Consider the following 112,273-nt stretch of genomic DNA (forward strand, 5'->3'; position numbering starts at 1 on the left):
TGACCACCTTGGCAGATCGCCCATGAAGAACACGCGGCCGTGGCGCATGCGGTCGACGCATTCGCTGCGGTAGGCATAGGGCCTGACCCACACGATCTCGACGCCGGCGTCGGACCGAACTGGCGCGTGAGGCGTTCGCGCACGACTTCCTCGCGGCTCACTTCCGCGGGTCGGCATCCGGCGCCATCTGGTAAATGATGCGCCAGACGTTGTCGCCCATCAGGTGCTGCCACACACGGCGCGGTTGTCATTGAAGGGCGCCTCGATCCAGGTATGCCGCTCCACCGGCGGGTGCTTGCGGAAGCGCACGTCGGCGATGCACCAGCGGTCGTCGCCCTTCTTCGCCGTCACCGAGGCGCCCACCCACTGGCGGAAGGGACTGTGGCTGCCGGCGGCGTCGAGCACGTAGTCGGCGCGCAGCTGGTGTTCGCCGGCCGGCGTGGCCACCGTCAGCAAGGCGCCTTCGCCGTCCTGCCGGAAGGCGGTCACGCAGTTCTTCCAGCGCAGCTCCACGTTGCCGAGCTCGTAGATGCGCTCGACCAGGTAGCCCTCGATGTAGAACTGCTGGATGTTGATGAAGGGTGGCTGCGTCGACAGGTTGAAGGCGCTCTGCTGCTTCAGGTCGAAGGAATACACCTCGTCCTTGCCGGCGAAGGTGCGGCCCACGCTCCACTGGATGCCCTTGGCGGCGATGCGCTCGTACACGCCCAGGCGCTCGAAGATCTCCAGCGACTTCTGCGTAGCAGATGCCGCGCGAGGATGCGCCCTTGACGCCGACGGTGTTGTCTCGTCCAGCAGCACGGCCTGATGCCGTACTGGGCGAGGGCGCAGGCCGCGGTCAGCCCGGTGATGCCGCCGCCGACGATGACGACCGGATGGTGGCTGGGCTCGCCGGCCGCGATCTCCGGAGGCTCCCGGATATTCCGGCAGCTCGTATTCCGTGCAGCGTTGCCGAAGCCGGTGCCCTGGCTCTCCGCCAACTGTCCTCCTAGCCGTTGCCGAAGCCGGTCTCTTCTGCGGTCAGGGCTCCGCCATCGTGCCGTGAGTTCCAGGCGGATGCCGTTGGGGTCGAAGAAGTAGATGCTGTGGAAGATGTGGTGGTCGGTGATGCCGAGCACCTCGATCCCGTGCGCTTCCAGCCGCGCCTTCATGTCCTTCAGCGCCTGGATGTCGTCCACGCGGAAGGAGACGTGGTTCACCCACTTGGGCGTGTTCGGGGAGGGCTCGCAGGCCTGGTCGTCGCCGAGGTCGAAGAAGGCGATGAACGAGCCGTCCTGCAGCCGGAAGAAGAAATGCGTGTACGGGCAGTACTCGCCGGTGCTCGGCACGTAGTCGCTCTGGATGATGTGGTACAGCGGCAGGCCGAGGATGTCCTCGTAGAAATGCCGGGTCTCCTCGGCATCCCGCGCCCGGTAGGCGTAGTGGTGCAGTTGCTGGATCGGCGCGGGCGCGGGCAGGGCGCCCGGGCTCTTGAGGACGGCGGCCATCGTGTCTCCTGTCGTTTACCAATGCGTAATGCGTTTACTGTACCGTAATGCCGGGGCGAGTCGACCCGGCGGCGGGCGCTCTTTGAGATCGGTTATCAACTGGACCTTGTTCATAGCCATGCTGCATGGAGTGCATTGAGCCTGGCTATTAGACGCCGCCGCCGGGCCTCACTACGCTTGCAGCGTCTCCGGCGCCGCCGGGGCGCGACGCTTTGTCTTCATTCACCTCGAAGGAGAACCCCATGGCCGCATTGAAAGGCTCCAAGACGGAAGAGAACCTGAAGGCCGCCTTTGCCGGCGAGTCCCAGGCCAACCGCCGTTACCTGTACTTCGCAAACAAGGCGGACGTCGAAGGCCAGAACGACGTGGCGGCGCTGTTCCGCTCCACGGCCGAAGGCGAGACGGGCCACGCGCACGGCCACCTGGAATGGCTGGAGCAGGTGGGCGACCCGGCCACTGGCCTGCCGATCGGCAGCACGCGCAACAACCTGAAGGCCGCCGTGGCCGGTGAAACCCACGAGTACACCGACATGTACCCGGGCATGGCCAAGACGGCACGCCAGGAAGGCTTCGACGAGATCGCCGACTGGTTCGAGACGCTGGCCAAGGCGGAGCGCTCGCACGCGAACCGCTACACCAAGGCCCTGAACGAACTGGCCGACTGAACCCGGTCTCCTCACTTCCTCCCTCCCCCCTCGGGGGAGGGCTGGGGGGGGCAGCGCGCGGCGTGCTCCAATTCCAGCCCTTACAACAACGCGAAGTACCACCCATGGCCGTCCGCGAAGGCAGTCTCGAGGCGCCCACGCGCCACCCCATCGACTGGAAATCCCCGGGTACTACGACGAAGGCGCGACCTTCAAGCGAGCTTGAGCGCATCTTCGACATCTGCCACGGCTGCCGCCGCTGCGTCGCCCTGTGCGGCGCCTTCCCAACGCTGTTCGACCTGGTCGACGAGGGCAAGAGCGGCGAGGTGGACGGGGTCGAGAAGAAGGACTACTGGAAGGTCGTCGACCAGTGCTACCTGTGCGACCTCTGCTACATGACCAAGTGCCCTTACGTTCCGCCGCACGAGTGGAACGTGGACTTCCCGCACACCATGCTGCGCGCCAAGGCCATCAAGTTCAAGAACGGCGGCGTGGACTTCGGCTCGAAGTTCCTGTCGTCCACGGACGTCCACGGCAAGTTCGCCGGCATCCCGATCGTGGTGCAGGCGGCCAACGCGGTGAACCAGACCAGGCCGATGCGGGCGCTGATGGAAAGCACCCTGCACGTGGACCGCAACGCCTGGCTGCCCTCGCTGGCTACACGCAAGTTCCGCAGCGCGGCGCCCAAGGCCGCCGACCTGCCGGTGAAGAACGGCGAGCGCACGCCGGGCAAGGTCGCGATCTACGCCACCTGCTACATCAACTACAACGAGCCCGGCATCGGCCTGACCTGCTGAAGGTCCTTGCGCACAACGACGTGCCCTACGTGCTGGTGGAGAAGGAGCAGTGCTGCGGCATGCCCAAGCTCGAACTCGGCGACCTGGATTCGGTGGACGCGAGCAAGCGCGCGAACATCCCGGTGCTGGCGAAGTACGCGCGCGAGGGCTACGCCATCCTCTCCGCCGTGCCCAGCTGCACGCTGATGTTCAAGCAGGAGATCCCGCTGATGTACCCCGACGACGCCGAGGTGCAGGCCGTCAAGGAGGCGATGTGGGATCCCTTCGAGTACCTGGGCGCGCGCCGCCGCGACGGGCTGCTCAAGACGGAGTTTCCCAAGCCGCTGGGCAAGGTGAGCTACCACGTCCCCTGCCACACGCGCGTGCAGAACATCGGCCGCAAGACCGAGGAGTTGCTGAAGATGGTGCCCGGCACCTCGGTGCACACCAACGAGCGCTGCTCCGGGCACGCCGGCACCTTCGGGGTGAAGAAGGCGTACCACGAGGTCGCGATGAAGATCGGCAAGCCGCTGTTCAAGCGGATGGCGGAGCACCCGGAGGGCGGCGCGCCCGACTACATCGCGTCCGACTGCCCGCTGGGCGGCCACCACATCCGCCAGGGCTTCGACCGCAACGGACTGGGCACGCCGCAGCTGGAGCACCCGATCACCCTGGTGCGCATGGCCTACGGACTGGAGTGAGCATGATGCAGACCACCGGCAAGATCACCGCCGACAGCCTGATGACGCTGGAGGCCTATGCGAAGTGGCGCAAGCACCACCACGCGGAGCTCGTCGCGCACCGCAAGCTGCGCGCCGTCCCGCTGGGCGAGCACGTGTCGGTGCAGTTCGAAAGCGAGCTGACCATGCGCTACCAGGTGCAGGAGATGCTGCGCATCGAGAAGATCTTCGAGGAGGAGGGCATCCAGCAGGAGATCGATGCCTATGCGCCGCTGGTGCCGGACGGCAGCAACTGGAAGGCGACGATGATGATCGAGTACCCCGACATCAACGAACGCAAGCGCGAGCTGGCGCGGCTGATCGGCGTGGAAGACCGCATGTTCGTCGAGGTGGAAGGGCACCCGCGCGTCTACGCGATCGCCGACGAGGACCTGGACCGGGAGAACGACGAGAAGACCTCGGCGGTGCACTTCCTGCGCTTCGAGCTCGCGCCGGCGATGCGGCAGGCGGTGAAGGCGGGCGCGGCGGTGAAGCTCGGGTGCGACCACACGAACTATCCGGCGCACGTGGCGATCGCGCCGGAGACGCTGGCTTCGCTGGCGGGGATTTGAAATAGGGCTGTCGCTCAGGCCGGCGAGAACAGGTCCACCCGGTCCGTGATGATCCCGTCCGTGCCCAGCGCGATCAGCCGCTGCGCCGCCCACTCGTCGTTCACCGTGTAGCTCAGGGTGCGCAGCCCCAGGCCCTTGGCCTTGGCCACTGTCGCCGCGTCCCACAGCGCGTGGTTGCACACCACCGCCACGCACTGCAAGCTGCTGCGCATGGTCCCAGCAGCCATCCCACAAGGTGTCCAGCAGCAGGCCGCGCGGCAGTTGCGGCTGGCCTGCAGGGCCGCCTGCAGCGACTCGGGACGGAAGGACGTGAGCAGCGGCGGCAGCTCGGTGCCGCGCCAGATGCGCTCGGCGTGGTTCGCGACCACTTCGCCGGTCTTGGCTTCCAGTCCCGGCGTCGGCTTGATCTCGATGTTCAGGAAGAAGCCGTTGGCCAGGCAGTAGCGCCCGATGTTCTCGAACGTCGGCAGCGGCTCGCCCGCATGCGCGCGCGAGTGCCAGCTGCCGGCGTCGAGCCGCGCCAGCTGGTCCCAGGGCTGGTCGCCGCCGAGGCCGATGCCGTTGGTGGTGCGCTCCAAGGTCGCGTCGTGCATCAGGAAGGGGACGCCGTCCGCCGACAGCTTCACGTCGCACTCGAACATGCGGTAGCCGTTTTCCGCGCCGAGGCGGAAGGCAGCCAGCGTGTTCTCCGGCGCCAGCCTCCCCGCGCCGCGGTGCGCCACCCAGCGCGGATAGGGCCAGGCCTTCATGCCGAGATGCGCTTGCCGCTGTCCGCGTCGAACCAGTGCAGCCGGTCCTCGCGGGGCTTCACGTGGATCACCTGGTCGGGGCGGGGGAGGGCTGGCCTTCCTCGATCCGCACGATCAGCTGCTCGCCGTTGACCCGCCCGTACACCAGGCGTTCGGCACCGAGCAGTTCCACCGTCTCGGTGCGCACTTCCCAGCCGGCGTCGCCCACGTCCAGGTGCTCGGGCCGGATGCCGGTGATGGCGCCGCGGCGGCCGCCCTGCACGTCCTTCAGCAGGTTCATGGGCGGCGAGCCGATGAAGCTGGCGACGAAGGTGGAGGCCGGCCGGTGGTACACCTCCTCGGGCGTGCCGAACTGCTCCATGTTGCCGGCGTTCATCACGATCATGCGCTGCGCCAGCGTCATGGCCTCGACCTGGTCGTGCGTGACGAACAGGGAGGTGATGCCCAGCTCGCGGTGCAGCTTCTGGATTTCCAGCCGGGTCTGCGCGCGCAGCTTGGCGTCGAGGTTGGACAGCGGCTCGTCGAACAGGAAGACCTGCGGCTGGCGCACGATCGCGCGGCCCATGGCGACGCGCTGCCGCTGGCCGCCGGAGAGCTGGCGCGGCTTGCGTTCGAGCAGGTGCCCCAGTTCGAGGATGCCCGCGGCCTTGTCCACGCGCGCCTTGATCTCGGGCACCGGCACCTTGCGGATCTTCAGGCCGTAGGCCATGTTGTCGAACACGCTCATGTGCGGATAGAGCGCGTAGTTCTGGAACACCATGGCGATGTCGCGCTCGGCCGGTTCCAGCTCGTTGACCACGCGGTCGCCGATGGCGATCTCGCCGCCGCTGATCTCCTCCAGGCCGGCCACCATGCGCAGCAGCGTGGACTTGCCGCAGCCGGACGGCCCGACGATCACGATGAACTCGCGGTCGGCGATCTCCGCGTTGATGCCGTGGATCACCTGCAGGGCGCTCTTGCCCGTGCCGTATTTCTTGATGACGTTGCGCAGGGAAATGGAAGCCATCTGTGTTCTTACTTTTCGGTGTCGACGAGGCCCTTGACGAACCACTTCTGCATCAGGATCACCACCACCGCCGGCGGCAGCATGGCGAGGATGGCCGTGGCCATCACCACGTTCCACTCGATGTAGACCTCGCCGAACAGCAGGCGCTTGATGCCCATGACGATGGGGTACATCTTCTCGTCGGTGGTCACCAGCAGCGGCCACAGGTACTGGTTCCAGCCGTAGATGAACTGGATGACGAACAGGGCCGCCATCGAGGTCTTGGACAGCGGCAGAAGCACGTCCTTGAAGAAGCGCATCGGCCCCGCGCCGTCCATGCGCGCGGCCTCCACCAGTTCGTCCGGCACGGTGAGGAAGAACTGCCGGAACAGGAAGGTCGCCGTGGCGGACGCGATCAGGGGCACCGTCAGGCCCGCCATCGAGTTGAGCATGCCGAGGTTGGAGATCACCTCGTAGGTCGGCCCGATGCGCACCTCCACCGGCAGCATCAGCGTGACGAACACCATCCAGAACACGATGTTCTTGGCCGGGAAGCGGAAGTACACGATCGCGAAGGCCGACAGCAGCGAGATGGCGATCTTGCCGATGGCGATGATCAGCGCGCTGGCCAGGCTGATGCCCATCATGGGCAGGGCCGGTGCCACGGTCGCGCCCGCCTCGGTCTTGCCGCCGAAGAGCGCGAAGCGGTAGCTCTCCACGATGTTGTTCCCCGGCAGCAGCGAGATCGGGTTGCTGGAGCTGATCTGCTGCGCGGTCTGCGTGGAGCCGATGAAGGTGACGTAGATCGGGAAGAAGACGATCACCACCCCCAGGATCAGGATCAGGTGGGTGAAGAAATCGAGGATGGGGTTGCGCTGGACCATGTCAGTAGTGAACCTTCTTCTCGACGAAGCGGAACTGGATGACGGTGAGCGCGACCACGATCACCATCAGCACCACCGACTGCGCGGCCGACCCGTTGATGTCCATCGCCTTGAAGCCGTCGTAGTAGACCTTGTAGACCAGGATCGAGGTGTCCTTGCCCGGGCCGCCGTTGGTGGCCGCGTCCACGATCGCGAAGGTCTCGAAGAAGGCGTACACGACGTTGATCACCAGCAGGAAGAAGGTCGTGGGCGACAGCAGCGGCCACACGATGCTCCAGAAGCGCTTCCACGGCCCGGCGCCGTCGATGGTCGCCGCCTCGATCAGCGAATGGGGGATCGACTGCAGGCCGGCCAGGAAGAACAGGAAGTTGTACGAGATGTGCTTCCAGATCGCCGCCATCACGATCAGCGCCATCGCGTGGTTGCCGTTGAGGAGGTGGTTCCACTCGAAGCCCATCTCGATCAGCGCGTAGCGGATCGCGCCGTAGGGCGAGGCGAACATCATCAGCCACAGCACGCCGGCCACCACCGGGGCCACCGCGTACGGCCAGATCAGGAGGGTCTTGTAGATGCCGGCGGCGCGCACCACGCGGTTGGCCATCACCGCCAGCAGCAGCGAGATGGCCAGGCCCCCGACCGCCACCAGCACGGAGAAGATCGCCGTGATGCGGAAGGAGTCGAGGTAGCCCGGGTCGGTGAAGAGGCGGCGGAAGTTCTCGAGGCCGACGAACTCGCTGGTGGCGCCGAAGGCGTCTTCCTGCAGCACGCTCTGGTACAGCGCCTGGCCGGCGGGCCAGAAGAAGAACACCAGGATGATGGCCATCTGGGGCGCGATCAGCACCCACGGCAGCCATGCCGACTTGAACAGGACCCTCTTCTCCATGGCGGCGTATTGTGTATGAGTTGTGGCGTCCGTCATTCCCGCGCAGGCGGGAATCCAAGGCTTTCATCAAAAAGGCCCCGCGGTGCGGGGCCTTCACAACGTTCTTGGGTCCCCGCCTGCGCGGGGATGACACTTCAGGACTTGTTGGCTTTCTGGAAGCGCTCCAGCTGCTCGTTGCCCCGCTTCACCGCGTTGTCCAGGGCTTCCTTGGCCTGCTTGTTGCCCTGCCACACGCCTTCGAGTTCCTCGTCGATGATGGTGCGGATCTGGACGAAGTTGCCCAGGCGCACGCCGCGCGACTTGTCCGTGGTCTTGCGGACCATCTGGTTCACCGAGACGTCGTAGCCCGGGTTCTGCTTGTAGAAGCCGGCCTTCTCGGTCAGATCGAACGAGGCCTTGGTCACCGGCAGGTAGCCGGTGCGCTGGTGGCTGGCCGCCGCGACTTCGGGCTTGGACAGGTAGTTCAGGAAGTGCGCCACGCCCTTGTATTCCTCGGGCTTCTTGCCGGCCATCACCCAGATGCTGGCGCCGCCGATGACGGTGTTCTGCGGCGCGCCGGGGACGTCCGGGTAGTAGGGCAGGGTGCCGATGCCGGCCGCGAACTTGCTGTTGCGCTTCACGCCGCCGGACAGCGCGGAGGAGCCGGTGATCATGGCGCATTCGCCGGACACGAAGGTCGCGTCGGCCTTGTTCTCGCGGCCCTTGTAGACGAACAGGCCGCTCTTGGCCATGTTGGCGAGGTTCTCGACGTGGCGCACGTGCAGGGGGCTGTTGAAGGCCAGGCGCGTGTCGGTGCCGCCGAAGCCGTTGTTCTTGGTCGCGTACAGCACGTTGTGCCAGGCCGAGAAGCTCTCCAGTTGCGTCCAGCTGATCCAGCTGGTGGTGAAGGGGCACTTGTGGCCCGAGGCCTTCAGCTTGGCGGCGGCCAGCGCCACTTCGGGCCAGGTCTTGGGCGGGCTGTCCGGGTCCAGGCCGGCGGCCTTGAAGGCGTCCTTGTTGTAGTGGAAGACCGGCGTGGAGCTGTTGAAGGGGTAGCTGAGCATCTGCCCGTTCGGTGCCGTGTAGTAGCCGGCGACCGCGGGCACGTAGATGCTGGGGTCGAACTTCAGGCCGGCCTGGTTCATCACCTGCGCGACCGGGACGATGGCGCCCTTGGCGGCCATCATGGTCGCGGTGCCGACCTCGAAGACCTGGATCATGTGCGGCGCATTGCCGCCGCGGTAGGCGGCGATGCCGGCGGTCATGGATTCGGCGTAGCTGCCCTTGAAGGTGGGCACGACCTTGTAATCCTTCTGGCTGGCATTGAAGTCCTTGGCCAGGTCGTTCACCCATTCACCGAGCGCGCCGCCCATCGAATGCCACCACTGGATCTCGGTCTGTGCCTGGGCGGGTGCCGCGGCGAAGAAGGCAGCGGCGGCAACGGCCAGCGCGGGGAACTTGAATTTCATCTGGATCACTCCTGTTCGAATGCGTGAAGCCCGTAACTCTACGGTTTTCGTGTGACGCGGATTAGACAGGCGCCCTCCGGCAGCAACAAGCGGGTTTCCCATGACCGTCGGGGCCTGTGGCTTGCTGCACTGCGGTAACATCTCCCCTCAGCCGTGCACCTGTTGGCTGACATTGCACTGACACGATGAACGCGCCAACGACACTCGAACAACTGATGGCTGCGGTGGACGGCGACGCGCCGCGCCTGCGCGAGATCCCCTACAACTACACCTCGTTCTCGGACCGCGAGATCGTGCTCCGGGTGCTGGGCACGCGCGGTGGGAAGTCCTGAACCGGCTGCGCGAGGAGCGCCGCACCGGCCGCTCGGCGCGCATGCTGTACGAGGTGCTGGGCGACATCTGGGTCGTGCAGCGCAATCCCTACCTGCAGGACGACCTGCTGGACAACCCCAAGCGCCGCCGCATGCTGGTGGAAGCGCTGCACCACCGCCTCTCCGAGATCGGCAAGCGCCGCGACCCGCAGGCGGACCCGCAGCGCGACGGCCTGGTGGGCGAGCTGCTCGAGGCCGCGCAGGCCGCGGTGCACCACTTCGACCAGGCCTTCGGCGAGACCGCCGGGCTGCGCACGCGCACGCAGCGGCTGCTGCGCAAGTACACGGCCAAGGACAACATCAAGTTCGACGGCATGTCGCGCGTCTCGCACGTGACCGATGCGACCGACTGGCGCGTCGAGTACCCCTTCGTGGTGCTCACGCCCGACACCGAAGCGGAGATGGCCGGCCTGGTGAAGGGCTGCATCGAGCTGGGGCTGACCATCATCCCGCGCGGCGGCGGCACCGGCTACACCGGCGGCGCGATCCCGCTGACGTGGAAGAGCGCGGTGATCAACACCGAGAAGCTGGAAGCGATGACCGAGGTGGAGCGTTTCTCCATCCCCGGCCATGCGGAGCCCGTGGCGACCGTGTGGACGGAAGCGGGCGTGGTGACGCAGCGCGTGTCCGATGCGGCCGAACGGGCCGGCTTCGTGTTCGCTGTGGACCCGACCTCCGCCGAGGCGTCCTGCATCGGCGGCAACATCGCGATGAACGCCGGCGGCAAGAAGGCCGTGCTGTGGGGCACGGCGCTGGACAACCTGGTGTCCTGGCGCATGGTCACGCCGGATGCGGAGTGGCTGGAGGTGGTGCGCCTGGACCACAACCTGGGCAAGATCCACGACGCGCCGGTCGCCAGCTTCGAGCTGCGCTGGTTCCCGGCCTCGAACAGGATCGACTGGAACAAGCCGGCGCGCACCGAACGCCTGGAGATTCCGGGCTCGCGCTTTCCGCAAGGAAGGCCTGGGCAAGGACGTCACCGACAAGTTCCTGTCCGGCCTGCCCGGCATCCAGAAGGAAGGCTGCGACGGCCTGATCACCAGCGCGCGCTGGGTGGTGCACCGCATGCCGCAGCACACCCGCACCGTGTGCCTGGAGTTCTTCGGCAACGCGCGCGATGCCGTGCCCAGCATCGTCGAGATCAAGGACTTCATGTTCGCCGAGCAGCGCCGCAGCGGCGTGGTGCTGGCGGGCCTGGAACACCTGGACGACCGCTACCTCAAGGCGGTGGGCTACGCCACCAAGTCCAAGCGCGGCGGCCTGCCCAAGATGGTGCTGGTGGGCGACATCGCCGGCGACGACACCGACGCGGTGGCGCGCGCCACCTCGGAAGTGGTGCGCATCGCCAACTCGCGCAGCGGCGAGGGCTTCATCGCCATCAGCCCGGAAGCGCGCAAGAAGTTCTGGCTGGACCGCAAGCGCACGGCGGCCATCAGCAAGCACACCAACGCCTTCAAGATCAACGAGGACGTGGTGATCCCGCTGCCGCGGATGGCGGAATACACCGACGGCATCGAGCGCATCAACATCGAGCTGTCGCTGCGCAACAAGATCCAGCTGGCCGACGAACTCGAACTGTTCTTCGCGCGCGGCCGCCTGCCCCTGGGCAAGCAGGACGACGCCGGCGAGATTCCTTCCGCCGAACTGCTGGAAGACCGCGTGCAGCAGGCGCTGGCCCTGGTCCGCGAAGTGCGCGCGCAGTGGCAGGACTGGCTGGACCGGGTCGAGCCGCTGTTCCCGCAGCTGCAGGACCACAGCCTGCGCGCCAGCTGGAAGACGCAGATCCGCGGTCCGCTGGCCGCGATCTTCGCCGGCAACGCCTTCGCGCCCATCCTGGCCGAGGTCAACGCCATCCACCAGCGCGTGCTCAAGGGCCGCGTGTGGGTGGCGCTGCACATGCACGCCGGCGACGGCAACGTGCACACCAACATCCCGGTCAACAGCGACGACTACGCGATGCTGCAGACGGCGCACGAGGCCGTGAAGCGCATCATGGCGCTGGCGCGCTCGCTCGACGGCGTGATCTCCGGCGAGCACGGCATCGGCATCACCAAGCTGGAGTTCCTGACCGACGAGGAGATCGCGCCCTTCGCCGACTACAAGCAGAGGGTGGACCCGGAGGGCCGCTTCAACCGCGGCAAGCTGCTGCGGCGCGCCAGCGTGGGCAAGGTCGCCGCCGACACCTCGGTGTACGCGGACCTCACCAACGCCTACACGCCGTCCTTCGGCCTCATGGGCCACGAGTCGATCATCATGCAGCAGTCGGACATCGGCGCGATCGCCGATTCCATCAAGGACTGCCTGCGCTGCGGCAAGTGCAAGCCGGTGTGCGCGACGCACGTGCCGCGCGCCAACCTGCTGTACAGCCCGCGCAACAAGATCCTGGCCACCTCGCTGCTGGTCGAGGCCTTCCTGTACGAGGAGCAGACGCGCCGCGGCGTGTCGATCAAGCACTGGGAGGAGTTCGAGGACGTCTCGGACCACTGCACGGTGTGCCACAAGTGCCTGAACCCCTGCCCGGTGAAGATCGACTTCGGCGACGTCACCATGAACATGCGCAACCTGCTGCGCAAGATGGGCAAGAAGAGCTTCCGTCCGGGCAACTTCGCGGCCATGCTGATGCTCAACGCCACCAACCCGGAAAGCATCAAGGCGATCCGCGCGCTGGTGGTGGGCATCGGCTACCGCGCCCAGCGCATGGGCAACAACCTGCTGCGCGGCCTGGCGCACCTGCAGGTCAGGCGCCCGCCCGAAACGCACGGGACGGCGCCGGTGAAGGAGCAGGTGGTGCACTTCATCAACAAGAAGCTGCCCGGTGGCCTGCCGAACCGCACCGCGCGCGCTGCTGGACATCGAGGACAAGGACTACGTACCGATCATCCGCGACCCGAAGGCGACCACCGCCGAGACCGAGGCGGTCTTCTACTTCCCGGGTTGCGGCTCCGAACGCCTGTTCTCGCAGGTGGGGCTGGCCACGCAGGCGATGCTGTGGCACGCCGGCGTGCAGACCGTGCTGCCACCGGGTTACCTGTGCTGCGGCTATCCGCAGCGCGGCTCCGGCCAGTTCGACAAGGCCGAGAAGATGATCACCGACAACCGGGTGCTGTTCCACCGCGTGGCCAACACGCTGAACTACCTGGACATCAAGACGGTGGTGGTCTCCTGCGGCACCTGCTACGACCAGCTGCAAGGCTACGAGTTCGACCAGATCTTCCCGGGTTGCCGCATCATCGACATCCACGAGTACCTGCTGGAAAAGGGCATCAAGCTGGAAGGCGCGGGCGGCTACCTGTTCCACGACCCCTGCCACTCGCCCATGAAGTTGCAGGATCCGATGAAGACGGTCAAGGCGCTGCTGGGCGAGAACGTGCGCAAGTCCGAGCGCTGCTGCGGCGAGTCCGGCACGCTGGCCGTCACGCGGCCGGACATCTCCACCCAGGTCCGCTTCGCAAGGAAGAGGAACTGCGCAAGGACGAGGCCGCGCTGCGCCTCGGGCGCGGTGGGCGAGAAGGACAACATCAAGATCCTCACCAGCTGCCCGAGCTGCCTGCAGGGCATGCACCGCTACAGCCACGACCTGCAGAACGGCCTGCTGGAAGCCGACTACGTCGTCATCGAGATGGCCAACAAGATCCTCGGCCCGGACTGGATGAAGGATTACGTGAAGGCCGCGAACAACGGCGGCATCGAACGGGTGCTGGTGTGAAGGAGCCGGGTTGCGCGCTGTGCGACGCGCCCGGCGGGCGCGTGGTGGTGCAGGCACCCCGCTGGCGCGTCATCCACGCTGAGGAAGCGGGCTTCCCCGCCTTCTACCGCGTGGTCTGGCAGGACCACGTGCGCGAATACTCCCAGTTACCCACGGCCGAGCGGCATGCGTGCATGGACGTGGTGACGACGGTCGAGGAGTGCCTGTTGCGGCACCTGGCCCCGGCCAAGGTCAACCTGGCAACCCTCGGCAACGTGGTGCCCCACCTGCACTGGCATGTCATCGCCCGCTTCGACTGGGACAGCCACTTCCCCGGTCCGGTCTGGGCCGCGCCACAACGCACTGTGGACAAGGAGCGTCTCGCCGGGGTCGCCGCCAGGCTTCCCGCCCTCGAACAGGAGCTCCTTTCCCTCCTGCCGCGCAGCGCCTGAAAATCGCACGGGCTCGTGAAATCCGGCACGACGGCCGGCCGGCTCTCTCCCGAGAGAGCCGGGCCGTGTCCACAGCGACCGTGTATAACCGCTGGAGTTCAGGATTCCGGTTGCAAGACCGGTTACCGGAGGTTCCTCGATGCTTGCCGCCCAACGTCGATTCCCATGGCTGGCGCCCCTGGCCGTCGCCGGCCTGCTGCTGGCGTCCGGCACGGTCGGCGCCCAGTCGGCGGGTGAAGTCGAGTTCTCGCGCGGCGTCGGCTTCGCCCAGACCCCGGGCCAGGCGCCCCGCACTCTCGGCCGCGGCCTGCCGCTGCGCGAAGGCGACCGCCTGACGACGTCCGAGGGCGCCTCGGCCATCATCAAGCTGCAGGACGGCACCCGCATGACGGTGCGGCCGAATTCCGAGCTGGTGCTGCAGCAGTACCAGTTCCGCGAGAACGCGCCCGACAACAGCTTCCTGATGCAGTTGGTGCGCGGCGGCTTCCGTGCCGTCACCGGCATCATTTCCAAGAATTCGCCCAACGCGGCGCGCATCCAGACCAACACCGCCACCATCGGCATCCGCGGCACCGACTTCGACGCCCGCGTGTGCCGCACGGACTGCGCGCAGGAGTCGAACCAGATCCAGGAATCGGCGCGGCCCAACGCGGTGCAGGCCAGCGCGAAGATCGTCAACGCGCAGGGCGAGATCTTCGCGGTCGATGGCGCCGGCACCCGCCGCCGCCTGGTCAACGGCGCCGGCGTGTATCCGGGCGACCTGGTCGAGACGGCGCGCGGCGCGCAGGCGGTGCTCGCCTTCCGCGACGAGACGCGCATCACCCTCGGCTCGCAGACGCGCTTTCGCGTCGACAACTTCGTCTACGACAGCAGCAACGCGGAAGACGGCCGCTTCCTGGCCTCGGTCCTGCGCGGCTCGGTGCGGGCGCTCACCGGGCTGATCGCGCGGGCCAACAACCGCAACGTGGGCTTCAGCACCGCCACCGCCACCATCGGCATCCGCGGCACCGGCTTCGACGTGATGTGCACCGGACCCTGCGCCGGCGAACCGGAGGAACCGGGCACCGGCTTGACCCTGTGGTCCTGGCTGGGCTCCATCGCCGTGACGCCCAGCGGCCAGACCGCGCTGCAGGTGCTGCAGGCGGGCCAGGGCCTGTTGATCACGCCTTCGTCCATCCTGCCGGTGCAGGCCCCGCCCGACATCGAAGGGCCGCGTCCGGACCAGGTCAACGTGCCGCCCAAGCTGTTCGCCAGCGACAACGTGCCCGAGGCCTCCGAAGGCCTGTTCGTGTTCGTGCGCGACGGCCACATCGAGATCGCCAGTGCGACCGACATCCTGCACCTGGGGCGCGGCGAGGCGGGCTTTGCCGGCAACAACGGCGAAACCGCGCGGCCGAACCTGATCCCCAAGTTCATCGACTTCGACCGGATCCCCCTGCCGACCTCGCGCAACCCGCTGTTGACGAGCATCCTCGCCGAGTCCGGCGTGCGCAGCGGCAACGTGTGCAAGTAGCGCCCAGCCGCGGGTGACAGATTGTTTTCCCGCAGCGAGAATGGCCGACCCCAGAAGAACGAGCGGCACAGAAACATGATCGGCACTGCATCGCCGCGGCCTGCGCGGCACGCCCTGCTTGCACTTTGCGCGCTGGCCGCGGGCTCTGCCCATACGCAGACGCCGCCTCCCGCGCCGCGCGCCACGCCGCCCATGGCCGCGCCCGCCGCCTCGCCGGTGTTTCCCATCCGCGGCTTCCGCATCGAAGGCGAGAACCCGCTCGGCGAGGCCGCTGCCCAGCGCGTGCTGGCGCCCTTGTGCGGCCGACGGCCACGCTGGAAACACTGCAGCAGGCGACCGCCGCCCTGGAGGCCGAACTGCGCACCCGCGGCTTCGGCCTGCACCGGGTGGCCTTGCCGCCGCAGGAAATGGGCGACACCGTCAAGCTGCAGATCGTGAAATTCGTGCTCGGCAAGGTGGCGATCGAAGGCAGCCGGATCTACGACACGGACAACGTCCGCCGCACGCTGCCGGAACTGCGCGAGGGCGAAAGCCCGAACTTCCGCACGCTGGCGATCCAGACGGCGATCGCCAACGAGAACCCGAACAAGCAGGTGCAGGTGGGCCTGCGCGAGTCGGAGGAGCCGGACCGCATCGACGCCACCATCACGGTGCGCGAGCAGCGTCCCTGGACGGCGGGCGTCTCCTTGTCGAATGCCGGCTCCGAAGCCACCGGCCAGGACCGCTTCACGGTCTCGCTGGGCCACACCAACCTGTTCAATCGCGACCACCAGTTCATCGGCGCGTACACGACCTCCTTCGAGCGGCACGAGGACGTCAAGCAGCTCGGCCTGGCGTACCGGATCCCGCTGTACGCGCTGGGCAGCGTGGTCGGCGCCAGCTACACGCGCTCGGACGTCGTCGGCAACTTCGGCACCTTCACCAGCACCGGTGCGGGCCACACCTTCGGCCTGAACTACACGCTGTACCTGCCACCCAAGGGCGGCCGGCGCAGCTACGTCACGGCCGGCATCGAGGACAAGGTGTTCGATGCCGCGCTGGTCAACGGCGCGCTGATCGACCAGGCGGACCGCCGCAGCCGGCCCCTCACCCTGGGCTACACCGCGCGCACCGAGACCGACGCGGCGGTGTGGGGCTACAACGTCGACCTCGCCTGGAACACCGGGTCGGGGCGCAACAACGACCTGGCGTCCTACCAGACCGAGGATCCGCGGATCGACACCGTGCGGTGGAAGGCCCTGCGCGGCACCGCCAGCTATTCGGCGCCGCTGGCGACCACCTGGCTCTGGACGGCGCGCGGGATGGTGCAGTACAGCCCGGACGTGCTGATCGCGGGCGAGCAGTTCGGCATCGGCGGCATCAGCTCCGTGCGCGGCACCGAGCTGGAGCGGCCGGTCACCGGCGACCAGGGGATCTCGGGCACCCTGGAGCTGACGACGCCCGAGCTGGAGCCGGGCTGGCGCCTGCTGGGCTTCGTCGACGCGGGCTACGTGCGCAACAACACGCCCGACTTCGTGCTCAATCCGCGCAGCGACCGGCTGGCCAGCATCGGCGTGGGCACGCGCTACGTGCGCGGCCCCTTCTCGCTGGCCATCGACTACGGCACCCTGGTGCTGGGCAGCCGGGTGCCGCTTTCGGTGAATTCCGGCTCGCCGCGCAAGGGCGACGACCGCTTCTATATCACCCTGGCGTACCGCCTGTGAGGACGCGCAGCGCTTAAACTGCCGGCATGGCCGGACTGCGCAGCGACACCCCTTCTCCCGAATCGATCACCCTGCATGGCGCCTCGCGCGTGCTGGAGGTCGGCTTTGCCGACGGTTCGGTGTTCCGCATCCCCTTCGAGCTGATGCGGATCTTCTCGCCGTCGGCCGAGGTCCAGGGGCACGGCCCGGGGCAGGAGGTGTTGCAAACCGGCAAACGCGATGTCGAAGTCGTCACGCTGGAGCCGGTGGGCAACTATGCGGTCAAGCCGGTGTTTTCCGACGGCCACGACAGCGGCATCTTCTCCTGGGACTACCTGTACTTCCTGGGCTCCCAGCAGGCCGAGCTGTGGCAGGACTACGAGCGCCGGCTGCAGGAAGCCGGCGCTGACCGCGACGCCCCCATGGCCGGCAAGGCGGCCCACGGCGGACATTCCTGCGGCCACTGAACCCTCACCGCATCCCATGACCCAGACTCATTTCGGTTTCCAGAACGTCGACGAGCGCGAGAAAGCCAGGCGCGTGCGCGGCGTGTTCGACTCGGTCGCGCCCAAGTACGACCTGATGAACGACCTGATGTCGCTCGGCCTGCACCGCGCCTGGAAGGCGTACACCGTGCTGGTGGCGGACCTGCGCCCCGGCCAACGCGTGCTGGACATCGCCGGCGGCACCGGCGACCTGGCCCAGGCATTCGCCAGGAAGGTGGGCGGCGAGGGCATGGTGGTGCACACCGACATCAACGCTGCCATGCTGCGCGTCGGACGCGACCGCCTGCTCGATGCCGGCCTCGTCCTGCCGACCGTGGTGTGCGACGCGGAGAAACTGCCCTTCGAGACGGAGAGCTTCGACCGCGTCAGCGTGGGCTTCGGCCTGCGCAACATGACGCACAAGGACAAGGCGCTGGCCGAGATGCACCGGGTGCTGAAACCGGGCGGCAAGCTCCTGGTGCTGGAGTTTTCCAAGGTGGCGCGACCGCTGGAAAAGGCGTATGACTGGTACTCCTTCAACATCCTGCCGCGGATCGGCCGCCTGGTGGCCGGTGACGAGGCCAGCTACCGCTACCTCGCCGAGTCGATCCGGATGCATCCGGGGCAGGACGAACTGAAGGCGATGATGAAGAAAACCGGTTTCGGGCATGTGGACTATCACAACCTGACCGCCGGGGTGGCCGCGCTGCATGTTGCAATCAAGTGCTGAGCCCGCATCTGGGGCGGCATAGGAGACTTCGATGAAACTCTGGACCGTACTACTCGCCGGCGTGCTGGCCATCGGCGCCCTCGATGCGGAAGCTGCCCGCCGCCTGGGCGGCGGAGGCTCCGTCGGCCGCCAGTCCCCCAACGTGACCCAGCGCCAGGCGACCCCGCCGGCCAACACGCCCACCTCGCCGACCGCGACGCAGGCGCAGCGCAACGCCAGCCCCGCCGCCGCCCCGACGGCGGCGCAGCCGGCCCGTCGCGGCTTCGGCGGCATGCTGGCGGGCCTCGCGGCCGGCCTCGGCCTGGCCTGGCTGGCGCACACCCTGGGTTTCGGCGAAGCCTTCGCCAACATCCTGATGTTCGCCCTGCTGGCCGTCGTGGTGATGGCGGTGATCGGCATGATCATGCGTCGCCGCCAGGCAGCGGCCGGCATGCAGCGCACCGGCGGCTATGCCTACCAGGGCGCCGGCGCCACGGCCGACGCCCCGGTGTCGCCGCGCCAGTACAACCCGGCCAAGGTGGGCAACGACGCTTCCGCCCGCCCCTGGGAGGACCCGACCTCCGGCTTCGGCGGCACCGCGCCGCGCGACAGACTCCGGCGGCGTGCGCATCGGCTCCGCCCTGGGCGCCGGCCAGCCGCGCGGCGCGCTGGAAGGCTCACAGACCTGGGGCGTGCCCCCGGCTTCGACACCGACGGCTTCCTGGCTGCGGCCAAGCGCAACTTCGTGACCCTGCAGGACGCCTGGGACCGCTCGGACATGGGCACCCTGCGCAGCATGATGACCGACGAGATGCTGGAGGAGATCCGCGGGCAGATGGCCGGGCGCGAGCCGCAGTCGCCTGGCCAGAAGACCGAGGTCGTGATGCTGGAGGCGCAGCTCCTGGGCATCGAGGAACTGGCCACCGAGTACATGGCCAGCGTCGAGTTCTCCGGGATGATCCGCGAGGAGCCCTCGGCCGGCCCCAGCCCCTTCCGCGAGGTCTGGAACATGGTCAAGACCAAGGACGGCAAGTCCGGCTGGCTCGTGGCCGGGGTCCAGGCGCTGCAATGAGCGCGGGCGCGGCCTGAAACACGCCTCGCATCATCAATAATCGGGGGATGACCACACCGTCATCCCCCGCTTCCTTTTTCGACCAGCTCTTCGACCGCGTCGGGCAGGCCCTGCAGCCGCCGCCCTGGCTCGTGCACGAGATGCAGCAGCGCCTGGTGCTGGTGCTCAATCACGTGCTGCAGCAGGAGCCCGAAGCGCAGGCGCGCCTGAAGCGCCAGACGGGGCGGCTGGTGGAGGCGCACTGGCGCCAGTTCAGCGTGCGGCTGGTCGCCACGCCTGCCGGCCTGCTGGACCTGGGCCCGGTGACGCAGCTGCCGGACCTGACCCTCACGCTCACCGAGGCCTCCCCGTTCTCGCTCGCCCAGGCGGCGCTGCGCGGCGAGAAGCCGCCGGTGCGCATCGCCGGCGATGTGCAGCTGGCCGCCGAAGTGCAATGGCTGGTGGACCACGTGCGCTGGGACATCGAGGAAGACCTGGCCCGCGTGTTCGGCGATGCGCCGGCGCATGCCATGGGCGGCGTGATGCGGCGCATGGCGGACGCCCTGCGGCAGTTCGCCGGCCGCGCCCCGGGCGGCCCGGTGGCGACACCGACACCCACGTCCGCGCCGGCGGCGCCCGCCATGCCCGGTCAGGCCGGCGGGTGACGCGCTACGTGCGCGCCGTCGTCATCCTCTGGGTGATCCTCCGCTACGGGCTGGACGAGCTGGCGCTCTCCGGCTTCCGGCTGCGGGGGCTCGCGCGGATCATCTCCTTCGGCCGGCGCCGCCACCTGGACGCGCCGCGCGGGCAGCGCCTGCGCCAGGCGCTGGAGGCGCTGGGGCCGATCTTCGTCAAGTTCGGCCAGGTGCTGTCCACCCGGCGCGACCTGCTGCCGCCGGACATTGCCGACGAGCTGGCGATGCTGCAGGACCGCGTGCCGCCGTTCCCGTCCGAGGTGGCGGTGGCGACCATCGAGCGCGCCTTCAAGCGGCCGCTGGCGGCGGTGTTCGAGACCTTCGAGCACGAGCCCGTGGCCAGCGCCTCGATCGCGCAGGTGCACTTCGCCACCGTGCGCCTGCGCAACGGCGAGGTGAAGGAAGTCGCGGTGAAGGTCCTGCGCCCCGGCATGCTGCCGGTGATCGAGAAGGACCTGGACCTGATGCGCATGATGGCCCGCTGGGTGGAAGGCGTCTCGTACGACGCCCGCCGCCTGAAGCCGCGCGAAGTGGTCGCCGAATTCGACAAGTACCTGCACGACGAGCTGGACCTGGTGCGCGAGGCGGCCAACGCGGCCCAGCTGCGGCGCAACATGGCGGACCTGCACCTGGTGCTGATCCCGGAGATGTACTGGGACTTCGTGCATCCGGAAGTGATCGTCATGGAGCGCATGACGGGGGTGCCGATCAGCCAGGTGGAACGCCTGCGCGAGGCCGGCGTGGACCTGCGCCAGCTGGCGCGCGACGGCGTGACGATCTTCTTCACGCAGGTGTTCCGCGACGGCTTCTTCCACGCGGACATGCACCCGGGCAACATCCAGGTGAGCGTGGCGCCGGGCACCTTCGGCCGCTACATCTCGCTGGACTTCGGCATCATCGGCACGCTCACCGAGTCCGACAAGGACTACCTGGCGCAGAACTTCGCCGCCTTCTTCCGGCGCGACTACAAGCGCGTCGCCGAACTGCACATCGAGTCCGGCTGGGTGCCGCCCGGCACGCGGGTGGACGAACTGGAAGGCGCGGTGCGCACCGTGTGCGAGCCCTACTTCGACCGGCCGCTGCGCGAGATCTCCCTGGGCATGGTGCTGATGCGCCTGTTCCAGATGTCGCGCCGCTTCAACGTGGACATCCAGCCGCAGCTGGTGCTGCTGCAGAAGACGCTGTTGAACATCGAGGGCCTGGGGCGCCAGCTGGACCCGGAGCTGGACCTGTGGGCGACGGCCAAGCCGTTCCTGGAAAAGTGGATGCTGGACCAGATCGGCCCGCAGAAGCTGGTGCAGGAACTGCGCGACCAGGCGCCGCGCTACGCCAAGATCCTGCCGGAGCTGCCCCGCCTGCTGCACTCCTACCTGACCGAGCGGCACGACAGCCTGCGGCGCGACATGGTGGACCTGATGGCGGAACAGCGCCGCACCAACCGCCTGCTGCAGGGCCTGGTCTACGGTGGCATCGGATTTGCATTGGGGCTGATCGTGATGCAGGTCCTGGTGCGCGTGCGCCTCTTCTGAGTTCCGGCACGCTCCTGCATAATCCGCGCGCAAAACCCGAGGAAGGGGTTGGGGGCCTGCCATGAACTACACGCTCGTCGCATTCGTCGTCCTGTACCTGCTCGGGACGCTCGCCATCGGTGTCTGGGCCGGGACCCGGATCCACAACACCACCGACTTCGCCATCGCCGGGCGCAGGCTGCCGCTGGTGATGGTGATCACCACCACTTTCGCCACCTGGTTCGGCGCCGAGACCGTCATGGGTATCCCGGCCAAGTTCGTCCAGGGTGGGCTGAACGCGATCGTGGAAGACCCCTTCGGCGCCGGCACCTGCCTGATCCTGGTGGGCCTGTTCTTCGCGACCAAGCTGTACCGGCAGAACCTGCTGACCATCGGCGACTTCTACCGCCGGCGCTTCGGGCGCGGCATCGAGGTGTTCTGCTCGATGGCCATCATCCTGAGCTACCTGGGCTGGGTGGCGGCGCAGATCACGGCGCTGGGCCTGGTGTTCAGCGTGCTCACCAACGGCGCGATGTCCGAGACCACGGGCATGATCGTCGGCACCCTGGCGGTGCTGGTGTACGTGGTGATCGGCGGCTTCCTGGCGGTGGCCTGGACCGACTTCATCCAGATGATCGTGCTGGTGGTGGGCCTGGCGGTCATCGCGGTGTTCTCGGCGGAACTGGCCGGCGGGGCCGACAAGGTGATGGCGATGGCCTCGTCCAAGGAGCTGTGGACCTTCCTGCCGCCGCCGTCCTTCACCGACATCGCCTTCTTCATCGGCGCCGGCCTGACCATGATGCTGGGAAGCATCCCGCAGCAGGACGTGTTCCAGCGGGTCATGTCCGCCAGGGACGAAAAGACCGCCCGCAACGGCGCCGTGATCGGCGGCGTGTCGTACATCCTGTTCGCCTTCGTGCCCATGTTCATCGTGGCCAGCGCGGTGGTGGTGATGGGCGACAGCGCACTGGAACTGGCCAAGAACGACTACCAGCGGGTGCTGCCCACCTTCGTGCTGACCAAGATGCCGCTGGTGATGCAGATCCTGTTCTTCGGCGCGCTGCTGTCGGCGATCAAGAGCACGTCCTCGGCGACGCTGCTGGCGCCCTCGACCAGCTTCGTGGAGAACATCCTCAAGAACCTGCGCCCGCGCATGACCGACAGGCAGCAGCTGTTCGCCATGCGCGCCACCATCGTCGCCTTCACCGGCCTGGTGCTGGCCTATGCGATCGCGATGAAGGGCACCTCGATCTACGACCTGGTCTCGACGGCCTACCAGGTCACCCTGGTCGGCGCCTTCGTCCCGCTGGTGATGGGGCTGTACTGGAAGAGGGCGACCACCCAGGGCGCCGTCTTCTCGGTGGCTGCCGGCATCGCCGTCTGGATCCTGTTCTTCCCGCAGGTGGGCGGGGAAGCGCTGAGCAAGGCCTTCCCGGGCCAGCTGGCCGGCCTGATCGCCGCCTTCGCGGGCATGGTGGTCGGCTCGCTGGCGCCGCAGAAGCTGCGCAACCGCCACGAGGCGGTGCACCACGTGGCCGGCATGCCGGCGCAGTAGGCCTCGGTGCCCGCCTGCGCGGGGATGAGCCCCCTTGGGTCACTCGAGCCCGGCCGGGCTTGAGATGCGGGGGCTCACCTATAATTGAGGGCTTTGCATCCCACGACCTGACCAGCCATGCCCCTCTACGCCTACAAATGCGGGTCCTGTGGCCATGCCAAGGACGTCCTGCAGAAGATTTCCGATGATCCGCTGACGGTCTGCCCGTCGTGCGGCGCTTCCGCGTTCGCCAAGCAGATCACGGCCGCCGGCTTCCAGCTCAAGGGTTCGGGCTGGTACGCCACCGATTTCCGCGGCGGCAGCAGTGCCACCGCTCCCGCCGTCGACAAGGCCGCGGACAAGCCCGCCGAGGGTGGCAAGGCCGATGCGCCGGCCGCCCCCAAGACCGACACGCCCAGCGCGTCGGCCGGCGGCTGCGGCGCGTCCTGCGCCTGCCACTGAGATCCGCATGCACGCCCTGCGCAAATGGCTGCTGGCGGGGCTGCTCGTCATCGTGCCGGTGGCCATCACGGTCGCCGTGCTGCGCTGGATCATCGAGACGCTCGACCAGACGCTGCTGATCCTGCCCGAAGCCTGGCACCCCGACCGGGTCTTCGGCATCCACATCCCCGGCTTCGGCGTGCTGCTCACGCTGGCCATCCTGCTGATCGTGGGCGCCACGGCCAGCAACTTCATCGGCAAGAAGCTGATGGGCCTGGGCGACCGCGTGGTGGCCCGCATCCCGGTGGTGCGCTCCATCTATTCCAGCGTCAAGCAGGTCTCCGACACGCTGTTCTCCGAAAGCGGCAACGCCTTCCGCACCGCGGTGCTGGTGCAGTGGCCGCGGCCGGACGTGTGGACCATCGCGTTCGTGACGGGCACGCCCGGCGGCGACGTCACCACCTACCTGCGCGGCGAGGAGTACCTCAGCGTCTACGTGCCGACCACGCCCAACCCCACGGGCGGCTATTTCGTGATGCTGCGCAAGAGCGACTGCATCGAACTCAAGATGAGCGTGGACGACGCGCTCAAGTACGTCGTCTCCATGGGCGTCGTTTCGCCCCAGAAGACGATCGCGCGCGACTGAGCGCGCGCGTTTCCCCCAAGGTATTTCCATGCAACAAATGCGTTCGACCTATTGCGGTCTGGTGACCGAAGCCCTGATGGGCCAGACCGTGACCCTGTGCGGCTGGGTGAACCGCCGCCGCGACCACGGCGGGGTCATCTTCGTGGACCTGCGCGACCGCGAAGGCTACGTTCAGGTGGTGTGCGACCCCGACCGCGCCGAGATGTTCAAGACGGCCGAAGGCCTGCGCAACGAGTTCTGCGTGCAGGTCAAGGGCATCGTGCGCGCGCGCCCGCAGGGCACCGTCAACGAGAACATCAAGAGCGGCAGGATCGAGGTCCTGTGCCACGAGCTGGTGGTGCTGAACCCCTCGGTCACGCCGCCCTTCCAGCTCGACGACGACAACCTGTCGGAGACCACGCGCCTGATGCACCGCGTGCTGGACCTGCGCCGCCCGTACATGCAGAACAACCTGATGCTGCGTTACAAGGTGACGATGGAGGTGCGCAAGTTCCTGGACGCCAACGGCTTCATCGACATCGAGACGCCGATGCTGACGAAGAGCACGCCGGAAGGCGCGCGCGACTACCTGGTTCCCTCGCGCGTGCACGACGGCATGTTCTTCGCGCTGCCGCAGTCGCCCCAGCTGTTCAAGCAGCTGCTGATGGTGTCCGGCTTCGACCGCTACTACCAGATCACCAAGTGCTTCCGCGACGAGGACCTGCGCGCCGACCGCCAGCCCGAGTTCACGCAGATCGACGTGGAGACCTCCTTCCTGACCGAGGAGGAGATCCGCACCATGTTCGAGGGCATGATCCGCAGCACGTTCAAGAACGTGATCAACGTGGACCTGCCGCCCTTCCCGGTGATGAAGCACGTGGACGCGATGCGCCTGTACGGCTCCGACAAGCCGGACCTGCGCGTGCAGCTGGAGTTCACCGAGCTCACCGACGTGATGAAGGACGTGGACTTCAAGGTCTTCTCCGGCCCGGCCAACGCCGAGGACGGCCGCGTGGTGGGCCTGCGCGTGCCGGGCGGCAGCGAGATGAGCCGCGGCGAGATCGACGGCTACACCGAGTTCGTCAAGATCTACGGCGCCAAGGGCCTGGCCTGGGTGAAGGTCAATGACGTCGCCGCAGGCCGCGACGGCCTGCAGTCGCCGATCGTCAAGAACCTGCACGACCGCGCGATCGCCGAGATCCTCAAGCGCACCGGCGCGCAGAACGGGGACCTCGTCTTCTTCGGCGCCGACAAGGCCAAGGTGGTCAACGACTCCATCGGCGCCCTGCGCGTGAAGGTGGGCCACTCCGAATTCGGCAAGGCCCGCGGCCTGCTGTCGGGCCAGTGGAAGCCGCTGTGGGTGGTGGACTTCCCGATGTTCGAGTTCGACGAGGACGCGCAGCGCTGGAATGCGGTGCACCATCCCTTCACCTCGCCCAAGGACGGCCACGAGGACTGGCTGGAGACCGATCCCGGCCGCTGCCTGGCCAAGGCCTACGACGCGGTCCTGAACGGCATCGAACTGGGCGGCGGCTCGGTGCGTATCCACCGCGAGGAAGTGCAGAGCAAGGTGTTCCGTGCCCTGAAGATCGGCGAGGAAGAGGCCAAGGCGAAGTTCGGCTTCCTGCTGGACGCGCTGCAATACGGCGCGCCCCCGCACGGCGGCATCGCGATCGGCCTGGACCGCTTCGTCATGCTGATGACGGGCGCCGAGTCCCTGCGCGACGTGATCGCCTTCCCCAAGACCCAGCGCGCCCAGGACCTGCTGACCCAGGCACCGGGGCCGGTGGACGAGAAGCAGTTGCGGGAGCTGCACATCCGGCTGCGCAATCCGGCGGCGGCCTGAGTCAGAATGAAGGCACCTCCGGGTGCCTTTTTTCTGCATGTCCAGGCCCTTCAAGCTCCCTCTGTCCGTCCTCGTCGTGATCCACACGCCCGCCCTGGACGTGCTGCTGATCAACCGCGCGGACGCGCCGGGCACCTGGCAGTCGGTCACGGGATCCAAGGACAGCGAGGACGAGAGCTTCCAGGAGACGGCCCAGCGCGAGGTGATGGAGGAGACGGGCATTCCCTGCGCCATCGGCAGGCTCAGCGACTGGAACCTGGAAAACGTCTACGACATCTACCCGCGCTACCTGCACCGCTACGCGCCGGGCGTCACGCGCAACCGCGAGCACGTGTTCGGCCTGTGCGTGCCGGAAGGCACGCCGGTCACCTTGAACCCGCGCGAGCACACGGCTTACCAATGGTTGCCCTGGCGCAAGGCGGCCGACACCTGCTTCTCGCCTTCCAACGCGGAAGCCATCCTGATGCTGCCAGAATTCATGCAATGAGCGTCTTGCGCATCGCGACCTACAACATCCACAAGGGCGTGCAGGGCCTGGGCCCGGTCCGGCGGCTGGAGATCCACAACATCGGCCATGCCGTGGAGCAGCTGGACGCGGACATCGTCTGCCTGCAGGAAGTGCGCAAGCTGCACCGCCGCGAGGAACGCTTCTTCACGCGGTGGCCGGAGCTTCCGCAGGCGGAGTTCCTCTGCCCCGAGGGCTACTACGCCGTGTACCAGACCAATGCGAAGACGAAGCACGGCGAGCACGGCAACGCGCTGCTGTCCCGCTGGCCCGTGGTGTCGCAGGGCCACGAGGACATGTCGGACCACCGCTTCGAGCAGCGTGGCCTGCTGCACGTGCTGGTCGAGGTCGGCCGGCGGCAGGTGCACGTGATCGTGGTGCACCTGGGGCTGATCGCCTCCAGCCGCGTGCGCCAGATCGAGCAGCTCGGGCGCTTCATCGAGCGCGAGATCCCGCGCAAGGCGCCCGTGGTGGTGGCGGGCGACTTCAACGACTGGGGCGCCAAGCTGCGGCCGGTGATGAACAAGCTGGGCTTCGAGGACTTCATCGGCGAACGCGTGGTGACCTATCCCTCGCGCCTGCCGCTCACGCAGCTCGATTACGTCTATGCCCGGGGCCTGAAACCCTCGGGCATGGAGATCCCGCGCGGCCGCATCTGGTGGCGCATGTCCGACCACCTGCCGCTGATCGCGGAGTTCAAGGTGTAGCGCAGCAGATGCCGCACGCGGTCCCGCCCCTGCGCGCCGGTCACCACCTGCAGTTGCTGGAGGGCAGCCGTGCGTTCTTTCCCGCGCTGGTCGCCGCGATCGACGGGGCGCACCGGGAAGTCCTGCTCGAGACCTACATCTTCGACTTCACCGGCAGCGGCGCCGAGGTGGCCTATGCGCTGGAGCGCGCGGGGCGCCGCGGCGTGCTGGTGCGGGTGGTCATCGACGGCTTCGGCACGCCGGAGCTGCCGCCCTTCTGGCAGATGCGCTTCGACGAGTCGCGCGTGCAGTGGGCGCTGTACTCGCGCACCGGCGCCTTCGGCCTGCTCTGGCCCGGCCAATGGCGCAGGCTGCACCGCAAGCTGTGCGTGGTGGACGGCACCGTCGGATTCTGCGGCGGCATCAACATCCTGGACGACTTCCACGACCCGAACCATGGAACGCTGGAGTCCCCGCGGCTGGATTTCTCCATCCGGGTCGAGGGGCCGCTGGTGCAGGAGATGCTCGACACCATGCGGCGGCAGTGGAACCGCATCGAGGCGGTGGGGCAGCTCAGGCGCGCGCACTGGAGCGGGGCCCTGGAGCGCTGGCGCGCCGGCCGCAGCCACGCCGGGGCGCCCGTGCCGCCACCCCCGCGGCAGGGCGACAGCAACGTGCGCGCGGCGCTGCTGCTGCGCGACAACCTGCGCAATCGCGCGGTGATCGAGCGCTCCTACCTGCGCGCGATCGGCCGCGCGCGCGAGGAGATCATCATCGCCAACGCCTACTTCGTCCCGGGCGGGCGGATGCGGCGCGCGCTGATCAACGCCGCCAGGCGCGGCGTGCAGGTCCACCTGCTGCTGCAAGGGCGCTACGAGTACTTCATGCAGTACTACGCGGCGCGCCCGGTGTTCGGCGCCTTGCTGCGCGCGGGCGCCCACATCCACGAGTACGCGCCCAGCTTCCTGCATGCCAAGGTGGCGGTGATCGACGGCCACTGGTCGACCATCGGCTCCTCCAACCTCGACCCGCTCAGCCTGCTGCTGGCGCGCGAGGCCAACGTGGTTGTCGACGACCAGCGCTTCGCGCGGCGGCTGCGCGAGCGGCTGCTGCATGCGATGGTGCACGAAGGCAAGCCCATGGACCCCGCCGCCTACGACAGCCGGTCGCCGCGGCAGCGGGTGCTGGAGCGGCTGGCGCTGGTGGTGATGCGCCTGCTGCTGATCATCCAGGGCAAGAAGTACCTGTGAGCGACCTGATCGTGCAGCGGCCGGAAGGGCTGTACTGCCCGCCGGGCAATTTCTACATCGACCCTTGGCGCCCGGTGCCGCGCGCGGTGATCACCCACGCCCATTCGGACCACGCGCGCCATGGCAATGGCCACTACCTGGCGGCGGCACCGGCCGAGGGCGTGCTGCGCACCCGGCTGGGCGACATAGACCTGCAGCTGCTGCGGTATGGCGAACGCGTGCAGCACCACGGTGTCACGCTGTCGCTGCATCCGGCGGGCCACGTGCTCGGCTCGGCGCAGGTGCGGCTGGAACACCGCGGCCAGGTCTGGGTGGCCAGCGGCGACTACAAGGTCGCGCCCGACCCGACCTGCGCGCCCTTCGAGCCGGTGCGCTGCGACGTCTTCATCACCGAGTCCACCTTCGGGCTGCCGATCTACCGCTGGTGCCCGGACGAGGAACTGTTCGCCGACATCAACGCCTGGTGGGCGCGCAACGCGACGCACGCGCGCGCCAGCGTGCTGTGCTGCTACAGCTTCGGCAAGGCGCAGCGCGTGCTCAATGGCGTCGATCCCTCGATCGGCCCGATCGTCGTGCACGGCGCGGTGAAGCCCCTGAACGAGGCCTACCTTGCCGCCGGCGTGGCGCTGCCCGACACCCGCTTGGTGACGGAAGTGACGGACAAGGCGGACCTGCGCCGCTGCCTGGTGGTCTGCCCGCCCAGTGCCGCGGCCAGTCCCTGGCTGCGCCGCTTCGGCGATGCCCAGACCGCCTTCGCCAGCGGCTGGATGCAGGTGCGCGGCAACCGCCGCCGCGGCGGCTACGACCGCGGCTTCGTTCTGTCCGACCACGCCGACTGGCCCGGCCTGCTGGACGCCATCGCGGCCACCGGCGCGCAGCGGGTGATCGTCACGCACGGCAGTTCGGCGGCCATGGTGCGCCACCTGCAGGAACACGGACTGCGCGCGGAGGCTTTCCAGACCGAATACGGCGACGACGTGGTGGAGGCCGACCTGCAGCCGCCGCCGGAAGCCGCAGGCTGACATGCACCGCTTCTCCCGGCTGTTCAGCGAGCTCGACGCGACCACCTCGACCAACGAGAAGGTCGAGGCGCTCACGCGCTACTTCAACGAAGCGCCGCCGCGCGATGCGGCCTGGGCGGTGTACTTCCTGGCCGGCGGCAAGCCGCGGCAGGTGGTGAAGACGGCCTCGCTGGTGAGCCTGGCCTGCCGCATCGCGCAGATCGAGCCCTGGCTGTTCGACGAGTGCTACCAGTCGGTGGGCGACCTCGCGGAGACGATTTCGCTCGTGCTGCCGCGGGGCGACGAAGCTTCCGACCTCGGCCTGGCGGAATGGGTGGAAGACCGGCTGCTGCCCCTGCGCGGCCTGCCCGACGAGGAGGTCGCGCAACGCGTCGCGCGGTACTGGCAGGAACTGGACGCGCTCGGCCGCTTCCTGCTCACCAAGCTGGTGGGCGGCGGCTTTCGCGTCGGCGTGAGCAAGCTGCTGGTGCAGCGCGCGCTGGCCACGCATGCCGGCATCGACGCCAAGCGCGTCGCGCAGCGCATGATGGGCTACACCGACGGCAAGACCGTGCCTTCGCCCGAACGCTACGAGGCGCTGATCGCCCAGGCGCACGAAGGCGTGCCGGAGCAGCGCGACGAGGGCCAGCCCTATCCCTTCTTCCTCGCGCACCAGCTGGACCTGCCCCCGGAGCTGTTCGCCGCGCGCCTGGGACCGGTGGGCGACTGGATGGTGGAGTGGAAGTACGACGGCATCCGCGGGCAGGTGATCCAGCGCGGCGGCAAGGTCTGGATCTGGTCGCGCGGCGAGGAGCTGGTGACCGAGCGCTTCCCGGAGATCGAGGCGCTGGCGCAGCCGCTGCCGGACGGCACCGTGCTCGATGGCGAGATCCTGGTGTGGAAGGAGGAGCCCGATCCCGAGACCGGCGAGATCCTCGGCCGGCCCGCGCCCTTCGCCCTGCTGCAGCAGCGCATCGGCCGCAAGAACCTGACGAAGAAGGTGCTGGCCGAGGCGCCGGTGAGCTTCATGGCCTACGACCTGCTGGAGCAGGACGGTGCCGACCTGCGCGGCCTCACGCAGCGCGAGCGCCGCGCGCGCCTGGAGGCGCTGCTGGCGGGCACCGGCTTCAAGCTGTCGCCGGTGGAGACCGCCACGTCCTGGCTGGCCTTCGCGGAAAAACGCGCGCAGTCCCGCGAACGCGGCGTGGAAGGCTTCATGCTCAAGCGGCTCGACGCGGCCTACGGCACCGGCCGCACCAAGGCCGAAGGCCTGTGGTGGAAGTGGAAGATCGATCCGATGACGATCGACTGCGTCCTGGTCTATGCCCAGGCAGGGCACGGGCGCCGCTCCTCGGTCTACACCGACTACACCTTCGCGGTCTGGAACCGGCCGCCGGTGGACAAGGAGGAGGCCCAGGCCGTGGTGGAGGCCATCGTCCGCAAGGAGCCGCCCCGGCCCGACGCCCTGCAGCTGGTGCCTTTCGCCAAGGCCTATTCCGGGCTGACCGACGAGGAATTCCGCATGGTGGACGGCCTGATCCGCCGGCACACCATCGAGAAGTTCGGGCCGGTGCGCAGCATGAAGCCCATGCTGGTGTTCGAGCTGGGCTTCGAGGGCATCAACCGCAGCGGCCGGCACAAGAGCGGCATCGCCGTGCGCTTCCCGCGGATGCTGCGGATCCGCCAGGACAAGCCCCTGCACGAGGCCAACACCCTGCAGGACCTGGAACGCCTGCTGGCCGCGTAGCGTCCGAACGGTTTTCCACCCCCGGTGTTACAGTTGAAGATGCTGATGAAAGCCGATCCCTCCAGCCAGCTCACCCCGGCCCTCCCCGACGAGGGCACGCCCCTGTCCGTGAAGATCCGCGAGCGGGTCCTGGCGGCGCGCAAGCGTTTCCATTCCAACGACAACATCGCCGACTTCATCGAGCCGGGCGAGCTCGATGCGCTGGTCGGGGAGGTCGCGCAGAAGATGCAGGCCGTCCTGGACAGCATGGTGATCGACACCACCAGCGACCACAACACCGGCGACACGGCGCGGCGCGTGGCCAAGATGTACCTGACCGAGGTGTTCCGTGGCCGCTACGTCAAGCCGCCGACCATCACCGAGTTTCCGAACGCCGAGCACCTGAACGAGCTGATGATCGTCGGCCCGATCACCGTGCGTTCCGCCTGCAGCCACCACCTGTGCCCCGTGATCGGCAAGCTGTGGATCGGCGTGCTGCCCAACGAGCACACCAACGTGATCGGCCTGTCCAAGTACGCGCGCCTGGCCGAATGGATCATGGGCCGGCCTCAGATCCAGGAAGAGGCCGTGGTGCAGCTGGCCGACCTGATCATGGAAAAGACGCAGCCCGACGGCCTGGCCGTCATCATGGAAGCGCGCCACTACTGCATGGCCTGGCGCGGCGTGAAGGACCTGGACAGCAAGATGATCAACTCGGTCATGCGCGGGGCCTTCCTGAAGAACCCGGCGCTGCGCCGCGAATTCCTGGCATTGATCCCGCAGAAAGACTAGGGAGCGAAGACATGCTGGTCCGTCTTCTCTATTGCAGCCGCTCGGTGGACACGAGCCCGGAAGCGATCGATTCGATCCTGTCGCAGTCGCGGCAGCACAACCCGGTCAGCGGCATCACCGGCATCCTCTGCTACGGCGACGGCATCTTCCTGCAGTGCATCGAAGGCGGCCGCATGCAGGTGAGCGACCTGTACGGCAGCATCCAGCACGACAAGCGCCACAAGGACGTCGCGCTGCTGCACTACGAGGAAATCTTCGAGCGCCGCTTCAGCGGCTGGAGCATGGGGCAGGTGAACATCTCCAAGCTCAATCACTCGATCCTGCTGAAGTACTCGGAGAAGCCGGAGCTGGACCCCTACTCGGTGTCCGGCAAGGTCTCGCTGGCGCTGCTGGAGGACCTGGCGGCCACGGCCGCCATCTGCGGCCGCAGCTGACCCGTGCTGGTCGGCTGCGATTTCTCCAGCGCCCCGACGCGGCGCAAGCCGATCATCCTGGCCATCGGCCACGCCGCCGGCGGGCGCGTGCAGCTCATGCGCCTGGAAAAGCTCGAGTCGCTCGATGCCTTCCTGGACTGGCTGCGCGCGCCGCATGCCTGGATCGGCGGCTTCGACTTTCCCTTCGGCCTGCCGCGCGAGCTGGTCGAGCACCTGGGCTGGCCCACGGGCTGGCGCGAGTGCATGCGGCACTATGCGTCGCTCACGCGACCGCAGATCCGCGAGACCTTCGCCGCCTATTGCTCCGCGCGGCCCGCCGGCTCCAAGTTCGCGCACCGACGCTTCGACAAGCTGGCGGGGTCCAGTCCCTCGATGAAGTGGGTGAACCCGCCGGTGGCCTACATGCTGCATGCCGCCGTGCCGCTGCTGCTGCAAGCCGGCGTGCACATCCCGGGCCTGCACGAGGGCGATCCGCAGCGCGTGGCGCTGGAGGCCTACCCGGGCCTGCTTGCGCGCGAAGTGATCGCCCGGCGCAGCTACAAGAGCGACGAGAAGGGCAAGCAGACGGCCGACCGCCTGATCGCGCGCAAGGACCTGATCACCGCGCTGGAGCAGGGCCGCACGCGCCTGGGCCTGCGGCTGAAGCTCACGCATGCGCAGGCCGATGCGCTGGCGGCCGATGCCAGCGGCGACAGCCTGGACGCGGTGCTGTGCCTGGTGCAGGCCGCCTGGGCCGCGCAACGCGGCGCGCCGCGCTATGGCCTGCCGGACGACATCGATCCGCTGGAAGGCTGGATCGTCAGCGCCTGACATGCTGTACCGCCTGCTCGCCGACGCGGTGCTGGTGTTCCACCTGGCCTTCGTCGCCTTTGCGGTGGCCGGTGGCCTGCTGGCGCTGCGCTGGCGCTGGATGCCGTTCGTGCACCTGCCGGCGCTGGCCTGGGCCGCCTTCGTCGAGTTCAGCGGTTCGATCTGCCCGCTGACCCCGCTGGAAAATGCCTTGCGCGCAGCGGGCGGCGCCGAGGGCTATCCGGGCGGCTTCGTCGAGCACTACCTGCTGCCGATGCTGTACCCGGCCGAACTCACGCGCACGGTGCAGTACGTGCTGGGCGCGGGGCTGGTCGCGTTCAACGCGGTCGCCTACTTCTTCGTCTGGCGCCGGCGCCGGCACTGAACCGCCGCAGCCCGGCCATACCCGGCCGCCGCAAATCGCGCTAGCCTGTCGCTTTCTCCTGCGGGAGCTTCCCATGGATGCCAGCGAGGACCTGCAATGACCGACGTGCGCAAGGGCCAGTGGCCCGGCCTGCATCCGCGCGACGTGTTCCGCCAGCGCTTCCTGGAGCAGTTCACCGACCCTGCCTATCGCGCCGAGCAGGACGCGCTGGACCGGCTGGAGGCGATCGCGTGGGACGCCTACCGCGAAGGCCGCAAGGCGCCGCTCACGCGCAAGGCCGGGCCCGAGTTCCAGGACCCCGACTACGACCTCTCGGTCGCTTGGTACGAGACCCGCGAGCGGCTGCGGCTGGCGCAGGCGCGCTGGGGCGAGGCTGCCACGCCTTCGCGCGTGCTGGTGATCGCGTGCGCGAGCCGCAACGACGGCTCCTGTCCCGGCGAGATGTCCAAGACCTACCGGCTCGCGAAGATCGCGCAGGAAACGCTGGACGCCGGCGGCGTCGAAAGCGACTTCCTGGACCTGAGCCTGCTCACCTCCGACTACCGCCGCCACATCCATCCCTGCAAAGGTTGCGTGTCCACGGCCATGCCGCTGTGCCACTGGCCCTGCAGCTGCTATCCCAACCACGCGACCGCGCAGGTCGGCGACTGGATGGCGGAGATCTACGAGCGCTGGGTGTCGGCGCACGGCGTGCTGCTCTTGACGCCCACGCACTGGTACCAGGTGAGCAGTCCGCTGAAGCTGATGATGGACCGGCTGGTGTGCGCGGACGGCGGCAACCCGGACCCCACGGCCACCGGCGGCAAGGACGCGGCCAAGGCCAAGGAGCTCGAACTCGCGGGCTGGCCCTACCCGAAGCACCTGGCGGGCCGCACCTACGGCGTGGTGGTGCACGGCGACGTTGCCGGCATCGAGGGCACGCGGCGGGCCACCTGCGACTGGCTGGACTGGATGGGCCTGGTCGACGCCGGCGCGCAGGCGCGGCTGGACCGCTACATCGGCTACTACGAGCCCTACGCCACCAGCCATGCCTCGCTCGACGCGGACGTGGCGGTGCAGGAGGAAGTGCGCAACGCGGCGCGCGCGCTGCTGAACGCAGTCGCCCTGCTGCGCAAGGGCGAGCTCAGCGCGCCGGGGCGCGAGCTGCGCGCGCCGCGGCCCAAGTGAACGCGCCGCGCATCACTGTGCCGTCCAGCCCCCGTCGATCGGGATCGCCGCGCCGGTGAGGTTGTGGGCGGCGGGCTCGCACAGCCACACCACCACGCGCGCGATCTCCCCGGGCAGCGAGGTGCGCAGGCTGGGCTGCTTCTCGCGCAGCAGGTCGCGCACCGCATCGTCACGCGCCACGCCCAGCGACTGCGCGCGCGCATCGATCTGGGGCTGGATGATGGCCGTCTCGGTCCAGCCGGGACATACGCAATTGACCGTGACGCCGCCGCTGGCGCGGCTGCCGGCCTGGGCATATTCCAGTGCCGCCACGCGGCTCAGGCCGACCAGGCCGAACTTGGCGGCGACGTAAGGCGCCTTGTTCACCGATGCGACCAGGCCGTGCACCGAGGCGACGTTGACCACCCGGCCGTAGCCGCGCTCCGCCATCCCGGGCAGTGCGAGCCGCATGGTGTCGAAGGCCGCCGACAGGTTGATCGCCAGGATCGCATCCCACTTCTCGCGCGGCATGCTGGCCATCGGCGCCGTGTGCTGGATGCCCGCGTTGTTCACGAGGATGTCGATCGGGCCGCCGGACTGCGCGGCCTGCATCAGCCGCGCGACCTGCGTCGCATCGGCCAGGTCGACGCCGAAGAACTGCACCTGCGGGGCGCCCGCGGCACGCACGCGCGCCTGCGCCGCCTCGATGTCCTCCGGGCTGCCCAGGCCATGCAGCACCAGCGAGCAACCCTGCGCCGCCAGCGCTTCGGCCACCGCCAGGCCGATGCCCTGCGTGGAGCCCGTCACCAGGGCGCGGCGGCCTTGCAGCATCTTTCCGTTCATTCCTTGCCTTCCTTCAGCCGCCGGCGCAGCTCCGTCTTCAGGACCTTGCCGTAGTTGTTCTTGGGCAGCGCATCCACCAGCTCGTAGCGCTTGGGCCGCTTGAAGCGCGCGATGTGCTCCAGGCAGACGGCGTCGAGGTCGGCGGTGCGCACGGAGGCGCCGGGTTGCGGGACGACGAAGGCCACGACGACTTCGCCCCACTCGGGATCGGGCGCGCCGACCACGGCGGCCTCGGCCACGCCGGGGACCGTCAGCAGGACCTCCTCCACTTCGCGCGGGTAGATGTTGGAGCCACCGCTGATGATCAGGTCCTTGCTGCGGTCCTTCAAGGTGAGGAAGCCGTCGGCATCCAGGCTCCCCATGTCACCGGTGAACAGCCAGCCATCGCGCAGGGCCGCGGCCGTCGCCTCGGGGTTCTGCCAGTAGCCCGCCATCACGGTGTCGCCGCGCACCAGCACTTCGCCGACTTCGCCGAGCGGCAGTTCGCGACCGTCCGCGTCGGTGACGCGCACCTCCACCGGCGTCTGCGCCACGCCCACCGAGGCCAGCCGCTGCGCATGGCGCGGGTGTTCCGTGTCCAGCAGCTGCGCGCGCGACAGAGCGGTGGCCACCATCGGCGTCTCGCCCTGGCCGTAGATCTGCACGAAGCGCGGGCCCAGCACGCGCAGGGCCCGCTTGATGTCTTCGGCGTACATGGGCGCGCCGCCGTACACGATGGTCTTGAAGCCATCGCCGCCCAGGCCCTGCGCTTCAGCATGGTCCACGAGGCGCTTGACTACCGTCGGCGCCGCGAACATCGACACGCGCCCGAGGTCGCGCGCCAGGCCGAAGATCTCCGCCGGGTCGAAGCCGCCGGAGGCCGGCACCACGTGGCGCGCACCGGCCATCATGTGCGGGATCGCGTAGATGCCGGCGCCGTGCGACATCGGCGGGCCGTACACGATCGCGTCGCGCGCATCGATGGCGTCGACGTCGATGAAATAGGTCAGCCCCATCGTCATCAGGTTGCGGTGCGTGAGCATCACGCCCTTGGGCTTGCCGGTGGTGCCGCTGGTGTAGAACAGCCAGGCGAGGTCGGTCGCCGCGCGCGCCTGCAGTTCCAGGGGCGCGGCCTCGAGCAGTGAGGCGTACTGCGGCGTCTCGACGTCGATGCAGGCGCCGTCCACCTGCAGGCCCGCGCCCACGTCGGCGGTGACGAAGGCACAGCGTGCCTGCGAATTGGCGGCGATCCACTCGGCTTCCCGCAGGTGCAGCTTGGCATTCACGGGGACGACCACGAGGCCGGCCCACCAGCAGCCGTACATCAGCTCCAGGTAGGCAGGATGGTTGCGCATGAACAGCAGCACGCGCTCGCCGGGGGCCAGCCCCGTCGCGCGCAGGGCGCCCGCCAGCCGCGCCGCGCGCGACGCCAGCTCGCCATAGGTGCAGCGCAGCTGCGTTCCCTCGTAGAGGGCGGGCCGCTGCGGATCGGCCAGCCCGATGCGCCGCAGCGTGTTCGCCAGGTTCATGTCTCGCTCCGAAAGCGTGAAAGATAGCCGTGCGGGGGGCGGCCAAGAGCGTAGTAACACGCGATCGCTGCGCGTCCCACGTAACACTACGTAATGGCTTCTCCCCAAAGGTGCATAGGCGATTCACCTTAACCTCGCGGTCCGATGGCAGCCGTCCAGGCCGCCACGTCGTTGAGGAGAAGAGCATGAAGAGACGCAGCTTCGCGCTGGGGCTCGGGTCGGCGCTCGCGTTGCCCGCCGTGCGCGCCCGCAATGCGGACCTGGTGGTCGGCCAGGTGGCACCCCTCTCGGGCGTGCTGGCCAGCACCGGGGCCCAGATGGTACTGGGGGAAGGATCTACTTCGAGCACGTGAACGCCAGGGGCGGCGTGCACGGACGACGGATCCAGCACGTGGTGGCCGACGACGGCTACAAGGTGGACGAGACGGTGCGGCTCACCCGCGAGCTGCTGCAGCGTTCCGACGTGCTCTCGCTGTTCGGCTTCGCCGGCACCGCCAACATCGGCAAGCTGCTGGCCGAGGGCGTGCTGGAGCAGGGCGGCGCCGCGCTGGTGGCGCCCTACACCGGCGGCGAGAACCTGCGCACGCCCTTCAATCCCTGGATCTTCCACCTGCGCGCCGGCTATGCCGACGAGACCGAGCACATGGTGCAGCAGGTCACCACGCTGGGCATGCGGCGCATCGCCGTGATGTACCAGGAGGATGGCTTCGGGCAGGCGGGACTGGAAGGCGTGCGGGCCGCGCTCGCGCGCCGCAAGCTGCCGCTGTCGGTGGCCGCCGGCTACGAACGCAACACCGACAAGGTGGAAGAGGCGGTCAAGCGCATCATGGCGTCGGACGCGCAGGCGATCATCATGATCTCGGTGAACAAGCCGACGGCGGCCTTTGTGAAGCGCTATCGCGAGGCCGGCGGCGGCGCGCAGCTTTACAACATCTCGGTGGTGGATCCGGCGGAGATCGTCAAGCTGGCCGGCCTGCGCAACGCGCACGGCCTCGGGATCAGCCAGGTCGTGCCCTATCCCTACACGCCGCGGCTGCTCGCCGTGCGCGAATACCAGGACCTGCTGAAGCGCTACGCGCCTGACCAGCAGGTGAACTACACGAGCTTCGAGGAGTTCCTCGGTGCCAAGGTGCTGGTGGAAGGCCTGCGGCGCGCGGGCCCGAACCCGACGCGCGGCAAGGTGATCGAGGCGCTGGAGTCGATGGCGGCCTTCGATCTCGGTGGCGTCACCGTCGGCTACTCGCCGCAGAACCGCGTGGGCTCGCGCTACGTGGAGGTGACGGTGATCGGCAGCTCGGGCAAGCTGCTGAAGTAGTTCAGCCGGCGCCGACCAGCCGCGCGACCAGTTCGCCGTGGCTGGCGGCGCCCAGCTTCTTCATCAGGCGGCTGCGGTGCGCTTCCACCGTGCGGGGGCTCAGGTCCAGCAGGCGCGCGATCTGCTTGCTGGTGCAGCCGGTGACCAGGTGCTGCGCGACTTCGCGCTCGCGTGCGGACAGGTCGCCCGCCACGCGGCGACGCCCGGAGATGTCCTCGAACATCCACACGGCGTGGGCGAAGGGCTGGCTGCGGTCCAGGGCGCGGCCCACCACGTGGCACCAGAACAGCGTGCCGTCGCGCCGCTTCATGATGCGCTCGTCGCCATAGGTGCCTTGCTCGCGCATGACCGGCAGCCCGATCTTGCCGATCTGCAGGTATTCGTCCTGCGAGGGGTAGAGCGGCGCCAGCGGCTGGCCGGCGAGTTCGGCCGGCTCGTAGCCGAACATCTGCGCGAAGGCGGGGTTGCACAGCACCAGCACGCGGTCCTGCGTCACGCACATGCCCACGGGCGCGAGCTCGAAGGCCAGGCGCAGGGCGTCGAGGGTCTCGGGGCTGGCGGGCATGCCGCCATTGTCCCGGTCAGGCGGCGGAATCGGCAAGCGCCTGCAGTGCTTCGGCGTCGGTCCGGTACATCCTGAGCAACGGTGTGGCGTGCAAGGAACCTGCCTTCTGCAGCACGCGCTCCACGGGCAGCTTGATGCCGCTGATGTGGAGGGTGACGCCCTTCTCGGCGAGCAGCTTGCGCAGCTGCCCGAACATCTCCACGCCGGTGGCGTCCACGCGGTTGATCGGCTGCGCGAACAGGCACACGTGGCGCACGTCGGGGTTGGCGGCGAGGTGCTCCACGATCGCGCGCTCCATCGCGGTGGCCGACGCGAAATCGAGTTCGGCGTCCATGCGCAGCGCGTACAGTCGCGGCGCCAGCGGCGGCAGTTTCCACAGGTGGCGGTCGCGCAGGCTGCCGTCCGGGTGCAGGCCGACCTCGATGATGCGCGGGTGCAGCCGCAGCACCAGGAAGTGCGCCAGCCCGATCAGCATGCCGGTGAGCACGCCCCAGTAGATGCGCGGGGCGGTCAGCAGGGTCACGGCGAAGGTGATGGCCGCGGTCGCGGCCTCGACGCGGTCGATCTTCCACAGGTCGATGAAGGTGCGCGGCTTGAACAGGCTGGAGACGGCCGCCACCACCACCGCCGCCAGCACCGCGCGCGGCACCGGCGACAGCACCGGCGTGAGGAACAGCAGGAACAGCATGATGAAGGCCACCGCGATGACGGTCGCCCAGCCGGTGCGCGCGCCCGCATAGAGCGTCAGCGCGGAGCGCGAGAACGAGGCGCTGGTGGCGAAGGATCCGCAAAGCGCCGAACCCAGCTTCGCAACGCCTTGGCCGAACAGGTCCTGGTTGGCGTCCCAGCGCTTGCCGTCCCGCTGGCTTTCCACCTTCGCACTGGAGGCCATTTCCAGCGAGCTGACCAGCGTGATGACCAGCGCCGGCGCGATCAGCGTGGAAAAGGCTTCCCAGCCGGGCCACCCCGGCCAGTAGGGCGTGGGCAGCCCTTGCGGCAGCGGGCCCACCACGGCGCCGTCCTGCGCGAAGCCGCTGAAGTGGCTGAGGACGGCCGCGGCGGCCAGCACGATCAGCATGATGGGAAGCCGCGGCGCCACGCGGCGCGCCACCACGAACAGCACCAGGCTCACCACGCCATAGGCGAGCGCCTGCGGATCCAGCTGCGCGCCGTGCAGCAGCTCGGGCAGGGAGCCTTGCAGTCCCAGCAGCGAAGGCAGCTGGGACGCGATGATCAGCAAGGCCGCCGCCTGCGTGAAGCCGGCCAGCACCGGCGAGCTCACCAGGTTCAGCACCCACGCGGAGCGGGTGGCGGCCACGGCGATCTGCAGCCCGCCCGAGAGCAGCGCGAGCCACACGGCCAGCGCGACCCAGCTGGTGCTGCCCGGTTGCGCCTGCCCCACCAGCGAGGCGCCCACCAGCACGCAACTGAGGGCCGCCGGCCCGGTGGACAGGCGCGTGGACGCGCCGAACAGCACCGCCAGCAGGGGCGGCAGGAAGGCGGCATAGAGGCCCGTCACGAGCGGCATGCCGGCCAGGCCCGCGTAGGCCACCGACTGCGGGATCATCACGACGGCCACCGTCAGGGCGGCGATGGCCTCGCCGCGCAGCAACTGCGCGCCGGGGCGGGGCCATTGGAGGAAAGGGAACCAGCGGGACAGCTTGGACATTCGCCTGAGCTTAACGTTGCGGCATGTCCTTCACCGAGTAGCCCAGGCTGATCGTCGCATCCTCCGGGATGGGGGCATGGTCGCATTCCAGCTTTCCCACGCATCGCGCATGCGGCCAGGCGCGCGGGCTCGCGTCCGGCGAGGTTGGCGCGCTCGCGCTCGTCGGCGGGGATGTCGAACAGGTAGTCGTGGCCGTCCACCCGCAGGTACTTCCAGTCGCCGTCGCGCAGCGCGCTGGCCGCGGTGGTTCATGCGCCAGTGCAGCGGGCGCGCGAAGGTGCGGGCCGGCTCGCGCAGCACCGGCAACAGGGACACGCCATCCAGCGGGTAGGCAGCTTCCGCTTCGGCGCCGGCCGCGTCCAGCACGGTGGCGGACCAGTCCATCGTCATGCAGTGCTGCTCGCTGGTCGCACCGGGGCCGATCACCGCCGGCCAGTGCGCGATCCAGGGCACGCGGATGCCGCCTTCGGTGAGGTCCATCTTGCCGCCCACCAGCGGCCAGTTGTCCGAGAAGCGCTCCCCGCCGTTGTCGCTGGTGAAGACCACCAGCGTGTCCTGTTCCAGGTGGTGCCTGCGCAGCGCCTGCATCACCCAGCCTATGCCTTCGTCCATGTGGTGGATCATGCGCCGGTAGGTGTGGATGTTGCCGCCGTGCAGGTGGAACAGGTTGTCCTTGACCTGCTGCGCCAGCGCGCCGTCCTCGCGCGTCTCCCAGGGCCAGTGCGGCGCCGTGTAGTGCAGGCTGAGGAAGAAGGGCTGCTCGCTGCTGCGCGGCGCCATGCGGTCGATGTAGTCCACGGCACGGTGCGACAGCAGGTCGGTGAGGTAGCCTTCCTCCGCCTTCTCCTCTTCGCCGATCCACAGGTCGTGCTGGCCGTTGGAACTGCAGTGGGTGAAGTAGTCGACGCCTCCGGACATCGGCCCGAAGAATTCGTCGTAGCCGGAGCGCAGCGGGCCGAAGGCAGGCGGATAACCGAGGTGCCACTTGCCGATGAGGGCCGTGCGGTAGCCCGCCTTCTTCAGCAGTGAGGGCACGGTGGGGTGTTCCGCGGGCAGGCCCAGCGTCGTGCTGCCGCGGCTTTTGCTGTTGATCGGTTCTTCCGCGGCGCCGCGCAGCCGGTACTGGTAGCGCGCCGTCATCAAGGCGAAGCGCGTGGGCGAGCACACGGGCGAATTGGAGTAGCCCTGCGTGAAGCGGATGCCGCTGGCGGCCAGCGTGTCGAGCTGCGGCGACACGCGGCCGAACTCCGCGTCGCGTCCGCCGTAGCAACCGAGGTCCGCGAAGCCGAGGTCGTCGGCGACGATGAAGATGACGTTGGGCCGCCGTGCCATCACTCGACCTTCATGCCGGTGACGCGGATCACCTTGCCGTAGCGCTCCGACAGTTCGGCCAGGCGCTTGCCGGCCGCCGCCCCCGTGAGTCCTTCGTAGTGCAGGTCCAGGCCGTCCAGGCGGGCACGCACTTCGGCGCGCGCGAGCGCGTCGACCATCGCCTTCTGGATTGCCTGCACCACCGGTTCCGGCGTCGCGGCGGGCACCATCGCCAGGTAGAACACTTCCTGTTCCAGCTGCGGCAGGCCCGCCTCGGCGATCGTCGGAATGTCGGGCGCGAGCGTCGAGCGCTTGCGGCTGGTGACGGCCAGCGGCACGATCTTGCCGGCCTTGACGTGCGGCAGCATGCCGGGCGTGGCGAGCACGCCGCCGTTCACTTCGCCGGCCAGCACCGCGGTGACGGCCGGGGTGTTGCCCTTGTAGGGGACGTGCGTGACCTTGGCGCCGGTCGCTTCCGTGAGCAGCTCCGCCGCCAGGTGGCCCGGGCTGCCGCTGCCCGCCGAACTGAAGGTGACCGGCTTGTCCTTCGCCGCCGCGACCAGGTCCTTCATGGCCTTGAAGCCGGTGGACGGATGCACGCCGACCAGCAGCCCGGAGGACGCCATGATCATCACCGGCCGCAGGTCCGATGCCTTGAAGGGCATGCCCTTGTAGATGTGCGGATTCACGGTGAAGGTGCTGTCGATGCCGAACAGCACGGTGTGGCCGTCGGCCGCGGCCTTCGCCACCGAGTCGGCGCCGATGTTGCCGCTGGCACCCGCCTTGTTCTCCACCACGAAGGGCTGGTTGAACTGCTTCTGCTTCTGCAGCACGTCGGCCACCGAGCGCGCGATCATGTCCGAGGGACCGCCAGGGGGAAGTTGTTGACGAAGCGCACCGGCTTCGTGGGCCAGGCGGGTGCCTGCGCGAAGGCGGGCGCGAGGGAGGCGGCGAGCAGGGCCGCTGCGAGGAGCTGTTTCATGGCGGGATCCTTCAGGGCTGGTAGCCCGACTTCTGCACCACCGGTGCCCACTGGGCGCGGTAGGCCTTGAGCATGGCCGCGGTCTGCGCCTGCGTGGAGACCACGGGGCTCATCTGCGCGGCCAGGAACTTGCGTTGCGTGTCGGCGTCCTTCATCACTTCGGTGATCGCGGTGGCATAGCGCTGCACGGCGGCGGCCGGCATGGTCGCGGGCGCGAAGAAGGCGTTCCAGCCCGTCGCCACCAGGGGCAGGCCGGCTTCACGGAAGGTCGGCACCTTCGGCGAGATCACGTTGCGCGCGGCACCCGAACTCGCGAGGATGCGCACCTTGCCCGCCTCGTGCTGCGGCAGCACCGTCTCCAGGGTGTCGATGGAGACCGGCACCTGGCCGCCGAGCAGGTCGGTGATCAGCGGGGCGGAGCCGCGGTAGCCGACCACCTGCGCCTTCACGCCGGCGCGCTCGGCCAGCATCAGCGCCACGAAGTGCGGCAGGCTGCCGGTGGCCGGCACGCCGAAATTCGCCTGGTCCGGATTGGCCCGCAGCCAGGCGACCAGGTGCGACAGTTCGCGCACGGGCACGGCGCCGGCGACGGTCACGGCGAAGTCGTAGTCGTTGACATGCGAGACCGGGACGAAATCGCGCTCGGGATCGTAGCCGTTGTCCTTGAAGACCAGCGGCGCCACCACCATGACGGCGGGATTGGCGACCATCAGCATGTGCTGGCCCGGCGGCGCCGCCTTGACCTGCTGCGCGGCCAGCCAGCCGCCGGCGCCCGTCCTGTTCTCCACCAGCACCGTCATGCCCAGCTTCGCCTGCAGCTTCTCGGCGACGATGCGTGCCACGCGGTCGGTCGCGCCGCCCGGCGCGAAGCCGGTCACGATGCGCAGGGTGTTGTCCGGGGCCTGCGCGTGGGCCGTGGCCGCCGCCAGCGCCAGCAGTGCCGCGGCAAGGGTTCTTTCTTCATGGCTTGTCTCCGGTGGCCGCTCGGTCGCGCCAGGGCCCACTCTACTTGCCGCACAATCGATTGTTCCATGCAATCGTTCCGCAGAAACCCGCATGCCCACGGCGCAGCAGGATGGTGACGGGCTGATGAGCGCGAACGAAGCGGGTGCCCGGGCCGCTGCCTGGATGGCGGGGCGGGGCTGGCAGCCCTTCGCCTTCCAGCAGGAGGTGTGGCAGGCGGTGGACCAGGGACGCAGCGGCATGCTGCATGCCACCACGGGCTCCGGCAAGACCTACGCCGTCTGGCTCGGCATGCTCGACGCCCTGCTGCGCAGGCACCCGCACGGCCGCGGTGCCGAGCCGCTGCGCGTGGTCTGGCTCACGCCCATGCGCGCGCTTGCTTCCGACACGACCAAGGCCCTGGCCGAACCGTTGCGCGAGCTGGCGCCGAACTGGACGATCGGCCTGCGCACCGGCGACACGCCCAGCGCCGAGCGCGCGCGGCAGGACCGGCGCATGCCCACCGTGCTGGTCACCACGCCCGAGTCGCTCACGCTGATGCTCACCCGCGAGCATGCGCGCGAGGAGCTCTCCGGCGTGGAGTACGTGGTGATCGACGAGTGGCACGAGCTGATCGGCAGCAAGCGCGGCGTGCAGGCGCAGCTGGCGCTGGCGCGGCTGCGTGGCTTCCACCCGGGGCTGGTCACCTGGGGGCTGAGCGCGACGCTGGGCAACCTGGAAGACGCCATGCACGTGCTGTGCGGGCCGCAGCCCGATCCCGCACCGCGCCTGGTGCGCGGCCGGATCGACAAGACACTCGTCATCGACACGCTGATCCCGCCGGATCCGGGCAAGTACTCCTGGGCCGGCCACCTGGGGGTGCGCATGCAGATGCCGGTGGTGGAGGAAATCGACCGTTCCGGCACCACGCTGGTGTTCACCAACGTGCGCTCGCAGGCGGAGGTCTGGTACCAGCTGCTGCTGGAGGCGCGCCCGGAGTGGGCCGGCCACATCGCGCTGCACCACGGCTCGCTCGACAAGGCCACGCGCGAGTGGGTGGAGAACGGGCTCAAGGAAGGGACGCTGCGCGCCGTGGTCGCCACGTCCTCGCTGGACCTGGGCGTGGACTTCCTGCCGGTCGAGCGCGTGCTGCAGGTGGGCTCCGCCAAGGGCGTGGCGCGCATGATGCAGCGCGCCGGCCGCAGCGGCCACGCGCCGGGACGGCCGAGCCGCGTGACGCTGGTGCCCACCAACACCATGGAGATCATCGAGGCGGCGGCCGCGCGCTGGGCGGCCCGCAGCGGCCGGGTGGAGAAGCGCACTCCGCCGGAGAGGCCGCTGGACGTGCTGGTGCAGCACGTGGTGACGGTGGCGCTGGGTGGCGGTTTCCGGGCGGACGAACTGTTCGCGGAGGTGACGTCCGCGTGGTCCTACCGCAAGCTCACGCGCGCGGAGTTCGACTGGGTCGTCGCCTTCTGCGAGCGCGGCGGCGAAAGCCTGGGCGCCTATCCGGAGTACCACCGCATCGTGCGGGGCGAGGACGCCATCTACCGCGTGCAGGACAGCGGGGTGGCGCGGCGCCACCGCCTGGGTGTGGGCACCATCGTCAGCGATGCGGCGATGCAGGTGAAGTACCTGACCGGCGCCCACATCGGCACGATGGAGGAGGGCTTCATCGCGCGCCTGAAACCCGGCGACCACTTCTTCTTCGCCGGCAAGCTGCTGGAGTTCGTGCGGGTGCGCGACATGGCCGCCTACGTGCGCAAGGCCACGAAGAACAAGGGAACCGTGCCGACCTGGATGGGCAGCAAGATGGCGCTGTCCACCGAGCTGAGCGACGCGGTGCTGGAGATGATGCAGAGCGCGGCGCAGGGCGATTTCCTCGAGCCGGAACTGGAGGCTGCGCGTCCCATGCTGCTGACGCAGCAGCGGCTGTCGAAGATCCCCACGCCGCATACGCTGCTGGTGGAGGCCTACCAGTCGCGCGAAGGGCAGCACCTGTACATCTACCCCTTCGCGGGCCGCAACGTGCACCTGGGACTGGCGAGCCTGCTGGCGTGGCGGCTCGCGCGCGAGGCGCCCAACACCTTCAGCATCTCCATCAACGACTACGGCTTCGAGCTGGTGAGCGCCGCGCCCTTCGACGTGGAACCGGTGACCAGCCAGCGGGTGTTCTCCGGCACCGACCTGCTGCACGACGTGCTGGCCTCGCTGAACTCCACCGAGCTCGCGCAGCGGCGCTTCCGCGAGATCGCGCGCGTGGCGGGGCTGATCTCCACCGGCTACCCCGGCCAGCCGAAAAGCACGCGCCAGCTGCAGGCTTCCAGCGCGCTGTTCTTCGAGGTGTTCCGCAAGTACGACGCCGGCAACCTGCTGTTGAACCAGGCGGAGAACGAAGTGCTGAGCCAGGAGCTGGAGATCTCGCGCCTGGGCGAGACACTGCGCCGCATGCGGGCCAAGCAACTCGTGTTCGCGCCGCTGCGGCACCCCAGCCCGATGAGCCTGCCGCTGATGGTGGAGCGCTTCCGCGAGAAGCTCACCACCGAGTCGCTCGCGACCCGCCTCGAGAGGATCCTCAGGGACATGGAGGCCGACGACGCGGCCTAGGAACCCGCTTGCACTTCTCCTACAGGCGCATCCTCCCCGCCCGCACTCTGGTGCGGCCTGCCTCTTCCTACAGTGGAGGCACAGACTGAAAGCAGTTGGGAGATACAGATGAAGAATTCCACGATGGCCCGCGCCGCGCTGACCGCGTCCTCGCTGGCGGTGTTGCTGGCCCTGGGGGCCTGCGGAGAACGGGTCGAGAACACCGAGACGCAGACATCGCAGCCGAACGTCGAGATCAACCGGCAGGGCACGGACGGCGCGAAGGAAGAGACGGCCGCGATCGGCGTCGGCAACAACGACACGACCCGCATGGGCGCCGGCGCCGAAGCGCCGGCCAACGACCAGGACCAGCGGATCGCGACCGACGTGCAGACCTCGCTGGCCACCAACCCGGACTTCGGGGCGATCAAGGTGGACGTGCATGTCGAGGACGGCAAGGTCACGTTGCGCGGCCGCGCGCCCGACCCCGCCGCCCGCGACCGCGCCGCCGAAATCGCGCGCAACGTCAGTGGCGTGAAGGCTGTGGACAACCAGCTGACGCTGGGCTGACCGGCCTCAGGAGGCGGAGGATTCCGCCGCCTTCTCCTCGCGATGCGGCTCGGTGGTCCGGGCCTGTGACCGCGTCTGGCAGATCACGTCGTGCACGTAGCGCGCTTCTCCAGCGCGCCGCCCGACAGCGCGAACGGGTAGGCGTCCTCCTGGCCCAGGCTGCGGTTGAGGCTGTTCACCAGCAGCGTCACCGGCACCCACTGCTCGACCAGCAGGTCGAAGTCGGGGCGGCCGGTTTCCAGCGGGTTCACCACGTCCTCGACCTCCATCTCCTCCTGGCCGGGAATGGTCAGGCGGGTGTTGTAGGCGGCCGCGGTCTCCAGCAGGTCCACCATGTGCAGGTAGTGCGCCCAGGTCTCCGCCCAGTCCTCCCAGGGATGCGAGGAGGCATACGCGCTCACGAAGTCGTCCTGCCAGTCCGGCAGGGCGCCGCCGCGCGCATAGTGGTCCTGCAGCGCCTGCTGGTAGTCCGCGCGCTCGTCGCCGAACACGGCGCGGAAGTCCTCCAGGCGGCCGCCTTCGGCGATCAGGCGGTCCCAGTAGTAGTGGCCGGACTCGTGCCGGAAGTGTCCCAGCAGGGTGCGGTAGGGCTCGTGCATCTCCTCGCGCCGGCGCACGCGTTCGGCGTCATCGGCCTCGGCCACGTTGATCGTGACCAGGCCCTGCGAATGGCCGGTCATCACGGGCTGCCCAGGCATGTCGGCGAGGAATTCGAAGATGGGGCCGTCGGCCTGGCCATCCTGCGGCGTGGTGGCCACCAGGCCCAGCTTGGCCAGCGTATAGAACAGGCGCCGCTTGGCGGCTTCCAGCCGGTACCAGCGCAGCGGGTTGGCCGGCTGCGAGAGGTCGGGCAGGATGCGCGTGAGGCGGCAGGACACGCACAGGACATTGGGGTCCGACGCGGGCACCGCGAAGTTGCAGGCGTTCTGCGTCTCGTGGTTGTGGCAGAGGCGATAGCGGGCGGAAGACTGCTTCTTGCCGCGGCTGCGCGGGCGCCACAGGTCCTGCCCATCCTCGGTCACGGGTTCGATCGCCGCCATGTTCAGGCGATCGGGCAGGAAGGCGAGGGGGCTCTCGCACTGCAGGCATTGCACGTTTTCGAAGAACAGCGCGTGGCCGCAGTACTGGCAATGGAAGGTCTTCATGGTTCTGGGTCCCCGGGGCAAAAAAAAAAAGGGCAGGCCGCATGGCAGCCTGCCCTCGCGGACGGCGCGTGCCGCCCGCAGCCGGTGCGCTGCTTACGGACGCACGACCAGGTTGTTGCGCACTTCGCGCACGCCGCGGGTGGTGGCCGCGATCTGGCCGGCCGCATCCTTCTCGGCCTGGGACTTGGCGAAGCCGGACAGCGCGACGGCGCCGTTCAGCGTGTCGACGTTGATCGACAGGCCGCCGGTGCGCTTGTCCTCGATCAGCTTGGCCTTGACCGCGGTGGTGATGGTGCGGTCGTCGACGTAGGTGCCGACGTCGGTCTGGCCACGCATCACGGCGCAGCCGCTGGTGACCAGGGTGAGGCCGGTGAGGATCGCAAGCGCGATGGCGCGGGTCTGTTTCATGGTGAACTCCCTTCCTTGTGGGTTGCTTTTGAGTCTGGTGCGGTGTTTTCAGGAAGCGCACCGGGAAGCCGCACCGTACTCCCCGGATAGCCGGTTTCAATCAGGACGGTCGTGATCCTTGCGGTAGTCCGCCGCCGACATCGCCGCCATGAACAGGTGCGACAGCTGAGAGGACTTCAGCAGCGCCACCAGGATCGTGGTCAGCGAAATGAGGCGCCAGGGCCGCGCGAACGTCAGCGCCGCGCCTGCCGCCAGCGAGATGCCGAGCAGCTGCAGCGGCTTGCGCCGCGCGTAGCCGCGCATCAGCGGCGTGGCCAGGTCCACCACCATGTGGGCCGGGTGGTAGCGCCACCAGGTCTTCACGCCGTGCGACAGGTGGCCGAACCAGCCGGCGCCGGGATCCAGCGGCGGCTCGTCGGCGTAGCCGAAGCTCTCGTCGCTGAACGCATGCCCCGGCAGCTCCTCGCGCGGATCGTGCTTGCGCTGGCGGCGCGCCACGTGCTCGAGGATGGCCTGCCGGCTGCGGGCCAGCTTGTCCGAGGCCTGGCTCATGACCGCGCACCGATGGCGCGCAGCACCTGGGCGTCCGCGTCCAGTTGCGCCTTCAGCTCCGAGAACGCCTTTTCCGGCAGGCGCTTGCGCGCCACCGTGAAGCCGATGATGGAGATCGCCAGCGGGATCGCCGGCACGAGCACGAACGCCCAGGAGAACTGATCCTGCACGCTCGCGAGCATGGCGGCCACGCCGGCCAGGATCAGGAACACGAGCGCGGCGAACAGGGTGACGCCCCACGCGACGGCGCGCCTGGCGACCTCCAGTCCCACCGAGGAGGCTTCGTCCCGCATCAGCGAGGCGTAGCCCGCCACGTGTTCCATCACCAGTTCCGGCTTGGTGATCAGCACCGAGATGATCGGATGCACCATGGGCGTCCGGTTGTCAGAAGTAGCGGTCTTCGAAGTCGCGGCGGTGGCGCAGGGCGATCACGATGCCCGCGACGGCGGCGCCGACGGCGGCCGCGATCAGCGCGGATTTCAGGGGTGGTCGGTCACGTAGGTCTTGCCGACGCTGGCGTATTCGCCCATGTAGCGTTGTGCGGCGGACGCGCGGTCGGACATGCCGGAGCGCAGGTCCTTCACCGTGCTGCTCGCGCGGTCCAGGGCCTCGGCGGCCAGGCGGCGAGTGCTGTCGAGTGTTTCGTTCATAGGGCGGTCCTCTCTTGTTGGGGTGTGCGGCTGCCTAGGGTTTGCGCTTCAGGCCGATCACGAATGCGACGGCCGCCATGGCCGCGAAGACGAAGAACAGCAGCTTCGCGATGCCGGCGGCGTCCGCCGCGATGCCGCCGAATCCCAGCACCGCGGCGATGAGCGCGATGACGAGGAAGGCGACGGCGTAATGCAGCACGGGGAACTCCTTGATGGACCTTGGGCGCAACGGCACGACAGGCGAATCCGTGCCTGCGGCTAGCTTAGGCATATGCGCCGACGCAGTGATCAGGAGCGGGCGTGAACGGGTGTAGGACCGCGACTACAGTAATTCAGACGGTCGTGATCGAGTCCGGATCGAGCGCGGGCGCCGGCTGCTGCGTGCGGGCCTTGGGCAGCGTCGCCAGGATGCGCGTGCCGTTGCCCGGTTGCGAGCCGATGTTCAGGCGGCCACCGGCGGCCTCGACGCGGTGGCGCATGCCGGCCAGGCCGTGCGTGGTCGGCTTGACGTTGCGCACGTCGAAGCCCTTGCCGTCGTCGCGAATCTCGACTTCCACGTGGTTGCTGTAGCCGCGCACGCTCACTTCCACGTGCGTCGCCTCCGCGTACTTGCTCGCGTTGGTGAGCGACTCCTGCACGGTGCGGTAGATCGTGAGCTGGCCCGATTCGTCCATCTCAACCTGTTCCAGGCTGGTGGCCACGTCGATGCCCGAGCGTTCCGAGAACTCGCGCGCCAGGATCTCCAGCGAGGCGGTGAGCCCCAGGTTCGCCAGCGAGGAGGGCCGCAGGTCCTCGATGATGCGGCGCTTCAGCGCGATGCCGCTATTGAGCGTCTCGGTCAGGTGCTGCAGCCGCTGCATCACCTCCGGCGGCGGCGTCCCCAGCCGGGACTTCAGCCGCGCGACATCGAGCTTGGCCGCGGTCAGCAGGGCGCCGAGCTCGTCGTGCAGCTCGCGCGCCAGGTGGCCGCGCTCGTCCTCGCGCACCTGCTGCAGGTGGGTGGCCAGCTGCGCGAGCGAGGCGGTGCGCTCGCGCACCTGCGACTCCAGCAGGTCGCGTTCCTGCTGCAGCGCAGCCTGCTGCTGCTCGCCCGCCAGCTTCAGGCGGGTGGTCTGGCGCAGGTACAGATAGAAGGCGATCAGGGCGGCGGTGGCGACGATGGCGATGCCGGCGCGGGCGAGGCCGAGCGTGTCCTGCACCTGGTCCTGCGCGTCCATCATGCCGCTGGTCGCCGACTGGATCAGCTTGCCCGCCTGTTCGCGGATGGCATCCATGTGCTCCTTGCCCACGTCGGTCATCAGCACGAACTTCCAGGCGTCCTCGTTGCCCTGCTTGCGCATGCGCACCGACAGGTCCATCTCGGCCAGCTTGCGCTGTACGTTGCGCGTGAGCTGGCCCAGGGTCGCCGATTCGGCCGCCTCCGCCGGGTAGTTCCTGCGCAGGCCCTCGAGGTTCTGGCCGATCTCGGCAACGGCCGCGTTGTAGGGCTCCAGGTAGCGGGGATCGCCGGTCAGCAGGTAGCCGCGGGACCCGGTCTCGGCATCCAATACATGCTGGAGCAGCCGATTGACCTGGTTGCGGGTGCGCGTGTACTCCTCGATGCGCTCGAGGGCACGGCTGGACTGGCTGTAGCCCGTTTCGTTGATACCGATGAGCACGAGCGCTGCCAGCAGCGCAAGGATGAGGCTTATCGCACCTCGCGACGAGGCGAAAGATGACAGCAGTTTCACCCTAAAGACTCAGCGTTGTGAATAGAATCCGCGCACGTCATGACTCAAGGGTAGGCCATTTCCAACCGGAAGTGGGGCACAATGAATCAGCTTGGCGAAGAAGGTGAAGCATGATCAAAGTCGGCATTGTGGACGACCACGCCATCGTGCGGTCGGGGCTCAAACAGTTCTTTTCGGAGCAGGTCGACTTGCGCGTCGTCGGCGAAGCATCCAGCGGCCGCGAGGCGATCGACCTCGTGCGCACGACCGAGATGGACGTCCTGGTGATGGACCTGTCCATGCCGGGCCAGAGCGGCATCGACGCGCTGGGGATGATCCGGGCGAAAGCGCCTGACGTGGGCATCCTGATCCTCTCCGGCTATCCGGAAGAGCATTACGCGATGAACCTGATCCGCCAGGGCGCCAGCGGCTACCTGAACAAGGAATGCGAGCCGATGGAGATCGTCAACGCGATCCGCACCATCGCGCTGGGCCGGCGCTACATCTCCCCGGCGGTTGCCGAACTGCTCGCGCAGCAGCTTTCAATCGCAAGGAAGGCGGCGCGCCGCACGAGCAGCTGTCGGAGCGCGAGTTCCAGGTGTTCCTCAAGCTTGCCAAGGGCGAGACCGCCGGCGACATCGCCAAGGCGCTGTCGCTGTCCGTGAAGACAGTCAGCACGTACCGCACGCGCCTGATGGAGAAGATGAACCTCTCCTCCAACAGCGACCTCACGTACTACGCCCTGAAGAACAAGCTGATCGACTGATTCAGGGGCGCCCGGCGAGCGCCAGGCAATAGTCCACCAGGGCATCGATCTCGTTCGACTTGTCGAAGACCGCGTCGGCGCCCAGCTGCGCGCAGCGCTTGCGCATGTCCGGCGTAGCGTAGTTGCTCAGGACCAGCACCCTCTGTTCGCGCCCGCGGTCCTGGCATGCTTCCAGCACGCCCAGGCCGCTGCCCTGCTTGAGGAACAGGTCCACGATCACCAGGTCCCACTGGCCGCGATGGGCCGCGATCCACGCCCTCGCGTCGCTCTCGGCCTCGGCCCACCCGAGCGACCGCACCGATGCCAGCTCCTCCAGCGTGTCGATCAGGTTCTCGCGGATGGTCGTGTTGTCTTCGACGATGTAGGTTCGCAGTTCCACTGGTGTGGCTTGTCTTGCGCGGCCGGGTGGCCGCCGGTCCCCTCTGACCGCGGGCCATTGTGCCAGCGGGCCCCCGGGCCAAAGGTAGGATGAATCCTACGGCAGCGACTGTAGGCACCGGACCACATGCTGCGCGGCAGCACGCCGACTGACGGCGGATTTACCTTCTGGAACACTGCTGTTCAAGGGGCAGGCAGTTTCCGCCCCACCCACAGCATGAAACACGTGATCCCGTCCGCCATGGTCTTCTTCGGCACCCTGCTTGCCGCCGCGCTCGTTGCGCTGGGCGAGCCCGCGGAGGCCGAAGTGCAGATGGTGGTGCAGACGCCGCCGTCTGCCGAGATGGTCGTCGGCCTGCTCGGCCTGAGCGACTAGGCCGCCGCCGCACGCGCGCCGCACACGCGGCACGCGGGGTCGCGCCGTACGCGCATCTCCGTCCATTCCATCGTGCGGCCGTCCAGCATCTGCAGGCGGCCCGCCAGCGAAGTCCCCACCCCCGTGAGCAGGCGCAAGGCCTCGGAGGCCTGCATGGCGCCGATGATCCCCACCAGCGGCGCGAACACGCCCATGACGGCGCAGCGCGTCTCCTCGAAGGACTGGTCGGGCGGGAACACGCAGGCGTAGCAGGGGCTGGCGCTGCTGCGCGCGTCGAACACGCTCACCTGTCCGTCGAAACGGATCGCAGCGCCGGAGACCAGCGGCTTGCCGTGCGTGAAGCAGGCGCGGTTGATCGCGTGGCGCGTGGCGAAGTTGTCGCAGCAGTCCACCACCACGTCGGCGCCGCGCACCAGCTCGTCGAGCTCCTGCGCATCGGCGCGCAGCACCAGCGGCCGCACCAGCACCTCGGGGTTGATGGCGGCGATCGCGTCGCGCGCCGATTCGGCCTTGGGGTGCCCCACGCGTTCGAGGTTGTGGGCGATCTGCCGCTGCAGGTTGGTGAGGTCCACGGCGTCGTGGTCCACGATGGTGATGCGGCCGACCCCCGCGGTGCCCAGGTACAGGGCCACGGGGGAGCCGAGCCCGCCCGCACCCACCACCAGCGCATGCGCATCCAGCAGCCGCTGCTGGCCCTCCAGGCCCACTTCATCGAGCAGGATGTGCCGCGAATAGCGAAGCAGCTGGTCGTCGTTCATGGCGGAATTGTGGCGCACATGAAAAAGCGGCCCGCGGGCCGCTTTTTCACCGTGAAGGAAGAATCAGTTTTCCTTCTTCTCTTCCTTGTTCTCCACGACCTGGGTCTTGGAGACGGCGACCGGGCGGCCCTTGAGCTGGTTGAGCGCCTGGACCAGCTGGAAGTCCTTGTCGCTGCCGAACTCCGGCATCTTGCGGTCGGTCGGGCCCTTCTTGGCCTCTTCCTCGGCGCGCTTGCGAGCTTCCTCGCGGGCCTTCTCGCGGGCCGGGTCCTTGACCTCGGCGCCCTGGCCGCTGCCAAGGTGCTTGTCCAGGTCGGCTTCGCGGGTGCGCAGCACGGAGAACACGTTGCCTTCCTCGGACTCGTCCACCATGACGTCGGGGACGATGCCCTTGGCCTGGATCGACTTGCCGGTCGGTGTGTAGTAGCGCGCCGTGGTCAGCTTCAGGCCGGTGTCCGGGCCCAGCGGGCGCACGGTCTGCACGGAGCCCTTGCCGAAGGTCTGGCTGCCCAGGACCATCGCACGCTTGTGGTCCTGCAGGGCGCCGGCCACGATCTCGGACGCCGAGGCGGAGCCTTCGTTCACCAGCACCACCAGCGGCACGTTCTTGATCTGCGCGGGCAGGCGGCGCAGCGGGTCGGCACCGGCGCGGCGCTGGTAGAACTCCGGCGAGGCCTTGTAGACGAACTTGCTCTCCGGCAGCTGGCCGTTCGTGGACACCACGTTCACGTTCTCGGGCAGGAAGGCCGCGGAGATCGCCACCGCCGCATCCAGCAGGCCGCCCGGGTCGTTGCGCAGGTCGAGGACCAGGCCGCGCAGGTTGGGGTCGGCCTTGTACAGCTCGTCCACCTTGCGCACGAAGTCCTCGACGGTGCGCTCCTGGAACTGCGACAGGCGGATCCAGCCGTAGCCCGGCTCGACGATCCTGCCCTTGACGGACTGGGTCTTGATCTCTTCGCGGGTGATCGTCACCGGGAAGGTGCGGTTCTCGTCCTTGCGGTAGATCGTGAGCATCACGCGCGTGTTCGGCTCGCCGCGCATGCGCTTGACGGCCTCGGACAGGGACAGGCCCTTGACCGCGGTGTCGTCGATCTTGGTGATCAGGTCGCCGGTCTTCAGGCCGGCGCGGAAGGCGGGCGAGCCCTCGATCGGGGAGACCACCTTCACCAGGCCGTCTTCCTGCGAGATCTCGATGCCCACGCCGACGAAGCGGCCGGACGTGCCTTCGCGGAATTCCTTGAAGGACTTCTTGTCGAAGTACTGGGAGTGCGGGTCGAGGCTGGCCACCATGCCGGAGATGGCATCGGTGATCAGCTTCTTCTCGTCCACCGGCTCGACGTAGTCGGTCTTCACCATGCTGAACACGGCGGCGAGCTGCTGCAGTTCTTCCAGCGGCAGCGGCGCCAGCGAGCCACGCGCGACGGTCTGCAACGAGACCGTGGTGAGCGCTCCGGCAAGGGCGCCTACGGAAATCCAGCCGGCAATCTTCAATTTGTGGCTCATGGGGTTGGGTCCAGGGGTCCTCTCGACTTCAATATACACCTGAGAAAGTTCTCTGATGACGCCCCGGATCAGGGGTTCCCGAGCGGCTCCCGGCGGTATGTGAAATAAACCAGCTTTGGCGCAGGAATCGTCCTACAACGGCGTTCGGAAGTGGGTCCCGGCTCGCAGCCCCGCCGTCAGCCCGCCTTGCCCTGCCGCGCCACCGCCGCGGCGGCTTTCGCCGCTGCCTCTGCGTCACCCAGATAGTAGTGGCGCAGGGGCTTCAGGTTTGCGTCCAGTTCGTAAACCAGCGGAATGCCGTTGGGTATGTTCAGGCCGACGATCTCCTGGTCGGACACGCCGTCCAGGTACTTGACCATCGCCCGGATCGAGTTGCCGTGGGCGGCCACCAGCACCCGCTTGCCGGCCCGGATGGCCGGCGCCATGGCCTCGTTCCAGAAGGGCATCACCCGCGCCACCGTGTCCTTCAGGCACTCGGTCAGGGGGATCTCCTCGGGCCTGAGCCTGGCGTAGCGCACGTCGCCCCGTTCCGAGCGCGGGTCGGTGGGCTCCAGGGCGGGCGGCGGCACGTCGTAGCTGCGCCGCCAGACCAGGACCTGCTCGTCGCCGAACTTCCTGGCCATGTCCGCCTTGTTCAGGCCCTGCAGGGCGCCGTAGTGGCGCTCGTTCAGGCGCCAGGAGTGCACCACCGGCAGCCAGGTGCGGTCCATTTCGTCCAGCACGTGCCACAGGGTGCGGGTGGCCCGCTTCAGCACGCTGGTGTAGCAGAGGTCGAAGTCCCAGCCCTCGGCCTTCAGCAGCCGGCCGGCCTGCACCGCCTGCTCCAGGCCCAGCGGCGTCAGGTCGACGTCGGTCCAGCCGGTGAAGCGGTTTTCCAGGTTCCAGGTCGATTCGCCGTGGCGGATCAGGACGAGCTTGTGCATGGTCAGGCGGAAAGTGAGGGGAAACCCGGCATTCTAGAATCGGGGGCTGTCCGGAACCTGCCGGGCTGACAGAAGAAAGGTTGGAATGGATCTCTTCCCGTTTTTGCAGCAGAACTGGGCGCTGGTACTGATCGCGCTCGTCTCGGGGACCTTGCTGCTGTGGCCGGGCATCGCCGCCAGCGCGCGCTCGGGCCTGACGCCGACCGACGCCGTGCAGCTGATCAACCGCGAGAAGGCGGTGGTGGTGGACGTGGGCGAGGCCGAGGAGTTCGCCGCCGGCCACATCAGCGGCGCGCGCAACATCCCCGTGGCCGACTTCGACCAGCGCCTGCCCGAGGTGGTGAAGAACAAGACCGTGCCGCTGATCCTGGTGTGCCCCAGCGGCGCCCGCGCCCAGCGCTGCCTGGCCAAGGCGAAAACCCTGGGGTACGAAAAGGCTGTCGTCCTGGGTGGCGGACTTCGCGCGTGGAAAGACGCTAACCTGCCGGTCGAAAAACCTGAACCGTTGGCACCATAGACCCATGCAGCCCGTCAAGATGTACACCACGGCCGTTTGCCCCCCTACTGCATCCGCGCCAAGCAGATCCTCAAGTCCAAAGGCGTCGACACCATAGAGGAGATCCGCGTCGACATGCAGCCGGACGAGCGCGCCAGGATGATGGAGATCACCGGCCGGCGCACCGTGCCGCAGATCTTCATCGGCGACACCCACGTCGGCGGCTGCGACGACCTGATCGCCCTGGACGGCCGCGGCGGCCTCGTGCCGCTCCTCAATGGCGTGGCCGGCTGAGGCGAACCGCTCCCGCCCGCCTGCGATAATCGCGGACTGACACGCACTGCGCCCGCCGGAGCGTTCCGCGCGGGCTTTTTCATTCGCTTCGAAAGGCAAGGGCCATGGCCGACAACAACGATCCCGTTTTCCAGATCCAGCGCGTCTACATGAAGGAGGCTTCGCTGGAGCAGCCGAATTCCCCCGCCATCCTGCTGGAGCAGGAGCAGCCGAGCGTGGACATCCAGCTGGGCGTGGAAGCGCAGCAGGCCGCCGACGGCATGTTCGGGTCTCCGTCACCGCCACCGTCACCACCAAGATCAAGGAGCGCACGGTGTTCCTGGCCGAGGTGAAGCAGGCCGGCATCTTCGAGATCCGCAACCTCCCCGCCGACCAGATGCAGGCCGTGATGGGCATCGCCTGCCCGCAGATCGTCTATCCCTACCTGCGCGGCAACGTCTCCGACATGATCACGCGCGCCGGCTTCCCGCCGGTGCACCTGGCCGAGATCAACTTCCAGGCGATGTACGAGCAGCAGCAGCAGGCGCAGCAGGCGCCCCAGGGCTCGGGCATCATCACCTCCGCGTAAGCGGCCCACGGCGCCCACCGCGCGATGGACATCCTGGTGCTCGGGGCCGGTGCCTGGGGCACCGCGCTCGCCATCAGCGCGGGTGCGCGGCACCGCGTCACCCTGTGGGCGCGCGATGCCGCGCAGGCCGCGGACATCGCCGCGCGCGGCGAGAACCTCCACTACCTTCCCGGTTGCCGCCTGCCCGCGGGCGTGGCCCTGGCTTCCCGTGAAGCGGGGGACCTCGCCGGCCTGGCGCAACGCCACGAACTGGTGGTCGTCGCCACGCCGATGGCGGGCCTGCGCGAGATGCTCACCGCGCTGCGCGATTGCGAGCGGCCGGTCGCCTGGCTGTGCAAGGGATTCGAGGCGCCCGCGACGCGTCCCTACGGCCTGCTCGGGCACGAGATCCGCGCCGAGGTCGCGCCGCGCCTGGCGGCCGGTGTGCTGAGCGGCCCGAGCTTCGCGCAGGAAGTGGCGAACGCGCGGCCGACGGCGCTGGTCGCCGCCAGCGACTCCGCTGTCGTGCGCGATGCGCTGGTCGCCGCCTTCCATGGCCCCTCGCTGCGCATCTACGCGAACGAGGACCTGCCCGGCGTGGAAGTGGGCGGCGCGGTGAAGAACGTGCTGGCCATCGCCACCGGCCTGTGCGACGGGCTGGCGCTGGGGCTGAACGCGCGCGCCGCGCTGGTCACGCGCGGTCTGGCGGAGATGACCCGGCTGCTGGGCGTGGCGCTGGGCGCCCGCGCGGAAACCTTCATGGGCCTGTCCGGCCTGGGCGACCTGGTGCTCACGGCCACCGGCGACCTGAGCCGCAACCGCCGGGTGGGCCTGCTGCTGGCCCAGGGCCACACGCTGCAGCAGGCGGTGGATTCCCTCGGCCACGTGGCCGAAGGCGTCTATAGCGCCCGCACGGTGGTGGAGCGGGCGCGGCGCCTGGGCATCGAGATGCCGATCGCCGCCGCCGTGGTCGACCTGCTCGATGGCCGGCTGGCCCCGGCCGCGGCGGTGGCCGCGCTCATGGGCCGCGACCCGGCCGCAGAATATTCCTAGCGCTTGCTAGGGACCTTCCCGCCCCCTCGCGCAGGAGGGCTGGGCGAGACTGGGAGTTCCCACCACAACGGAGCCTTCCCCATGCGCCGCATTCCCCTGGTCCTCGCGCTTTCGTCCGCCACCCTCCTTGCGGCCTGTGCCGGCATGGGAGGAATGATGGGCGGCGGCAATCCCATGGGCTTCTTCGTCACCAGCAGCAACCCCGGCAACGGCGCCGACTTCGGCGGCCTGGCGGGCGCGGACCGCCATTGCCAGGCACTGGCGACGGCAGCGGGCGCCGGCGGCAAGACCTGGCGGGCCTATCTCAGCACCACGGGGGCCGGCGGCGAGAACGCGCGCGACCGCATCGGCCGCGGGCCCTGGATGAACGCCAAGGGCGTGGTCATTGCCAGCGACGTCAACCAGCTGCACGGCACCAACCAGATCACCAAGGCCACCGCCCTGAACGAGCGCGGCGAGGTGGTGATGGGCCGCGGCGACGCGGTGAACATGCACGACATCCTGACCGGCTCGACGCCGGACGGGCGCGCCACGGCCGGGGGCACTGCGGACACCACCTGCGGCAACTGGACCCGCAGCGGGGAGGGCTCGGCCATCGTCGGCCACCACGACCGCATGGGCCTCAACGAGGAGCCGCCGGCCAAGTCCTGGAATTCCTCGCACGGCTCGCGCGGCTGCAGCCTGCCGGCGCTGCGCGGCACCGGCGGCGACGGCCGCCTCTACTGCTTCGCGGCCAACTAGGCGATCTTCATCATCGCGTCGCGCAGCTCGTCCAGATTGGATGGGCGCGTGACGCGGGCGACTTCCTGGCCGTCCTTCAGGAACACCAGGGTCGGCCAGAGCTTCACGCGGAAGCTGCGGCCGAGCGGCCGCCCGGGCCCGTCTTCCACCTTGATGTGGCGCACGTCGGGGTGCGAGGCGAAGGCGCCGGCGATCAGCGGCTGGGCCGCGCGGCACCAGCCGCACCAGCCCGTGCCGAACTCCAGCACCGTGGGGCCCGCCAGCGCGTCCACCTCGGTGCGCGCGGGCTCGGTCGTCGCGTAAGTCGTTTCCATTTGCCCATTGTCGGGCGAGCGGCCCGCGCCGGCAGTCGGAGATGCCCCCTGGCCCTGTCGGAGGCGGAGCGCTAGTCGAGTACCAGCTGGGTCTGCGTCACCACCGAGCAGAGCTTGCCCTCGGCGTTGCGGATGCTCGTCTGCCAGACCATGGTCGTGCGGCCGCGATGCAGCGCGACGCTTTCACCGGTCACGGTCGTATCCACCCGCGCGCCGCCGATGAACTTGGTGCTGGAGTCGGTGGTGGTCGTGCGCTTGCCCTGGGGCAGGTTGAGGAGGGTGCCGACCGCCCCCAGCGTGTCGGCGAAGGCCATGTGCGCGCCGCCATGCAGGATGCCTCCGGCCGTGCACAGCTCCGGCCGGACCAGCATGGTCGCGACCACGCGTTCGGGGGTGGCTTCGGTCAGCTGCACCCCCATCAGGCCGGGGAAGAGGGGGCGCAGCAGCTGCTGCAGCTGGTCCAGGTTCATGGCGGGGCCTCCGGCGGCCACTGTACCGCCGCCAAGGCCGGTCCGCCGGCAGGGGCTCGCCTTGCCGGTATGCTCACCCCATGAGCGCCGTGTTCGACTTCTCCCCTGCCGCCATTGCCGAACTCGCCCGTGCCGACGCCGCCCGGGCCCTGGAAGAGGACGTGGGTGGCGGCGACCTCACGGCGGCCCTGGTGGATCCGAAGCGCCGGGCGCTGGCCCGCGTGCTGGCCCGCGAAAGCGCCGTGATCTGCGGCGCGCCCTGGGCCGAGGCCGCCCTGCGCCAGGTGGAACCCGGCGCGAAGATCGAGTGGCTGGTGCGCGAGGGCGAGCGCTGCGCGGCCGACCAGGTGGTGCTGCAGGTCGAAGGAAGCGCGCGCGGCCTGCTGACCGCCGAACGCACCGCGCTGAACTTCCTGCAGCTGCTCAGCGCGGTCGCGACCAAGACCGCCACCTACGTCGAAGCCGTGCGCGGCACCCGCGCGCGGATCGTGGACACGCGCAAGACGCTCCCCGGCCTGCGCCTGGCGCAGAAGTACGCGGTGCGCACCGGCGGCGGCACCAACCACCGCATCGGCCTGTACGACGCGGTGCTGATCAAGGAAAACCACATCGCCGCGGCCGGCGGGTGACCCCGGTTCTGCGCGAGGCGCAGCGCGTGGCGGCGCAGGCGGGCTTCATCGAGATCGAGGTGGAGCGGCTGGACCAGCTGCAAGAGGCGCTGGCCGCGGGCGCGAAGATGGTCCTGCTGGACAACATGGACATGGCGACGCTGCGCGAGGCGGTGCGCATCAACGCGGGACGCGCGATCCTGGAGATCTCCGGCGGCGTGACGCTGGAACGCCTGCGTGCCCTTGCCGAAACCGGCGTGGACCGCATCTCCATCGGTACCCTCACCAAGGACGTGAAGGCCACGGACTTCTCGATGCGCCTGAAGGAAATCGAATGAGTGCAGTGATCCCCATCAAGCAGGTCGAGTACGAGCACCCGCTGCCCGGCAGCACCTGCGACACCAAGTTCGCCTGGGCGCGCGTGCCGGCCGAGCCCACGCCGGGCGAGCGCATCGCGCTCAAGGACAAGATCAAGCGGCTGCTCAAGGAACGCAACGCCGTGATGGTCTCGCACTACTACGTGCACCCGGACCTGCAGGACCTGGCGGAAGAGACCGGCGGCATCGTCAGCGACTCGCTGGAGATGGCGCGCTTCGGGCGCGACCACGCGGCGCAGACCCTGGTGGTCTCGGGCGTGAAGTTCATGGGCGAGACGGCCAAGATCCTGTCGCCGGAAAAGCGCGTGCTGATGCCCGACCTGGACGCGACCTGCTCGCTGGACCTCGGCTGCCCCGCCGACGAATTCGACGCCTTCTGCAGGCAGCATCCGGACCGCACGGTGGTGGTGTACGCCAACACGAGTGCCGCGGTGAAGGCGCGCTCGGACTGGCTGGTCACTTCCAGCTGCGCACTGGACATCGTGGGCGCGCTCAAGGCCAAGGGCCACAAGATCCTGTGGGCGCCCGACAAGCACCTGGGCAGCTACATCCAGCGCGAGACCGGTGCCGACATGGTGTTCTGGAACGGCTCGTGCATCGTGCACGACGAGTTCAAGGCCTTCGAGCTCTCGGACCTGAAGAAGCAGTACCCTAACGCCAAGGTGCTGGTGCATCCGGAGTCGCCGGCCGACGTGGTGGCGCTGGCCGATGCGGTGGGCTCCACCTCCGCGATCCTGAAGTCCGCGCGCGAGATGGACGCCAGGGAGTTCATCGTCGCCACCGACAACGGCATGATGCACAAGCTGCGCACGCTGAACCCGGGCAAGGTGTTCATCGAGGCGCCGACGGCCGGCAACAGCGCCACCTGCAAGAGCTGCGCGCACTGCCCGTGGATGGCCATGAACGGCCTGGCGGGCCTGGCGCACGTGCTGGAGACCGGCGAGAACGAGGTGCTGGTGGATCCGGCCCTGGGCGAGCGGGCCCGCGTGCCGATCGACCGCATGCTGGCCTTCACCGCGGCGCTCAAGGCGGGCCAGCCCGCCGGGGCGCTGGTGCCGAACATCGGCGCCGCCTGAGCGACGCTAGCGCAGCCTGCGCGTGGCGCTGAAGTGCCAGGCGTCGCTGCTGGCCACCAGCGCCAGCAGCAGCCAGGTGATCAGCGCCGAGACCACGCTGAAGCCGGAGACGTCCATCTTCGGGCCCTTCAGGGCCCAGGCGACCGGCCACCACTCGTAGATCGCCAGCAGCACCGCCGCCGTGAACAGCACGACGCCGGTGGTGAAGCGCCCCTGCAGCCACTGCCCGGTGCCCGGCACCACGAAGGAGGCGATCACCTCGTGCCAGCGGCGCGGCGTGCGCGTGCCCAGGCTCTCGATCGCCACCGTCTCGTCGGGCATCGCCGGCGAGGACATCAGCAGCTGCGCGACGCGCCGCGCGCTGGCCGAACTGGCGCAGCGGAACTGCAGCGTGGTGCCGGTGGTGAAGGTGAGGGCCAGGTTGGGCGAGCGCACCAGCAGGCGCAGCCAGGGCGCGTGGCCGCGCGCGCCCGGCGCGTGCTCCGGCGGGCCGGCGAACACGACGGAACGGCGCGGCCACTCGCTGAGCAGGCGGCGCTCGCGCGCCGACGCCGCGAACAGCAGCACGCGCCGGTTGGTCACCAGCAGCCAGCGGTCCCGCCAGCCGGGCAGGTACACCGATTCGCGCGCCACCTCGCCTTCCAGCTTCACCCGGTCGAAGTCGTCGTGCGAACGCAGCCACTCCACGGCGCGGTGGTTCAGCGCGGGCTCATAGGCCGGCTGCGCCGCCAGCCGCTCGTGCCGCCACTGTTCCCAGAAGGCCACCGGCACCATGGGCACCAGCACGGTCAGCAGCATGAGGCGCAGCGATCCGAAGACATCCGCCGGCGCCGGGCCGATCAGCCACAGGTGCAGCAGCGGGAAGGCGATGAACAGGGCTGCGGCGGCGACCGCCACCCGCACCGCGAGCGGCAGCCCGTAGATGCGCATGCGCTGGCGTGCCAGGTCGCGCAGCGGCGCCGCCTGGGCCGCGGCCTGGCCGCCTTCGCGGGCGGCGATCAGCTCGCGGGCGGCCAGCTTCTTGTGGCGCACATAGGCTGCGATGCCGGCCAGCAACAGCAGGGCCGACAACAGGAAGGCGTAGCGCGATCCCAGGGTGCGCCAGAACTGGCGGTCCTCGCGCATCTGCCGCATCAGCGAACGCACCTGCGGGTCGCCGAAGGGCTCCTCCGTCAGCCGGTCGGGCGCGAAGCGCAGCACGCGGAAGCCGTCGCCGTCCACCGCCAGCAGCTTGCCGTCGAACCAGGCGATGTCGCGCAGCTGCAGGATGGGGTGCTCGTTGTAGACCACCTGCGAGCCGTCGGCGAACACGTCCACCAGGTGGCCAGGCTCCATCAGGTGGCCCACGCGCGACAGGGTGGCGACGGGCGACTGGCCGGTGGCGGGCAGCGGCAGTCCCTGCGACGCGATCGCCTCGCCCAGGTAGGGATAGCCCGCGGGGGCCGGCCGCAGGCCGATCGTCTTCTTCACCGCCAGCGTCGACGCATCCAGCAGGTGCAGGGCGAAGCGGTTGGTGTCCGTGGTCCACCATCCTTCGGACGACCACCACAGCCCGTTGGTGAAGCGGTAGGTGCCGGGCGCCGTGCGCGCCTTGAAGCGGCCTTCGCGGTCGAACAGGAGCACGGCGTGCCCGCCACCGGTGCCGACGGCGATGGAGCCGTCGGGCGCAACCGCGAGGTGGATGGCGCGCAGGTAGTTGTCGACGAAGTCCGAAGGCCACTGCGGCGTGATGGTGCGCACGCGGGCCAGCGTGGCCCGCTCCACCACCTGCCAGGCGAGGTCGCCGCGGCTGGTGAGCAGGGCCTGGCCCTGCGGCGCCAGCACGATGTTGCTGATGGCCTCCGAGAAGCCCAGTTCACGCGCCGTGCGCTGCCCCTTGCGGCGGCCCTCGCGGTCCAGGATCCACAGATCCTCGTTGACCCCCAGCCAGACGGTGTTCTCGTCGATGGCCTGCAGCGCCCCCGGCCCCTGGATGGCCACGGACTTCTGGTTCGCGGCGTAGGTCGCGGCGATGCCCACGAGCGCGAGCGCGAGCAGCCAGGTGGCCAGCTGCTTCATGCCTTGCGCCGATTCCGGACGATTCCCCATCGCGATCCCGCCTTCCTTGTTCTTTTCTTCGTTGTTCAGAGGGACAGCCGGTCCAGCAGCTGCTTGACCTCTGCGGGGAGCGTGAGCACCTCCGGATTGGTGATGATGCCGATGCCCAGCGCATCGAGGCCCTCCAGCATCCGGCAGTCGAAGCTTACATCGGGCTGCTTCAGGCACTCCACGACGCCGCGCGCGGCGGCCGTGACCGGGTAGCGGCCCGGGTGGAAGCTGTAGACCATGTCCTCTGCATTGCGCGGGTAGACCGTGCGTTCCAGCAGGTCGGACGGGTACTTGCGGTCGGTCATGGTCTTGATCGCGTAGGCCATGCGCGGGCCCAGTTCCGGCAGCGGCTGCCGCGTGTCCACCGTGTGGGCGCCGTGCAGGCCCACCATCGTGTGCGCGATCGGGCGGCCGTCGGTGAACGAGCGCTGCGTTCCGCTCAGGAAGATCAGGCCGCAGGCCGACTCGCACTTGCCGGAGACGGCGGTGGGCAGGCCCTCGCTGCGGATGCGGAAGCCGAGGTGGTAGCCGTTCCACAGGTCGCCGCCGGGGCTTTCGTGCAGCAGCACCAGCCTGACCTTGTGGCTGGAGAGGTGGTCGCGCAGGCGCACCAGGTCGGTGCTGACGACGGGGCCGGACATCACCAGCGTGTCGCCGACCATGTGGAATTCCATCGCCCGCGCGCCGGGCGACAGGGCGGCGGCCAGGAGCAGCGTTGACAGGATGCGGCGCATGCGAGTCCCCTCGTGGAACGCAGCGAGGCGCCCACTGCAGGGGGTTATAGCAACTGCCCGATGAGCCAGCCAGTGCGGCTGCTGGAAAAAGTCACGCGCCCGCGCGCGCGGGCGCTAGACGGGCTTCAGCACCGTCGGAACGGCGACCTCTGCCATCCGGGGGTAGTCACGGCTGAAATGCAGGCCGCGGCTCTCGTGCCGCGACTGCGCGGACTTCACGATCAGGTCGGCCACCGTCACCAGGTTGCGCAGTTCCAGCAGGTCGCGCGTGACATGGAAGGCGCTGTAGAACTCCTGGATCTCTTCCTGCAGCAGCTGGATGCGGTGTGCGGCGCGGTCCAGGCGCTTGTTGGTCCGGACGATGCCCACGTAGTCCCACATGAAGCGGCGCAGCTCGTCCCAGTTGTGCGAGATCACCACCGCCTCGTCGGCGTCGGTCACGCGGCTGTCGTCCCACTGCGGGATCTCCGGCACCGCCGGCATGGGCGTGGCCAGGATGTCGCTGGCGGCGGAGCGCGCGAACACCATGCATTCCACCAGCGAGTTGCTGGCCAGCCGGTTGGCGCCGTGCAGTCCCGTGTACGCCGTCTCGCCGATGGCGTGCAAACCGTCCACGTCGGTGCGGCCGGAAAGATCCGTGTGGATGCCGCCGCAGGTGTAGTGCGCCGCGGGCACCACCGGGATCGGCTGGCGCGTGATGTCGATGCCCAGTTCCAGGCAGCGCGCGTGGATGTTCGGGAAGTGCTCCTTCACGAACTCCGGCGGCTGGTGCGAGATGTCCAGCAGCACGCAGTCCAGGCCGTGCTTCTTCATCTCGAAGTCGATCGCGCGCGCCACCACGTCGCGCGGCGCCAGTTCGAGGCGCTGGTCGTGGTTCGGCATGAAGCGCGTGCCGTCGGGCAGCACCAGCTTGCCGCCTTCGCCGCGCACCGCCTCGGAGATCAGGAAGTTCTTGACGTGCGGGTGGTACAGGCAGGTCGGGTGGAACTGGATGAACTCCATGTTCGTCACCCGGCAGCCCGCGCGCCAGGCCGCCGCGATGCCGTCGCCGGTGGACGTGTCGGGGTTGGTGGTGTACAGGTACACCTTGCCCGCGCCGCCGGTGGCCAGGATGGTGTGCGGCGCACGGAAGGTCACCACCTCGTCGGTGGTCTCGTCCAGCGCATAGAGGCCCAGGCAGCGGTTCGGCTGCATGCCCAGCTTGCCGGCCACGATCAGGTCCACCAGCATGTGGTGTTCCAGCATGGTGATGTTGGGCGTCTGCTTGACGCGCCGGATCAGCGTCTGCTGCACGGCGGCGCCGGTGGCGTCGGTCACGTGCACGATGCGGCGCGCGCTGTGGCCGCCCTCGCGCGTCAGGTGCAGGTGGCCGTCCTCCTCGGAGAAGGGCACGCCCAGGCTGCGCAGCCACTCCACGCTTTCCGGCGCGTGCTCGACCACGAAGCGGGTGGCGGCGGGGTCCGAGAGGCCGGCGCCGGCCACCAGCGTGTCGTCCACGTGGGCGTCGAAGCTGTCGCTGCGGTCCATCACGGCGGCGATGCCGCCCTGCGCCCAGCCGCTGGAGCCGTCGCTCATGGAGCGCTTGGTCAGGATGGCGACCCGGTGCGTGGGCGCCAGGTGCAGCGCCGCGGACAGGCCGGCCAGGCCGCTGCCCACGATCAGGACGTCGAAGTCGCGGGGAAGGGCCTGGCTCAAGGCAGTGCCTCCGTTGTCGTTGTTGTCAGGCGGGCTGGTAGGCCAGTCGCACGTAGATCGGGGCGTAGGCTTCCGCCTGCGTCACCTCGATCAGGGTTTCCTTGGCGAGCTCCAGGGTGGCGATGAAGGTGACGATCAGCACCGGCACGCCCTTGCCCGGGTCGAACAGGTGCTCGAATTCCACGAACTTGCGGCCCTGCAGCTTCTTCAGGACCATGCTCATGTGCTCGCGCACCGAGAGTTCCTCGCGGGTGATCTTGTGGTGCTGGATCAGCTTGGCGCGGCGCAGGATGTCGCGCCAGGCTTCCTGCAGGTCGACCGCGTCCACGTCGGGGAAGCGGGGCTGCAGCGACTGCTCGATGTAGACCTGCGCGCGCAGCACGTCGCGGCCCACCTGCGGCATCTCGTTGAGGCGGAAGGCCGCGGCCTTCATCTGCTCGTATTCGAGCAGGCGGCGCACGAGTTCGGCGCGCGGGTCCTCGGCTTCCTGGCCTTCCGCCGTCTTCTTGGGCGGCAGCAGCATGCGCGACTTGATCTCGATCAGCATCGCCGCCATCAGCAGGTATTCCGCCGCCAGCTCAGGTTGCGCTCGCGGATCTCGTCGACGTAGGTCAGGTACTGGCGGGTCACCGCCGCCATCGGGATGTCGAGGATGTTGAAGTTCTGCTTGCGGATCAGGTACAGCAGCAGGTCCAGCGGGCCCTCGAAGGCCTCCAGGAAGATCTCCAGCGCGTCCGGCGGGATGTACAGGTCCTGCGGCATGGCGAACAGCGGTTCGCCGTACAGGCGCGCCAGGGCGACCTGGTCCACCACCTGGGGCAGCCCGGTCTCCTCCGGAGCCGGCGGCTCCGGCAGCTCCGGCAGGACGGTTTCGCTGCTGTCCATGACGCGAGGCCGCTTCAGCGGCGCTGGCGCGGGTCGTCGCCGTACACGTAGGCCTTCTGCGGAACGCGGGCGTCCTTCCAGTCGGCGATCGCCTGGCGGTCCAGGTTCTTGTCCCACCAGATCGCGCGGCCGGCGCGCTGCTGCGCCTCCAGGTCCGGCTTGTCGGTCTTGAGCTGGTCGATGAACTGGGTCACCTCCGAACGGTAGTCGGGGCGCCGGAAGATGCGTTGCAGGAAGGACATGGCGCCCATTTTACCGGGGGCCTTGCCGGGCCCTTTCAGGCCGCCACTTCCTCGGACGCCAGGTGCCGCGCCAGCTCCTCGCCGAAGCCGGCCCGCTCGATCACTTCCCGGGGCTGTTCCTGCAGGTTTTCGATCCTCAGCGTGCCCCGGCGCAGCAGGATCACCTTGTGCAGCTGGCGCAGGAGTCCAGGCCGGAGGTGTCCAGGTGCACCAGGTGCAGGGCGTCCAGCACCACCTCGCCGCCTTCCGGCGCGTTCTCCACCGCCTGCACCATCGGGTCGACCTTGGCGGTGGCACCGAAGAAGAGAGATCCGTAGAGGCGGTAGCGCAGCACGGGTCCCTCGCGGCCCACCAGTTCGACGCTGAACAGGGAGCTCATTTTCTGGATGAACAGCACGCAGGCCGCCACCAGCCCCACCTGCACCGCCACCGTCAGGTCGAAGACGACGGTGAGCGCGAAGGTGCCCAGCATCAGCACGCGGTAGTGGGTGCTGTATTTCTTCAGGTGGGCGAACTCGCGCCACTCGCCCATGTTCCAGGCGGTGAAGAACAGGATTCCGGCCAGCACCGACAGGGGCACCAGCAGCGCGAGCGGGGCGGCCACGAGCACCACGGCCGCGATCAGGGCGGAATGGATCACCCCGCGATTGGAGACGTGGCGCCGGCGCGGATGTTGGTGACCGTGCGGGCAATGGTGCCGGTGGCGGGCATGCCACCGAAGAAGGGAACGACGAAGTTCGCGATCCCTTGCGCCATCAGCTCCTGGTTGGGGTCGTGCCGGGGCAGGCCGGACAGCTGGTCGGCCACGCGCGCGCACAGCAGGGACTCGATGGCGCCGAGAAGTGCGATGGTGATGGTCGGCGTCACCAGCAGCTTGACGGTTTCCCAGCTGAAGTCGGGCAGGGCGAAGGCGGGCAGGCCGGCCGGGATGCTGCCGAAGCGGCTGCCGATGGTCTCCACCGGCAGGGCGAAGTACCAGGCCGCGAGGGTGAGGGTGACCAGCGCGACGACCGGCCCCGGCACACGGGCGCCCACCTCGCTGGCTTCCTTCAGGCCCGGGATCTCGCCGGTCAGGCGCTGCGGCAGCCGCGCGCTCCACAGCCGCGGCCAGAGGAAAAGGCCGAGGAAGCAGGCCAGCCCGAGGGCGAAGGCGTACGCATTGAAGCTGTGCAGGTTGGCGCCTATGGTGCGCAGCTGGGCGAAGAAGTCGGCGGGCATCTTCGCGACGTCGAGCCCCAGCCAGTCCTTCACCTGCGAGGCGGCGATCAGCACCGCGATGCCGTTGGTGAAGCCGATGACGATGCTGACCGGCACGTAGCGCACCAGCCGCCCGAGGCGCAGCAGTCCCATCACGAACAGCAGCACGCCGGCGCAGGCGGTGGCGATCAGCAGGTTGGCCACCCCGTAGCGTTCGATGATGCCGTAGACGATGACGATGAAGGCGCCGGCGGGCCCGCCGATCTGCACGGCGGAACCTCCCAGCACGGCGATCAGCACGCCGGCGATGATGGCGGTCCACAGGCCTGCTTCGGGCTTCAGGCCGGAAGCGATCGCGAAGGCCATCGCGAGGGGGAGCGCGACGACGCCGACGGTGAGGCCGGCGCCGAGGTCGCGCAGGAAGCGGTCGCGCCCGTAGCCCTGCATGGCGCTGAACAGGCGGGGCCGGAACGGGGCGAGGGGGACCGGCGGAGGCATCGCCGCCGATTGTGCACCCGCGTCCCCGCGCCACCCTGACGCTGTGGGCCGCGGGCAACGTGCCGGCTTAGGGGCCGGTGGGCAGCAGGTGCTGGCGCACGTCGCGCAGGAAGGGCCGCAGCGCCAGCAGCCACAGGCCGATGGCCAGCGGCAAGGTGCTGACGAAACCGAGGTACTTGAAGCCCAGGGCGCCGGCGAAGCCGCCGACGAAGAAGCACATGACCAGCAGCGTGTGGATCCGCAGCTTCTGCCGGTTGGCCAGCACCGGGTCGCGGCCCTGCTCGCGCGGGTTGATGTAGACCAGCTTGCCCAGCTCGATGCCGATGTCCGTGACCAGTCCGGTGACGTGCGTGGTGCGGATCTCGGCACGCGAGATCTTGGTGATCACCGCGTTCTGCAGGCCCATGATGAAACAGAGCAGCACCACGGTGAGCGGCAGGAACAGGGGTTCGAACAGGCCGATGGAGGCGCCGGCGACGCCGAACACCAGCAGCGCCACCGACTCCAGGAACAGCGGCAGGCCGTAGGCGCTGTGCAGGCGCCGGCGCAGGCCCCAGTTGACCAGGATGGCGGTGCTCATGGCGCCGCCGACGAAGGCCAGGATGGCGCCGGCCGCCGCGACCGCCAGCGTCACGCGTCCCAGCACCAGGTTGTCGGCGATGGACGAGAGCATCCCCGACATGTGCGAGGTGTACTGGCCCACGGCGAGGAATCCGCCGGCGTTGGTGGCGCCGGCGACGAAGGCGAGGAAGGCGCCCAGGCGGACGTTGGCCTGCGTGGTGCGGTCGACGTCGGTCCAGCCCCGGATGAACGCGAACATCGCCGGGGCAGGTCCTTACTTGTCGTCGCTGGAGGGCAGCACCGCGCCGGCCGCCGCTCCGACGGCTGCGCCGGTCAGCTTGACCGTGCCGACGGCCGCATCGACCGCCAGCGAGCCGGCGGTGACCGCCAGTCCGGCGGCCGTGCCGGCAACGGTGATGACGGTGCAGCCGGAGAGGGCGGCCGCGGCCAGGGCCACGAGGGCGGTGCGGAAGAGGTACGGCATGGGCCCCAGCTTAGCGCACGCGCTGGCCCGGTTCCGCGCCCGGCCAGGGCTCCAGGATGTAAATCCCGGATTTCTTGTCGTCGGCGTGGCTGGCGGCCAGCACCATGCCCTCGCTGACGCCGAACTTCATCTTGCGCGGCGCCAGGTTGGCGACCATCACCGTCAGCTTGCCTACCAGGTCTTGCGGCTTGTAGGCGGAAGCGATCCCGGAAAACACGTTGCGGTGCCGGCCCTCGCCCACGTCCAGCGTGAGCTGCAGCAGCTTGGTCGATCCCTCCACCGCCTTGCATTCCACGATCTTCGCGATGCGCAGGTCGATCTTCGTGAAGTCCTCGATGCCGATGGCCGGCGCGATGTCCTCGCCCCCTGGCTTCTCTTCGCGCCCTCCCCTGCGGGGGAGGGCTGGGGTGGGGGCGCCCCGGCCCCGGCCTCCGCCGGCGGCTCGAACAGCGCATCCAGCAGCTTCACGTCCACCCGCTGCATCAGGTGCTTGTACTCGCCCACCTGGTGGCCGACGCCCAGCGGCCGCACGGCATCGGACCAGTCGAGCGGCTCGCACTGCAGGAAGGCCTCGGCCTGTGCCGCCAGCTCCGGCAGCACGGGCTTCAGGCAGGCGGTCAGCACGCGGAACATCTGCAGGCACCAGCTGCCCACGGCGGCGGCCTGCTCCCCCTTGCCCTCCTTGGCCAGCTTCAGGGGCGCGGCGGCATCGAAGGCGGCGTTCACCTGGTCGGCCGCCGCCATGATCTCGCGCAGCGCCTTGGCGTAGTCGCGCGCCTCGTACAGGCTGCGCACCGAATGCAGCAGTCCCTGGACGTCCAGCGGCGCCAGCGGCTGCGCGGCGACCAGCCTGCCGCCCGGCACGAACTTCACCGCGCGGCTTGCGATGTTGACGTACTTGCCGACCAGGTCGCTGTTCACCCGGGCCATGAAGTCCTCGGGGTTGAAGTCGATGTCCTCGTTGCGGCCATTGAGCTTGGCGGCCAGGTAGTAGCGCAGCCACTCGGGGTTCATGCCGAGCGACAGGTACTTCAGGGGATCGAGGCCGGTGCCGCGGCTCTTGGACATCTTCTCGCCGTTGTTGACGGTGAGGAAGCCGTGCACGTGGATCGCGTTGGGCGTCTTGCGGCCGCTGAAGTACAGCATCGCCGGCCAGAACAGCGTGTGGAAGGTGATGATGTCCTTGCCGATGAAGTGGTACTGCTCGGTCGCCGGGTCGGCGACGAATTCCTCGTAGGAGCGCGGCTCGCCCGCGGCCCTGGCGCCCCCTTGTCGAAGTAGTTCTTCAGGGACGCGAGGTAGCCCACCGGCGCGTCGAGCCAGACGTAGAAGTACTTGCCGGGCGCGTCGGGGATCTCGATGCCGAAGTAGGGCGCGTCGCGGCTGATGTCCCAGTCGCCCAGCGCCGTCTTGCCGTCCTCGCCAGGCACCAGCCATTCGCTGATCTTGTTCAGAACTTCAGGCTGCACGGTGCCGCTGGCCGTCCACTGCTTGAGGAAGTCCATGCAGCGCGGGTCGGACAGCCTGAAGAAGAAGTGCTCGGAGGTCCTGAGCACCGGCTTGGCGCCGGACAGGGCGGAGTACGGGTTGATCAGGTCGGTGGGCGCGTAGACCTTGCTGCACACCTCGCAGTTGTCGCCGTACTGGTCCTTCGCATGGCAGTTGGGGCACTCGCCCTTGATGAACCGGTCCGGCAGGAACATCTGCTTTTCCGGGTCGAAGAACTGCTCGATGGTGCGGCCGGCGATCAGGCCGTTGGCCTTGAGGTCGCGGTAGATCTGCTGCGCGAGCGCCGTGTTCTCCGGGCTGTGGGTCGAATGCCAGTTGTCGAAGCGGATGTGGAAGCCGTCCAGGTACTGCTTGCGGCCGGCGGCGATCTCGCCCACGAAGGCCTCGGCGGTCTTGCCCGCCTTTTCCGCCGCGATCATGATCGGCGCGCCGTGCGCGTCGTCGGCGCCCACGAAGTGCACCATGTGGCCGCCCATGCGCTGGTGCCGCACCCAGATGTCGGCCTGGATGTACTCCATGATGTGGCCGATGTGGAACTTGCCGTTGGCGTAGGGCAGGGCGGTGGTGACGAAGAGCTTGCGCTGGGGGCCATGGGGTCTTTCCGGGGAACCGGGTATTTTATTCGGGGCCGCTACACTGCGTGGAACTAGAGAGAGACAAAGTTTTATGGCCACCCAGGAACAGCTGCTCGCGGCCCTCGCGAGTGTCAAGGACCCGAACACGGGCAAGGATTTCGTCGGCAGCAAGTCGGTGAAGAATCTCCAGGTCGAAGGCGGCGACGTCTCCTTCGAAGTGGAACTCGGCTACCCGGCCAAGAGCCAGGTGCCGGCGCTGCGCAAGGCGCTGGTCGCCGCGGCCAAGTCGGTTGCCGGCGTGGAGAACGTTTCCGTCAACGTCACCACCCGCGTGGTCGCCCACTCGGTGCAGCGCGGCGTGCAGCTGATGCCCAACGTGAAGAACATCATCGCCGTCGCCTCCGGCAAGGGCGGCGTCGGCAAGAGCACCACCGCCGCCAACCTGGCGCTGGCGCTGGCCGCCGAGGGCGCCAAGGTGGGCGTGCTGGATGCCGACATCTACGGCCCCAGCCAGCCCATGATGCTGGGCATCGACCGCCGGCCCGAGAGCGATGACGGCCAGACCATGGAGCCGCTGGAGAACCACGGCATTCAGGTGATGTCGATCGGCTTCCTGGTGAACCAGGACGAGGCCATGATCTGGCGCGGCCCCATGGCCACCCAGGCGCTGGAGCAGCTGCTGCGCCAGACCAACTGGAGCGACCTGGACTACCTGATCGTCGACATGCCCCCGGGCACCGGCGACATCCAGCTGACCCTGTCGCAGCGCGTGCCCATGACCGGCGCCGTGATCGTGACGACGCCGCAGGACATCGCCCTGATCGACGCGCGCAAGGCCGTGACCATGTTCGAGAAGGTGGGCGTGCCCATCCTGGGCGTGGTGGAAAACATGGCGGTGCACGTGTGCAGCAACTGCGGCCATGCCGAACACATCTTCGGCGAGGGCGGCGGCAAGCGCTACGCGCAGGAGAAGGGCATCGAGTACCTGGGCGCGCTGCCGCTGGCGATGCACATCCGCGAGCAGGCCGACAGCGGCAAGCCCACGGTGGTGGCGGACCCCGACAGCGAGGCCGCCAACATCTACCGCAGCGTCGCACGCCAGGTGGCGATCAAGATCGCCTCCAAGGCCAAGGACTTCTCCTCGAAGTTCCCGACCATCACGGTTTCCAAGAACACCTGAGGACCCCCGATGACCGAGCGTCCCGCCATCGATGTCGCGGTGGTCATGCGCAAGGTGCCCACCTCCAGCAAGTGGCAGCCCTGGCGCTGGGAGCTGGCCGACGTGGTGGCGAACGAGGAGTCCTTCGGCAGCGAGCCGGCCTGCCTGTACCAGGGCGAGGACGGCGAACGCTGGCTGCACCCGGGCTTGCGCGTGGAGTTGTTCCGCGACGAAGCCGAGGGCTACTACCTGAACGTCACGACGCCGGCGCCGTGCTGGTTCGTGATGTGGCGGATGGAGGAGGTGCCGGGCGCTCCCGAACCGATCCCGCGGCCGCTGACGGTGACGCTGAGCTACCACGAGGCCGCGCGCTGGCTCGACGCTCAGGAAACAGTGGAACAGGTGCCCGCGCCCGCCGAAGTGGTCGAGTGGATGCACGCCTTCTACGAGGAGCACTACGTGCCCGAGCCGAAGAAGCGCAAGCGGCCGGAAAGCTTCAAGCGCCTGGAAGACCGCTTCGGCAACCCGGTCTCGGTGAGCACCGAGAAGAAGTACGGCGGCGGCGGGGGCGGCGGTCATGGCTGACGGATTCCTGGGACGCTGGGCGAAGCGCAAGGAGGCGGTGCGGCAGGGCAAGGAAGTCCCCCGAGCCGCAGGTCGCGGAGAAACCGCTACCCTCACCCCAATCCTCTCCCGCCAGCGGGAGAGGGAGTGAGCTGGCCGGACTTTCTCCCTCTCCCCCGGGGAGAGGGCGGGGGTGAGGGGCGCTCGGAACCGCCGCCGCTACCAACCCTGGCGGACACCGAATCCCTCACCAAGGACTCCGACTTCACCCGCTTCGTCCAGCCCGGCGTCTCGCCCGAGGTGAAGAACGCGGCGATGAAGAAGCTCTTCGCCGATCCGCACTTCAACGTGATGGACGGACTCGACACCTACATCGACGACTACGGCAAGCCGGACCCGATCCCCCGAGATGCTCGCGGGCCTCATGAGCAACAAGTTCCTGGGTTTCCTCGAGGAAAAGAAGGACGAGGAAGCCGCGGACGAGCCCGGCAAAGGCCCCACGGGCAGGGAAGTCGCGGATGACCCCGCCCCCGAAACCGTGGCACAGTCCAGCACCCGGACCGGACAAGCATTACCGCCGGCCGAAAGCCATGCCGACCCTGATCTGCGACTGCAACAAGACGATGCCCCTGGACCCCGAGGCCCTGGGGCGGGCCCTGGATGAAAAGCTGACGCTGCATTCGACGCTGTGCCGCCGCGAGGCCGGCGCGTTCCAGCAGGCCGTCAAGACCGGCGCCGACGTGGTGGTGGCCTGCACCCAGGAAAAGCGCCTGTTCGGCGAACTGGGCCAGCAGACCGAGGGGGCCCTCTCCCCCATCCGCTTCGTCAACATCCGCGAAACCGGCGGCTGGAGCAAGGACGCGAAGAGCGCCATGCCCAAGCTGGCCGCGCTGCTGGCCGCGGCCAGGCTGCCCGAGCCGGAGCCGGTGGCCACCGTCACCTACAAGAGCGCCGGGCGCCTGCTGCTGATCGGCCCGCTGGAAGAAGCGGAGCGCTTCGCGGCGGTGGTCGGCGACGCGCTGGACGTCACCATCTTCTCGCGCGGCGGCAGCGGCGCGCAGGAGCGCAAGTACCCCGTCATGGGCGGGCGCATCGAAAGCCTCACCGGCTGGCTCGGCGCCTTCCAGCTCGCCTGGTCGCAGGACAACCCGATCGACCTGGACCTGTGCACGCGCTGCAACGCCTGCGTCGCGGCCTGCCCGGAGCAGGCCATCGGCCTGGACTACCAGGTGGACCTGCAGGCCTGCAAGAGCCACCGCGCCTGCGTGAAGGTGTGCGACGTGGCCGGCGCGATCGATTTCACGCGCGAGCCGGTGGCGCACAGCGACAGCTTCGACCTCGTGCTGGACCTGCGGCGCCAGCCGGCCTTCCTGCAGCACGCGCCGCCGCAAGGCTACTTCCACCTGCCGCCCGGGCAGGAGAACGGCCCGAAGGCGCTGGACGTCGTCATCAAGCTGCGCGAGCTGGTGGGCGAGTTCGAGAAGCCGAAGTTCTTCGCATACAAGCAGAAGCTGTGCGCGCACAGCCGCAACGAACAGGTCGGCTGCAGCGCCTGCATCGACATCTGTTCGGCCGAGGCGATCAGCAGCGACAAGAGCCGCCAGCAGGTCAAGGTGAACGCCAGCCTGTGCGTCGGTTGCGGTGCCTGCACGACCGTCTGCCCCACCGGCGCGATGACGTATTCGTACCCGCGCGCCAACGAGCAGGGGGCGAAGATCCGCACGCTGCTGTCCACCTATGAAAAGGCCGGCGGTGCCGCGCCCATCCTGCTGCTGCACAGCCAGGAGCGCGGCCAGGTGCTGGTGGAGGAACTCGGCCGCGCCGCCCGCGTGGGCGCCGCCGAGGGCGTGCCCGCCAACGTGATCCCGATCGCGGTGTGGCACATCGCCAGCATCGGCATCGAGGTGTGGCTGACGGCGGTGGCGCAAGGCGCCTCGCACGTCGCGCTGCTGGCCACCGGCGAGGAGGCGCCGCAGTACCTGGACGCGCTGCGCCTGCAGATGGAGGTGGCGCAGTCCATCCTCGAAGGCCTGGGCTACGAGGGCAGCCACTTCAGCCTGCTGCAAAGCCGCAGCGGCGCCGACCTCGACCAGGACCTGCGCCTGCTGGCCAGGCGCCGCGGCGCCACGCCCAAGGTGCGCGCCCGCCATGCCGTGTCCGCCGAGAAGCGCACCACGGCCGAACTCACGCTCGACCACCTGTTCGAACAGGCGCCGAAACAGCCGGAAAGCATCGCGCTGCCGGCGGGCGCGCCCTTCGGCAGCGTCACGGTCGACAAGGACAAGTGCACCCTTTGCATGAGCTGCGTCGGCGCCTGCCCGGCCAGCGCGCTGCAGGACAACCAGCTGGCGCCCCAGTTGCGGCTGGTGGAAAAGAACTGCGTGCAGTGCGGCCTGTGCGAAAAGACCTGCCCCGAGAAGGCGATCACGCTGGAGCCGCGCCTGCTGCTCACGCCGGAGCGCAAGCAGCCGCGCGTGCTGAACGAGGCCAAGCCCTATGCCTGCATCCGCTGCGGCAAGCCCTTCGGCACGCTCAAGGCCATCGAGTCCATGCTCGGCAAGCTGGCCGGCCACTCCATGTTCCAGGGCGCCGCGCTGGACCGCCTGAAGATGTGCGGCGACTGCCGCGTGATCGACATCTATTCCTCCGAGAACGAGACCCGCATCCACGACGTATGACGGAGCCCCTGCCCACCAGCAATGCCCTCGACGAGGAAACGGCCCGTGCCGAGATCTACGGCCTGCTCGCGCAGCTGTACTACGCGCCGCCCGGCGCGGAGCTGCTGTCGGCGCTGCGGGTGGCGGTGACGGAGGCCCCGGCCCAGGGCGCCTTCCTCGAGGAGCCCTGGCGCGAACTGGTCGGCACGGCGCGGGCGATGGACGACTCCGCCATCGCCGAGGAATACGACGCCCTGTTCGGCGGCGTCGGCAAGCCCGAGGTCTACCTGTTCGGATCGCACTACCTCACCGGCTACCTCAATGAGAAGCCGGTGGCCCGCCTGCGCGAGACGCTCGCCGGCCTGGGGCTGGCGCGCGACGAGGCCATGCCGGAGACCGAGGACCACGTCGCCTACCTGTGCGAGGTGATGCGCTACCTGATCGCCGGCGACGACGTGGCGGTGGCCAACCTCACGCGCCAGCGCGAATTCTTCTCCGACCACCTGCTGCCCTGGGTCAACGACCTGTGCGACACGATCGAAGCGCATCCCAAGGCGCGCTTCTACAAGGCGCTGGCCGGTTTCACGCGCGCCTTCGTCTCGGTCGAAGCGCAGGGCTTCGACATGCTGGCCTGAGGGTCGTCACCCCCGACGCGTACGTCACGAGGCGCGCGCGTGTTCCCGCGCCACTGTCGCAATCTGAGAACTTTCCTGTCGTGCTGCTGTGGGGTTCGCGTTTTCCCTGACGCTCCCCAGCCTCTTTTTGCATGCAAACGATTGCCGTTCAGAATGGGCTCTACTACAGTATGAAAGGTAGTTCATAAGAGCTTCAGGAGACTGCACATGTCCGAAGGCCAATCCAAGCCCTCCCGCCGGGGCTTCATGCTGGGAGCAGCCGTTGCCGGCGCGGCAACCGCCGCCGTCGTCACGCTTCCCCAGACCTCCACCCCCGAGGCCCCCGTGGCCGAGAAGCCGCCCGTGCCGGAAAAGGGCGGCGGCTATCACGTGTCCGAACACGTGAAGCAGTACTACAAGTCCACGCTCGTCTAACCCGCTGGAGAAATCCATGTTGCTCACGAAGAAGTCGGGGGCCGCACAGGCCAGCCCGCGCTCGCCGTTCGTCCACAGCCTCCAGCGCGGCCTGTCGTCGGCGCTCCCCACGATGGACCGGCGCGCGTTCCTGCGCCGCTCCGGCCTCGGTGTCGGCGTCGGCATCGCGGCCTCGTCCCTCACCCTGGTCAAGAAGGCCCGCGCCGCCGAAGGCAAGGCCGCGGTGGGCGACGGCCGCATCGAGGTCAAGCGCACGGTCTGCACCCACTGCTCGGTGGGCTGCGCGATCGACGCGGTGGTGGAAAACGGCGTGTGGGTGCGCCAGGAGCCGGTGTTCGACTCGCCGATCAACCTCGGCGCGCACTGCGCCAAGGGCGCGGCGATCCGCGAGCACGGCCACGGCGAGTTCCGCCTGCGCTATCCGATGAAGCTGGTGAACGGCAAGTACCAGCGCATCAGCTGGGACCAGGCCTACGACGAGATCGCCGCCCGCCTGCAGGACCTGCGCAAGGCCAGCGGCCCCGAGTCCGTGTTCTGGATCGGCTCGTCGAAGCACTCGAACGAGCAGGCCTACCTGATGCGCAAGTTCGTCAGCCTCTGGGGCAGCAACAACTGCGACCACCAGGCCCGCATCTGCCACTCCACCACCGTCGCCGGCGTGGCGAACACGTGGGGCTACGGGGCGATGACGAACTCGTACAACGACATGCAGAACAGCAAGGCTGCGCTGTACATCGGTTCGAACGCCGCCGAGGCGCACCCCGTCTCCATGCTGCACATGCTGCACGCCAAGGAGACCGGCACCAAGATGATCGTGTGCGACCCGCGCTTCACGCGCACGGCCGCCAAGGCGGACCAGTACATCCGCTTCCGCTCCGGCGGCGACATCCCGCTGCTGTTCGGCATCCTGTACCACATCTTCAAGAACGGCTGGGAAGACAAGAAGTACATCGCCGACCGCGTCTACGGCATGGACAAGGTCCGCGAGGACGTGCTGGCCAAGTGGACGCCGGACAAGGTGTTCGAGGCCTGCGGCGTGCCCGAGGCCGAGGTGTTCAAGGCCGCCGAGACCATGGCCAAGAACCGCCCCTCCACCATCGTGTGGTGCATGGGCCAGACGCAGCACACCATCGGCAACGCGATGGTCCGCGCCTCCTGCATCGTGCAGCTGGCGCTGGGCAACATCGGCGTGTCCGGCGGCGGCGCCAACATCTTCCGCGGCCACGACAACGTGCAGGGCGCCACCGACATCGGCCCCAACCCCGACTCGCTGCCCGGCTACTACGGCCTGGCCGAAGGCTCCTGGCGCCACTTCGCCAAGGTCTGGGGCGTGGACTACGACTGGATCAAGGGCCGCTACGAGAACGCCGGCATGATGACCAAGCCGGGCATCACGGTGTCGCGCTGGATCGACGGCGTGCTCGAGAAGAACGAGAACATCGACCAGACGCCCAACCTGCGCGGCGTCTTCTACTGGGGCCACGCGCCCAACTCGCAAAGCCGCGGCCTGGAAATGAAGAAGGCCATGGACAAGCTGGACCTGCTGGTCGTGGTCGACCCGTATCCGTCGGCGACCGCCGCCATGGCCGCGATGCCCGGCGACCCGGCCGACCTGAACCCGAACCGCGCGGTGTACCTGCTGCCGGCGGCCACCCAGTTCGAGACCAGCGGCTCCGCCACGGCATCCAACCGCTCGATCCAGTGGCGCGAGAAGGTGATCGACCCGTTGTGGGAAAGCCGCAGCGACCACATGATCATGCACCAGCTGGCCACAAGCTGGGCTTCGGCACCGAGCTGTCGAAGAACTTCAAGATGCAGAAGGTCAAGGGCATGGACGAGCCCCTGCCGGAAGACATCCTGCGCGAGGTGAACAAGTCGGTCTGGACCATCGGCTACACCGGCCAGAGCCCGGAACGCCTGAAGGCGCACATGAAGAACATGGCGGCCTTCGACGTGAAGACGCTCAAGGCCAAGGCCGGCGTCAAGGACAAGGAAACCGGCTACGACCTCACCGGCGACTACTTCGGCCTGCCGTGGCCCTGCTTCGGCACCCCGGAGCTCAAGCACCCCGGCTCGCCCAACCTGTACGACACCAGCAAGCACGTCATGGACGGCGGCGGCAACTTCCGCGCGAACTTCGGCGTGGAGAAGGAAGGCGTCAACCTGCTGGCCGAGGACGGTTCGCACTCGCTGGGTTCGGAGATCACCACCGGCTACCCCGAGGTGGACCACGTGTTCATCAAGAAGCTGGGCTGGTGGGGCGAGCTCACGCCCACCGAGCAGGCCGCGGCCGAAGGCAAGAACTGGAAGACCGACTCGTCGGGCGGCATGATCCGCGTGGCGATGAAGAACCACGGCATCCACCCCTTCGGCAACGCGAAGGCGCGCGCGGTGGTGTGGAACTTCCCGGACCCGGTGCCGCAGCACCGCGAGCCGATCTACAGCACGCGGCCGGACCTGGTGGCCAAGTACCCGTCGCACGACGACAAGAAGGCCTTCTGGCGCCTGCCCACGCTGTACAAGACGCTGCAGCAGAAGAACGTGCAGGACAAGGTGCACGAGAAGTACCCGCTGATCCTCAGCTCCGGCCGGCTGGTCGAGTACGAGGGCGGCGGCGAGGAGACGCGCTCCAACCCCTGGCTGGCCGAACTGCAGCAGGAAGCCTTCGTCGAGATCAACCCGCAGGCCGCCGCGGCGCGGAGCATCAAGAACGGCGACCGCGTCTGGCTGTCCACGCCCACCGGCGCGCGGCTGAACGTGCAGGCGCTGGTGACCGAACGGGTCGGCCCGGACACCTGCTGGATGCCCTTCCACTTCTCGGGCCGCTGGCAGGGCGCGGACATGCTGGCGCACTACCCGAACGGGGCGGCGCCGGTGGTCCGCGGCGAGGCGGTGAACACCGCCACGACCTACGGCTATGACAGCGTCACCATGATGCAAGAGACCAAGACAACCATCTGCAACGTCGAGAAGGCCGCTTGAGGAGATCACGATGGCACGAATGAAATTCATCTGTGACTCCGAGCGTTGCATCGAATGCAACAGCTGCGTCACCGCCTGCAAGAACGAACACGAGGTGCCCTGGGGCGTGAACCGCCGCCGCGTGGTCACCCTCAACGACGGCGTGCCGGGCGAGAAGTCGATCTCGGTGGCCTGCATGCACTGCTCCGACGCTCCCTGCATGGCCGTCTGCCCGACCAACACCTTCTACCGCACGGAAGAAGGCGTGGTGCTGCACGACAAGGACACCTGCATCGGCTGCGGCTACTGCAGCTACGCCTGCCCCTTCGGCGCCCCGCAGTTCCCCGCGGCCGGCACCTTCGGCGTGCGCGGCAAGATGGACAAGTGCACCTTCTGCGCCGGCGGCCCCGAGGCCAACGGCTCGCAGGCCGAGTTCGAGAAGTACGGCCGCAACCGCCTGGCCGAGGGCAAGCTGCCCGCCTGCGCGGAGATGTGCTCGACCAAGGCGCTGCTCGGCGGCGACGGCGACGTGGTGGCGGACATCTTCCGCAACCGCGTCCTCAAGCGCGGCAAGGGCGCCGAAGAAGTGGGGCTGGGGCACCGCCTACGGCTCCAAGCAGGCCGGCCAACCGCAAGGAGCCAAGTCGTGAGAAGCACCTTCATCCTGTCGGTGGCGGCCGCGGCGCTTGCGCTCACGGCCTGCGCCGAGCGCGAACAGACCGGCGGCAGCATCAAGAGCGACGTCGCGCCCTACGCGGGCACCACCAAGCAGCCGCCCTTCATGGCGGTGGGCTGGAAGCCGGGCGACCGCAATGCCTGGGAATCGCAGATGAAGGTGCGCACGGTCAATGGGCAAAACGAATATGTCAAGGTTCCTTGAACTCGTCGCCGCGGGGGCGCTGAGCTTCGCGCTCGGCGGCGCCGCGCTCGCCCAGTCCACCCCGGCCGCTCCCGCGGGCGGCGGCTCCACGGCCACCGCCCCGGCGCGCCAGGTGCCGGACGATCCGGTGCCCGGCCAGGGCGCCGGCGGCATCCAGGGCCAGAACATCTTCGACGTGAAGCCGGAGGTCAAGCGCGACGCGTCCTCCGAACCAGGCTACATGGAGCAGAACAACGGCCAGCGCAACCGCGTGCAGCCCGGCAACAACGCGCCCATGTGGCGCGGCGTGCAGGGCGGCGTGGAAGGCTATACCAGCCTGCCCAAGTACCAGGATCCGGAAGCGGGCGTCCTGATCCAGGGGCCGGTGGCGTATCCCGGCTCGCGCTACGTGAGCGCAGGCCAGGCCTGGCGCGAAGTGCGCAACAACTGGATCATCCCCTACGGCGGCTCGCTGGTCCTGATCGTGCTGCTGGCGCTCGCGCTGCACTACTTCGCCATGGGCCCGATCGGCCAGCACCACCCGGACACCGGCCGCAAGATCGAGCGCTTCACGCCCTTCGAGCGCGCCAGCCACTGGGCGAACGCGATCGCCTTCGTGATCCTGGGCGTTTCCGGGATCGTGATGGCCTTCGGCAAGTTCTTCCTGCTCCCGGTGATGGGCCAGACGCTGTTCGGCTACTTCACCTACATCCTGAAGAACCTGCACAACTTCGCCGGGCCGCTGTTCGCCGTGTCGCTGGTCATCATGATCGTCGGCTATGCGCGCGAGAACCTGCCGCAGCGCGGCGACATGGGATGGCTGCTGCGCTTCGGCGGCTTCTTCGGCGGCAAGCACGGCGAGGAGCCTCCTTCCAACCGGTACAACGCGGGCGAGAAGCTCATGTTCTGGGGCGGCGTGCTCTTCCTGGGCCTGATCGTGGTCGCCTCCGGCCTGTACCTCGACAAGCTGCTTCCCGGCATGAACTACGAGCGCCAGCCCATGCAGGTGGCGCACATGGTGCACGCCGTGTCGACGGTGCTGATGGTCGCGATGTTCATGGGCCACATCTATCTCGGCACGCTGGGCATGCGCGGGGCCTACAGCGCCATGCGCACCGGCTACGTCGACGAGGAATGGGCAAAGGAGCACCACCGCTACTGGTACGAGGACATCAAGGCCGGCAGGATTCCCGCGCAGCGCAGCAAGCCGCTGACCATCGTGGACGACACGCAGACCGTGCGGACCGTCTGAGGACAGGAGAGGACAGGACCATGAAAAGACTGATGCTCACCGCCGTGGCGCTCGCCGTCTCGGGTGCCGCGCTGGCCAAGCTGCCGCCGCCGGTGCTCGACGAGGCCGCCAAGGCCAAGGCGGCCGAAGCCGCCGCCAAGACCGCCTGGCAGGGCAAGCTGGACGCGTTCCAGCTGTGCAAGGCGCAGGACCGCGCCGTCAGCGCCTACAAGAGGGTGGCGGCCACGCGCCCGGCCGCGTCCGCCACCGCGGGTGCGCCGGCAGCGGCGGCTGCCACAGCCACCACTACCGCGGCAGCGCCTGCAGCCGCCGCGGCCAAGCCCGTGCCGACCCCTGCCAGCGCGTCCCAGGGTGGCAGCACCCCGGTGGCAGCCGCTGCACCGCCGCTGACGCCCTGCGCCGACCCGGGCCCCTTCGCCTACGCGCCGCCGGAGCAGAAGCCGCTGGAAGCCTCCGGCGCGCACTCGCCGGCCGCCAACGCGACCAGCCCGCCGAGCGTGCGTCCCAACGCCGCCGAGATGACGCCCAGCAAGCCCAGCGTCGCGACCAAGAAGTAAGGCTCCGCACGCATGAAGGCCAGCCGACCGGCTGGCCTTTTCTTTTGCTGTAGCTTCCGGCATGTCCCGCCCCGTCCTCACCACCGCCCGCGCGCCGCTGACCCGCAGCGTGCAGGTCGTCAACGAGCACGGCGAGACCGAGTCCATCTCGATTCCCGCCGAGCGCTCGCTCACCGTTTACGTGGACAAGCGCGAGCTCGTGACACTGATGACGCTCGGTGCCCATCCCGAATGGCTGGTGCTGGGCTACCTGCGCAACCAGCGGCTGGTCGAATCGCCGGCGGCGGTGGAGTCGGTCACCGTGGACTGGGAGGTGGGCGCCGCAGCGGTGAAGACCATCGACGGCATCGACCGCATCGAGGAGCGCACCGCACACCGCGTGGTCACCACCGGCTGCGGCCAGGGCACGGTGTTCGGGCAGCTGATGGAGGACGTGGAGAGCGTGGCGTTGCCGGACGCGCGCCTCACGCAGGCCCAGCTGTACGGCATCGTCAACGCGATCCGGCTGCAGGAAAGCACGTACAAGTCCGCCGGTTCGGTGCACGGCTGCGCGCTGTTCCGCGGCGAGCAGATGCTGCTGTTCGTCGAGGACGTCGGCCGCCACAACGCGATCGACACCATCGCCGGCTGGATGTGGCTGCACGGGCAGGAGCATGCGAGTGCGACGCCGCGGGAGCCGCTGGTGTTCTACACGACCGGCCGGCTGACCAGCGAGATGGTGATCAAGTCCGCGCAGATGGGCGTGGCCATCGTGGTCTCGCGCAGCGGCACCACGCAGATGGGTTTCGAGATCGCCGAGCGCCTGGGCCTGTGCACCATCGGCCGCGCCACCAACCGCCACTTCATCTGCTACACCGGCAAGGACAGGCTGCAGCTGCAGACCGAACTCGCCGGCGCGAGGCCCCGCACCGCATGATCCGCAGCTCCGCGATGTCCCTGGGATGGCGAACCCTCCTGCGCGACCTGCGCGCGGGGGAACTGCGCCTGCTGATCGTGGCCGTGACGCTGGCGGTTGCCGCGCTCACCGCCGTCGGCTTCTTCGCCGACCGCCTCAAGGGCGGCCTGGCGCGCGATGCGCGCCAGCTCCTGGGCGGCGATGCGGTCGTCGTGAGCGATACGCCGACGCCGGAGTCGTTCGCGGCACGCGCCAAGGCGCTGGGACTCGAGAGCGTCGCCACGCTGGCCTTCCCGTCGATGGCGCGCGCACCCGATGCGCAGGGCGGTGCCAGCCGTCTGGTCGCGCTGAAGGCGGTGCAGCTGGGCTATCCCCTGCGCGGCAACCTGCACGTCGCGCCCGACCCCGAAGCGAAGGGAGCGAAGACGCGCGAGGTCCCGCGGCGCGGCGAGGCGTGGGTCGACGCCGCGGTGCTGGAGTCGCTGGGCCTGAAGATGGGCGATCCCCTGCTGCTGGGCGACGCGCAGCTGCGGGTGGTGCGCGTGATCACGCTGGAGCCCGATCGCGGCAGCGGCTTCCTCAACTTCGTGCCGCGCGTGATGATCCACGTGGACGACCTGCCGGTGACGAAGCTCGTGCAGCCGGCCAGCCGCATCGGCTGGCGGCTCGCGGTGGCGGGCGCGGACCGCGACGTCGCGCGCTTCACCGAATGGGCGCTGGCGGAGGCGAAGCGGCCGGAGGTGCGCGGCGTGCGCATCGAGTCGCTCGATGGCGGCCGCCCCGAGATGCGGCAGACGCTGGACCGCGCGGAGAAGTTCCTGAACCTGGTGGCGTTGCTGGCGGCGTTGCTCAGCGCGGTGGCGGTGGCGCTGGCCGCGCGCGGCTTCGCCAGCCGACACCTCGACGACTGCGCGATGCTGCGCGTGCTGGGGCAGAGCCAGCGCACCATCGCCTGGAGCTACACCTTCGAGTTCGCGGTGATCGGCGTGGCGGCCAGCCTGCTGGGCGTGGCGATCGGCTTCTCGGTGCACTTCGTCTTCATCGCGCTGCTGGGCGGGCTGGTCGAGACTTCGCTGCCGGCGCCCGGCGCGTGGCCGCTGGCCTTCGGCATGGGCATGGGGCTCACGCTGCTGTTCGCCTTCGGGCTGCCGCCGGTGCTGCAACTGGCGCAGGTGCCGCCGCTGCGCGTGATCCGACGCGACGTGGGCAACCTCAAGCCCGCCTCGCTGCTGGTGCTGGGCATCGGCGTCACCGGCTTCGCGGCGCTGCTGCTGGCCGCGAGCAGCGACCTGAAGCTCGGTGGCATCGCCGTGGGCGGCTTCGCCGGCGCCGTGCTGGTGTTCGCCGGCCTCAGCTGGGTGGCCGTGAAGCTGTTGCGGCGCGTGGTGAACGAGGCGACGGCGCCGCGCTGGCTGGTGCTGGCCACGCGCCAGATCAGCGCGCGACCCGCCTACACCGTGGTGCAGACCAGCGCGCTGGCCGTGGGCATGCTGGCCCTGGTGCTGCTGGTCTTGCTGCGCACCGACCTGATCGCGAGCTGGCGGCAGGCCACGCCGCCCGACGCGCCCAACCGCTTCGTGATCAACGTGCTGCCGGAACAGAGCCAGGCCTTCGTGCAGAACCTGCGCGCCAACGGCGTGCAGCGCATGGACTGGTTCCCCATGTTCCGCGGGCGTCTCGTCGCGGTGAACGGCCGCGCCGTCACGCCGGACGACTTCGTGGAGGACCGCGCGCGCCGCCTGGTCGATCGCGAGTTCAACCTGTCCTTCTCCGCTCAGCAGCCGCAGCACAACCAGCTGGTCGCGGGCCGCTGGCAGCCGGAGGAGCAGGGCGCCGTGAGCGTGGAAGAGGGCATCGCCACCACGCTGGGGCTGAAGCTGGGCGACACCCTGCGCTTCGACATCGCCGGCACCGCGAGCGAAGCGAAGATCACCTCGCTGCGCAAGGTGGACTGGGGCTCGATGCGCGCGAACTTCTTCGTGATGTACCCGGTGAGCGAGCTGCCCGAGATGCCGGTCACCTACATGGGCGCCTTCCGCGCGCCCGAGAAGCGCGGCTTCGACAACGCGCTGGTGCGCGCCTTCCCCAACGTGACCAACGTGGACATGTCCGCCACCATCGCGCAGGTGCAGGGAGTGCTGGACAAGGTGATCCGCGCGGTGGAGTTCCTGTTCGGGTTCACGCTCGCGGCCGGCCTCGTGGTGCTGTTCGCCGCGGTCAGCGCGACACGCGAGGAGCGCGCGCGCGAGTTCGCGATCATGCGGGCCGTGGGTGCGCGCAGCAGCCTGCTGCGGCAGGTGCAGCGCGCGGAACTGGTCGGCGTCGGCCTGCTCGCGGGCTTCCTGGCCAGCATCGTCGCCGGCGTGGTGGGCTGGGCCCTGGCGAAGTACGCCTTCGGCTTCACCTGGACCGCCTCGCCTTTCGTGCCGCTGGTCGGCGCCGCCGCGGGCGCGGTGCTGGCCCTGGCCGCGGGCTGGTGGGGCCTGCGCGAGGTGCTGGCGCGCCCGGTCGTGGAAACCTTGCGCAGGGCGGCCGAATAGCATCGCTGGGACAATCGCCACGATGCAAAGCGACGACAAACCGTCATACGACACTCCCTTCGAATGGATAGGCGGCGAAGAAAAGGTGAAGGCGCTGGTTGAGCGCTTTACGACCTGATGGACCTGGAGCCGCGGTACGCGGCCCTGCGCGCCGCGCACGGGACCGAGCTGGCCCGGGCGCGCGAGAACCTGTTCTGGTTCCTGTGCGGCTGGTTGGGAGGTCCGCAGTACTACACGGACCGTTTCGGGCACCCGCGGTTGCGGATGCGCCACATGCCATTCAGGATAGGCGTGGTCGAGCGGGACCAGTGGCTGGCGTGCATGGACCAGGCGATGGGAGAGGTGGAAATCCCCGCGGAACTGCGTGCCCGCCTGCGCGATTCCTTCTTCCAGACCGCTGATTTCATGAGGAATACGCACGGTTGAGCTTGCTGCGCCCCGGCCCTATGATGGGCCCACAAAACGGGATGAGGGGGCTTGGAGTGGAGATGGCAACCTGGATCGTGCTCGTGGCCACCGTGGCGGTGGTCTTGTGGATCATGGCGGTGTTCAACACGCTGGTGCAGCGGCGCAACCGCATCGCCAACGCGTACGCACAGATCGACGTGCAGTTGAAGCGGCGCTATGACCTGATTCCCAACCTCGTCGAAGTGGCCAGGCGCTACCTCGCGCATGAAGCGGCGACGCTGGAAGCCGTGACGCGCGCCCGGGGCGCGGCGGTGACGGCGGCCGCGGCCGCGCGCGTGCGGCCCACCGATGCGGCCACCGTGAACCTGCTGGCCGCCGCGGAACAGGAGCTCGGAGGCAGCATGGGCCGCCTGATGGCGCTCGCCGAGGCCTACCCCGAACTCAAGGCGGACGCCACCATGCGTTCGCTGAGCGAGGAACTCACCTCCACCGAGAACCGCATCGGCTTCGCCCGCCAGGCCTACAACGACGAAGTGCTCGCCTACAACGATTCCGCGTCGCAGTTCCCGGCCCTGATCGCCGCGCGCCTGTTCGGCTTCGAGCTGGCCGCGATGCTGCAGTCCACCCAGAGCGCGCAGGAACGCGAGGCGCCCCGCCTCGCCTTCTGAAGCGGCGCGCGATGCGCTTCTTCGAGCACCAGGGACGCCGCCCGCGGCGAGACCCTGAGGCTCCTGTTCCTGTTCGCGCTGGCCGTGGCGGCCACCGTCCTGGGCGTGCACTTGGCGCTGGCGCTGTGCTGGTGGCTGCTGCAGCTGCTGTCCCCGGTGCCGCTGGACTTCCCCGGCTGTTCTTCAGCGTCAACATCGGCGTGACCTTGCTGCTGGTCCTGGGCGGCTGGTGGATCGAGACCTCCAACCTGCAGGCCGCCGGCGGCGCCGAACGGCTGGCGCGGCGCGTCGGCGCCCGGGAGGCGCGCCCCGGCACCTCGCATGCGGAGCAACGCCTGTGCAACATCGTCGACGAGGTCTGCATCGCCGCGCACATGCCGCGCCCGATGGTGATGGTGATGCCGCGCCACCAGGCGATCAACGCCTTCGCGGCCGGCTGGGACGAGAACGACGCGGTGGTGGCGGTCACGCAGGGCGCGCTGGAGCTGCTCACGCGCGACGAGCTGCAGGGCATGGTGGCCCACGAATGCAGCCACCTGCATGAAGGCGACACGCGCATGAACATGCAGCTGGCCGGCATGGTGTCGGGCCTCGAGCTGGTGTGGGGCTTCGGCGAGGCGGTGCGCGAGCGCGGCGGGCTGGCCATGCTGTTCGGGACCGCGATCATGGCGATCGGCTCGGCGGGCTGGTATGCGGGCCGCGCGCTGCAGGCCTCGGTGTCGCGCCAGCGCGAGTTCCTGGCCGACGCGCGCGCCGTGCAGTGGACGCGCAACCGCGAAGGCCTGGGCGGGGTGCTGCGCAAGGCGATGACGCAAAGGGCCGAGGCCGACCAGATGCCGTCCGATCCGCCCTGGCCGCCTTCGGTGCAGCACCTGCTGCTGCTCGGGCGCCTGGCCGAGCGGGGCGGCTGGTTCGACGCGCACCCGCCGCTGCCGCTGCGCGTGCAGCGCCTCTATGGCCGTCCCATGCCCGCCCTGCCGCTGGACCGCGCGCCGCCCGTGCCGGTCACGTGGGCTTGAGCAGCACGACCACCGCGCCCGCACCGCCCTCGTCGCCGCGCGCCTGCACGAAGGCCAGCACCTCGTCCTTCTGCACCAGCCAGCTGTGCACCTTGCCCTTGAGCACCGGGGTCTTGCCCGGCGAGCCAAGGCCCTTGCCGTGCACCACGCGCACGCAGCGCACGCCCTGGCGCATCGCCTCGCGCAGGAAGGCGGCCAGCGCCTCGCGCGCGTCGTCGGTGCGCAGGCCGTGCAGGTCGATCTCCGACTGGATGGTCCATTCGCCGCGGCGCAGCTTGCGCGCGACGTCGATGCCCACGCCCGGGCGCCGGAAGCTGAGGGCGTCGTCCACCTCCAGCAGCGTCGAGGCATCGAACTCGTCGCTGATCGCTTCCTTCAGCACCCGCTGGTCGTCGAGCTGGCGCTGCGCGGGAATGGGCGCGACCGGGTCGGGGGCGTGGTGCACGCGGCCGTGTTCGCGCAGCCGCTCCACCTTGCCGGCGGCGCGCTGGAACAGGTCGCGCTCGGCCTCGCTGCGCTTGTGCGCCTCGGCGCGCCGCACGGCCTCCTCGCGCGCGAGCCGTTCGCGCTCGGCGAGGTGCTTCTTCATGGCCTGCAGGTCCTGCAGCGACTTCGATTTCACAAGAGGCCTTTCTCGGCCATCGACAGGGCCTGCCCCGGCGCGACGATGACGTGATCGAGCACGCGCACGTCCACCAGGGCGAGCGCCGCCTTGAGGGTCTGGGTGAGGGCTTCGTCCGCGCGCGAGGGCTGCACGGTGCCGCTGGGATGGTTGTGGGCCAGCACCACGGCGGCGGAGTGGTGGTGCAGGGCCTTCAAGACGACTTCGCGTGGGTACACGCTGGTCTGAGTCAGGGTGCCGCGGAAGAGTTCTTCCATGGCGATCAGGCGGTTCTGGGCATCGAGGAAGAGCGCCGCGAACACTTCATGCGGGCGGCGGGCCAGGTGCAGCTGCAGGTAATTCTTCACGGCATCGGGCGAGCCGAAGACCTCGCGCGCCTTCAATTGCTCAGCCACCGCGCGGCGCGCCAGTTCCAGCACCGCCAGCAGCTCGGAGCGCTTGGCGGGGCCGCCGAGGCCGTTGACCGTGCGCAATTCGTCGCCGCTGGCGTGCAGCAAGCCGGCCAGGCCGTCGAACCGGGCCAGCACCTCGCCGGCCATCTGGAAGACGCCGCGTCCCCGGGTACCGGTCCGCAACAACAGGGCGAGCAGCTCGGTGTCGCTCAGGGCGGAAGGGCCGCGTGCCAGCAATTTCTCCCGCGGCCGGGCGTCGGCAGGCAGGTCTTTGAGAGCCATCAGGATGCCCCTTCGCCCCGACTTTTAGAATGGAGCCAGTTTATCGGGACTTCCATGGCTTCCACTGCGCTCCGCGTCCAACCTGGCTCTCACCTCACGCTGCACTACCGGCTGGCGGGGCCGGACGGCGACATCATCAACACCTTCGACGGCAAGCCCTCGACGATGCCCCTGGGCACCGGCGCGCTGTCCCCCGCGCTCGAGGAGCGGCTGATCGGGCTGGAGGAGGGCGCGCGGGTGAAGTTCGAGATCAACCCCGGCGAAGCCTTCGGCGACCGCAATCCCGAGATGATGCAGTGGGTGCCGCGCAAGCTCCTCGTCCAGGTTGGGGACAGGAACACCGCGTACAAGGTCGGCGACGTGGTGAAGTTCCCCACGCCGGACGGCATGGGCCAGTACGCTGGCTCGGTGCGCGAGCTGGGCGAGGACGAGGACGGCGACGGCCAGGCGGACAGGCTGCTGCTGGACTTCAACCATCCGCTGGCCGGCCAGCCGGTGACCTTCGAAGTGCAAGTGATCGGGGTGATCTGATGGCCGGCATGCCGCAGGAGATCCTGCTCGCCGAACCGCGCGGCTTCTGCGCCGGCGTGGACCGCGCCATCGACATCGTGGAGCGCGCACTCGCCAAGTTCGGCCGGCCGATCTACGTGCGCCACGAGATCGTGCACAACACCTTCGTGGTCAACGACCTCAAGTCCAAGGGCGCGATCTTCATCGAGGACCTGGCCGACGTGCCGCCCGGCGCGACGCTGGTGTTCTCCGCCCACGGCGTGAGCAAGGCGGTGCAGCAGGAAGCGCAGGCGCGCGGCTTCCATGTGTTCGACGCCACCTGCCCGCTGGTGACCAAGGTGCACATCGAGGTGGCCAAGCTCGCCAGGGAAGGCTACGAGTTCATCATGATCGGCCACAAGGGACACCCCGAAGTGGAAGGCACGATGGGCCAGCTCGATCACGGCATCCACCTGGTGGAGGACGTGGCCGACGTCGCCAGGGTGCAGCCAGCGCAGACCGAGCGGCTGGCGATCGTCACGCAGACCACGCTGTCGGTGGACGACGCGGCGGAGATCAAGGAGGCCGTGAAACGGCGCTTCCCGAGCATCCGCGAACCCAAGCAGCAGGACATCTGCTACGCCACGCAGAACCGGCAGGACGCGGTGAAGCTGCTCTCGCCCGCCGTCGACGTGATGATCGTGGTCGGCAGCCCCACCAGCTCCAACAGCAACCGCCTGGCCGAACTCGCGCGCAAGCTCGGCGTGCAGAGCTACATGGTCGACAGCCCGGCCGAACTCAAGGCCGAATGGCTGGCCGGCAAGGAACGCGTGGGCCTCACCGCCGGCGCGTCCGCGCCCGAGCTGCTGGTGCAGGACGTGATCGACCGCATCAAGGCGCTGGGCGCGGTGTCGGTGCGCAAGATGGACGGCATCGTCGAGACGGTGAAGTTCCCGCTGCCCAAGGGGCTGAAGCTTTGACGCAGGCGGACATCGAAGCCGCCGCATCGCGCTTCACCACCGACGGCCGCGCCTTCATCCGCCGCACGCCCCTCTGGAAACTCCCCGGCAGCGCCCTGGGTGTCGCCTGCGCCGAAATCTGGTTGAAGCTCGAACAGTTGCAGGTCGGCGGCAGCTTCAAGGCGCGCGGCATGTACAACCGCCTGCTCGCCAATCCCATTCCCGCCAGCGGCGTGATCGTCGCCTCCGGCGGCAACGCGGGCATCGCCACGGCGGCCGCGGCCCGGGCCCTGGGCGTGAAGTGCGAGGTCTTCGTCCCCACCGTCAGCAGCCCCGCCAAGCAGGCCAAGCTGCGTGAACTGGGCGCCGACGTGGTCGTCACCGGCGCGGTGTACGCCGAGGCCCTGGAGGCCTGCCTGGCACGCCAGCGCGAGACCCATGCACTGCTCACGCACGCCTACGACCAGGAGGAAGTGGTCGCGGGCGCCGGCACGCTGGCCATGGAGATCGAGGAGCAGGGCGGCGAGCCGCCTGACAGCGTGCTGGTGAGCGTGGGCGGCGGTGGCCTGATCGCCGGCATCGCCGCCTGGTTCGGGGACCGCAGCCGCGTGGTCGCGCTCGAGCCGGAACTGGCGCCGACGCTGTTCCGTGCGCGTGCAGCGGGCAAGCCGGTGGACGTGGCCGTGAGCGGCATCGCCGCGGATTCACTGGGCGCCAAGCGCATCGGCGCCATCGCCTGGGAGATCACGCAGCGCCACGTGCCCGAGGCGCTGCTGCTGCCCGACGACGCGATCCGCGCCGCGCAGCTGACGCTCTGGAAGGAGTTCAAGCTGGCGGTGGAGCCGGCCGCGGCGCTCGGGCTCGCGGCACTGCAAAGCGGCGCCTACGTGCCCAAGGCCGACGAGATCGTCGCGCTGGTGCTGTGCGGCGCCAACCTCGATCCCGCCACGCTCGCCTGATTCACTCGCAGCTGACCATCCAGGGCACGCCGAACTTGTCCACCAGCATGCCGAAGTGCCCGCCCCAGAACGGCGGCGCGAACGGCATGGTCACCTTGCCGCCGGCGGCCAGCGCGTCGAACACCTTGCGCGCCCGGTCCACGCCGTCCTTGATCCAGACGGAGACGGCGAAGCCCTTGTAGCCGCCGCCGCCCATGCCGGGCGGGACGTCGCTGGCCATGATCTGCGCGCCGTCGGCGTCCACGGTGCCGTGCATCACCTTCTGCTTCCAGGCGGCGGGAAGCTCCTTGTTGTCCATCGGCGAGCCCTCGTAACGCATCAGCGCCGAGACCTTGCCGCCCAGGCATTGCGCGTAGAAGTTCAGCGCCTCTTCCGCCTTGCCGTCGAAGTTCAGGTAGCAATCGAGTTGCATGGCCATGGGTGTTCTCCTGTGGGGGTGGAACCATCCTAGGCAGGCCGCCGCATAAAATCAGCTCATGCTCGACGTCAACCTGTTACGAAAAGACCTCCCGGCCGTGGTGGCCCGGCTCGAGGCCCGCAAGTCGCCCCAGCCCTTCCTGGACGTCGAGGCCTTCCAGAAGCTGGAGGCCGAGCGCAAGACCATCCAGACCCGGACGGAAGAGCTCCAGGCGCGCCGCAACCAGCTGTCCAAGCAGATCGGCCAGTTGAAGGCCAAGGGCGAATCCGCCGATGCCGTGATGGCCGAGGTCGCGCAGGCCAAGGTGGAACTCGACCAGTCCGCCGCCCGCCTGGAACAGATCCAGCCGGAGATGCAGGCGCTGCTGCTGGCCGTGCCCAACCTGCCGCACGAGAGCGTGCCGAGAGGCAGCGACGAACACGGCAACGTGGAAGTGCGCAAGTGGGGTACGCCGCGCAAGTTCGACTTCGCGGTGAAGGACCACGTCGACATCGGCGAGCCGCTCGGCCTGGACTTCGCCAGCGGCGTGAAACTCAGTGGCGCGCGCTTCACGGTGATGAAGCGGCACGTCGCACGGCTGCACCGCGCGCTCGCGCAGTTCATGCTGGACGTGCAGACGCAGGAGCACGGCTACACCGAGTGCTACACGCCCTACATCGTCAACGAGGCGACGCTGCGCGGCACCGGGCAATTGCCGAAATTCGAAGCCGACCTGTTCGCCGTGAGCAAAGGCGGCCAGGAAGGCCTGGGCGCCGAGGACCAGCAGGCGCTGTACCTCATTCCCACCAGCGAGGTGACGCTGACCAACTTAGTGCGCGACGAGATCGTGCCCGAGTCGCTTTGCCGCTGAAGATGACGGCGCACACGCCCTGCTTCCGCTCGGAAGCGGGCAGCGCCGGGCGCGACACGCGCGGCATGATCCGCCAGCACCAGTTCGACAAGGTGGAGATGGTGCAGGTGGTGCACCCGGAGAAGAGCTACGAGGCGCTGGAGGAGATGACGCGCCACGCCGAGGCCATCCTGCAGAAGCTGGGCCTGCCCTACCGCGTGATGCTGCTGTGCACCGGCGACATGGGCTTCGGCGCCGCCAAGACCTACGACCTGGAGGTGTGGCTGCCGGCGCAGGACACGTACCGCGAGATCAGCTCGGTCTCCAACTGCGAAGCCTTCCAGGCGCGGCGCCTGCAGGCGCGCTTCAAGAACGCGCAGGGCAAGAACGAACTGCTGCACACGCTCAACGGCTCGGGGCTGGCCGTGGGACGGACGCTGGTCGCGGTGCTGGAGAACTACCAGAACGCGGACGGCAGCGTGACCGTGCCGGAGGCATTGCGGCCCTACATCGGCGGCGTCGAGCGCCTCGCGCCCTGAACTTTACGCGCCGATAACCACGGAAGGCGGCAAGCGGACAGTGCTCAGCGGCAGCCGCCTACAAGTCCGTAGGCCGGCCCCTGCCCATCATGCAGCGTCGCGGGTCCCCGACCCGCACAGCCGTATGACAAGGAGCCCGCACATGGCCAAGTTCTTCTTCAAGGCAGCATTCGCCGCCTCCGCCCTGGTCCTCGCCTCGCAGGCGATGGCGCAGATCGTCCTGTACGAACGCGAGGGATTCCGCGGCCGTTCCGTCGTCGCCGATCGCGAGCTGCGCAACGTCGAACGGCGTGCGCTGGGCAACACCGCATCGTCCGCCGTGGTCGAGCGCGGCCGCTGGGAAGTGTGCGAGCAGCCGCGCTTCCAGGGCCGTTGCGCCGTGCTGCGCCGTGGCAACTACCCGGACCTGCGTGCCAGCGGCCTGCAGTGGGAAATCGCCTCGGTGCGCCCGGCCCGCGAAGGCCGCCGCTATGACGCCGAGCCGCAAGCCGCGGTCGGCCAGGACTATGCGTACCGCCGCCGCGCCAGCAGCGAGCGCGTGCAGGAAGCACCGATCCGCGACGTGCGCGCGATCATGGGCACGCCCAGCCAGCGCTGCTGGGTGGAGCGGCAGGCCGTTCCCGCGGCCAATCCCGGCGCCAACCTCGGCGGCGCAGTCGTCGGTGCGATCGTCGGCGGCATCCTCGGCCACCAGGTCGGCGGCGGCAGCGGCCGGGACGCAGCCACGGCGGTGGGCGCGGTCGGCGGCGCGGTGGTCGGCAACCGGGTGGCCGGCGGTACGGGGACGCAGTACGCGACGCAGGACGTGCAGAAGTGCGAAACCGTGCAGGGCACCCCGCAGTACTACGAGGTGACCTACGACTTCCGCGGCGTCCGGCACGTCGCGCAGATGAGCGCGCCGCCCGCGGGCAACACGATCATCGTGAACCAGCGCGGCGAACCGCGGATGTAGTCGGCCGGGGTGGGTGCGGGGCTGGTGTAAAATCGCCGGCTTCGCACCACGCGAACCGAATTCAGGAGCGGTGGCAGAGTGGTCGAATGCGCCGGACTCGAAATCCGGTATACGGTTTACCGTATCGAGGGTTCGAATCCCTCCTGCTCCGCCAGAAGTAGTCCGGGGAGGCCCCCAAGGCCCTCCCGAATCAGCAAGGCCTCGAGCAATCGAGGCCTTCTGTTTTTCAGGCCCCGGAAGGTCGCTGCCTTCCAGCCCCCGTTGACTGCATCACGCGGTGAGTACGTTCAATGCAACGTCGATGTTCCCCCGCGTCGCCTTCGAATACGGGCAGATCTCGTGCGCCCCATGCGCCAGCGCCTCCGCGACTTCCTGCGCCATGCCCGGCAGGCCGATGTTGAGCCGGGCCTGGAGGAAGTAGGCCTTGCCCGCGGTTCCCACATCGACCTCGACGTCGATGGACACGCCGGGCGGCAGCGGGACCTTCTTTTCCTTTGCGACCGCCTCGATGGCGGCGAAATAGCAGGCCGACCAGGCGCCGGCGAACAACTGCTCCGCCGTGGGGTGCGGAGCGACTCCGGGGTACGCGTAGCGTGACTTGTCGTCGCTCGGCGTCGACAGGTCGATGTCCAGGCGGGTCTCGCTGGCGCGTGCACTGCCGTCGCGCTGGCTGGGTCTGGTGTGGGTCTTGCCTGTGAACAGGACGGTCTGGATCTTGGTCATCGGAGCTCCGTGGCTTTGTCGGTTCGGGGGTTCGGCCGGCGGATGCGCGCGGCCCGGAAGCAACTTTCCACCCTTGCCGCGGGAACCTCATCCAACGCAAGACGGGAGCCAGGGCTGGACGGAGGTGAGCCTTGAGGCCGGCGCGTGGCGTCGGTTGCCGAACGCATCTGCCTTTGGAACGCATCTGCCTTTGGTATCGCAGCTACCAACGTGCAATGGACTGGGCGCCCTGCATGTCGTGAACTCGCAGGGTGGCTCGTACTTCACGGGTCAGAAGCAGTTCCCGCAGCAAGCGGGGAGAAGGCAGCATGGTCTACGCAATCTTTTCGGCCTCGATCCTGCTCGCAATGGCCGCCATTTACGCGGGCGCGGTCGGATGGCTTTACTTCCGGCAGGAACGGTTGCTGTTCGAGCCGGACGGCCTGGCGGGCGACGACCCGATCTGCATCGACCGCGACACGCGCGAGTTCTTCATCGACGTGCCCGGCGCGCGCCTGTCCGTCGCGCGCATGACCTTGCCCGATCCGCGCGGCGTCTTCTTCTTCATGCACGGCAACTCGGGCAACCTGAAGAAGTGGTTCGTGGAGCTGGACGCGTTCCGCCGGGCCAACTTCGACGTGGTGATGTTCGACTACCGCGGCTTCGGCAAGAGCACGGGCCGGATCGAGAGCGAGGAGCAGTTGCGCGCCGACGTCGAGGCCGTCTGGAAGCACATCGAGCCGATGTACGCAGGCAGGCGGGTGGTGATCTCCGGTCAGTCGCTCGGCACGGGGCTGGCCGCAGGCCTGGCCGCACGACTCTGCTCCGAGGGGCACGCTCCCGACTTGACGCTGCTCGTTTCGCCCTACAGCAGCATGCGGGCACTGGCTGCCGAACTCTATCCGTGGGTGCCGATGCGGGTGCTGCGCTATCCGCTGCACACGCTGGCCCACGCGGCCAGGTTGCTCGGCCCGGTGATGCTGATCCACGGCGAGAAGGACGAGCTGATCGGCATCCATCACAGCGAGCAATTGCAGAAGGCGATGCGTTCGGCGCAACTGCTGCGGGTGATCGGTGCCGGTCACGGCGATGTGCACCAGTCTCGCGCAGCGCAAGAGGCATTGATGTCGGCTCTCGGTCGCCTCTAGATCCACCGCTAGAACGCAAGCGCGAAGCGCAGTTGCACGCTGTTCATCCCAGGGTTGGGCTTGCGCAGCCCCGCATTGGACTGGTGCACCAGGCGAAGGCTGAGCTCGTATCGCTGGAGGGGCCCGACCAGGGCGCCGATCGCGACGGTGTCGTGGAAATTCCATCGCGTCGAGGCATCCGGTGCCGGATCGTGGAGGTAGCTCACGCCAATCCCGCCTTCGACGAACAAGGGAGCAAGGACTGTTTGCCAGGTGTGGCGAACCAGCGGTACCAGCACCAGCTGCCCGGTGCGCCATCGACCGTCCCTGTCTGTTGGCAGCGACCAGCGCGTCACGTGCGCCTCGAGTCTCGAGCTGAACCTGCCGACAGGCGTCGCTCCTCCCCAAGGGAGGCGCCAGCCGAGGCCCACAGAGGCGAGGGACCCGCCGCGGTGTGCCATGCCGCCCTCCACGAATACCCATTCAGGAAAGGGAAGGGCCGTGGATGCGGACGCAGCGGTCGCCGCGCCGAGCGCAAGCGCGGCGAGGCAGGCCTTCAGAGGCCGCACCGGATTCATGCTTGCCATTGCAGCACCGGGTGAGAGGGACGCTCGAATTCTTCACGTGGGAATCCCAGGGGCATCCGACCTTGGGATGTCTGCTGCCTATGACCTTGGGCCAGCCTGGAGCCATGCGTGGGCCCAGGCGCTCGCGGCGTAATCCGTGATCCGACCAAGGCTGGAGAGTTTCGCCCGCCATCCGCCGGTTCCCCGCGTGCCGGGCCTTCCTAACCTGTCCATGGGCGTCGTGGGAGACGCACCCTTCCGATCCACCGTCCCGAGCCAACCTGTCATGAAACTGTTCATGCCCATGCCCCGCACCTTGCTGGCCTGCGTCGGCATCGCCCTCCTGGTGTCCGCTTGCGGCACCTTGTCGGAGCCGCATCAGCGCGTGCAGCAGGCTCCCGCGCGTGCCGTCGATGCCAGTCACGGCGTCGTCCGAAGCGTGGAGGTCGTCGACGCACCGGGCTGGCCGAATGGCGCAGGCGCCGTGGCGGGCGGGGTGGTGGGCGGGCTGCTCGGAAACCAGATCGGTTCCGGCGGTGGCCGCGCTGCCGCGACCATCGCGGGCGCGGTGGGTGGCGCCTTCCTGGGCAACAGCGTCCAGAAGCGACACCCCAACCAGGCACGCATCTATCGCGTGGTCGTGTTGTTCGACAGTGGAGTCACGCAGACCTTCGAATATCGCGAGCTGGACGGGCTGAAGGTGGGGGATCGGGTGCGATTGTCGAATGGCGTGCTGGGTCGCGGCTGACCAGCGCTCCTGCTGCGACCGGACGCAGTCCCGGGAAGCCCGGAGGCGTTCCCCCGACCGGAAGGGCCTTGAGCAATCAAGGCCTTTCGTCTCTCGCGTGCGGGAACACCGTTCCCCGAGCTGCAAGCGCGCTATCCGCCTGGGCACTTGACCCGTCGCCCTGCGGCCCCTACTGTGCGGGTTGTCGCGCCATCCCTTCCGGGATACAGGCGTCAGAGCTCCTGCCTTGGCGAAGGAAATCTCGGGCGGGTCGTCGAGTCTTCCGAGACGCTTCAGCGAGGGCTGCCCGTGAATCCAGGTGCTCCAGAGATCACGATTCCATCCGACATCCTGCAGAAATGGCAGCGGATCGTCGACCTCCTGGCGAACATCGTCCACGTTCCTTCGGCAGTGGTGACCAAGCTCGAACCGCCGCATTGCACGTACTACAGGATCGTCGCCTCCAGCCATTCGGAAGGAAACCCCTTTCCGAACGACGACACCTTCTCGATGGATATCGGGACCTTCTGTGAAACGGTCATCAAGAGCCGCGAGCCGCTCCTCGTCGAGAACGCCATGGAAGACGCCCAATGGAAGTCTGCTCCCGAAACCCGCGTGGGCATGGTGTCCTATCTCGGATTTCCCGTGCGCTGGCCCGACGGACGCATGTTCGGAACGATTTGCGTCCTCGACGACAAGGCGAATCACTACAGCGACGCCTACCAGGAACTCCTGTCGCATTGCCGCGATGTGCTGGAAGGCGATCTCCAGACGCTCGCCCGCCTGGGCGACGAGCTGGAGGAAGAACGAGCGCATCTCCGTGAGCTGTTCGCCCGGGTTCCCGAGGCCGTCGTCATGGTCGATCGCGACTGCAGCATCACGCGGGTCAACCCGGAGTTCACGAAGATCTTCGGGTACACGGCGGAAGAAGCCATCGGCCGGAAGGTCAACGAAATCATTGCACCGGACGGTCTCCAGGAAGAGGTCGAGGGGATCATGTCCCGCATGGTGCAGCCGGGGACGTATTCGGCGTGGAAACCGTCCGCGCACGCAAGGATGGCGCACGGGTGCCCGTGCTCCTGATCTGCGTCCCGGTGTCGTCCGATGGTGCGGGATACCTGATCTATCGGGATCTTGCGGAGACGAAGCGCCTCCAGAACGAGCAGCGCCGGTACCACGAAATCCAGCTGGAACTCGCAAACGTCAACCGCATTGCCACCCTTGGGCAGCTTTCCGCGTCGATTGCCCACGAGCTGAACCAGCCGCTGACCGGGATCATCATCAACTGCGGTGCGTCACTGCGAATGCTGGCGAGCATGCCACCGAATCTCGATGCCGTGCAGGATGCCGTGCGCCGCACCATGCGGGATGGCCAGCGGGCCTCCGAGGTGATCACGCGCTTGCGCGCCTTGTTCAGCAAGAAGGAGCCGGAACTCGAGCCGGTCGACCTGAACGAGGCGACGCGCGACGTGATCGCGCTTTCGCACGGCGAGTTCGAGAACAGCCGGGTGGTGGTGCGAACCGAGTTTGCTGCCGACCTTCCGCTTGTCACGGCGGACCGCATCCAGCTCCAGCAGGTCATCCTGAACCTGCTGCGAAATGCGATGGACGCCATGAGCACCGTGGTCGATCGTCCCAAGGACTTGCTGATCAGGAGCGAACTGGCGGAGGACGGGTGCGTGCGCTTGAGCGTGAAGGACGCGGGGGTCGGTTTCGATCCGAACGCCATGGCGAAACTGTTCGAGGCCTTCTACAGCACGAAAACGGACGGGATGGGAGTGGGACTGGCAGTGAGCCGCTACATCGTCGAGAACCATCACGGCCGCATGTGGGCAAGCTTGAATGATGGCCCCGGCGCCACGTTTTCGTTCTCCATCCCGTTCCGGAGAGGGGCGGATATCCCGGGGGCGCTGCGTTAGCCCACGGACCCGGCTCACTCGCGGAACGACCGCCGGACCTCGTCGACCGCGAGGTCCGGCCTCTGCAGGTGCGGATAGTGTCCGACCCCGGAAGCAGCACCAGTTCCAGGCCCGCCTTGGCCGCGAATTCCACGCCCATCTCCTTGTTGATGTAGAAGTCCCGCTCTCCCCACACGACCTGGACGGGCGTCTTCAATCTGGCCAGCTGCGATTCGAGGAATCGCTGGTCGGCGCTGAAATGCGCGTAGTAGTGGGCGAAGGCATCCGCCGAGGTGATCCCGTTCCGACTCCAGCCGGCGAGCATGTCGTCCTTGAGCTCCTGCGGGATGTCGAATTGCTCTTCCGTCGCAAAGCCCCTGCGATAGGAGTTCGCCAGGATGTCGTCGCGCGTCCGGTTCATCGCCGCGCGCGTGGACTCCGATGCGTGCGGCTCCTTGAGGCTTTGCAGCAGGGGGTGCATGTGGCGCGGCCGGTCGAACGGCGCGAAGTCGCCGACGATGATGCGCCGGGCGATCGTCGGCTCCTGAAGCGCGAGCAGCAGCGCCGGCAGGGAACCGATGTCGGTCGCATAGATGGTGAGCCGGGAGGTGTCGATCCGTGCGTGCTCGATGTACGCTTTCAGCACACGCGCGTAATCCCGCGGGGCGTACGAGAACTGTCCGGGCGGCGGCCGGGACGAGAGCCCGTATCCCGGCCAGTCGAAGGCATGCACCTCGTGCTCCCCGCCGAGCTCGAGGGCGATGCCCTTCCAGGCGTAAAGCGTTTCCGGGAAACCATGCAGGAAGAGCACGGTGCCCCGGGCGAGCGGGTTGCGGACGATCATTCGTCGCAGCCCCATCTCCGAAGCGATCTCGATGGTTTCGATCGCCACTTGCGGTTCCTGCGCGGGGGAAGCGGCAGCGGCACCGTCCAGGAGCGCCGTCGCGGCGAGCAGGGGCGCGAGACGCCGCCGAATCATCGATGTCCACATGTCTGGTACTCCGGGCATTGTTGTCTGACTTGCAACGCCGTCTTGCCGCGGCGCGCGCTTGTTCGTGGGAACCGGGCCGCACATGTGCAGCACCGGAGTTCATCTCCACCGACGCGAAAGGAAATCACCGTGAACCGCACCTCCATCGTCCTCGCCGGCCTTTTGTCCCTCGCCGGCTTCGCCGCCCACGCCGAATCGCCCGATCCGAGCGGCCAGTTCGCCCACACCATCCGTTCCGGGAAGACGCGCGCCCAGGTGCTCGCGGAGCTGAAGGAAGCGCAGCGCACCGGTGACATCCTGGTCGCCGGCGAAGGCGGCGCGGCGTACGAGCGCAATCCAGGGGCCTTCCCCGCACGCGTCCACGTAGCTGGCAAGACGCGTGAGCAGGTCCGCGCGGAAACGCTGCAGGCGCTGCGCGACGGCGACGTGGCCTATGGAGAGGCCGGCCTCGCCCGCCGCGAAGTCTTCCCGCACCGCTACATGGCCGGCGGCGGCGCACCGATGCAACGGTCCGCCATCGTGCTGCAACGCTGGACGCAACGCTGAAGCGGACCGCTCGCGGTGACCCATCGAAGCGTCGCCGCGGCAGCTGTCCTGGGGCGCCTGCACTTCAGCGGGTGAAGGTCATCGTGACGCGGCCGTGTGTGGCCGGGGACGGATCCCGCCGCAGTCCCAGCTTGCGGCGCAGCGTGTCCTGGTATTCCCAGTCCGCCGCGCAGTCGCTGTCGCAGAACAGGCGGACGCCGACGTCGGCGCCGCCGCAGTTGTGGCAATAGCCCGCGGGCTTCAGCACCACGCCGTGCTGCGGCTGCGCGGCGAGGGCCTGGCTCAGGTGGCCCTGCTCGGCATAGAAGGCGAGGTCTGCTTCATCGGCCATGGCTGCTCCTGTCGGTGTGTGATGCGCATGACACCAGACGCTCGCTCGCGCGTCGATTGCACGAAGGTGTTGCCCTTCTTACGGCATATGCGGGCACCCGACCATGGCCCGGCGCCGCGCAGCCGTCAGGCCTGCGCGGCAGGGCTGCCGGCGGCCGGCAGCGTGAAATGGAAGAAGGTTCCGCGCGGAGCGGCGGCACCTGCCCACAGCTTGCCCCCGTGGGCTTCGACGATGGAGCGGCAGATCGAGAGTCCCACGCCCAGGCCCTCGGGCTTGGTGGTGTAGAACGCATCGAAGACACGGGCCAGGTGGGAAGCCTCCAGCGTGGGCCCGCTGTCCCGCACGGCGACCAGGATGGCGTCGGCCCCTGCATGGCTGGTGCCGACCCACAGCTCGCGCGGTCCTTCGCCCGCGCCGAGCATGGCCTCCATGGCATTCACGATCAGGTTCAACAGGACCTGCTGCAACTGCACCCGGTCGCCCACCACCGGCGGCAGGCCATCGGCGAACCCGGTGTGCACCAGCACGCGGCTCTTGGCCGCCTCGCCCTTGGTCAGCTCGATCACCTCACGGACGGCGCCGTTGACGTCGACGAGGTCCTTGCGCGGCGGCGCCTTGCGCACCAGCGCGCGGGTGCGGTCGATGACTTCGCGCGCGCGCGTGCCGTCGCGCACGATGCGCTCCAGCACCTGCACGGCGCCGGCGACGTTGGGCGGTTCGGCCTTGAGCCTGCGCAGCGCGGTGTCGGCGTTGGTGATCACGCCCACCACCGGCTGGCTGACCTCGTGGGCGATCGAGGCGGTCAGCTGCCCCATGGTCGCCACGCGGCTGGCGTGCGCCAGCGCCGACTCCACCTCGCGGTAGCGCCGCTCGTTCTCGCGCGCCTCGGCTTCCGCCCGCTTGCGCTCGCTCAGGTCGATCACGAAGGCGAGGCCGTCGACGCGTCGTTCGTCGAATGCGGCCAGGCCCATGAGCACCGGTACGCGGCTGCCGTCCCTGGCGATGTATTCCTTCTCGAAGGGGGCGACACTGCCGGTCGCCTGCACCTGCGCCATGGTCAGGGCATCGCGCTCGCGCCACTCCGGCGGCGACAGGGTATCGCGGGTCACGCGGCCGGCGGCGAGGTCCGCGCGTTCGTAGCCCACCATGCGCAGGAAGGCGTCGTTCGCGTCGACCAGCACGGGCACCTTGCGGGTGCCCCTGGTGACCACCTTCCAGAGGTAGGTGCCGATGATGTTGGCGTCCACCAGGCGCCGGATCCTGGCTTCCCGCTCGACCAGGTCGCGATAGAGCCGGGCGTTCTCCAGCGCGATCGCCGCCTGCGAGGCGAGCAACTTCAGCACGCCGGTGCGCCCGGGCATGAACACGCCAGGCGCCAGGTTGTTCTCCAGGTACAGCACGCCACTGAGTTTTGCCTGCGTCAGCAGCGGGAGGCAGAAGATGGACCGCGCCTTGTGCTGCACGATGTAGGGATCGGTGGCGAACGATGGCTGCGCCACGGCGTCGTCGAGGATCAGGGGCTCCAGGGTGCGCAGCACGTACAGGAGGACGGACCGCGGCAGGGTCGCATCGTCCACCGGCGTGTCGCGCAGATCCACCGCGACCGCATCGCCCTCCACGACGGCGACCGCCTCGACGCGCGGTTCGGCCTCGTCCGGCACGACCAGCACCCCGCGCTGCGCGCGCCTGCTGGATGGCGGTGCGGATCAGCGTGCCCAGCAGCTTGTCCAGCATGATTTCGCTGGAGATCGCCCGCGACACGTTGACCACGGTGGCCAGGTCCAGGTTGTCGACCGGCACGCCGATGGTGCCGGCCGGCGGCGGCAGGGGCGACAGCGCGTTCGCCAGGTGGGGGTGCATGCCCTCGAGCTGCCGCACCTTGCCGTCCGCTCCCCAGCGCAGGTAGCTGTTGCGCGCCTTCAGCAGGTGCATCTCCGCCTGGTCTCCGAAGCCCTGCGCGGCGTGGAACGCGGCGGCAAGCTGGTGCGCGAGTGCCTCGACGTGGGTGAAGCCGCTGGCGCGGGCCGACCGGATCGCGCGTTCGTACAGCCGCATCGCCTGCAGTTCCTGGCCCGAGAGGCGCGCGATCTCCGCGCCGACCAGCGCCGCGCAGCCCTCGACGTTGTCGGGGCAGTTCGCGGCCCACTCCAGCAGCTGGCGATGGTGCGCGGCGGCCTCGGCCAGGTGCGATGCGCGCTCGTCGGCCGGCGCCGCGTCGCAGCAGGCGAGGTGGGAGAGGGCGCCGAAGAACCGGTACTCCATCGGCTCGGTGGTGCTCAGGTTCAGCGGCAACAGCTCCCGCAGCCTGGCGACCGCCAGGAGCCCCGCGGCATGGTCGCCGGCGAAGTAGCGTGCCTTCAGCTTGGTGGTCCAGTACATGAACTGCACCATCCCGGACCTGCCGGAGTAACGGCTCTCCATCTGCGCCTCGTCGAAGTCCGCGTCGTCCAGGCTGCCGAAGCGCGGCGTCAGCCCGCGCAGCATGCGCGCCAATGCCACGTTGGCGCGCAGCAGGTCGGTGAAGGACTCGAACTTCACCGCCCGCCCGAACACCACGCCTTCCTCGGCCTCGCGCTGGATGACGGCGAGCGGGTCGCCCGCGGCGAACCGGTTGGCGCTCATGCCCTTGGCGCAGATCGTGGCGTAGTACAGGTAGCCGCTGTCGCACGCATCGCGGAAGGCGACGTTGATCAGGTCGCGTCCGGCGCGGTAGTGCCGCGTCCAGGGCATCACCATGTTGCCCAGGAGGAAGTAGACCACCGCACGGAAGCGGGCCAGTCCGCGCCGGTCCACCAGGTCGCGCCCGAGCTGCCCGAGGTCATGCGCGCCGCGGTAGTCGCCGAACAGGCGGCCGGCGACGATGCCGAGGCGCACGTAGAAGGCGGGCGAGGCATCGCTGTTGCCGCTGGCCAGGATCAGCCGCACCGTGCGGCACACCAGCAGCGCGAACAGCGGCACGTTGATGAAGAACGCCGGCACGGTGAGCTTGCTCAGCACGTCCAGGGTGGCCACCGCGTCCGCATCCGTCATCAGCGGCAGTTCCAGCAGTTCGTCGCGCGAGCGCGTGGACAGCAGCGCGCGCGTGCGCTCGTACTCGCCGCGCACGTCCTCGTCGGTCGGGTGCTCGGGCCACTCCATCCCGAGTTCGCGCAGGAAGGCCAGGCCGCTCGCGATCGCGCGCTCGCCCTGGTCCAGCGTCGTGTACATGTCGACCTGCAGGCACGCGACCCGCGAGCGATCGGGAGTGCCGCGGGCGCGTTCGGAGACCGCGGCCAGCAGGTCTTCCGCCTCGCCGGGTGCGTCGGTGAGGAAGGCGCATTCCGCGCTTTGCAGCTGCAGCCGGAAGGCCAGCGCGGGGCTGTGCTCCCAGCAGCCCTCGTCCAGCAGCGCGGCCCCGGCGGCGAGGTAGCGGCGCGCGGAAGCATAGGCCGTGGACGACTTGGCGCGTTCGGCCGCCAGCAGGTTCAGTTGCGCCACCCGTTCGCGCTCGTCGCTCGCGACGATCAGGTGGGTGCTGCGGTTGAACTGGTTCACGATGTCGAAGATGATCTCGGCGCGCTCCGCCGCGGGTGTGTTCGCGGTGAGCATGCGGCCGATGCGCAGGTGCTTTTCCGCCCGCTCGTGCTGCGGGATCAGCGAATAGGTGGCTTCCTGCACGCGGTCGTGGTGGAAGGCGTAGGCCGTGTCGGAGCGCACGACCAGCCCGGAGCGCACGGCCTCCCACAGCTGCGCATGCACCTGCTCGATCGGCGCTTCGCAGATGGTCGCCAGCAGGTCGAAGCGCGCGCTGTGGCCGATGCATGCCAGCAGCTGCAGCGTGCGCAGCGTTAGCGCGGGCAGCCGATTGAGCTTGACGACCATCAGGTCGACGACGTTGTCGGTGTAGCGCTTCGCCTGGATCTGCTCCAGGCTCCACGACCAGCTCGCGCCGACGTGGTCGAAGCGGACCAGTCCCTCGTCCACGAGTGCGTGCAGGAACTGCACCACGAACAGCGGGTTGCCCCCGGTCTTCTCGCGCACCAGGCGCGCCAGCGGGCCCGCCTGCTCCGGTGCGCAGCGCAGGGACTCGCCGATGAGCTGCGCCATGTCCGCATCCGACAGCGGCGCCAGCACGATCTCCCGCACGCCGGCGCCCGATCGCCTGATCGCCTCCAGCTTGCGCGCCAGCGGGTGCGCGGGGCCGACCTCGTTGTCGCGGTAGGCGCCGATCAGCAGCAGGTGCCCCGGCTCGTGCTGCGCCAGCAGGTCCTGGAGGAGGTCGAGCGTGGACGCATCCAGCCACTGCAGGTCATCGAGGAACAGGCAGAGCGGATGCTCCGCGGTGGCGAACACGCCCACGAAGCGCCGGAACACCAGCTGGAACGAGCGGTGCGCGTCCTGCGGGGGCAGGCGGGGTCCGGGGACTGCCTGCCGATGACGAGTTCCAGTTGCGGGATGAGGTCGACCATCAGCTGCCCGTTGGGGCCGAGCGCATCGCGCATCGCCCTCTGCCACTCCAGCAGTTCGGACTCCGTCTTGCTCAGGAGCTGGTCGATCAGGCCGTGGAAGGCCTGCGCCAGGCTCGCATACGGGATGTCGCGCTTGTGCTGGTCGAACTTGCCGGAGGCAAAGAGCCAGCGCCGCGGCACGACGGCCTTGTGCAGTTCGTTGACGATGGAGGACTTGCCGATGCCCGAATAGCCCGAGACGAGCACCAGTTGCGGCTGCCCGTGCGCGTGCACGGCATGGCAGGCGTCGAGCAGCACCCCCACCTCGCGCGAGCGTCCGTACAGCTTCTCCGGGATCAGCAGGCGCTCGGGGAGGTCGTTCGCGCCGAGGGTGAACTCGCCGATCGAACCGCGCGTTTCCCATTCCGCCAGGCAGCGCCGCAAGTCGTGCTCCACGCCGCTTGCGGTCTGGTAGCGCTCCTCGGCCGTCTTGGCGAGCAGCTTCATCGCGACCTGCGAGAGCGGCGCGGGCACGCCGGCCAGCAGCTCTTCCGGGGAACCGGTGTCCGCGCGATGTGGCAATGGATCCATTCCATCGGGTCGGCCGCGGTGAACGGCAGCGTGCCCGTGAGCATGCGGTAGTAGATGACGCCCAGCGCATAGAGGTCGCTGCGCGAATCGATGGAGCGGTTCATCCGACCGGTCTGCTCCGGCGCCATGTAGGCGAGGGTGCCGGCGATGAACTCCGGCGGTGTCGGGGCCTGCTGTTCCCGCGGCAGCCGCGAGGCCAGGGCCAGCCCCGTCAGCCGCACCTGCCCGGCGGCGTCCACCAGCAGGTGCACCGGCTTCAGGTCCTTGTGGACCAGTCCCTGCCGGTGAAAGCCGGCGAGCGCGGAGGCGATGGCGATCGCCACCCGCAGGAAGCGGCCGGTCTCCATCGGCCCATCGAGCTCGCGTTCCAGCGGCTCGCCGCCCGTGTCTTCCAGGACCAGCATGGGGCGGTCCTCGTCGTGCACGAGTTCCAGCGGCAACGCGGCCCAGGCCGGGTCGAGGAGTTCGCGCAAGCCGTACTCATGCGCGAGCCGGTCGACGCTGGCGCGCGCGGGCCGCTCGGCCGTCAGGCGCACCGTGAGCACGCTGCGCGACATGCCATCGGCGCCGATGCGCGCTTCACGGCACAGCGCGCGCTCGCCGTCCTCGCACAGCACCTGCAGCCTGTCCTCCTCCACGCGAGCACTGGCGCCGGCGACGTGCATCGCGGCAGGGATCCCCGAGAGCTGTGTCATGGGTGCGGGTAGGCCAGGGTGTCATCTCCTCCACGAGCCGGCGGACGGGAGCGGGGTCCTCACCGGGGGAGAGGATGCGCCCTGGCCATCGGACTGTCCACCCCTACCTTGGTATCGACCACGACAAGGCGCCGCGCACGGGATGCTCCTGACCGACCGACACCAAGGTATGGTTTACGCCGCCTTCGAACTGCGGCAAGCTCTCCCTTGATTTCGACAGGGAACGTGATGCACGGTGGTGGCAGCGGAACTCACTGGGCAGGCGCGGCGCGGCCGCTGGTCTGCGTGGTGGACGACGACAGTTCGGTCCGCGAAGCGCTGCCCGACCTGCTGGAGGTGTTCGGCTTCGCCTCCGAGGCGTTCGCCTCGGCGGAGGAATTCCTGGCAGCCCGGCCGCCGCCCGACGCGCAGGCATTGATCCTGGACGTCGCGATGCCCGGCATGACGGGCCCCGAGTTGTTCGCCGAGTTGAAACGCCGGGGCAGCGTCATCCCCGTCATCTTCATCACGGCGCAGGCCGATCCCGCGCTGCAGCCACGGCTGCTCGCGCAGGGCGCGGCCAGTTGCCTGTTCAAGCCTTTCAGCGAGGTCGCCCTGTTCGCGGCGGTCGAGTCCGCTCTGGAGCACTGAAGGCGTCCGCGCGATCCGCGGATGGCGGACGTCAGTTGAAGGAGATGCCGCCGATGTCCCTCAACACCTGGCTCCAGCGCTGGCGGTCGCGCTGCACGATCACGGCGAAGCTTTCGCCGCTGGTGCCGGTCGCATCGAAGCCGATGGCCGCCAGCTCCGCCTTCATTGCGTCCGAGCGCAAGGCGCGCGACAGGTCGTCGGCCAGCCGGCTCGCCATCGTCCTGGGCAGCGTGCCCGGGGCGAAGATCCCGACCCAGCTGATGTAGCCATCGAGCGCCGGCAGCCCCTGCTGGCCGAAGGTGGGAACATCGGGCAGGGACGCATGGCGCGCGCTGCCCGTGATCGCCAGCGCGCGCAGCCGACCGTTCAGGAAGGGCCTCGCCGTGCCGAGGTCGCTCACGACCGCGGTCACCTGGCCCCCAGCAGGTCGGTGATGGCGGGTACGGTGCCCCTGTACGGCACATGCAGCATCTTCACGCCCGCCGCCGCGTTGACGCTTTCGCCGATCACGTGGGTCACCGAGCCGTTTCCGAACGAGCCGAAGGACACGCTTGCGGGTTGGTCGCGCGCGCGCTGGAGCAGGGCCTTCAGGTCGCCCGCGGGATCGTTCTCGCGCACCAGCAGCACGAAGGGCGTGGTGCCGATCTGGACCAGCGGTGTCAGGTCCCGGTCCTGGTCGTACGGCAGCTTGGGAAACACGTGCGGCACGATGGTGAAGGTGGAAGCGGCGGAGACGAGCAGCGGCACGCTGCCGGGCGGCGCCTTGGCCACGTAGTCGGCTGCGATGGTGCCGCCCGCACCAACCTTGTTTTCGATCACCGGCACCTGCCCCCAGCCGGCGGCCATCAGGGGGCCGAGCTTGCGCGCGATCACGTCCAGGGAACCACCGGGCGGCAGGCTGACCACCAGGCGTACCGGCGGCAGCGCGTCCGGCTGCGCAAGGACAGGCTGCGCCGCCCCCGCAAGCAGCAATGCGCAGAGCAGGGAGCTGTACAGGGCCATGGGGCATCACTCGGGTGAGGCTGCATGCTAGCGCCGATCACGCCGCCGGCACGAATACATGAGGCCCCGCCGGGGGCACTCCTGCCACCAAGGCCATAGCGGCGGCACACGCCGAAGTCCGATGCGTCCGGCGAGCCGTGCCGCCAGACTGCTCCTGAACAGTAGCGCACGCGGTGCGCCCTGCCCGCCGCTTCATCGTCCCCTGGAATGCGCATGCTGCCCGATCCTCACCGCCACCCGGACCTCGCCAGGCTGTTCGCGCCGTGGCACGCGCGTGGTTCCCGGACGCTCGCCCGCGAGTGGCCGATGGATTACGAATGGCCGCCGCGCGGGCGGAACGACTACGCCTGCGGCGGCCCGATGTCACTCCCCGCCTGAGGCGGGACACCTGGAGAGTCTTCATGCGTACGAACAAGTCGAGCCTGCTGGGTGCGGTCGCCGTGCTCGCCCTGGTCCTGCTGGCGTGGGCACTGTCCACGGGTACCGCGTCGGCGGACCGGAAGGCCGTGGTCGATGCCAGGGGCAACATGAAAGTGCCCGAGGGCTATCGCACGTCCTACGAGTACCTCGGCACGTGGGCCGTGGCCGCGGACGATGGCAAGGGCTCCAAGCGAGCTGCACACGGTCTACGCCTCTCCGGGGACGATCGCCGCCTACCGCTCCACGGGCAAGTTCCCGAACCAGACCGTGCTGGTCAAGGAGGTCTTCGAAACGAAGACCGCGTCGCTCACGACGGGGACCGTCAACCATGCCGCGGCGGAGTCGCTCAAGGGCTGGTTCCTGATGGTCAAGGACGAGCGGGCGCAGTTCCCGGACAACAAGCTCTGGGGCGAGGGCTGGGGCTGGGCCTGGTTCGACGCCGGCGCACCCGGAAAGTCCACCTCCACCGACTACAAGTCCGATTGCCTCGCCTGCCATGTGCCGGCGAAGCAGACGGACTGGCTCTACGTGCAGGGCTATCCGCCGCTGCGGCGCTGACCCTGCCACCACCCCACCGACACAGGAGATCGAAATGCCCAAGTACGGCAAGGACCCCGAGGCGATCCGCAGGTTGACGCCGGAGCAGTTCCGCATCACGCAGCAGGCCGGCACCGAGATGCCGGGCTCCGGCGAATACGTGCACAACGAGGAGCCCGGGATCTACGTCGACGTGGTGTCCGGCGAGCCCTTGTTCGCCTCCACCGACAAGTACGACTCCGGCTCCGGCTGGCCGAGCTTCACCAGGCCGATCGAGCCCGCGTACGTGAACGAACTGCGCGACGCCAGCCACGGCATGGTCCGCACCGAGGTGCGGTCCACGCACGGCGACAGCCATCTCGGGCACGTGTTCCCCGACGGCCACGCGACCGCGGCGGCCTGCGCTACTGCATCAACTCGGCGTCGCTGCGGTTCATCCACCGCGACGAAATGGAAGCCGAGGGCTACGGCGCCTACCTGGACCAGGTGGAGGCATCCAATGGCTGAAGAACGCGCCTTGCTGGCCGGCGGCTGCTTCTGGGGCGTGCAGCACCTGCTCCACAGGACCGAGGGCATCGTCTCCACGCGGGTCGGATACTCGGGCGGCAACACCCAGAACGCCACGTACCGGCACCACGGCTTCCACGCCGAGGCGGTGGAGATCTTCTTCGACCCGGAGCGCATCAGCTTCCGCCGGATCCTCGAGTTCTTCTTCCAGATCCACGATCCGACCACGCGCAATCGCCAGGGCAACGACGTCGGAACCAGCTATCGCTCGGCCATCTTCTACACCAGCGAGGAACAGAAGCGCGTGGCCCAGGACACGATCGCGGACGTCGAGGCCTCGGGCCTGTGGCCCGGCAAGGTGGTGACGGAAGTGGCGCCGGCCGGCGAGTTCTGGGAAGCCGAACCCGAGCACCAGGACTACCTGCTCAAGCATCCCGACGGCTACAACTGCCATTTCGTGCGGCCCGACTGGAAACTCCCGAGACGCGCCGGGTCCCCGCGGCCCGCGCATGAACGCTCCCCACCTGGACCCGCAATGAAAAACCTGTTCGATCCCCTGCAGGTGGGCAAGCTGCGCCTGCCCAACCGCATCGTCATGGCCCCGCTCACGCGCAACCGCGCGCCCGGTGCCATCCCCACCGCGCTGATGGCGGAGTACTACGCCCAGCGCGCCTCCGCCGGCCTCATCATCAGCGAGGCCACCTCCATCACGCACCAGGGCCAGGGCTACGCCGACGTGCCGGGCGTCTACGGCACCGAACAGCTCGATGGCTGGAAGCACGTGACGCAGGCCGTGCACGCCCGCGGCGGCCGCATCTTCTGCCAGCTCTTTCACGTGGGCCGCATCTCGCACGTCGAACTGCAGCCGGAGGGCCGCGCGCCGGTGGCGCCCTCGGCGATCGCCGCGAAGGCCAAGACCTACCTGATCCGGGACGGCGCCGGCAGTTTCGTTGCGACGTCGGAGCCGCGCGCGCTGGATGCCGCGGAAATCCCCGGCATCGTGCGCGACTTCCGCCATGCGGCGCGCAACGCGATCGGCGCCGGCTTCGACGGCGTGGAAGTGCACGGGGCCAACGGCTACCTGCTGGACCAGTTCCTCAAGACCGGGGCCAACCAGCGGCGCGACGACCACGGCGGCTCCATCGGAAACCGCGCGCGCTTCCTGCTGGAAGTGATGCGCGAGGTG

Annotated in this window: 97 protein-coding genes, 1 tRNA gene and 24 pseudogenes (1 of these 122 cut by a window edge); 71 read left to right on the plus strand and 51 right to left on the minus strand. The window is 68.8% G+C overall.

All coding sequences use genetic code 11. The annotated features are described in order from the left end of the window. Window positions 1-219: 219 nt before the first annotated feature. From HK415_RS24160 to HK415_RS00010, 3 genes and pseudogenes are all read right to left on the minus strand, one after another. Window positions 220-729 (minus strand): FAD-dependent monooxygenase, encoded by a 510-nt coding sequence (locus HK415_RS24160; RefSeq protein WP_309246796.1) that lies wholly within the window; start codon window positions 727-729, stop codon window positions 220-222. Next, entirely contained in the window at window positions 618-980 is a 363-nt protein-coding gene (locus HK415_RS27500) for an NAD(P)-binding protein (protein WP_253261994.1), read from the minus strand. Before HK415_RS27500 ends, HK415_RS24160 begins: the two co-directional genes overlap by 112 nt. 54 nt (window positions 981-1,034) lie before the next feature. Beyond that, window positions 1,035-1,487: pseudogene (locus tag HK415_RS00010) on the minus strand (VOC family protein); the annotation flags it as partial. 242 nt (window positions 1,488-1,729) lie between these two features. On the opposite strand from HK415_RS00010, the gene HK415_RS00015 reads away from it, so the two are divergent. The 3 genes and pseudogenes from HK415_RS00015 (at window position 1,730) to HK415_RS00025 (ending at window position 4,198) form a co-directional block, all read left to right on the plus strand. Further along, window positions 1,730-2,152 carry a rubrerythrin family protein gene (locus HK415_RS00015; RefSeq protein ID WP_171556308.1) on the plus strand — a complete coding sequence of 141 codons (423 nt, stop codon included), beginning with the start codon at window positions 1,730-1,732 and terminating at the stop codon, window positions 2,150-2,152. A 104-nt stretch (window positions 2,153-2,256) separates the two neighbouring features. After that, window positions 2,257-3,608, plus strand: a pseudogene (locus HK415_RS00020) ((Fe-S)-binding protein). A gap of 5 nt (window positions 3,609-3,613) precedes the next feature. Next, the gene (locus HK415_RS00025; protein ID WP_171562992.1) at window positions 3,614-4,198 is read left to right on the plus strand and encodes a DUF3501 family protein; all 585 of its coding nucleotides are present in this window, start codon (window positions 3,614-3,616) and stop codon (window positions 4,196-4,198) included. A gap of 14 nt (window positions 4,199-4,212) precedes the next feature. On the opposite strand, the gene ugpQ is transcribed toward HK415_RS00025, so the two are convergent. From ugpQ to ugpB, 5 genes and pseudogenes are all read right to left on the minus strand, one after another. Then, window positions 4,213-4,947, minus strand: a complete 735-nt coding sequence (ugpQ, locus tag HK415_RS00030; protein ID WP_171556309.1) for a glycerophosphodiester phosphodiesterase — start codon at window positions 4,945-4,947, stop codon at window positions 4,213-4,215. Beyond that, a pseudogene (locus HK415_RS00035) lies at window positions 4,944-5,953 on the minus strand (sn-glycerol-3-phosphate import ATP-binding protein UgpC). Before HK415_RS00035 ends, ugpQ begins: the two are co-directional and overlap by 4 nt. Before the next feature lie 8 nt (window positions 5,954-5,961). Continuing rightward, window positions 5,962-6,816, minus strand: coding sequence for a sn-glycerol-3-phosphate ABC transporter permease UgpE (gene ugpE, locus HK415_RS00040; RefSeq protein WP_171556310.1), 855 nt, complete (start codon window positions 6,814-6,816; stop codon window positions 5,962-5,964). A gap of 1 nt (window position 6,817) precedes the next feature. Next, window positions 6,818-7,699, minus strand: coding sequence for a sn-glycerol-3-phosphate ABC transporter permease UgpA (gene ugpA, locus HK415_RS00045; RefSeq protein WP_171556311.1), 882 nt, complete (start codon window positions 7,697-7,699; stop codon window positions 6,818-6,820). Window positions 7,700-7,833: 134 nt separating this feature from the next. Further along, window positions 7,834-9,147 carry a sn-glycerol-3-phosphate ABC transporter substrate-binding protein UgpB gene (gene ugpB, locus HK415_RS00050; RefSeq protein ID WP_171556312.1) on the minus strand — a complete coding sequence of 438 codons (1,314 nt, stop codon included), beginning with the start codon at window positions 9,145-9,147 and terminating at the stop codon, window positions 7,834-7,836. Between the two features lie 185 nt (window positions 9,148-9,332). On the opposite strand from ugpB, the pseudogene HK415_RS00055 reads away from it, so the two are divergent. The 23 genes and pseudogenes from HK415_RS00055 to HK415_RS00165 all read left to right on the plus strand — a co-directional run bounded on the left by HK415_RS00055 (window position 9,333) and on the right by HK415_RS00165 (window position 34,479). Continuing rightward, window positions 9,333-13,224: pseudogene (locus HK415_RS00055) on the plus strand (DUF3683 domain-containing protein). Between the two features lie 50 nt (window positions 13,225-13,274). Then, window positions 13,275-13,655, plus strand: a pseudogene (locus tag HK415_RS00060) (HIT family protein); the annotation flags it as partial. A 139-nt stretch (window positions 13,656-13,794) separates the two neighbouring features. Next, complete coding sequence (locus HK415_RS00065; RefSeq protein ID WP_171556314.1) at window positions 13,795-15,168, plus strand: FecR family protein; 1,374 nt, start codon at window positions 13,795-13,797, stop codon at window positions 15,166-15,168. A 296-nt stretch (window positions 15,169-15,464) separates the two neighbouring features. Beyond that, on the plus strand, window positions 15,465-16,871 hold the full coding sequence (locus tag HK415_RS00070) for a ShlB/FhaC/HecB family hemolysin secretion/activation protein (protein ID WP_171556315.1): 1,407 nt from the start codon (window positions 15,465-15,467) through the stop codon (window positions 16,869-16,871). Window positions 16,872-16,897: 26 nt separating this feature from the next. Then, entirely contained in the window at window positions 16,898-17,317 is a 420-nt protein-coding gene (locus HK415_RS00075; protein WP_171556316.1) for a gamma-butyrobetaine hydroxylase family protein, read from the plus strand. A gap of 16 nt (window positions 17,318-17,333) precedes the next feature. Then, window positions 17,334-18,065: a bifunctional demethylmenaquinone methyltransferase/2-methoxy-6-polyprenyl-1,4-benzoquinol methylase UbiE gene (ubiE, locus tag HK415_RS00080; protein ID WP_171556317.1), complete on the plus strand. Its 732-nt coding sequence runs from the start codon at window positions 17,334-17,336 to the stop codon at window positions 18,063-18,065. Between the two features lie 31 nt (window positions 18,066-18,096). Then, complete coding sequence (locus HK415_RS00085) at window positions 18,097-19,116, plus strand: Tim44 domain-containing protein (RefSeq protein ID WP_309246522.1); 1,020 nt, start codon at window positions 18,097-18,099, stop codon at window positions 19,114-19,116. Window positions 19,117-19,163: 47 nt separating this feature from the next. After that, window positions 19,164-19,760, plus strand: a complete 597-nt coding sequence (locus HK415_RS00090; RefSeq protein ID WP_171556318.1) for a ubiquinone biosynthesis accessory factor UbiJ — start codon at window positions 19,164-19,166, stop codon at window positions 19,758-19,760. Next, on the plus strand, window positions 19,757-21,319 hold the full coding sequence (gene ubiB, locus HK415_RS00095) for a ubiquinone biosynthesis regulatory protein kinase UbiB (RefSeq protein ID WP_171556319.1): 1,563 nt from the start codon (window positions 19,757-19,759) through the stop codon (window positions 21,317-21,319). Before HK415_RS00090 ends, ubiB begins: the two co-directional genes overlap by 4 nt. A 61-nt stretch (window positions 21,320-21,380) precedes the next feature. Beyond that, window positions 21,381-22,853 (plus strand): high affinity choline transporter 1, encoded by a 1,473-nt coding sequence (locus HK415_RS00100; RefSeq protein WP_171556320.1) that lies wholly within the window; start codon window positions 21,381-21,383, stop codon window positions 22,851-22,853. A gap of 117 nt (window positions 22,854-22,970) precedes the next feature. Then, window positions 22,971-23,294, plus strand: a complete 324-nt coding sequence (locus HK415_RS00105) for an FmdB family zinc ribbon protein (protein ID WP_171556321.1) — start codon at window positions 22,971-22,973, stop codon at window positions 23,292-23,294. A gap of 7 nt (window positions 23,295-23,301) precedes the next feature. Then, window positions 23,302-23,919 carry a DUF502 domain-containing protein gene (locus HK415_RS00110; RefSeq protein ID WP_171556322.1) on the plus strand — a complete coding sequence of 206 codons (618 nt, stop codon included), beginning with the start codon at window positions 23,302-23,304 and terminating at the stop codon, window positions 23,917-23,919. 37 nt (window positions 23,920-23,956) lie between these two features. Then, entirely contained in the window at window positions 23,957-25,744 is a 1,788-nt protein-coding gene (gene aspS, locus HK415_RS00115; RefSeq protein WP_171562994.1) for an aspartate--tRNA ligase, read from the plus strand. Between the two features lie 37 nt (window positions 25,745-25,781). Continuing rightward, window positions 25,782-26,231 (plus strand): dihydroneopterin triphosphate diphosphatase, encoded by a 450-nt coding sequence (gene nudB, locus HK415_RS00120; RefSeq protein ID WP_171556323.1) that lies wholly within the window; start codon window positions 25,782-25,784, stop codon window positions 26,229-26,231. Then, entirely contained in the window at window positions 26,228-26,956 is a 729-nt protein-coding gene (locus HK415_RS00125) for an endonuclease/exonuclease/phosphatase family protein (RefSeq protein ID WP_171556324.1), read from the plus strand. Before nudB ends, HK415_RS00125 begins: the two co-directional genes overlap by 4 nt. An 8-nt stretch (window positions 26,957-26,964) precedes the next feature. Then, window positions 26,965-28,185 carry a cardiolipin synthase ClsB gene (clsB, locus tag HK415_RS00130; RefSeq protein WP_171556325.1) on the plus strand — a complete coding sequence of 407 codons (1,221 nt, stop codon included), beginning with the start codon at window positions 26,965-26,967 and terminating at the stop codon, window positions 28,183-28,185. Continuing rightward, window positions 28,182-29,207 carry a ligase-associated DNA damage response exonuclease gene (locus HK415_RS00135; protein ID WP_171556326.1) on the plus strand — a complete coding sequence of 342 codons (1,026 nt, stop codon included), beginning with the start codon at window positions 28,182-28,184 and terminating at the stop codon, window positions 29,205-29,207. Before clsB ends, HK415_RS00135 begins: the two co-directional genes overlap by 4 nt. A 1-nt stretch (window position 29,208) precedes the next feature. Further along, entirely contained in the window at window positions 29,209-30,933 is a 1,725-nt protein-coding gene (locus HK415_RS00140; protein ID WP_171556327.1) for an ATP-dependent DNA ligase, read from the plus strand. Between the two features lie 39 nt (window positions 30,934-30,972). Then, the gene (gene folE / locus HK415_RS00145) at window positions 30,973-31,704 is read left to right on the plus strand and encodes a GTP cyclohydrolase I (RefSeq protein WP_373684513.1); all 732 of its coding nucleotides are present in this window, start codon (window positions 30,973-30,975) and stop codon (window positions 31,702-31,704) included. Window positions 31,705-31,715: 11 nt separating this feature from the next. Further along, the gene (locus tag HK415_RS00150; RefSeq protein WP_171556329.1) at window positions 31,716-32,138 is read left to right on the plus strand and encodes a BLUF domain-containing protein; all 423 of its coding nucleotides are present in this window, start codon (window positions 31,716-31,718) and stop codon (window positions 32,136-32,138) included. Window positions 32,139-32,141: 3 nt separating this feature from the next. Next, window positions 32,142-32,948: a DUF429 domain-containing protein gene (locus tag HK415_RS00155; RefSeq protein ID WP_171556330.1), complete on the plus strand. Its 807-nt coding sequence runs from the start codon at window positions 32,142-32,144 to the stop codon at window positions 32,946-32,948. A 1-nt stretch (window position 32,949) separates the two neighbouring features. Next, on the plus strand, window positions 32,950-33,312 hold the full coding sequence (locus tag HK415_RS00160; RefSeq protein ID WP_171556331.1) for a DUF2784 domain-containing protein: 363 nt from the start codon (window positions 32,950-32,952) through the stop codon (window positions 33,310-33,312). 96 nt (window positions 33,313-33,408) lie between these two features. Beyond that, on the plus strand, window positions 33,409-34,479 hold the full coding sequence (locus HK415_RS00165) for a flavodoxin family protein (protein WP_171556332.1): 1,071 nt from the start codon (window positions 33,409-33,411) through the stop codon (window positions 34,477-34,479). Between the two features lie 12 nt (window positions 34,480-34,491). On the opposite strand, the gene HK415_RS00170 is transcribed toward HK415_RS00165, so the two are convergent. Together HK415_RS00170 and HK415_RS00175 are read right to left on the minus strand one after the other, a co-directional pair. Then, window positions 34,492-35,301, minus strand: a complete 810-nt coding sequence (locus HK415_RS00170) for a 3-hydroxybutyrate dehydrogenase (RefSeq protein ID WP_309246523.1) — start codon at window positions 35,299-35,301, stop codon at window positions 34,492-34,494. Continuing rightward, window positions 35,298-36,809, minus strand: coding sequence for an AMP-binding protein (locus HK415_RS00175; protein WP_171556333.1), 1,512 nt, complete (start codon window positions 36,807-36,809; stop codon window positions 35,298-35,300). Before HK415_RS00175 ends, HK415_RS00170 begins: the two co-directional genes overlap by 4 nt. Window positions 36,810-36,994: 185 nt before the next feature. On the opposite strand from HK415_RS00175, the gene HK415_RS26750 reads away from it, so the two are divergent. Together HK415_RS26750 and HK415_RS00180 are read left to right on the plus strand one after the other, a co-directional pair. After that, window positions 36,995-37,162, plus strand: coding sequence for a hypothetical protein (locus HK415_RS26750; protein ID WP_373684514.1), 168 nt, complete (start codon window positions 36,995-36,997; stop codon window positions 37,160-37,162). Beyond that, complete coding sequence (locus HK415_RS00180) at window positions 37,159-38,124, plus strand: ABC transporter substrate-binding protein (protein WP_373684515.1); 966 nt, start codon at window positions 37,159-37,161, stop codon at window positions 38,122-38,124. The genes HK415_RS26750 and HK415_RS00180 overlap by 4 nt, the downstream gene beginning before the upstream one ends. A 1-nt stretch (window position 38,125) precedes the next feature. Here the strand turns inward: HK415_RS00180 and HK415_RS00185 are convergent, their stop codons facing one another. The 6 genes and pseudogenes from HK415_RS00185 to HK415_RS00205 all read right to left on the minus strand — a co-directional run bounded on the left by HK415_RS00185 (window position 38,126) and on the right by HK415_RS00205 (window position 43,655). Beyond that, window positions 38,126-38,689: a LuxR C-terminal-related transcriptional regulator gene (locus tag HK415_RS00185; protein ID WP_171556334.1), complete on the minus strand. Its 564-nt coding sequence runs from the start codon at window positions 38,687-38,689 to the stop codon at window positions 38,126-38,128. 16 nt (window positions 38,690-38,705) lie between these two features. Then, the gene (locus HK415_RS00190; protein WP_171556335.1) at window positions 38,706-40,358 is read right to left on the minus strand and encodes a SulP family inorganic anion transporter; all 1,653 of its coding nucleotides are present in this window, start codon (window positions 40,356-40,358) and stop codon (window positions 38,706-38,708) included. 10 nt (window positions 40,359-40,368) lie between these two features. Next, a pseudogene (locus tag HK415_RS00195) lies at window positions 40,369-41,690 on the minus strand (sulfatase family protein). After that, window positions 41,690-42,526 carry a Bug family tripartite tricarboxylate transporter substrate binding protein gene (locus tag HK415_RS00200; RefSeq protein ID WP_253261704.1) on the minus strand — a complete coding sequence of 279 codons (837 nt, stop codon included), beginning with the start codon at window positions 42,524-42,526 and terminating at the stop codon, window positions 41,690-41,692. The pseudogene HK415_RS00195 and the gene HK415_RS00200 overlap by 1 nt, the downstream one beginning before the upstream one ends. Further along, a complete protein-coding gene (locus HK415_RS25810; RefSeq protein ID WP_256373032.1) occupies window positions 42,523-42,651 on the minus strand; it encodes a hypothetical protein in 129 nt (42 codons plus the stop codon). The genes HK415_RS00200 and HK415_RS25810 overlap by 4 nt, the downstream gene beginning before the upstream one ends. Window positions 42,652-42,662: 11 nt before the next feature. Continuing rightward, on the minus strand, window positions 42,663-43,655 hold the full coding sequence (locus HK415_RS00205; RefSeq protein ID WP_373684516.1) for a tripartite tricarboxylate transporter substrate-binding protein: 993 nt from the start codon (window positions 43,653-43,655) through the stop codon (window positions 42,663-42,665). Window positions 43,656-43,740: 85 nt separating this feature from the next. Here HK415_RS00205 and HK415_RS00210 point away from each other — a divergent pair, with 85 nt between their 5' ends. Together HK415_RS00210 and HK415_RS00215 are read left to right on the plus strand one after the other, a co-directional pair. Continuing rightward, window positions 43,741-46,200: a ligase-associated DNA damage response DEXH box helicase gene (locus tag HK415_RS00210; RefSeq protein ID WP_171556337.1), complete on the plus strand. Its 2,460-nt coding sequence runs from the start codon at window positions 43,741-43,743 to the stop codon at window positions 46,198-46,200. A 108-nt stretch (window positions 46,201-46,308) separates the two neighbouring features. Beyond that, window positions 46,309-46,749, plus strand: coding sequence for a BON domain-containing protein (locus tag HK415_RS00215; protein WP_171556338.1), 441 nt, complete (start codon window positions 46,309-46,311; stop codon window positions 46,747-46,749). 83 nt (window positions 46,750-46,832) lie between these two features. Here HK415_RS00215 and HK415_RS00220 read toward each other — a convergent pair whose 3' ends face one another. The 7 genes from HK415_RS00220 to HK415_RS00250 all read right to left on the minus strand — a co-directional run bounded on the left by HK415_RS00220 (window position 46,833) and on the right by HK415_RS00250 (window position 51,225). Further along, a complete protein-coding gene (locus tag HK415_RS00220) occupies window positions 46,833-47,894 on the minus strand; it encodes a zinc-binding metallopeptidase family protein (RefSeq protein WP_309246524.1) in 1,062 nt (353 codons plus the stop codon). A 93-nt stretch (window positions 47,895-47,987) separates the two neighbouring features. Next, entirely contained in the window at window positions 47,988-48,302 is a 315-nt protein-coding gene (locus tag HK415_RS00225) for a BON domain-containing protein (RefSeq protein ID WP_171556339.1), read from the minus strand. 96 nt (window positions 48,303-48,398) lie between these two features. Then, window positions 48,399-48,854, minus strand: a complete 456-nt coding sequence (locus tag HK415_RS00230; RefSeq protein ID WP_171556340.1) for a hypothetical protein — start codon at window positions 48,852-48,854, stop codon at window positions 48,399-48,401. Beyond that, window positions 48,851-49,225 (minus strand): phage holin family protein, encoded by a 375-nt coding sequence (locus HK415_RS00235; RefSeq protein WP_171556341.1) that lies wholly within the window; start codon window positions 49,223-49,225, stop codon window positions 48,851-48,853. The genes HK415_RS00230 and HK415_RS00235 overlap by 4 nt, the downstream gene beginning before the upstream one ends. A gap of 108 nt (window positions 49,226-49,333) precedes the next feature. Further along, entirely contained in the window at window positions 49,334-49,504 is a 171-nt protein-coding gene (locus HK415_RS00240; RefSeq protein ID WP_171556342.1) for a hypothetical protein, read from the minus strand. A 34-nt stretch (window positions 49,505-49,538) separates the two neighbouring features. Further along, entirely contained in the window at window positions 49,539-49,703 is a 165-nt protein-coding gene (locus HK415_RS00245; protein ID WP_171556343.1) for a DUF1328 family protein, read from the minus strand. 133 nt (window positions 49,704-49,836) lie between these two features. Further along, complete coding sequence (locus tag HK415_RS00250) at window positions 49,837-51,225, minus strand: CHASE3 domain-containing protein (RefSeq protein ID WP_171562999.1); 1,389 nt, start codon at window positions 51,223-51,225, stop codon at window positions 49,837-49,839. A 119-nt stretch (window positions 51,226-51,344) separates the two neighbouring features. On the opposite strand from HK415_RS00250, the pseudogene HK415_RS00255 reads away from it, so the two are divergent. Next, window positions 51,345-51,979: pseudogene (locus HK415_RS00255) on the plus strand (response regulator). Window position 51,980: 1 nt separating this feature from the next. On the opposite strand, the gene HK415_RS00260 reads toward HK415_RS00255, so the two are convergent. Then, entirely contained in the window at window positions 51,981-52,358 is a 378-nt protein-coding gene (locus HK415_RS00260) for a response regulator (RefSeq protein WP_171556344.1), read from the minus strand. A gap of 216 nt (window positions 52,359-52,574) precedes the next feature. Here HK415_RS00260 and HK415_RS00265 point away from each other — a divergent pair, with 216 nt between their 5' ends. Then, window positions 52,575-52,733, plus strand: coding sequence for a hypothetical protein (locus tag HK415_RS00265; RefSeq protein ID WP_171556345.1), 159 nt, complete (start codon window positions 52,575-52,577; stop codon window positions 52,731-52,733). Here the strand turns inward: HK415_RS00265 and HK415_RS00270 are convergent. The 3 genes from HK415_RS00270 to gpmA form a co-directional block, all read right to left on the minus strand. Beyond that, window positions 52,730-53,491, minus strand: a complete 762-nt coding sequence (locus HK415_RS00270; RefSeq protein WP_171556346.1) for a HesA/MoeB/ThiF family protein — start codon at window positions 53,489-53,491, stop codon at window positions 52,730-52,732. The two genes, HK415_RS00265 and HK415_RS00270, sit on opposite strands and share 4 nt — an antisense overlap. 63 nt (window positions 53,492-53,554) lie before the next feature. Then, window positions 53,555-54,994: a S41 family peptidase gene (locus HK415_RS00275; protein WP_171556347.1), complete on the minus strand. Its 1,440-nt coding sequence runs from the start codon at window positions 54,992-54,994 to the stop codon at window positions 53,555-53,557. A 176-nt stretch (window positions 54,995-55,170) separates the two neighbouring features. Next, complete coding sequence (gene gpmA / locus HK415_RS00280) at window positions 55,171-55,917, minus strand: 2,3-diphosphoglycerate-dependent phosphoglycerate mutase (protein WP_171556348.1); 747 nt, start codon at window positions 55,915-55,917, stop codon at window positions 55,171-55,173. Window positions 55,918-56,002: 85 nt separating this feature from the next. Here gpmA and HK415_RS00285 point away from each other — a divergent pair, with 85 nt between their 5' ends. The 5 genes and pseudogenes from HK415_RS00285 (at window position 56,003) to HK415_RS00305 (ending at window position 59,048) form a co-directional block, all read left to right on the plus strand. Continuing rightward, window positions 56,003-56,434: a rhodanese-like domain-containing protein gene (locus HK415_RS00285; RefSeq protein ID WP_171556349.1), complete on the plus strand. Its 432-nt coding sequence runs from the start codon at window positions 56,003-56,005 to the stop codon at window positions 56,432-56,434. A gap of 4 nt (window positions 56,435-56,438) precedes the next feature. Continuing rightward, window positions 56,439-56,707, plus strand: a pseudogene (gene grxC, locus HK415_RS00290) (glutaredoxin 3). A 104-nt stretch (window positions 56,708-56,811) separates the two neighbouring features. Then, window positions 56,812-57,275 (plus strand): annotated as a pseudogene (gene secB / locus HK415_RS00295) (protein-export chaperone SecB). A 24-nt stretch (window positions 57,276-57,299) separates the two neighbouring features. After that, window positions 57,300-58,307, plus strand: a complete 1,008-nt coding sequence (locus HK415_RS00300) for an NAD(P)H-dependent glycerol-3-phosphate dehydrogenase (protein ID WP_171556350.1) — start codon at window positions 57,300-57,302, stop codon at window positions 58,305-58,307. Between the two features lie 81 nt (window positions 58,308-58,388). Continuing rightward, window positions 58,389-59,048: a hypothetical protein gene (locus HK415_RS00305; RefSeq protein ID WP_171556351.1), complete on the plus strand. Its 660-nt coding sequence runs from the start codon at window positions 58,389-58,391 to the stop codon at window positions 59,046-59,048. Here HK415_RS00305 and HK415_RS00310 read toward each other — a convergent pair. Then, window positions 59,045-59,362: a thioredoxin family protein gene (locus HK415_RS00310; RefSeq protein ID WP_171556352.1), complete on the minus strand. Its 318-nt coding sequence runs from the start codon at window positions 59,360-59,362 to the stop codon at window positions 59,045-59,047. The two genes, HK415_RS00305 and HK415_RS00310, sit on opposite strands and share 4 nt — an antisense overlap. 71 nt (window positions 59,363-59,433) lie before the next feature. After that, on the minus strand, window positions 59,434-59,832 hold the full coding sequence (locus tag HK415_RS00315) for a PaaI family thioesterase (RefSeq protein WP_171556353.1): 399 nt from the start codon (window positions 59,830-59,832) through the stop codon (window positions 59,434-59,436). Window positions 59,833-59,912: 80 nt separating this feature from the next. On the opposite strand from HK415_RS00315, the pseudogene nadC reads away from it, so the two are divergent. Together nadC and nadA are read left to right on the plus strand one after the other, a co-directional pair. After that, window positions 59,913-60,778: pseudogene (nadC, locus tag HK415_RS00320) on the plus strand (carboxylating nicotinate-nucleotide diphosphorylase). Further along, the gene (gene nadA / locus HK415_RS00325) at window positions 60,775-61,893 is read left to right on the plus strand and encodes a quinolinate synthase NadA (protein ID WP_171556354.1); all 1,119 of its coding nucleotides are present in this window, start codon (window positions 60,775-60,777) and stop codon (window positions 61,891-61,893) included. Before nadC ends, nadA begins: the two are co-directional and overlap by 4 nt. 6 nt (window positions 61,894-61,899) lie before the next feature. On the opposite strand, the gene HK415_RS00330 is transcribed toward nadA, so the two are convergent. The 9 genes and pseudogenes from HK415_RS00330 to metG all read right to left on the minus strand — a co-directional run bounded on the left by HK415_RS00330 (window position 61,900) and on the right by metG (window position 72,403). Next, complete coding sequence (locus tag HK415_RS00330) at window positions 61,900-63,981, minus strand: hypothetical protein (protein WP_171556355.1); 2,082 nt, start codon at window positions 63,979-63,981, stop codon at window positions 61,900-61,902. A gap of 35 nt (window positions 63,982-64,016) precedes the next feature. Further along, window positions 64,017-64,715 carry a hypothetical protein gene (locus HK415_RS00335; protein WP_171556356.1) on the minus strand — a complete coding sequence of 233 codons (699 nt, stop codon included), beginning with the start codon at window positions 64,713-64,715 and terminating at the stop codon, window positions 64,017-64,019. A gap of 114 nt (window positions 64,716-64,829) precedes the next feature. Further along, on the minus strand, window positions 64,830-66,410 hold the full coding sequence (gene nadB / locus HK415_RS00340) for an L-aspartate oxidase (RefSeq protein WP_171556357.1): 1,581 nt from the start codon (window positions 66,408-66,410) through the stop codon (window positions 64,830-64,832). A gap of 25 nt (window positions 66,411-66,435) precedes the next feature. Next, window positions 66,436-67,295, minus strand: a pseudogene (locus HK415_RS00345) (segregation and condensation protein A). Between the two features lie 14 nt (window positions 67,296-67,309). Further along, window positions 67,310-67,537 (minus strand): DUF3460 family protein, encoded by a 228-nt coding sequence (locus HK415_RS00350; protein WP_171556358.1) that lies wholly within the window; start codon window positions 67,535-67,537, stop codon window positions 67,310-67,312. A 35-nt stretch (window positions 67,538-67,572) separates the two neighbouring features. After that, a pseudogene (locus HK415_RS00355) lies at window positions 67,573-69,232 on the minus strand (SulP family inorganic anion transporter). Window positions 69,233-69,299: 67 nt separating this feature from the next. Continuing rightward, on the minus strand, window positions 69,300-70,052 hold the full coding sequence (locus tag HK415_RS00360; protein ID WP_171556359.1) for a YoaK family protein: 753 nt from the start codon (window positions 70,050-70,052) through the stop codon (window positions 69,300-69,302). 15 nt (window positions 70,053-70,067) lie between these two features. After that, window positions 70,068-70,277, minus strand: a complete 210-nt coding sequence (locus HK415_RS00365) for a hypothetical protein (RefSeq protein ID WP_171556360.1) — start codon at window positions 70,275-70,277, stop codon at window positions 70,068-70,070. Window positions 70,278-70,287: 10 nt separating this feature from the next. Further along, window positions 70,288-72,403: pseudogene (gene metG / locus HK415_RS00370) on the minus strand (methionine--tRNA ligase). Between the two features lie 49 nt (window positions 72,404-72,452). Here metG and apbC point away from each other — a divergent pair. The 16 genes and pseudogenes from apbC to HK415_RS00450 all read left to right on the plus strand — a co-directional run bounded on the left by apbC (window position 72,453) and on the right by HK415_RS00450 (window position 88,949). Next, window positions 72,453-73,541, plus strand: coding sequence for an iron-sulfur cluster carrier protein ApbC (gene apbC, locus HK415_RS00375; RefSeq protein ID WP_171556361.1), 1,089 nt, complete (start codon window positions 72,453-72,455; stop codon window positions 73,539-73,541). Between the two features lie 9 nt (window positions 73,542-73,550). Further along, complete coding sequence (locus HK415_RS00380; RefSeq protein ID WP_171556362.1) at window positions 73,551-74,105, plus strand: DUF3305 domain-containing protein; 555 nt, start codon at window positions 73,551-73,553, stop codon at window positions 74,103-74,105. A gap of 126 nt (window positions 74,106-74,231) precedes the next feature. Then, window positions 74,232-74,606: a DUF3306 domain-containing protein gene (locus HK415_RS24170; RefSeq protein WP_309246525.1), complete on the plus strand. Its 375-nt coding sequence runs from the start codon at window positions 74,232-74,234 to the stop codon at window positions 74,604-74,606. 68 nt (window positions 74,607-74,674) lie between these two features. After that, window positions 74,675-76,762, plus strand: a complete 2,088-nt coding sequence (locus HK415_RS00390) for a 4Fe-4S binding protein (protein WP_171556363.1) — start codon at window positions 74,675-74,677, stop codon at window positions 76,760-76,762. Then, entirely contained in the window at window positions 76,759-77,376 is a 618-nt protein-coding gene (locus HK415_RS00395) for a TorD/DmsD family molecular chaperone (protein WP_171556364.1), read from the plus strand. The genes HK415_RS00390 and HK415_RS00395 overlap by 4 nt, the downstream gene beginning before the upstream one ends. A 207-nt stretch (window positions 77,377-77,583) precedes the next feature. Beyond that, on the plus strand, window positions 77,584-77,790 hold the full coding sequence (locus HK415_RS00400) for a twin-arginine translocation signal domain-containing protein (RefSeq protein WP_171556365.1): 207 nt from the start codon (window positions 77,584-77,586) through the stop codon (window positions 77,788-77,790). A gap of 16 nt (window positions 77,791-77,806) precedes the next feature. Next, window positions 77,807-80,772, plus strand: a pseudogene (locus HK415_RS00405) (formate dehydrogenase subunit alpha). A 10-nt stretch (window positions 80,773-80,782) separates the two neighbouring features. Further along, window positions 80,783-81,401 (plus strand): annotated as a pseudogene (gene fdh3B, locus HK415_RS00410) (formate dehydrogenase FDH3 subunit beta). Further along, window positions 81,398-81,631 (plus strand): hypothetical protein, encoded by a 234-nt coding sequence (locus HK415_RS00415; protein ID WP_171556366.1) that lies wholly within the window; start codon window positions 81,398-81,400, stop codon window positions 81,629-81,631. The pseudogene fdh3B and the gene HK415_RS00415 overlap by 4 nt, the downstream one beginning before the upstream one ends. Next, a complete protein-coding gene (locus HK415_RS00420) occupies window positions 81,615-82,862 on the plus strand; it encodes a formate dehydrogenase subunit gamma (RefSeq protein ID WP_171556367.1) in 1,248 nt (415 codons plus the stop codon). The genes HK415_RS00415 and HK415_RS00420 overlap by 17 nt, the downstream gene beginning before the upstream one ends. Window positions 82,863-82,882: 20 nt before the next feature. Next, window positions 82,883-83,419: a hypothetical protein gene (locus HK415_RS00425; protein WP_171556368.1), complete on the plus strand. Its 537-nt coding sequence runs from the start codon at window positions 82,883-82,885 to the stop codon at window positions 83,417-83,419. A 61-nt stretch (window positions 83,420-83,480) separates the two neighbouring features. Beyond that, a complete protein-coding gene (locus tag HK415_RS00430) occupies window positions 83,481-84,335 on the plus strand; it encodes a formate dehydrogenase accessory sulfurtransferase FdhD (RefSeq protein ID WP_171556369.1) in 855 nt (284 codons plus the stop codon). Continuing rightward, window positions 84,332-86,854 carry an ABC transporter permease gene (locus HK415_RS00435; RefSeq protein WP_171556370.1) on the plus strand — a complete coding sequence of 841 codons (2,523 nt, stop codon included), beginning with the start codon at window positions 84,332-84,334 and terminating at the stop codon, window positions 86,852-86,854. Before HK415_RS00430 ends, HK415_RS00435 begins: the two co-directional genes overlap by 4 nt. Before the next feature lie 22 nt (window positions 86,855-86,876). After that, a pseudogene (locus tag HK415_RS00440) lies at window positions 86,877-87,280 on the plus strand (group II truncated hemoglobin). Window positions 87,281-87,342: 62 nt separating this feature from the next. Next, window positions 87,343-87,930, plus strand: coding sequence for a LemA family protein (locus tag HK415_RS00445; RefSeq protein ID WP_171556371.1), 588 nt, complete (start codon window positions 87,343-87,345; stop codon window positions 87,928-87,930). Between the two features lie 200 nt (window positions 87,931-88,130). After that, window positions 88,131-88,949: a M48 family metalloprotease gene (locus HK415_RS00450; RefSeq protein WP_309246526.1), complete on the plus strand. Its 819-nt coding sequence runs from the start codon at window positions 88,131-88,133 to the stop codon at window positions 88,947-88,949. On the opposite strand, the gene HK415_RS00455 is transcribed toward HK415_RS00450, so the two are convergent. Beyond that, window positions 88,936-89,571 (minus strand): Smr/MutS family protein, encoded by a 636-nt coding sequence (locus tag HK415_RS00455; protein ID WP_373684517.1) that lies wholly within the window; start codon window positions 89,569-89,571, stop codon window positions 88,936-88,938. The two genes, HK415_RS00450 and HK415_RS00455, sit on opposite strands and share 14 nt — an antisense overlap. Continuing rightward, the gene (gene radC, locus HK415_RS00460) at window positions 89,568-90,245 is read right to left on the minus strand and encodes a RadC family protein (protein ID WP_171556372.1); all 678 of its coding nucleotides are present in this window, start codon (window positions 90,243-90,245) and stop codon (window positions 89,568-89,570) included. Before radC ends, HK415_RS00455 begins: the two co-directional genes overlap by 4 nt. A 54-nt stretch (window positions 90,246-90,299) precedes the next feature. On the opposite strand from radC, the gene HK415_RS00465 reads away from it, so the two are divergent. From HK415_RS00465 to HK415_RS00475, 3 genes are read left to right on the plus strand one after another with little or no spacing between them, the layout of a single operon-like run. Beyond that, window positions 90,300-90,776 (plus strand): FKBP-type peptidyl-prolyl cis-trans isomerase, encoded by a 477-nt coding sequence (locus HK415_RS00465; protein WP_171556373.1) that lies wholly within the window; start codon window positions 90,300-90,302, stop codon window positions 90,774-90,776. Next, window positions 90,776-91,714, plus strand: coding sequence for a 4-hydroxy-3-methylbut-2-enyl diphosphate reductase (gene ispH, locus HK415_RS00470; RefSeq protein WP_171556374.1), 939 nt, complete (start codon window positions 90,776-90,778; stop codon window positions 91,712-91,714). The genes HK415_RS00465 and ispH overlap by 1 nt, the downstream gene beginning before the upstream one ends. After that, window positions 91,711-92,652: a threonine/serine dehydratase gene (locus HK415_RS00475; RefSeq protein ID WP_171556375.1), complete on the plus strand. Its 942-nt coding sequence runs from the start codon at window positions 91,711-91,713 to the stop codon at window positions 92,650-92,652. The genes ispH and HK415_RS00475 overlap by 4 nt, the downstream gene beginning before the upstream one ends. Window position 92,653: 1 nt before the next feature. Here the strand turns inward: HK415_RS00475 and HK415_RS00480 are convergent, their stop codons facing one another. Then, the gene (locus HK415_RS00480) at window positions 92,654-93,070 is read right to left on the minus strand and encodes a VOC family protein (protein ID WP_253261705.1); all 417 of its coding nucleotides are present in this window, start codon (window positions 93,068-93,070) and stop codon (window positions 92,654-92,656) included. 58 nt (window positions 93,071-93,128) lie between these two features. Here HK415_RS00480 and serS point away from each other — a divergent pair. The 3 genes and pseudogenes from serS to HK415_RS00495 all read left to right on the plus strand — a co-directional run bounded on the left by serS (window position 93,129) and on the right by HK415_RS00495 (window position 95,544). Beyond that, window positions 93,129-94,438, plus strand: a pseudogene (gene serS, locus HK415_RS00485) (serine--tRNA ligase). A 142-nt stretch (window positions 94,439-94,580) separates the two neighbouring features. Continuing rightward, complete coding sequence (locus tag HK415_RS00490; RefSeq protein ID WP_253261706.1) at window positions 94,581-95,390, plus strand: beta/gamma crystallin-related protein; 810 nt, start codon at window positions 94,581-94,583, stop codon at window positions 95,388-95,390. 64 nt (window positions 95,391-95,454) lie between these two features. After that, window positions 95,455-95,544 (plus strand) — tRNA-Ser (locus HK415_RS00495). Between the two features lie 116 nt (window positions 95,545-95,660). Here HK415_RS00495 and HK415_RS00500 read toward each other — a convergent pair. Then, window positions 95,661-96,113 (minus strand): Ohr family peroxiredoxin, encoded by a 453-nt coding sequence (locus tag HK415_RS00500; RefSeq protein ID WP_171556376.1) that lies wholly within the window; start codon window positions 96,111-96,113, stop codon window positions 95,661-95,663. A gap of 308 nt (window positions 96,114-96,421) precedes the next feature. On the opposite strand from HK415_RS00500, the gene HK415_RS00505 reads away from it, so the two are divergent. Then, window positions 96,422-97,240 carry an alpha/beta hydrolase gene (locus HK415_RS00505; RefSeq protein ID WP_171556377.1) on the plus strand — a complete coding sequence of 273 codons (819 nt, stop codon included), beginning with the start codon at window positions 96,422-96,424 and terminating at the stop codon, window positions 97,238-97,240. Window positions 97,241-97,248: 8 nt separating this feature from the next. Here HK415_RS00505 and HK415_RS00510 read toward each other — a convergent pair whose 3' ends face one another. After that, on the minus strand, window positions 97,249-97,797 hold the full coding sequence (locus HK415_RS00510) for an acyloxyacyl hydrolase (RefSeq protein WP_171556378.1): 549 nt from the start codon (window positions 97,795-97,797) through the stop codon (window positions 97,249-97,251). 274 nt (window positions 97,798-98,071) lie between these two features. Here HK415_RS00510 and HK415_RS25815 point away from each other — a divergent pair, with 274 nt between their 5' ends. From HK415_RS25815 to HK415_RS00525, 3 genes are all read left to right on the plus strand, one after another. Next, a complete protein-coding gene (locus HK415_RS25815; RefSeq protein WP_290427338.1) occupies window positions 98,072-98,533 on the plus strand; it encodes a glycine zipper 2TM domain-containing protein in 462 nt (153 codons plus the stop codon). A 288-nt stretch (window positions 98,534-98,821) separates the two neighbouring features. Next, window positions 98,822-99,595, plus strand: a complete 774-nt coding sequence (locus HK415_RS00520; protein ID WP_171556379.1) for a PAS domain S-box protein — start codon at window positions 98,822-98,824, stop codon at window positions 99,593-99,595. Beyond that, on the plus strand, window positions 99,544-100,431 hold the full coding sequence (locus HK415_RS00525) for a sensor histidine kinase (RefSeq protein ID WP_171556380.1): 888 nt from the start codon (window positions 99,544-99,546) through the stop codon (window positions 100,429-100,431). The genes HK415_RS00520 and HK415_RS00525 overlap by 52 nt, the downstream gene beginning before the upstream one ends. Window positions 100,432-100,573: 142 nt before the next feature. Here the strand turns inward: HK415_RS00525 and HK415_RS00530 are convergent. Beyond that, window positions 100,574-101,269 (minus strand): annotated as a pseudogene (locus tag HK415_RS00530) (alpha/beta fold hydrolase); the annotation flags it as partial. Here HK415_RS00530 and HK415_RS24180 point away from each other — a divergent pair. Next, window positions 101,207-101,947, plus strand: coding sequence for a DUF4148 domain-containing protein (locus HK415_RS24180; RefSeq protein ID WP_253261708.1), 741 nt, complete (start codon window positions 101,207-101,209; stop codon window positions 101,945-101,947). The pseudogene HK415_RS00530 and the gene HK415_RS24180 overlap by 63 nt on opposite strands. Before the next feature lie 64 nt (window positions 101,948-102,011). Here HK415_RS24180 and HK415_RS00540 read toward each other — a convergent pair whose 3' ends face one another. The 3 genes and pseudogenes from HK415_RS00540 to HK415_RS24190 form a co-directional block, all read right to left on the minus strand. Beyond that, window positions 102,012-102,278 carry a hypothetical protein gene (locus HK415_RS00540; protein ID WP_171556382.1) on the minus strand — a complete coding sequence of 89 codons (267 nt, stop codon included), beginning with the start codon at window positions 102,276-102,278 and terminating at the stop codon, window positions 102,012-102,014. Between the two features lie 125 nt (window positions 102,279-102,403). Continuing rightward, on the minus strand, window positions 102,404-102,973 hold the full coding sequence (locus HK415_RS24185) for a sensor histidine kinase (RefSeq protein WP_309246799.1): 570 nt from the start codon (window positions 102,971-102,973) through the stop codon (window positions 102,404-102,406). 249 nt (window positions 102,974-103,222) lie between these two features. Further along, window positions 103,223-103,948, minus strand: a pseudogene (locus HK415_RS24190) (GAF domain-containing protein); the annotation flags it as partial. A 184-nt stretch (window positions 103,949-104,132) separates the two neighbouring features. Between HK415_RS24190 and HK415_RS24195 the strand changes: the two are divergent. Next, entirely contained in the window at window positions 104,133-106,109 is a 1,977-nt protein-coding gene (locus tag HK415_RS24195) for a hypothetical protein (protein ID WP_253261709.1), read from the plus strand. Window positions 106,110-106,544: 435 nt separating this feature from the next. Here HK415_RS24195 and HK415_RS26085 read toward each other — a convergent pair. From HK415_RS26085 to HK415_RS24210, 3 genes and pseudogenes are all read right to left on the minus strand, one after another. Next, window positions 106,545-106,772, minus strand: a pseudogene (locus HK415_RS26085) (ATP-binding protein); the annotation flags it as partial. A 14-nt stretch (window positions 106,773-106,786) separates the two neighbouring features. Continuing rightward, window positions 106,787-107,296, minus strand: a pseudogene (locus HK415_RS24205) (AAA family ATPase); the annotation flags it as partial. Continuing rightward, a complete protein-coding gene (locus tag HK415_RS24210) occupies window positions 107,209-107,991 on the minus strand; it encodes a serine/threonine protein kinase (RefSeq protein WP_253261710.1) in 783 nt (260 codons plus the stop codon). The pseudogene HK415_RS24205 and the gene HK415_RS24210, both read right to left, overlap by 88 nt. Window positions 107,992-108,276: 285 nt before the next feature. On the opposite strand from HK415_RS24210, the gene HK415_RS00550 reads away from it, so the two are divergent. After that, window positions 108,277-108,621 carry a response regulator transcription factor gene (locus HK415_RS00550; protein WP_309246527.1) on the plus strand — a complete coding sequence of 115 codons (345 nt, stop codon included), beginning with the start codon at window positions 108,277-108,279 and terminating at the stop codon, window positions 108,619-108,621. Between the two features lie 31 nt (window positions 108,622-108,652). Here HK415_RS00550 and HK415_RS26755 read toward each other — a convergent pair. After that, window positions 108,653-109,623: pseudogene (locus HK415_RS26755) on the minus strand (Bug family tripartite tricarboxylate transporter substrate binding protein). Window positions 109,624-110,217: 594 nt separating this feature from the next. Between HK415_RS26755 and HK415_RS00565 the strand changes: the two are divergent. The 3 genes and pseudogenes from HK415_RS00565 to HK415_RS24220 all read left to right on the plus strand — a co-directional run. Next, window positions 110,218-110,601, plus strand: coding sequence for a cytochrome P460 family protein (locus HK415_RS00565; RefSeq protein WP_216369698.1), 384 nt, complete (start codon window positions 110,218-110,220; stop codon window positions 110,599-110,601). Window positions 110,602-110,635: 34 nt separating this feature from the next. After that, window positions 110,636-111,535, plus strand: a pseudogene (msrA, locus tag HK415_RS27390) (peptide-methionine (S)-S-oxide reductase MsrA); the annotation flags it as partial. Between the two features lie 87 nt (window positions 111,536-111,622). Then, a pseudogene (locus tag HK415_RS24220) lies at window positions 111,623-112,273 on the plus strand (alkene reductase); it runs 452 nt beyond the window's last position.

The sequence above is a fragment of the Ramlibacter montanisoli genome (assembly GCF_013087525.1).
GTDB classification, from domain to species: domain Bacteria; phylum Pseudomonadota; class Gammaproteobacteria; order Burkholderiales; family Burkholderiaceae_C; genus Ramlibacter; species Ramlibacter montanisoli.

What these genes read in the sequence shown, in the direction of transcription:
- HK415_RS00165 (WP_171556332.1), top strand. Translation starts at nt 33,409, where the DNA reads ATGACCGACGTGCGCAAGGGCCAGTGGCCCGGCCTGCATCCGCGCGAC.
- HK415_RS00015 (WP_171556308.1), top strand. Translation starts at nt 1,730, where the DNA reads ATGGCCGCATTGAAAGGCTCCAAGACGGAAGAGAACCTGAAGGCCGCC.
- HK415_RS00075 (WP_171556316.1), top strand. Translation starts at nt 16,898, where the DNA reads ATGGCCGGACTGCGCAGCGACACCCCTTCTCCCGAATCGATCACCCTG.
- HK415_RS00185 (WP_171556334.1), bottom strand. Translation starts at nt 38,689, where the DNA reads ATGCCCGCCAGCCCCGAGACCCTCGACGCCCTGCGCCTGGCCTTCGAG.
- HK415_RS00480 (WP_253261705.1), bottom strand. Translation starts at nt 93,070, where the DNA reads ATGGCCATGCAACTCGATTGCTACCTGAACTTCGACGGCAAGGCGGAA.
- HK415_RS00215 (WP_171556338.1), top strand. Translation starts at nt 46,309, where the DNA reads ATGAAGAATTCCACGATGGCCCGCGCCGCGCTGACCGCGTCCTCGCTG.
- HK415_RS00065 (WP_171556314.1), top strand. Translation starts at nt 13,795, where the DNA reads ATGCTTGCCGCCCAACGTCGATTCCCATGGCTGGCGCCCCTGGCCGTC.
- HK415_RS25810 (WP_256373032.1), bottom strand. Translation starts at nt 42,651, where the DNA reads ATGAAACAGCTCCTCGCAGCGGCCCTGCTCGCCGCCTCCCTCGCGCCC.
- HK415_RS00170 (WP_309246523.1), bottom strand. Translation starts at nt 35,301, where the DNA reads ATGAACGGAAAGATGCTGCAAGGCCGCCGCGCCCTGGTGACGGGCTCC.
- ugpA (WP_171556311.1), bottom strand. Translation starts at nt 7,699, where the DNA reads ATGGAGAAGAGGGTCCTGTTCAAGTCGGCATGGCTGCCGTGGGTGCTG.
- HK415_RS00240 (WP_171556342.1), bottom strand. Translation starts at nt 49,504, where the DNA reads ATGAACGAAACACTCGACAGCACTCGCCGCCTGGCCGCCGAGGCCCTG.
- ubiE (WP_171556317.1), top strand. Translation starts at nt 17,334, where the DNA reads ATGACCCAGACTCATTTCGGTTTCCAGAACGTCGACGAGCGCGAGAAA.
- HK415_RS00235 (WP_171556341.1), bottom strand. Translation starts at nt 49,225, where the DNA reads ATGGTGCATCCGATCATCTCGGTGCTGATCACCAAGCCGGAACTGGTG.
- nadA (WP_171556354.1), top strand. Translation starts at nt 60,775, where the DNA reads ATGAGTGCAGTGATCCCCATCAAGCAGGTCGAGTACGAGCACCCGCTG.
- HK415_RS00190 (WP_171556335.1), bottom strand. Translation starts at nt 40,358, where the DNA reads ATGTCCAAGCTGTCCCGCTGGTTCCCTTTCCTCCAATGGCCCCGCCCC.
- HK415_RS26750 (WP_373684514.1), top strand. Translation starts at nt 36,995, where the DNA reads ATGAAGAGACGCAGCTTCGCGCTGGGGCTCGGGTCGGCGCTCGCGTTG.
- HK415_RS00500 (WP_171556376.1), bottom strand. Translation starts at nt 96,113, where the DNA reads ATGACCAAGATCCAGACCGTCCTGTTCACAGGCAAGACCCACACCAGA.
- HK415_RS00025 (WP_171562992.1), top strand. Translation starts at nt 3,614, where the DNA reads ATGCAGACCACCGGCAAGATCACCGCCGACAGCCTGATGACGCTGGAG.
- HK415_RS00490 (WP_253261706.1), top strand. Translation starts at nt 94,581, where the DNA reads ATGGCCAAGTTCTTCTTCAAGGCAGCATTCGCCGCCTCCGCCCTGGTC.
- ugpB (WP_171556312.1), bottom strand. Translation starts at nt 9,147, where the DNA reads ATGAAATTCAAGTTCCCCGCGCTGGCCGTTGCCGCCGCTGCCTTCTTC.
- HK415_RS00150 (WP_171556329.1), top strand. Translation starts at nt 31,716, where the DNA reads ATGCTGGTCCGTCTTCTCTATTGCAGCCGCTCGGTGGACACGAGCCCG.
- ispH (WP_171556374.1), top strand. Translation starts at nt 90,776, where the DNA reads ATGGCCGGCATGCCGCAGGAGATCCTGCTCGCCGAACCGCGCGGCTTC.
- HK415_RS00350 (WP_171556358.1), bottom strand. Translation starts at nt 67,537, where the DNA reads ATGTCCTTCCTGCAACGCATCTTCCGGCGCCCCGACTACCGTTCGGAG.
- HK415_RS00085 (WP_309246522.1), top strand. Translation starts at nt 18,097, where the DNA reads ATGAAACTCTGGACCGTACTACTCGCCGGCGTGCTGGCCATCGGCGCC.
- HK415_RS24180 (WP_253261708.1), top strand. Translation starts at nt 101,207, where the DNA reads ATGCAGGAAGAGCACGGTGCCCCGGGCGAGCGGGTTGCGGACGATCAT.
- HK415_RS00160 (WP_171556331.1), top strand. Translation starts at nt 32,950, where the DNA reads ATGCTGTACCGCCTGCTCGCCGACGCGGTGCTGGTGTTCCACCTGGCC.
- HK415_RS00365 (WP_171556360.1), bottom strand. Translation starts at nt 70,277, where the DNA reads ATGCCGTACCTCTTCCGCACCGCCCTCGTGGCCCTGGCCGCGGCCGCC.
- HK415_RS00105 (WP_171556321.1), top strand. Translation starts at nt 22,971, where the DNA reads ATGCCCCTCTACGCCTACAAATGCGGGTCCTGTGGCCATGCCAAGGAC.
- HK415_RS00465 (WP_171556373.1), top strand. Translation starts at nt 90,300, where the DNA reads ATGGCTTCCACTGCGCTCCGCGTCCAACCTGGCTCTCACCTCACGCTG.
- gpmA (WP_171556348.1), bottom strand. Translation starts at nt 55,917, where the DNA reads ATGCACAAGCTCGTCCTGATCCGCCACGGCGAATCGACCTGGAACCTG.
- HK415_RS00430 (WP_171556369.1), top strand. Translation starts at nt 83,481, where the DNA reads ATGTCCCGCCCCGTCCTCACCACCGCCCGCGCGCCGCTGACCCGCAGC.
- HK415_RS00200 (WP_253261704.1), bottom strand. Translation starts at nt 42,526, where the DNA reads ATGATCGCGCGCTCGGTGGCCGACGTGCTGCAGAAGCAGAAGCAGTTC.
- HK415_RS00510 (WP_171556378.1), bottom strand. Translation starts at nt 97,797, where the DNA reads ATGAATCCGGTGCGGCCTCTGAAGGCCTGCCTCGCCGCGCTTGCGCTC.
- HK415_RS00390 (WP_171556363.1), top strand. Translation starts at nt 74,675, where the DNA reads ATGCCGACCCTGATCTGCGACTGCAACAAGACGATGCCCCTGGACCCC.
- HK415_RS00110 (WP_171556322.1), top strand. Translation starts at nt 23,302, where the DNA reads ATGCACGCCCTGCGCAAATGGCTGCTGGCGGGGCTGCTCGTCATCGTG.
- HK415_RS00565 (WP_216369698.1), top strand. Translation starts at nt 110,218, where the DNA reads ATGGCAAGGGCTCCAAGCGAGCTGCACACGGTCTACGCCTCTCCGGGG.
- HK415_RS00225 (WP_171556339.1), bottom strand. Translation starts at nt 48,302, where the DNA reads ATGAAACAGACCCGCGCCATCGCGCTTGCGATCCTCACCGGCCTCACC.
- HK415_RS00140 (WP_171556327.1), top strand. Translation starts at nt 29,209, where the DNA reads ATGCACCGCTTCTCCCGGCTGTTCAGCGAGCTCGACGCGACCACCTCG.
- HK415_RS00210 (WP_171556337.1), top strand. Translation starts at nt 43,741, where the DNA reads ATGAGCGCGAACGAAGCGGGTGCCCGGGCCGCTGCCTGGATGGCGGGG.
- HK415_RS00230 (WP_171556340.1), bottom strand. Translation starts at nt 48,854, where the DNA reads ATGAGCCAGGCCTCGGACAAGCTGGCCCGCAGCCGGCAGGCCATCCTC.
- HK415_RS00435 (WP_171556370.1), top strand. Translation starts at nt 84,332, where the DNA reads ATGATCCGCAGCTCCGCGATGTCCCTGGGATGGCGAACCCTCCTGCGC.
- HK415_RS00395 (WP_171556364.1), top strand. Translation starts at nt 76,759, where the DNA reads ATGACGGAGCCCCTGCCCACCAGCAATGCCCTCGACGAGGAAACGGCC.
- HK415_RS00265 (WP_171556345.1), top strand. Translation starts at nt 52,575, where the DNA reads ATGAAACACGTGATCCCGTCCGCCATGGTCTTCTTCGGCACCCTGCTT.
- radC (WP_171556372.1), bottom strand. Translation starts at nt 90,245, where the DNA reads ATGGCTCTCAAAGACCTGCCTGCCGACGCCCGGCCGCGGGAGAAATTG.
- HK415_RS00100 (WP_171556320.1), top strand. Translation starts at nt 21,381, where the DNA reads ATGAACTACACGCTCGTCGCATTCGTCGTCCTGTACCTGCTCGGGACG.
- HK415_RS00380 (WP_171556362.1), top strand. Translation starts at nt 73,551, where the DNA reads ATGACCGAGCGTCCCGCCATCGATGTCGCGGTGGTCATGCGCAAGGTG.
- HK415_RS00175 (WP_171556333.1), bottom strand. Translation starts at nt 36,809, where the DNA reads ATGAACCTGGCGAACACGCTGCGGCGCATCGGGCTGGCCGATCCGCAG.
- folE (WP_373684513.1), top strand. Translation starts at nt 30,973, where the DNA reads ATGCTGATGAAAGCCGATCCCTCCAGCCAGCTCACCCCGGCCCTCCCC.
- HK415_RS00360 (WP_171556359.1), bottom strand. Translation starts at nt 70,052, where the DNA reads ATGTTCGCGTTCATCCGGGGCTGGACCGACGTCGACCGCACCACGCAG.
- nudB (WP_171556323.1), top strand. Translation starts at nt 25,782, where the DNA reads ATGTCCAGGCCCTTCAAGCTCCCTCTGTCCGTCCTCGTCGTGATCCAC.
- HK415_RS24210 (WP_253261710.1), bottom strand. Translation starts at nt 107,991, where the DNA reads ATGACACAGCTCTCGGGGATCCCTGCCGCGATGCACGTCGCCGGCGCC.
- HK415_RS00330 (WP_171556355.1), bottom strand. Translation starts at nt 63,981, where the DNA reads ATGGGGAATCGTCCGGAATCGGCGCAAGGCATGAAGCAGCTGGCCACC.
- HK415_RS00310 (WP_171556352.1), bottom strand. Translation starts at nt 59,362, where the DNA reads ATGGAAACGACTTACGCGACGACCGAGCCCGCGCGCACCGAGGTGGAC.
- HK415_RS00305 (WP_171556351.1), top strand. Translation starts at nt 58,389, where the DNA reads ATGCGCCGCATTCCCCTGGTCCTCGCGCTTTCGTCCGCCACCCTCCTT.
- HK415_RS00425 (WP_171556368.1), top strand. Translation starts at nt 82,883, where the DNA reads ATGAAAAGACTGATGCTCACCGCCGTGGCGCTCGCCGTCTCGGGTGCC.
- ugpQ (WP_171556309.1), bottom strand. Translation starts at nt 4,947, where the DNA reads ATGAAGGCCTGGCCCTATCCGCGCTGGGTGGCGCACCGCGGCGCGGGG.
- HK415_RS00275 (WP_171556347.1), bottom strand. Translation starts at nt 54,994, where the DNA reads ATGAGCCACAAATTGAAGATTGCCGGCTGGATTTCCGTAGGCGCCCTT.
- HK415_RS00335 (WP_171556356.1), bottom strand. Translation starts at nt 64,715, where the DNA reads ATGCGCCGCATCCTGTCAACGCTGCTCCTGGCCGCCGCCCTGTCGCCC.
- HK415_RS00445 (WP_171556371.1), top strand. Translation starts at nt 87,343, where the DNA reads ATGGCAACCTGGATCGTGCTCGTGGCCACCGTGGCGGTGGTCTTGTGG.
- HK415_RS00315 (WP_171556353.1), bottom strand. Translation starts at nt 59,832, where the DNA reads ATGAACCTGGACCAGCTGCAGCAGCTGCTGCGCCCCCTCTTCCCCGGC.
- HK415_RS00285 (WP_171556349.1), top strand. Translation starts at nt 56,003, where the DNA reads ATGGATCTCTTCCCGTTTTTGCAGCAGAACTGGGCGCTGGTACTGATC.
- HK415_RS00505 (WP_171556377.1), top strand. Translation starts at nt 96,422, where the DNA reads ATGGTCTACGCAATCTTTTCGGCCTCGATCCTGCTCGCAATGGCCGCC.
- apbC (WP_171556361.1), top strand. Translation starts at nt 72,453, where the DNA reads ATGGCCACCCAGGAACAGCTGCTCGCGGCCCTCGCGAGTGTCAAGGAC.
- clsB (WP_171556325.1), top strand. Translation starts at nt 26,965, where the DNA reads ATGCCGCACGCGGTCCCGCCCCTGCGCGCCGGTCACCACCTGCAGTTG.
- HK415_RS00125 (WP_171556324.1), top strand. Translation starts at nt 26,228, where the DNA reads ATGAGCGTCTTGCGCATCGCGACCTACAACATCCACAAGGGCGTGCAG.
- HK415_RS00400 (WP_171556365.1), top strand. Translation starts at nt 77,584, where the DNA reads ATGTCCGAAGGCCAATCCAAGCCCTCCCGCCGGGGCTTCATGCTGGGA.
- HK415_RS25815 (WP_290427338.1), top strand. Translation starts at nt 98,072, where the DNA reads ATGAAACTGTTCATGCCCATGCCCCGCACCTTGCTGGCCTGCGTCGGC.
- HK415_RS00090 (WP_171556318.1), top strand. Translation starts at nt 19,164, where the DNA reads ATGACCACACCGTCATCCCCCGCTTCCTTTTTCGACCAGCTCTTCGAC.
- aspS (WP_171562994.1), top strand. Translation starts at nt 23,957, where the DNA reads ATGCGTTCGACCTATTGCGGTCTGGTGACCGAAGCCCTGATGGGCCAG.
- ugpE (WP_171556310.1), bottom strand. Translation starts at nt 6,816, where the DNA reads ATGGTCCAGCGCAACCCCATCCTCGATTTCTTCACCCACCTGATCCTG.
- HK415_RS00270 (WP_171556346.1), bottom strand. Translation starts at nt 53,491, where the DNA reads ATGAACGACGACCAGCTGCTTCGCTATTCGCGGCACATCCTGCTCGAT.
- HK415_RS00300 (WP_171556350.1), top strand. Translation starts at nt 57,300, where the DNA reads ATGGACATCCTGGTGCTCGGGGCCGGTGCCTGGGGCACCGCGCTCGCC.
- HK415_RS00220 (WP_309246524.1), bottom strand. Translation starts at nt 47,894, where the DNA reads ATGAAGACCTTCCATTGCCAGTACTGCGGCCACGCGCTGTTCTTCGAA.
- HK415_RS00420 (WP_171556367.1), top strand. Translation starts at nt 81,615, where the DNA reads ATGTCAAGGTTCCTTGAACTCGTCGCCGCGGGGGCGCTGAGCTTCGCG.
- HK415_RS00540 (WP_171556382.1), bottom strand. Translation starts at nt 102,278, where the DNA reads ATGGCCGATGAAGCAGACCTCGCCTTCTATGCCGAGCAGGGCCACCTG.